Genomic DNA, 115,343 nt, shown 5'->3' on the forward strand with positions numbered 1-115,343 from the left:
CACCGATATCCTCTAATAATTGCAGAGCCATATCCGCCTCATGCGCTTCGACAATAACTGCCATGCCGATGCCCATATTAAAGACTCCGTACATATCTTCTTCTTTTAAGTTTGCCTGTTTTTGCAAGTAATCAAAAATGGCAGGCTTTTGCCAAGATCCTTGCTGAATCTTTATGCCAAGATGTTCCGGTAAAGCGCGTGGGAGATTTTCATAGAAACCACCACCTGTTACATGACTGATTCCTTTTATCGTAAGGTCTAATTTAAGTTGCTGAATCGCTTTTGTATAAATTCGCGTTGGTTCTAATAATGACTCCCCTAATGTTCTTGATAGCTCAGGAATTTGGTCATGATAGCTTAAGCCTTTGTCTTCGATAATTTTTCGAACAAGTGAAAAACCGTTAGAATGAACGCCTGATGATGCAAGTCCGATCACTTTATCACCAGCTTCAATCTTTTCACCTGTGATAATTTGTTTTTTGTCAGCCATACCAACTACAAATCCAGCAAGATCATATTCATCATCATCGTACATACCTGGCATTTCCGCCGTTTCCCCACCAATAAGTGCTGCATTACTTTGGACACAACCATCTGTGATGCCTTTTACGATCTGCTCGATTTTTTCCGGTTGGTTTTTGCCACACGCAATATAATCTAAGAAAAAGATTGGATCGGCACCTTGAGCAACAATATCATTAACACACATTGCTACTAAATCAATCCCGACTGTATCATGTTTGTCCATGGTAAAGGCGAGCTTCAACTTTGTCCCGACACCATCTGTTCCAGAAACAAGCACTGGTTCTTCGTATGAGAATTTACTTAAGTCAAAAAGGCCAGCGAATGCACCCACACCACCGATTACTTCTGGGCGATTTGTTTTGGCGATATGTTTTTTCATTAAATCGACTGCCTGATAGCCTGCATTTACATCGACACCGGCATTTTTATAAATATCACTCATTGTATGAACTCCTTTTGTGACACTCTCGAATTTATCAGTTTCCATAGTATTTATCAGTCACTTCCGAGCGTTTAATCTTTATAAGCAGGGATTACTGTATCTGGATAAATTTCTGTCGGATAGTTGCCGGTAAAGCATGCCTGACACACACCATACTTTTGACGATCACGATCCTCTACAATGGAAGTTTCCAATCCTTCTGTTGACAAAAAGGATAAGGTGTCTGCACCAGTAATTTTGCGCATATCTTCAATCGAATTATTAGCCGCAATTAACTCACCTTTCGTAGATGTGTCGATTCCGTAATAACACGGGTTCTGAATCGGCGGAGAAGCGATACGTACATGGACTTCCGTAGCGCCTGCTTCTTTCAATAAACGAACGATACGACGGCTTGTTGTTCCACGAACGATCGAGTCATCAACCATGACAACACGCTTCCCGTCTACAATCCCGCGAACCGCTGACAGTTTCATCTTCACCCCTTGCTCACGTAATTCCTGGGATGGTTGGATAAAAGTACGGCCGACATAACGGTTTTTAATTAAACCGAGCTCATACGGAATGCCTGTTTCTTCTGAAAATCCTATCGCAGCGGATATACTCGAATCCGGTACACCTGTGACCACATCCGCTTCAACTGGTGCTTCGACTGCTAATTGTTTCCCCATCGTTTTACGGCTTGCATGGACATTTTTTTCATTTAAATCACTGTCCGGGCGAGAAAAATAGACGTATTCCATTGAGCAAAGTGTACGTTCCATTGGAGAAGTGAATTGTTTTGTTCTGAGTCCGTCCTCATCAATCACGATTAATTCACCAGGTCTTACTTCACGTTCATAGGTTGCACCGATTAAATCAAAAGCACACGTTTCTGATGCAACAACATAAGCATCACCTAAACGACCAATCGATAGCGGACGTAAACCGCGTGGATCCAATCCGATAAACAGTTGATCCTCTGTTAAAAGTGAGAAAGCATAGGCACCCTTAATCATACCTAATGCAGAAGAAATCGCCTCTTCCATCGGTACATTACCACTACGTTTTACTAGGTGAGCGATAACCTCTGTATCAGAAGTGGTCTGCATAATACTTCCTTGTGCTTCCAGTTGACTCTTCAAGGCATGAGCATTGACCAAATTTCCGTTATGCGCCAATGCTAGACTAGTCGTTTGAGAACGAAAAACGAGTGGCTGTACATTTTCATAGCCACCACCACCTTGTGTGGCATAGCGAACATGCCCAATTGCCGCATGTCCTTTCAGGCGGGAAACTTCACCTTCTGAAAAAACATCATTGATTAAGCCGACACCCTTATGAACATTTAATTTATCTCCGTCTGTTGTGACAATACCAGCACCTTCTTGCCCACGATGTTGGAGAGCATGGAGCCCGTAATACGTCATTTCGGCTGCTTTTTCATGTCCCCAGATCGCGAATACACCACATTCTTCATTTAGTCCTTTGATTTCAGCAAGCACGGGATAGCTCCTTTCCACAGTTGTTGTAATGATGTTACGTTTTCTGTGATTGCATCTGTTTCTCCGCTTCGAACCACTAGATTATTTGTATTTGTTACCGTTCCTAATAACGTTACGTTCTCCACTTTTGCTTCGAATGCTTCACGATCTTTCTCTGGAATAGATACGAGAAAACGTGATTGTGTTTCACTAAACAATACTGTTGTTAGATCTCCTTCAACCTGGATATCTGCACCAAAACCTTTCCCATTAAAAAGACTTTCCGCCAATGCAATACCGAGTCCACCTTCTGCAATGTCATGAGCAGATGAAATAAGACCTGTACGGATTGCATCTAATAATTGTTCCTGGCGTTTTACTTCCGTATCTAAATCTATTGCCGGAGCTTTACCGAAGTATTTACCTTCTAAAAGGTTTTGCAGCTCACTTCCTCCGAACTCTGCTTCTGTCTCACCAATTACGTAAATCAAGTCACCTTCATGTTGGAAGTGAGAGGCTGTAATATGATCAAGTGATTCATGTAATCCAACCATACCAACAACAGGTGTTGGGAAGATTGCCTGACCGTTTGATTCGTTATAAAGCGAAACATTACCGCTGATAACCGGTGTGTTCAGCTTTAAACTGGCGGCACTCATACCGTCTACGCTTTTTTCCATTTGCCAGAAGTTTTCTGGTTTGTCCGGGTTACCGAAGTTTAAACCGTCCGTAAGTGCAAGTGGTTTCGCACCAGAGGCAACGATATTGCGTGCTGCTTCTGCTACCGCAATTTTACCGCCTGCTTCCGGGTCTAAATGGATATAACGAGAATTACAGTCCGTTGTCATTGCAATGGCTTTGTTAAATCCGCGAACACGTACAACTGCTGCATCCGAACCTGGTGATAAGACGGTATTCGCCTGTACCATCGAGTCATATTGATCATAGACATATTCTTTGCTTGCGATCGTTGGCTGTTGTAATAATTGCTTCAATACATCTGCATGGTCAGGTAGTTCCGGTTGGTATGCAGGCATTGCTTGGTATTCTTGATAAAAGCTTGGAACTTTCGATTCCTTATAGAAAATCGGCGCATCTTCCGCTAAGTTATCGACTGGAATATCAGCAACAACTTCCTCTTTATGCAACAAGCGGAACATTTTATCTTCCGTAACTTGACCTACTGCTACTGCTTCCAGGCCATATTTCTTAAAAATGTCGACGATTTCCTGTTCCTCACCTTTTTTCACACATAGCAGCATACGTTCTTGTGATTCTGACAACATCATTTCGTACGCCGTCATGTTCTCTTCACGTTGTGGGATCAGGTCTAAGTTCATTTCCATCCCCATACCCGCTTTACTCGCCATCTCACTAGCAGATGAGGTAAGACCTGCTGCACCCATATCTTGAATCCCAACTAAGGCATCCGAATGAATTACTTCCAAACATGCTTCAATTAATAGCTTCTCCATAAAAGGGTCACCGACTTGTACGTTGGAACGCTTGCTTTCTGAGTCTTCAGATAAATCTTCAGAAGCGAATGTAGCACCATGGATTCCGTCACGGCCTGTTTTTGAACCAACATACATTATCGTGTTTCCAAGTCCAGCAGCGATCCCTTTTTGAATATCTTTCGTATCGATTAAGCCGACAGACATTGCGTTAACGAGTGGATTGCCTTCATAGCAATCATCAAATTGTACTTCGCCTCCGACAGTTGGTACTCCAACACAGTTACCGTAGCCAGCGATTCCGTGAACCACTTCATCAAAAAGATATTTGACCCGACCAGTGTTAAGATTACCGAAACGTAACGAGTTCAATGATGCGATTGGACGAGCCCCCATCGAGAAAACGTCACGGATAATACCACCAACTCCTGTTGCTGCCCCTTGGTATGGCTCAACCGCTGAAGGGTGGTTATGACTTTCGACTTTAAATACGACACCTTGGCCATCACCGATATCAACAACGCCAGCACCTTCACCAGGACCTTGCACAACTTGTGGTCCTTCAGTCGGAAATTTCTTTAATAATGGTTTAGACGTTTTATAACTGCAGTGTTCCGACCACATTACTGAAAAAATGCCGATTTCGGTAAAATTCGGGCGACGACCCATAATGTTTTTAATCATGTCATACTCTTTATCTGTTAAGCCCATTTCCTGATAGACTTTATCTTGTTCTACCAATTCAGGAGTAATCTCAGGCGCCTGCAACATAACGTTCCCTCCAGTTTTCTAGCATTGATTGGAATAATTTTAATCCGTCATCACTATTTAAAATGGCTTCAACCGCACGTTCCGGGTGTGGCATCATTCCTAGTACGTTTCCTTGTTCATTGATGATTCCGGCAACATCACTAACCGAACCATTCGGATTATTTTGGTACGTAAAGACGATTTGATTGTTTTCTTTTAATGTAGCAAGTGTCTCATCATCACAATAATAGTTTCCATCATGATGGGCGATCGGAATCGATATTACTTCGCCTTTTTCATATTTCGATGTAAAAAGGGTGTCATTGTTTACCACGTTTAAGCTTTCAAAATGACACATGAATTTCAGATTCTTATTTCGTAGCATAGCACCTGGCAATAGACCAGATTCTAATAATATTTGAAATCCGTTACAGACACCTAGAATGGGAACCCCTTTGTCTGCTTGTTCTCGTAACTGCACGACGATTTCCGATGTAGAAGCAATCGCGCCGGAACGAAGATAATCACCATAAGAGAATCCACCTGGTAGTAAAATCGCATCATAGCCTTCCAAGTTTGCTTCCTGATACCAAAGCATATCTGCTTCTTCGCCCAGTGCATCCTTTGCTGCATAGTACATATCGCGGTCACAGTTGGATCCAGGGAAGACAATCACAGCAAATTTCACTGGGCAACCCCCTCTTCTACTGTATACGAATAATTTTCGATAACTGGATTTGCGAGTAGTTTGTTACACATATCTTCAATTTCTGATTCGATATTCGCATCATCATGAACCGTTAACTCTAGATACTTGCCAACACGAACCTCTTTGACATTGTCATAACCTAGAGTATTTAATGATCCTTGCACTGCTTTCCCCTGTGGGTCTAATACGCCCTCTTTTAATGTAATGTGTACTTTTACTAGTTTCATTGTTTTGCCTCCAGTCTCGATAAAATATGGTCATATACAGTAACTAAGTCACCTAAGTCTTCTCTAAATACGTCTTTGTCCATTTTCTCTCCTGTTGCAATATCCCAAAGTCTGCAAGTGTCAGGACTCACTTCATCTGATAACACAATCTCGCCACTAGCATTGCGACCGAATTCCAATTTAAAATCGACAAGCTGCAAATTAATTTCTTTGAAGAAAGCTTGCAATTGTTCATTTACTTGAAGTGCCATTTTTTTAATTTTTGTCAGATCTGTTTCGGTTGCATCCGTTAATAATAACGCATGGTCGTCATTGATTAATGGATCACCAAGCTCATCCTTTTTATAAAAAAGTTCCACTAGCGGCGGATCGAAAATCGTTTTCTCTTCAATTCCTGTACGACGGACGATGCTTCCTGCCGCGACATTGCGAATAACAACCTCAAGCGGAATAATCGTTGTTTTCTCAACTAATTGCTCCGTTTCATTTAAAGCTTCTTTAAAATGACTGTTAATCCCCTGTTGATGGAGATATTCGAATACTTTAGCAGAAATTAAGTTGTTATAGCGTCCTTTCCCCTGAAATTCCGCTTTTTTTTCGCCGTTAAAGGCTGTTGCATCATTTTTGTAAGAAAGGACTAATAAATTCGAATTATCCGCTACCGTAAATACTTGCTTTGCTTTTCCTTCATATAACAGCTTGTCTTTCATTGGATTCCTCTCCTTATGCCAGGCCTATTTTTTTGAAAATCTGATCCACATTTTTTAAATGATACGTATAGTCAAAGCAATCGTCTAATTGCTCTTTTGATAAAGTATTGGTGATACGCTCTTCTTGTTCGATCAATTGGCGGAATGATGTTGCTGTCTCCCATGCTTTCATCGCATTTGGCTGTACCATATCATATGCTTCCTCACGACTCATACCTTGATCTATAAGGGAAAGCAATACACGTTGTGAGAAAATAACACCATACGTGCGATCGATGTTCCGTTTCATATTTTCCGGAAATACTGTTAAGTTTTTCACGATATTGCCAAATCGATTCAACATATAATTCAGGGCAATTGTTGCATCCGGTAAAATAACACGCTCTGCTGAAGAGTGGGAAATATCACGTTCATGCCATAAGGACACATTTTCATAAGAAGTCATCATATAACCACGGATGACACGTGCCATTCCTGTCATATTCTCAGAACCAATTGGGTTACGTTTATGTGGCATTGCTGAAGAACCTTTTTGACCTTTCGCAAAAAATTCTTCCACTTCTCTTGTTTCTGTTTTTTGCAAGCCACGGATTTCGGTTGCGAATTTTTCGATCGAGCTTGCGACTAATGCCAGTGCAGACATATATTGAGCATGACGGTCACGCTGTAATGTTTGGGTCGATACCGGTGCCGGTTGCAATCCTAGTTGTTCACAAACATATTTTTCAACAAACGGATCGATATTAGCATAGGTACCAACTGCACCTGATAATTTCCCTGTTTCAATTACTTTTGCTGCAGCATCAAAACGTTCGAGGTTTCGTTTCATTTCTTCATACCATAATGCCAATTTCAGTCCGAAAGTCGTCGGCTCCGCATGAACACCATGTGTACGCCCCATCATAACGGTATTTTTATGCTCGATTGCTTTTTCTTTTAAAATCTCAATAAAGTTCACAATATCACGACGGATAATTTGATTCGCTTGTTTTATCGTATATGAAAGTGCCGTATCTACAACATCTGTTGAAGTAAGGCCGTAGTGTACCCACTTTTTCTCATCACCTAATGTTTCGGAAACAGCACGGGTGAATGCAACCACATCATGGCGAGTCTCTTGCTCGATTTCAAAAATACGTTCGATATTAAAAGATGCATTTTCTCTAATTTTTTTGACATCTTCTTTTGGAATGATTCCTAATTCACTCCATGCTTCACATGCTAAAATTTCAACCTCAAGCCATGCGTTAAAGCGATTCTCATCTGTCCAGATATTTCCCATTTCTTCTCTTGTATAACGTTCGATCATAAATGTTTCCTCCTAGTTTTCGATTATCTTTTTTTCCACTAGTTCATTATATATGATTAAAGGATTGTCCCCAATAAATGTTACATGTCCCATTTTACGCAATGGCTTGTTTTCTGCTTTTCCGTACATATGAATGTGTGCATTAGGGTTATCATCTAATTGACTGAAAAAAGGATCTACGTCTTTTCCAAGTAAATTAACCATCACCGCTCCACCATGAGAATCGATAGAGATCAATGGCAATCCACAAATAGCCCGAATATGCTGTTCAAATTGCGATACATCACATGCTTCAATTGTAAAGTGTCCAGAGTTATGCGGCCTTGGTGCCAGTTCATTAATTAAAATATCTTCGCCACTTACAAACATTTCGATTGCGAATGTTCCAACAACACCAATTGTTTCTGCAATTGCTTTTGCCGCCTGACGAGCTTTATCTGCTATTTGTTCGGAAACCCGTGCTGGTGCAATCGTCGCGTGTAAAATATGATCACGGTGAATGTTTTCTGCTACAGGGAAATAAGTGATATCTCCTGTTTGTGTTCTCGTAAAAACAATCGAGATTTCTTTATCAAAAGGTACCCATTTTTCTATAATTAAACGATCTGCTTGCTCAAGCATCTCCACTGCGGTTTCGATATCCGCTTCACTTGAGAGCTTTGCTTGCCCTTTGCCATCATAACCGCCGCGACATGTTTTAGCGACTGAAGGATAACCGATTTTTTCAACTGCCGCCTGTAATTCTGCAGTAGTTGTGACAATTGCAAAGTCTGCGACTGGCTGTTTACTGTCGATCATTGCTTTTTTCTCTAGTTCACGGTCTTGCGTAACTTTCAGTGAGTTGGCACCTTGCGGAAGAATGTCTGATTCTTCGAGAATTTGTGCTGCTGTTAAATCAACGTTTTCAAATTCGTATGTCACCACATCACTTTTCTCCGCTAACTGTTTAACTGCTGTTAAATCATCATATGCAGCGACGATTTGTTCATCTGCTACTTGTGCTGTCGGACAGTCTGGGGTTGGATCGAGTACCACGACACGATATCCCATATGTTTGGCTACCGTAGTCATCATTCGCCCTAGCTGTCCACCACCAATAATCCCGATAGTAGAGCCGAATAATAGTTTATTGGTCTGCAAGATTGTCCCTCATTTCTGCTACTTTTTCTTTTAGTTGGTTTTGATGGTTGGCTAATCGTGCTGCTGTTTCTTGATCACTTGTGCCAATGATTTGTGCTGCGAGAATACCTGCATTTTTGGCCCCTGCTTTGCCAATTGCGACGGTTGCAACTGGTACACCACCGGGCATTTGTACGATGGAATAGAGTGAATCTACACCGCTGAGTGTGCTTGTTTTAACAGGCACGCCGATGACAGGCAACGTAGTTTTCGCTGCGACCATGCCTGGTAGGTGGGCTGCGCCGCCTGCTCCTGCGATGATAACTTTCAGACCTCTTTCTCTTGCAGTTTCGGCATATTTAAACATGTCTTCCGGAGTTCTGTGTGCGGAGATGATTTCTTTTTCATAACTGATTCCGAGTTCTTCCAACGCTTCACACGTATGCTCCATCGTTTTCCAATCGGATATACTTCCCATGATAACACCAACCTGTGCCATACAATCCCCACTTCCCTCTATATAATATCTGCTCGAATCACATAATTAATATAAACTACGAAGTAATTTTTCATTGAATTAGCTTTCGATCGTCCTTCCAAAGATAAGTGGTAGGAAATCGCTTTGGCAGAATACTTCGCTTTCCGTGGGCACGGCTTCAGCTAACTTGGTAAAGTAAGTCACTTTACCAAGTGGATCTTCAGCCCGTGCTGTTCCCACAGGAGTCTGCGTATTCTGCCTACGCTAGTTCTAATGTTTTGATTGTTGAAAGAAGATGACCATTGGAAATATAATGAATGAATTTCTTCTCATCTGATCAAAAAACTACACTAAGCTGCGGAAAAAATGCGAGACTCCTGTGGGAAAGGAACAGTCTGAAGACCCCACAGGAAGCGGTTTTGGCTTCCGAGGAGGCTGAAGCGTTCCCCACGGAAAGCGAGTGTTTTTTCCGCAGCGACGAGTTAGCCGTCACCTCCAGAAGAACGGAAAAACATCTCATCCAAAATGAATTTTCATTACTTCGCAGTTTGTATCTACTATAGGTGTTCAAGGTATAATTAATAATAATAATAAGATATAAAAAAACCTACCCACTTCTCTATCAGGAGAGAAGATGAATAGGTGTGATTTCCATAACTATCCTGATGATTTTCGGATAAAATCATCGGTCATCTTCCCTCATAGTCCATCATTTACGGCGATGGGTAGAAACTTTTGAGCCATATTCTCAAACTATATGAGGCAATTATTGTGTTAGATTTTTTTACTACACTGTTATGATAACAAGCGCACTCGAATCCTGTCAATAAAAATCGAACAATAAAATAATAGTTTATATCATCGTTCGGTTTTTGGTTAATTAGGAAGCGATATTAAACATAAAAAGGAGAGCCCGCTGACCTATTTGGTCCTGCAAGCTCTCATTTTTATATCGTCCACTCATCATTCACCAACGCAACTAGTTTCCATTCACCTTGTGCGTTTGGTTCAAAAACCACATACAAGCTGCTCCAATCAAGCTCTTCTTGTCCTTCTTTATAAAATTCTACAGAATGAAATTTCTGAAAGAATTCTTTAATATTATTAATCATGTTTCCTCGGCTATCGGTTTTATCAAATGTTACCTCATCTGGGTTCAGAAAGTCAGCCTGATAGACGTATTCTTCATGGTATTCGACTGGAGTTAATTCAATTGGGAATCCACTCCCATCCTCCATTCCCCAGACATACTCTTCCGTGTCTTGTTTGAATGCCGCTACTTTACTTGGCTCAAATACAAGATCATTCTCGTTCACATTGACATATGGGGAATACAAGAGCCCTTTCTCCTCATGCACATAAGTTGCAAGTTCCTCAAAATTTTGGTCTTCTAATACTTCGAGGATTTGGTTTGCCTGCTCCTTTAATTTCGTTTCAACATCCTTTTCCTCTTCGCCTTTCTTATTAAAAAACACTGGAATACTCTCTTGCTTGTGATGCTCACTCAACGGTCTCATTTCAGCTGCACTTGCCCTTTCTGGATTTGAGGCAGCAGGATTTAAAATACCAGTGTAGCTTAAAGCCATTAATGGTACTAAAAGAACAACACTAACTATCCCCCACTTAAAACGATTCATAATCATCCTCCTTTTAATAATAGAATGCCTTCAAAATTATTATTTACAAGAGGATGATTATTATCATAAGTAAATTCCAAAAAATACAGAGTCAGCTAAGAGTCTGTTAATGTTCGTGTTTTACTAATTTTGTATCGAATACTATTTTTCTGTCTTTAGGAACTGGTTGCCCATTTTCTTCAGTGAAAATGGGTTCCTCTACACGCCTCGTTGGCTGATAACCTTCCTGTTTTATCCTTGCTAAACAATCATCAATCGTTTCGTTCTTCGTCACTTCGAACTTCTTCTTGGTTGGCTTCTTGCTGCTGTTGCTCTTCTGCTTTTTTGACACTTTTACGAATCCTCCCTCTCCTTACTTGTTTCACCCAGAACCCACCATGGATCTGTTTCGGTTCGTAGGCAATAATAAAAGCCTTTGGATCAATGGATTTAATCGTTTCGTATAAATGCAGCTCATATTTTCTTGGTGATAGAATCTGTATCGATAACCGATCACCCTCCATACCGTAAGCGTACCAACTTGTCACTCCATAACCTTCATCTCTTAATTGTTTTGTAAATGAAATATCCGGATCCGAAGAAATCACATTGACTGTGATATATCCTAGCGCTAATTTTTCTTCTATTTTAGAACCGATGACTACACCAAGTCCATAACCTAAACCATAAGCCACCAAGTTTTGAATTTCTTCTAAATTATCTAATACGATGCCAAGACCTACTATATAGATAACTACTTCAAATATACCGATGATTCCAGCGATATATCGTCTACCTTTTAATGTAAGAATTACTCTTATTGTAGATAAAGATACATAGACGATATTGATAACCATAATAATAACAATCATAATAAACGCATTTTCAAGCATTTTAAAACACCTCCGCTTATGCACAACCATTTGTATGTGTCATATCTTATATTATTGCGAAACCATTTTACCACAGCAAAAAGAGAAAAGGGAGAGATAGTTTTGGATCCATTTCAACATATGCATGAATGGAAAAATAACTTAGACCAATTTTTCGGTGGCGACTTTTGGGACGACTTTGAACATATTGTAAAACCGCCCATTCCAGCCGTTAATATATACGAATTGGACAATGAAATCATCGTTTATGTTAATTTGCCCGGAATTAAAGATCGTAAACAAGTGAAGGTATTTATTCATGATACTGTACTGGAATTAAAGGGTAATCTTTTCCCTGTAAAGCAATCAGGAAAAATGATCAAACAAGAGATTTTACAAGGAGAATTCTCTAGACAAATTGACTTACCTTTTCCAGTGAGGGAGGATCGTATTACAGCAACATTAAAACAAGGATTGATGACCATTCAACTTCATCGTCTAGTGGATGCTAAGAAGAAGAAGCATTCAATAGACATTGAGGAATTTGAAGATTAAACAATAAAAGAATAGTGGAAAACATTAGCTCACCAAATAAAGAATATAATTATTACACTTATTATATAACACATAGTCTGGCAGTATGAACTATTTAGATAAATTCCACGTTGTCCCTAAACAATATCTCTTCGATTAGTTCTATAAATAAAGTGACAAGCTATTGCTACTCCCACAACAACAAGAATTATAGAGATAGGTGGTCTCGATCCATAGATCTCCACATTGTTTGGAGCATATATCGGTAAATAAACAATAAACGCTAATACAGCTGCTGCTACCATTGTAGCTATTACAGACTTACGTATCATGCCAAAGAATAAAGGAATGAAACCGATGATCGCCGTCACAATTGCTTGGATGAAGACCTCCAAGAACAACCTTAACGATAAAAACGACGTAATCTGCTCTGTAATAACGACAGAATACAAATTTGCCATATAAATTAAACTAAAGGAAACTAAGGTCGTAGCTAGGAAGAAAAAGGTTGTCAGAATTCCAACTAGAAACATTTTTGATAAGAGTAACTTCCAACGTGGAATGGGATATAGAAAAAGAACCGATATCGTTTTGCTCTTGTATTCATTGATAATAAGATTCACCAGAAAAATAGCTGCTGCAATCGTAGTCGAAATTCTTACAATCGTTAGGATAAATTGATAGACAAAGTGATAATCTGGATAACTCGGATAAAATACTTGTATATCGGCAGGATTAATCTCCTGTACTATTAGCCAAACCATGGAGGCGATGGCAATATTAATTATCACAAATCCGATCAGGTAAGACTTCCAGTGAAGCTTCGTTATATCCATCTTAAGTAATTGAATCATATGTCATCTACCCCTTATATGATTGTAAAATATAGTCTTCTAATGTATCTTGAGTTTGTTTAATTTCGTGTATCGCTATATCATGAGTAACTAGCATCTTCACAATTTGGTGTATTGGGATAGTTGATGTATCAATCCGGATAGAGGAGTCGCTAATCACTCGATAATCTGACAGTTGAAGTTCGTTCTCCAATAAATGAGCCACTTGACTGCAAGAATCTATTTTCAATTCCGTATACCTAGAAAGATTTTCTTTGATATTATGCACCGATACTTCCTCGATCAACTTGCCATCGTTAAGTACACCGATCGTATCGGCTAACTGTTCTAATTCTTCCATATGGTGACTCGAAATGATGACCGTCATATCATATTGTTGATTGAGCTTCTGGATGGTTTGGCGTAGAGTTTTTATTCCAACCGGATCCATACCGTTGGAAGGTTCATCGAGAATTAGCAATTTAGGCTTTAAGGCTATCGCTCTAATCAAACCTAACCTTTGCTTTACTCCAGCTGAATATGTACGAACTGGTTTTTGGACTTGATCTTGTATACCAACTCGATCGATGGTTTCCGTGATAAGTTGTTGATCATAAAAACCCATGTAATCAAAATGCATCTGCAGATTCTCAAGTCCCGTTCGGTTCTCATAAAAAATGGGGTCTCCAATCATGCTACCAATTTGTTGTAAATATAAATAGGAGTTGTTCGTAATCCGTTCACCGAATATTTCTATTTCTCCTTGGCTAGGTTTCCATAAACCAGTGAGTAATTGAAATAGCGATGTCTTGCCTGCCCCATTCGGACCTACTAGACCATAAATTTCTCCCTGGCTCACGTGCATATTAACTTCTGAAATAATCGTTTGCTTATGCATCTGCTTACTGAGGTTTTTCGTCTTAACTATATAAGTCATACCACCACCTCCTTAACTACTTTGGCATCGCTGTAACTTCACTGTGATACTTGTCTTGACAAAGGGAGTACTGGTTATCTCAATGTCTCCATGCATCTTTTCGACTAGCTGCTTGGTAATAGCCAGACCTAAGCCCGAACCTTGATTATGCTTGCCTTCCATCTTATCCTTTGTATACAGCCGTTCAAATACAAGCTCTTTATATGGTTCACTGATTCCCTTACCGCGATCCCATATTTCGATATAAACAAATTGTTCATCCGCTCGAAGCTTCGTACCGATTACTTTTCCTTCGTCACCGTAACGAATCGCATTGGATAATAAATTTTGTAAGACTCGATCGAGGGCTTCTTTATTAGCTAAAGCATAGACAGGTCGATCTAGTAATTGGAGATCCATGTTCAACCCTTTTGCTTCGACTTGTTGATAGAAGCTTAGAACGTTCTCCTTACACAATGCCGACAGGTCTAATTGTACAAGAGCAATATCTACATCATCTGACTCTAAACGCACTAATTCAAAAAAACGATTGATGCGTTGTACAATTTCTTGCGCTTTATTATGAATAAGTGACAGATACCTTGTTTTTTCTTTAAAATCCATAGCAGGATCTTGTAAAAGGGTTTCTGTTAGTCCAAGAACAACAGTAAGTGGTGTCCGCAGATCATGTGAAATGTTGGTTATCATCTTCTTCATTGCCAGCTCTTTCTGTGAAAAGGTTATGGAGGATTCCTGTTTCATCTGGAGCAGACGATTGATTTCAACCAACAGTATTTTCAATGCCGGCTCATTTGTAGAATAATATAAAACATGAGATGATGGTTGATTCACCAAATCAGCCAACTGGCCTGCAATATGACGTAAGTCTCGCGCATGACGTATACGGGAATAGATGATATACGTTAACAACAAACAGATGACAACAATCAGTACACTATTTGCCATCCTGATCTCCCCACTTATAACCGATACCCCAAATTGTTTTCACATATAGAGGAGACGAGGGATTATCTTCTATCTTCTCTCTTAGTCTGCTTATATGTACATTAATAATATTCGCATCTTCATAGTAATCTTCTTTCCAGACACGCCTATAGATCTCTTCTTTGGTAAAAATCTTATTACGTTGTCCTATCAATAACTGCAAGATCTGGAACTCTTTTAATGTTAGTTGAATCGATTGATTGTTTTTCTTCACAGAATACGTAGCGGGTAAAATCTCCAGCCCATCCACTTTTGTCACTTGATCGTTTTGCTCTATTTGATAGCCAGCTCGGCGCAAAAGTGCTTTTACCCTTGCCAATAGTTCAGTCATAGAGAATGGCTTGGATAGATAATCATCTGCACCAAAGCCAAGTCCCAATGCCTTATCTAAATCAGATCCCTTCGCTGAAAGTATTATAATGGGAACCAAACTGTGCATTCTTATTGTTTTCAAACATTCTATTCCATCCTTTTTCGGAAGCATCAAGTCCAGTATTAGTAAGTCAAAAGATTCTTGCTGAACGGTTTCAATAGCTTTCTCACCATCATATGCACAGACGATGGTATACCCTTCCTTACGTAAAAAGTTATCAACCATTTCACTAATATTTACATCATCTTCAATAAGCAATATGCGTTGTGACACGCTGGCATCACATCCTTATCCATTGTATATGGATTCATTATATCATCTTATTGTAGTTGCTTATTAAGAAAACGAAGGGAAGCCTCATTAATCAGCTCATGAACCGCTTTCGGATCCCCTTTTGGCGCTAGAAGTAGTGGTGCATAAAGCGGAAGATCAGAGAAGCTAATGTGTGACGTATGCTCAAATACCACGGATTCAGCACCAGCTGCTAGTAAAAGCTCCCTACGCTTTTCTATTTCTTCCCTGTTGGTTCGGTGCCATTCTTTCGTATGTCCTGATTGTTCCATAACTTCCTCTTCACTATATTCATCGAGGGTTTGATAGAATGATTCTGAATCAAGCGATGAGTCTGCAGCCATAAGCATAAGTGGTTTGTCTAGCTTGACTGGGAAATCATCCAATCCAAAAATTCCGCCATCCATATTAATAGCTGCTTTCACTCGATCATCATGCAATAACATATAGACAGCAGTAGATCCACCATAAGAATGACCTACCACCCCAATTCGATCCAAGTCCATCGCATTATTAAAACGTTCACTTTGGTTTAATAACTCAAGTTGATCAAGCACAAATTTACTATTAGATGCCCATCGATCCATATGCGTATCCAATTCAGAAGCTCCAGCACCAGCTAAATTCAGGTATTGGTTCTCAACGATTTCCCCGTCTGGAAAAACAGACGCCGCCGCATAATTAGGTTGATCAATCGCAATGACAATGTAACCATGACTCGCTAACTCTTCTACTTGAAATGTATTCTGATTCCGTATTCCGCCCAATCCGTGAGAGAATAACAATACTGGATAAGATGTCTGTGTAGTGGAAATATCAGCGTCCAAGTAAGCATGAGTTCGAATTTCACCTAAATGACGTAATGCAAAATCTGGAAAACCTACCATTGTGGATAGGCTAGCGGTTACTTCTGGGACATCTAGAATATATGCTGCCCTTTGTTGATTATTTTTTGGTTCTGCTGGATACCAAGTTTGAACCATCAACTCGTTATCCCCTTCTTGTAAGTGCAAAACACCGGTCCCCACCTCTTCGTTTCCTGTTGGTTCAGCAAAAGTAAACGCAGGTAGCAAGGATGGAAGCATAAATGATATCACACTATACAACAGGACTAGCCCTACGGATAGAAACTGTTTCCACCTTTTTGACTTACGAGTTGCCTTTCTATTCTGATAAATCATATACAAAAGGGTTAACACAGGCAGACAGTAAGTCGGAATCATCTGCCACCTTGCGCCCAGTATCACGTGAATAACGGTAATTATGGAAATGATACAAAAGAGCCCTATCTTCTTTTTGGTTATAGATCTAGTTACTAACACCCACAATAGCATGCCTACATTCAAAACCAACACGACGATTTCTAAACTATTCATTTCAAGCTCATCCTCTCGATCTTTTATAAAGACAGTTTAGCAAGGAGAACTTTCTAGTTTATTTCGTAAATCTTACATATTTCTTAAGAAATTTTTATAAAAATGCAGCGAAAAAGTGGCTGTTTTGTGGACGATTAGCACAGTGATAAAGGAAACGAAACAAATAAATGTTACTTTCACCCAATGGTGTAAAGGTGACTAAGCCTCGTCAGCAATCCTAGTCCACCTTAAATCTCCGATATTTGGATGACAAAAACAGGAGAAACATCTGCGGTGTCTCTCCTGCTTCTTTTTCATTTTATTCAATTGATACCCAGGATTTGTTTTCTGATGATTTCTCTATTGCTTCTAGAATAATTTGGTTCTTGACTCCGTCGTCAAAGTTCGGTGCTGGTTGGTAATCCTCGGCAATACCTCGGAAAAATTCATCGATTAAATGAATAAACGTATGCTCATACCCGATAATATGACCCGGTGGCCAGTATGCCCCTGCATATGGGTGGACTGCCTCTGTGCAATTGATAAGCCTGAAACCTTGAGTTCCTTCTTCATCATCCGCAAAGTAGACTTCTAAATTGTTCATGTTTTCCATATCCCAACGGATGGAGCCTTTTTCGCCGTTAATTTCAAATTTATTTTTATTGCGGTTTCCTCCAGCAAAACGAGTTGCCTCAAACGTACCTAATGCACCATTTTCAAAACGGGCAATAAAGAGAGCAGCATCATCCACTGTTACTTCACCCATTTCATTCGCATCCCCTTTGGCATTCAAGCCGCCAGTCATTTCTCCAACCGGACGTTGTTTAATAAATGTTTCCATCGTGCCGGTTACTTCCGCAAATTCACCTATTAAAAAGCGAGCAAGATCAATGCTGTGAGCACCAATATCCCCTAAAGCACCAGAGCCGGATACTTCTTTTTTTAGTCGCCATACTAGCGGAAAATTTGGATCCATAATAAAATCTTGTAAATAATTGGCACGATAATGATAGACACGTCCAATTTTGTTATCTTCAATTAATTTTTTCGCATATTGAACAGCTGGTACAAAGCGATAATTATGGCAAATCATATGTTTCACGCCATTTTCTTCAACCGCCTGAAGCATTTCTTTTGCTTCCTCTACTGTTAATGCCAATGGTTTTTCTGTAATAATATGTTTTCCAGCTTTTGCTGCAGCAATCGCAATTTCGGCATGGGTATGGTTAGGAGTTACAATGTCGATTACATCTATATCGTCTCTTTCTATGACCTTTTTCCAATCCGTTTCATAGCTTTTCCAGCCCATTTTCTCTTGAGCTTCTTTTACCGCTTCTTCATTTCGACCGGCAATCACCGTTAATTCCGGTTTAAGTGGATTTTCAAAATAAAATGACAGGTCACGATAGGCATGGCTATGCGCTTTTCCCATAAATTGATAACCAATCATTCCAATTCTTACTTTTTGGTTTACGCCCACCACATTTCACCAACCTTTTCTTTTATTAAAGCATTTTTCAGTAGCGCAACTGCTTTCTGGAAACCTTCCTCTACAGACATTAAACTGTCTTCATGTTCAATACTTATTGCCCCTTGATAACCGATCAACTGCAGGGCACTGATGATTCTTTTCCATTCTTCTTCACCATGGCCATAGCCTACCGTACGGAAAATCCAAGATCGGTGTAACTCATCACTATATGGTTTCGTGTCCAAAACACCATTCGCTGCCGTATTTTGTGGATCAATCGCTGTATCTTTAGCATGGAAATGGAACATTGCATCATGCTCACCAAGCTCTTTTATGCTTACAACAGGATCCATTTGCTGCCAGTATAAATGACTAGGATCAAAATTGACACCGATATTTTTGCCACATGCTTCCCGTAATTTCAAAGCAGTTTCATTATTAAATACGACAAAGCCTGGATGTGGTTCGATTGCGATGCGGACATTATGTTCTGCAACAAAATCGTTTTGCTCTTTCCAGTATGGAATGACTTTTTCTTGCCATTGCCATTCTAAGACTTCTGGATGATCGTCCGGCCAGGCAGCAGTCACCCAAACTGGATTTCGGGAATACTCTGACTCTCCTGGACAACCGGAGAACGTAACAACTGTATCAACACCGATTTTTTCCGCTAATAACACTGTGTCTTCAAACTGCTTATGATGCTGATTAGAAATATTCTTATTTGGATGTAATGGATTTCCATGGCAGCTAAGCGCACTAATTTCGATGTTTCTTTCGGTAAAAGCTTGTTGAAAGGCCTGTAATTTGGCTTCATCCGCTAAAAGCTCCTCGGGGTTACAGTGCGTATTTCCCGGATAACCTCCTGCACCAATTTCGACAGTTTCTAACCCAGCATCCTTCACCTGATCAAGCGCTTCTTCTAATGACTTATCTCCAAATAAAACAGCAAATACACCTAACTTCATTCCATTCACCTCATTAAAATTATTTTTAAATCGGACAAAAGCTCTTTCTTACGCCATTCTAGTTCACAAAAATACTTTTATCGGGATTCGATCAGTTAAAAGACTCCAATTCTCACTTTACTTGTACGTCCTTCTCTTTTGGTTGAAAAAATGCTTCATCAATGCCTATTGGTAATGGTTCGGGCTGCTGGCAGCTGCTTGCTAACACATAATGTTTACTGTCTCGTGATGCTTCATGGACCCCGTGCATAATATCGAGTACATGGAAGGCCAGCTCTCCGTCTGTTCTTGCTACTCGTTTATTCTCAATAGCATCAATCATTTCAGCGAGGCCTAAGCCACGGCTATTGTCACTAAAACCATGTGTCAGAGGTATTTCCGACCATTCTTTGTGCTCTTTTCTCCTGACATAGACAGGGCCACCGAATGTATTCGGGTCTGGAACAGAAATAGTTCCCTCTGTTCCATAAATTTCGATTTTGGGTAATTGATGGTGCCATGTATCAAAGCTGGTAATAATAGAAGCAACTGCACCAGATTCAAAATCGAGTACACCGTTAATTTGCGTCGGAACTTCTACTTGAATTTTTTTACCGTAATTCGGTTCACTTGTGATCGTTCTCTCCTTATACGTCATTTGAGCTGACCCGGTAATGCGAGATACCGGTCCCATCAAATTAACAAGTGCCGTTAAATAGTATGGCCCCATATCAAACATTGGACCTCCACCTTCTTGATAATAAAAAGTAGCATCAGGATGCCAGCTTTCATGGCCCGGATTCATCATAAATGCCGTAGCGGAGACTGGTTTTCCAATCCAGCCGTCATCGATCAATTTACGTGAGGTTTGGATACCAGCACCTAAAAAAGTATCTGGTGCATTCCCAATATATAACCCTTTTTCTTTTGCTACTTCCAGCATCCGTTTGCCGTCTTCACGACTGACTGCTAATGGCTTTTCACCATAAACATGCTTGCCATTCTCTAAAGCATGAGTTGCGATTTCCGCATGAACAGCTGGAATCGTCAAATTAATTACTAGCTCGATTTCCGGGTCAGCTAACAACTCTTCTGTTGTGTATGCTTTAGGAACACTGAATTCCTGTGCACGCTCTTCTGCCCGTTCCCTAACGATATCTGCTACTGCTGCGATCTCATAATTGCCAAGCCGTGCTGCGTTTTGTAAATAAATACGACTGATATTGCCACAACCTATAATTCCAACTTTCACGTTAATTTCCCCCTTTATCGACTTGCCCAGGTCATTCCTTTTCTCATTAATTTCATCACTTGCGGTATCCGGACAATTTCTGCTACATGTCCTAAACCGCAATAATACACCTTTCCTTTTCCCCATTTTTTCGTCCAGACAACTGGCATATCCACTTCCCCATTTGTCTGATATGGTCCCTCTGCTACTGGAAAACGTGTTGTCACATGAACGTTTACAGCTGGATCAACATGCATATAATACTGTTCAGATGCTACCGTAAAATCCTCCATACCCTCTGTTAACGGGTGATCCGGATCTAAAATATGTACATTATAGGAAACACCATCATTACCTGGATGTGATACCCATTGGCCGCCGACCATAAATTGATAATCAACCTCCCAACGGAAAGAGTCCCCCATACCACCATGTAAACCAGCTAACCCAGTGCCTTGTGCCACTGCGTCTAATAGTGGCTGTAGCTGTTCTTTTTCAATCGTTCCTTGTGTCCAGTTTGGAATAATCAAATCATATTGTGTTAGATCATCTTCTTGTAATGTCGTTAACGTATCGGTTATTTTAACGTCGAATCCTTCTTCTCCAAGAATTTCTCCTAAAATGTCTGCTACTTCTTCTGGCTCATGTCCTTGCCAACCACCTTGAAAAATGAGTGCTTTCTTCACGACTATCCCTCCATTATTGATTGTTATCTATTATTTGATATTGAAAATAATCGAAATCAGCATATTTATGCTGACCGCTTAAATCCTGTGCTGCCATGCCAACGAAGGTTCCAGTAAATCGAATATATTCAGCGTCATCATCCGAAAGATGCCTTATATCTATGTGTTCGCCGATTGTCTGCCATTTCCCTTCTTCTATTGCGTAAAAAAATTGTAAAAGGTGACGATTAATCACAGCTTTTAAGTATATTTCAACATTTCCCGGTAATGCCACGTCTTGTTGCAGCAATTCATCATATTTACCGTATTTGGTTTCGATAATACCTAAACATCTACCATGTTCCTCGTGGTCAGTCACACGTAAATAGACATGATCATTAGTATCATAGAAAAGCATTAAGCCCGCCATTTGTTGAAAGTGCTCCGGATTGAAATCTATTTTTGTCTCGACTTCCACATCGAAATGTTCCAGTCTTCTCATCAACATACTTTGTCGATGGAACGAACTTATTGATTCTTCTCCGTATAAACGCAAATAACCAGGTCTATCATTTAAAGAAAACCAATCCCCATCGAAGGTTCGTCTGAGTGCATTCCAATATTTTAATAGATTCGTTTGATTAAAATCATCATAGTTTGGCAGTTTTTCAGGCTTAAATTCCGGTAGATCTGGGGCTTCAACTGTCATACTTGGACTTGGTCCATCTACTACTCTGATCCAATTATCCTCTGTCCAATAGCATTTCTGAATAGCCGTTTCTCTCCCCAAAATACATTTGTCATCGATAACAGGACGACCACACAAATGGGCGATATACCATTCACCGTTTTGCGTTTCTACCAAACAACCATGCCCCGCTTTTTGCAACTGATCTTCTTTCGATTGATCAGAAGTAAGAATCGGATTAGTAGGATCAACTTCATACGGACCATCAATCGATTTCGATCGTGCTACCGATGCTGCATGTGTATACCATGTCCCACCTTCAGCAGTTAATAAATAATAGTAGCCGTTTCGTTTATATAAATGTGGCGCCTCGGTTAATCCTAGTGCTGTTCCTTTAAAGATATTCTTTATTGGACCAACTAATTTTTGTTCAGCAGGCGAATATTCCTGTAAGGCAGTACCTGCGAAAGAATTGGTTCCTTTACGATGATCCCAAATCATATTGACGAGCCATTTCTTGCCATCCTCATCATGAAACAAGGAAGGATCAAAACCACTACTGTTGAGATAAACAGGCTCTGACCATGGACCGTCCACATTTTCAGCTGTCACTAAATAATTATGGGTATCTTTAAATGCACCCTGCCTACTTTTTACATCAGTATAGATCAGATAAAAAACACCATCAGAATAGGATAAGCATGGTGCCCAAACCCCTCCTGAATTAACATTACCTATCATATTTAATTGGGAAGATCTCGTTAACGGATAGCCTGTCAGCTCCCAATTCACAAGATCTTTAGAATGACAGATTTGTACACCGGGAAACCACTCAAATGTGGAAACCGCAATATAATAATCCTCTCCCACTCGTACAATTGACGGATCAGGATGATAGCCGGGTAATACCGGATTTGTTATCGTTTTCATTTTTCAACCTCCTTAACCTTTCACAGAACCTGCTGCAAGTCCTGTTACTATTTTCTCCTGTGCTATAAAGTATACCAATAAAAGGGGTAGACTTCCAAGTGTAAGGGCTGCCATAATCCCAGGAATATTAACCGAAAATTCACCATAAAATTCTCTCAAACCAATTGGGAGAGTTGCATTTTGACTAGAATTCGTTAATACTAATGCAAAAATAAATTCATTCCAAATATGAATAAAATTATATATAGCAACTGTGGCCACAGCTGGTGTCAGTAAAGGAAAAATGATGTTCCAAAACAATCTTAAATGACTACACCCATCTATTTTAGCTGATTCTTCCAATTCCTTTGGTATATCTCGCATAAACTGCGTGAATATGACAACAGATATCGGCAGTGCGAATGCGATATAAGGACCGATCAGACCAATTAGAGAATCATACAATCCCATTTTGTTTGTTAAGATAAAAATCGGAACAAGTGTCGTATGAATTGGTATCATCATCCCGACCATAAACAAGATAAAAATGGGCCTATTCAAACGGAATTTTAACCTTGCTAATGGATAACTAGCCATCGCAGAAATAATAATAACAATGACTACCGAGACAACCGCTACAATTAAACTGTTCACAAAATACCCAAAAAACTCAAGTTCTACTAAAAGCAAGTAGTTGTCCAACGAAAAACTTTCCGGAATAGACCACGGTGAGGTCATGAACTCCATTTGACCTTTAAATGATGTTAGAAGCATGATCACAAAAGGAAGACCCATAACAATCAAAATGATGATCGCTAATAGATATAACGGCATACTTTTTATCATTCTTATCATTATTCATTCCCCCTTCTTGATCTGTCACCTAATAAAATGAAGACCGTTACAATTAAAGCAATGATAAACATGGAGAAAGAAATACTGCTGCCATAGCCCATATTAAAATTCGTAAACGTTTGTTTATACATATAGGTAGCCATTAATTCAGTTGAGTTGTTTGGTCCACCGCCAGTCATGACATAAATTAGATCAAAGTATTTTAATGACCCAATTACAGATAAAATCGCGGAGGTAATAATAATAGGCATTAATAATGGTAATGTAATGCTTTTAAATCTTTGCCATCCGCTGGCTCCATCAATATCAGCCGCTTCATATAATTCTTCTGGTATACCAACAATGGTTGCTCTGAAAAGGATCATATAAAACGGTGCAAACTGCCAACAAACGGTTGCGATAACTGCCCAAATTGCCGTACTTTCTTTACCAATCCATGCAGTTTGCAAGGATTCTAAGCCAATTGCTCCCAATACAGCATTTAATAGACCGTAATTACCTTCATAAATGAAGATAAAGAGAATACCGATGGCTACTGTTGACATCAAGAACGGCATAAAATAAACGGATCTAAATAACCGCATCCCCTTAATTGGGCTGAAAAGTAATAACGCCATAATTAAACCAATTGGCAACTGAGTAAATAGTGATGCAATAACTAGCAGAAAGTTGTTTTGAATAGAAGTCCAAAACACACCATCCTGAAATAAACGGACATAATTTTCTAAACCTAAGAAAACCATATTAGCATCGATACCAGTCCAGTCAAACATACTGTAATAGAACGTCATAAAAATCGAATAAATGACATATACACCATAAATAATAAAAGCCGGTGCAATAAACCCAATGATTGCCCAGGTATCTTTATTTTTCTTCTTTTTACGAACACCACTACGAACTGTATCTAAACTTACTTCTTGTGACCTATTCATACCAATCACCACCTGGTTGATAATTAGAGAACTACATCAAACATCCTCCTTAATGTAGCTCTCAAAAGATTATTCTTCTATTACTTCTTGAGCTGATGCTTCTACTTCAGCCATCGCTTCTTCCGGGGTCGTCGACAATCCAAATAAAGCTTGGGTTGTATCTAAGTGTACCTGTGCTAATTCTGGCGGCAATGTTTGGTCATAGTAGGTTTGCATTGCTTCCGAGCTTTCTAATAATTCACTCATCTCTTGAATATAGGAATCCTCATATTCTACGCCATTCACAGCTGAGATAGAGCCAGCATTATTAGACATTTCCGTTGCAGTTTCCAGACTGGCTAGTTCATTCACTAACTCAGCGGCTATTTCCGGGTGTTCTGATTGCTGAGCAACAGAAAATACTGGAGATACACCACCAACTACATGGTTTTTCGCACCTTCTCCCCCCTCAACGGATGGGAATAAGAAGAAACCTAATTTTTCTTCAAACTCAGGCATCTCATCACGTACGTTGTTTACTAACCATCCACCCATTGTCATCATTGCAGCACTTTCTGTATAAAGCATTTGACGAGATTGACCAGTATCATAGTTCATCCCATTGACACCTTCAGGAAATGCACCCATGTCTACTAATTCCTGAATTTTACTGCCTGCTTCAACATAAGCTTCGTCATCAAACGTACGTCCTGAACGCTCAAATGCTTCATTAAATAACTCTGGCCCACCAATTCGCTCCGCTAAATACATTAAATAGAAAGAGCCTGTCCATTTTGTTTGGTTTGCCAGTGCAAATGGAGTTACATCGTTATCCGTCAATGTTTGGACAATATCTAATAAATCTTGATAGGTTTCCGGTTCTTCTAAGCCGTATTCTTCAAACATGTCTTTGTTATAGAAAACCGGTACTACGTCCATACTTACTGGCGCACCATAAATTTGGTCATCAAAAGTAGATACGGATAGTGCAGCTTCGTTGTAAATACTTGCATCAACAGAGTCAGTAATATCCACTACTTGATCAGAATCTACGAATTGCTTCAACCAACCGCCACCCCAAGAATGGAATATATCTGGCGGGTTACCTCCACCCATGGCAACACTTAATTGAGATTTATACGGATCATTTTCTTGTTGTGAAACTTCAACCGTTACATTTGGATTATTTTCTTCAAAGCGTTGCACTGCTGTTTCAATAGCTTCTTCAGACGGACCTGTTTCAATATGCCACAAGGTTAATGTAGCCTCTTCACTTTCCGCTTCCATTTCATTATCTTCACTACCTTCTTCCGTTTCTGTGGCTGTATCTTCTGTGGAATTATCAGGTGTATCCTCCGTATCAGCTGAATCAGATGGGCCACAAGCAGCGAAAATCAAAAGAATTGCTGCTAACATCATCCAAAGTAATTTTTTGTTGAACATAAATACAACTCCTTTTCAGGTTTTGTCAACGCTTACATTTAGCTATTGAAAATACTTCGTACTCCCTCCTTTAGATCCTGTTTTTTTATCATACTAAGTTTATTCATAGAATAAATTAGTTATCCGTTAAATATAATTATATAAAACAATGTTTATCATTATAAAACTATCAATAATTTATTGTTATTATATCTAGCGAATAATAGATTGTCAACAGTAAGATGTAAGCGTTTTATACTTAATTAGTTCTATAATATAAAACTTATTTTTATATTATTGACACTATTACTCATACCTTCTATACTTATACCATTAAGATGTAAACGTTTTTAAAGGAGAGGTGTTCTTTATGGTTAAAATGGATCATTTGATGCAACATCCCGAAGATATTTTTGATATTAAAACCGTTGCAAGGGGACCGATCGGCAAATTACCCTTAACTGACAATATGCTTAAAAAATCTCCAAGTGGAAATTTATTTGGACTGTCACAAAATGTCGGAATGGGTTGGAATCCAAATATGTTAGATGGAAAACAAGTATTATTGTTAAGTACGCAAGGTGGTTTAAAGGATGAGGATGGTAACCCGTTGGCATTAGGTTACCACACAGGGCATTGGGAAGTAGACATTTTGATGAAAGAAGCAGCTAATGAAGTCAGTCAACATGCAGGTATACCTTTTGCTGCATATGTCAGCGATCCTTGTGACGGAAGATCTCAAGGGACAACTGGAATGTTCGATTCCTTTCCCTTTCGCAACGATGCCGCTATGGTATATCGTCGCTTGATACGTTCATTACCAACTCGAGATGCTGTACTCGGTATAGGTACTTGTGATAAAGGATTACCAGCCATGACTATCGCCTTAGCATCAATGCATGATTTACCTACTGTTGTTATACCAGGAGGGGTAACATTACCACCGCTATACGGAGAAGATGCAGGGAAAGTACAAACTATCGGCGCAAGATATTCAAATGATGAATTATCATTAGAAGAAGCTGCAGAATTAGGATGTATGGCATGTGCCACTCCTGGTGGTGGATGTCAATTCCTCGGTACAGCAGCTACAGCACAAGTGGTTGCCGAAGCGTTAGGTATGACCGTGCCTCATGCTGCACTAGCTCCATCCGGACAAAAAGTATGGAAAGAAATGGCCCGACAATCCTCAAGAGCAATTATTGCGATGGAAGAAGAGGCACTTACCACAAAAGATATCGTGACAGATGATGCGATTCATAATGCAATGGTAGTACATGCTGCATTCGGTGGATCTACCAATCTATTATTACACATACCCGCTATTGCGCATGCAGCAAAATGCAAGATTCCTTCCATTGAAGATTGGCATAGAGTCAATAAAGAGACACCACGTCTTGTAAGTGTATTACCAAATGGGCCAATTCCACACCCAACCATCCGTGCCTTTCTGGCAGGTGGAGTTCCTGAAGTAATGTTACACCTTCGTGATTTAGGTTTATTACGAGAGCACGTAATGACCGTTACTGGTCACACGCTTAAAGAAAACTTGGATTGGTGGGCGCAATCAGAACGTCGTCAAAAAATGAAACAAAAATTAATAGAAGCTGATCAAATCGAGGCTGACGAAGTGATAATGTCAAAAGAAAAGGCGAAGGAACGTGGATTAACCTCTACCGTTACATTTCCTTCCGGTAATATTGCACCAGAAGGAGCAGTTATTAAATCTACATCTATTGATCCATCTAGATTAGACGAGAATCTAGTTTATTACCACAAAAGTGAGGCTAAAATTTTCACCAAAGAGGCAAGCGCCATTGAAGCAATCAAAACGAAGCAAATAAAAAAAGGTGATATTATGATTCTTACTGGCTGCGGACCTTTAGGTACAGGAATGGAAGAAACATACCAAGTTACCTCTGCCTTAAAGCACTTATCTTATGGTAAATATGTCACCTTAATTACCGACGCTCGTTTTTCAGGCGTATCTACAGGTGCATGTATTGGTCATGTCGGGCCAGAAGGTTTAGCGGACGGACCCATCGGTAAATTACAAGATGGAGATCTCATAGAAGTTAGAATCGATGCTAAACATCTAGAAGGTTCGATTAACTTTGTAGGTCAGCCCGAACAAGAGGTTTCTCCTGAAGAAGGTGCTCATGTTCTTGCATCAAGAGAAGTTAATACTGCTATTAAACCGTCTGAGCATTTACCTGATGATACACGTCTTTGGGCTGCTTTACAAAAGGTAAGTGGTGGTACTTGGAAAGGTAGTGTATATGATGTCGATCGGATTATTGAAGTGTTGGAAGCCGGGGAGAATGTGCTGAAGCAAAGTAAAGCGACTCATCCTATGTAATAGGACCAAACGCTCTTTTCATGTCACATATTCTGGTAGCGAATTGATATGACATAATAAACTAGTAGAAACCCGTTTCATTTATATAATGAACGGGTTTCTATCTTTTCTGGACGATTTAAAATGAACTCTTATTTGTTACCCTTTCAAAAAAACTGTCTTCATCGTAGTAAAAAATTCTTTCGCTGCCTGTCCCTGCTCTCTTGAATAGGAACTTGATGCTTTCATACCACCGAATGGTGCTTGCAATTCAACACCTGCTGTTTCTGAATTGATACGAACCAAGCCTGCTTCAATATCATCGATAAAGGAAAGGATATGATCAATATTTTTGGAGAAGATCGAAGCACTCAGTCCGAAATCAACATCATTTGCTAATTCGATCGCTTCTTCTACAGTATCTACCTTCATTAAAGCCAATACCGGTCCAAAAATTTCTTCCTGTGCAATGGTCATATCGGTTGTTACATCATCAAAAATTGTTGGTTCGATATAGTAACCATCTTTTAGTTTTCCATCAGTTAACTGATTACCACCTAATACCAACGTTGCCCCTTCTTCTTTCCCCTTGGCAATATAATGTTTGACTGTATTAAATTGTCCTTCACTTGCACAAGGCCCCATCCACGTGGAAGCATCCATACCATCGCCTACTGTAATTTCTTTGGCTTTTTCGATTAATCGTTCTTTGAATTGGTCATAGATGCTCGATTGTACAATGACACGACTGCTGCACGTACATTTTTGTCCGGTGGATTTCAAACCACCACTTAAGGTTGCATCAACTGCTGCTTCGATATCTGCATCTTCAGTTATGATGATCGGGTTCTTCCCACCCATTTCTAATTGATATTTACCGCCACGTGCTGCAACAATTTTTCCTATGTTTTTCCCTACATTGTTAGAACCGGTAAAAGTTACGGCACTGACATCGGTATGCTCAGCCAAGCCTTGGCCGATAACAGAACCGCTTCCTGATACAAAATTAACAACACCAGCTGGAAAACCTGCCTTTTCAAAGCATTCGATTACCTTTGCTGCGGTCACTACTCCTTCCGTTGCTGGCTTTAATACAACCGTATTACCGTAAATTAGAGCAGGTGCCATTTTCCAAATCGGAATCGCTACTGGAAAATTCCACGGTGTAATAACTCCGACAACTCCGATTGGTACTCGTTTGCTAAACATCAGTGCACTGGCATCTGTTGATGGTATCACATCACCATCAGATCGCATCCCTTCACCTGCATAATATTTAAGAATTTGAATACCACGAGTGGTTTCCCCTTTTGCTTCGGGCAGGGATTTCCCCATTTCCTTCGTCATTGTCTTTGCAATATCATCCAAGTTTTCTTCTAACATAGCTGCCGCTTGATACAGATAATTGCCTCTTTCTGCTCCAGCTAATTTTCGCCAGGCTTTTTGTGCATTCTTAGCATGTGCTACTGCCTCATCTAAATCCCCTCTTGCCGACTTTTGCACACTGCCTACTACTTCATTTTTCTTCGCTGGATTGTAGCTTTCCAATACTTCACCTGATGCAGATGCTTTCCATTCTCCGCCAATATAATTTAAAAATGCATTTTCACTCATTTACTACTCTCCTTTGTTAAAATATTGCTGGCTAATTTAACTGAGTTTCTTAATACGCCAATCGATTCAATTTCTATTTCGATAACATCTCCCTCCTGTAAAGTGAAGCTATCATCTGGAATGATACATGTTCCTGTAAGTAAGGTTGTTCCATCTAAAATATCATTATCTTTAATTAAATAGGAAACTAATTCGTTATAAGACCTTTTCAACATAGACGTATTCGCGCTTCCTTTTGACACTATTTCGCCATCACGCTGTATACGACATTCAATTTCTAGTTTATAAGGGTCATCGATTGTATCCGCTAACAAAATAGCTGGGCCAATTGAACAAGAATGCTTCCACATTTTTGCCTGTGGTAAATAAAGCGGATTTTCCCCCTCAATATCACGACTACTCATATCATTTCCTATTGTATAGCCTAAAATTTCACCATCTGCTTTCACAACTAATGCTAATTCTGGTTCAGGTATTTGCCAATTGGAATCTGTTCTAATTCCAACAGGCACATCAGGACCTATTAATCTTCTAGCAGTAGATTTCATGAAAATTTCAGGCCTCTCTGCATCGTACACTTTATCATAAAAAGAATTAGTTTGGACGTTAGCTTCTCTATTTCTTGCTTCTTTACTTTTTGAGTACGTTACTCCTGCTGCCCATACTTCATCTGACACAACAGGTACTAACAGCTCTAATTCTGATAATTCCTGTGGGATCGGTTGTTTATTCTTTATTTCCGCTTCGATTATTTGACTACAACTCTTGTTGTCTTTGTCCGCTTTACTTATTAAATCTTGAAAAGAATCTACAGTTAATTCAAAGATATTATCATCATTAGTAACTACAGCTAACTGTTCCACGTTCATTTTTTTCTTAAATCTAATTATCCTCATTTTTTCCTCCTCCTATCATGTAAATAAAAGGTACGCATCCTTCCCTCCTTTTGTTTTATATTATAAAACTTAGTTCTTTAATATAGTTAATAAAAAATTTATCTTTTTACAGATAAATTTTTTTATTACCTAATGCTTTAGAAATTTCTAAACAGGTTTGTTTCAGCGTACTTACAATTTCTTGTTCTAATTCTGATGTAACGGTTTGTTTTGTAGTAGAAATACTAATAGCCGCAACTACTTGATTTGTATGATCAAATATTGGCACCGCAATACAGTAAATACCAGGTTCATTTTCTTCATTATCAATAGAATAACCTTGCACTCTGACTTTCGCTAATTCATCTATATATACTTGTTTGTCTGTCATAGTGTTGGCCGTTTGTGTAAAAAACTCATAACCTTGTAACAGTTCTTCTATTTCTTCTCGTTGTCTAAATGCTATTAGTGACTTGCCAACAGCACTGCTATGAATAGGAACTCTTTTTCCTATTCGGGAATAAACGATAGCCGACGCGCCCTCGACTTTATCAATATAGACGCCATACAGACCTTCTAGTATAACTAAATGGGTGGTTTGCCCAGTTATGACAGAAAGATCAATCAAATATTTTCGGGCAATCTCTCTTATGTCCATACTATTTAGCAAATATTGGCCTCGTTCCAGCAGTTTTAAGCCTAAACTATATTTGCCACTGTCCGTATCCTGTTTAATATAATTGTGTTCTTTTAATGTTTTAAGCAATGAGTGAGTTGTACTTTTGTTTAAATCTAGTTTTCTGCTGATTTCCGTGATTTTCATTTCACTGTATTGTTCATTAAATAAATCAAGGATTTTTAATGCTCTATCGACTGACTGGATGATCGGCATAGTTATGTAACCTCTTTCATTCGTTTACTTTGCTAAGATTATATCATATTAGTTTTATATAATCAAAACTATTTTAAAATAGTTGAACTTATTAGGATCAAAGAGTAACAATCTTGTGCTAAATTTAAGCTTATACTAGTTTCTAACCTTTTCCCCGTTTGGGTGAACATGCCCCTAAAACCCACACTTATAAGAAGCAAAGAGGCATATAGATTGAGATGAGGAAAAATCCCACGGAAGCCGCGCTTCATTATTACAAAACTATTTTGCCTAAATTGAAGCTTATCTACTATATATGTCCATATCATTTCTAACCATACGCATACAATACTAAGACTACAGGAATGAGGAAGAAAAAGTTTATATCCCGTTCATTTCTAAAGACAGTCTATTTTAAGATCTTCTTTATTATATAGAGAGGTAGGTTATATATACAAATACAACTACGAAAAACATTCCTGTAACGTAGTAAAATGTGAGGAAAATTTTCGATTATTTTCATTTTTAATAACAGCTATTGCCACAGTCTTTTTCTTCCTTCAAATTCAAGCGAGAGGGTGAGTAATGCTCATTTGGAAAGTACTCACTCATTCTGCCTGTATTGTTTCCTACCTCTATACAAGTTAAAGCTTACTCATCACTTGAATCAATTGGATTTCCATGTTTGTCCGATAAAAAGCATGTAACATTTTTTGGTTTTTTTCTGATTTAATTTCTGCACAAATCAGATAATGAACAACTATATTTAGTGTTCCTTCACAAATAATTCCATCTAAACAATCATTAACGCATAAAACAGAAAGTCTCTCCAAGTCTCCGACTGTTCCACTAAAGGTATTACCTTGTGATAACCGCGATATTTCTTCATCATTGGCTAATATAACCCAATCACAAGAACATGTCCCTTCGTGTTCAATAGAAAATGTGGCTGCACTTATTTTATCTCCAACTGCTTGCCAAATAGTAGTTGGGGTATCACTCTGACAATTGACATTAAAGTTAATACAGATACAGTCCTCCAATTGCTTGACATTACTTCCTAATGGAATTAATTTGCATTTCCTTATCTCTTCATCTATAGTAATCCAATCATAAACAATTGGTACTTTCATACAATGTTCGGACATTTGGATACGCTCCCTATCAACTAAGTTTATTAATAGTATATGAATGTCTATCATAGCCTGTGTAGGGAGTCTATCATGGCTTGCGTTAAAATAGATAACTATCATAAGGTATGGCGAGGCGAAATGAAGGAAATATCAAGGTGCTAGCTTATTATTATTCGACTAGCATACACTTATCATGATGATAATAGCGGAAAAATGGTAGGAATACTAGGTTTCGTGTCAATTACCCTTGTTCACCTGACTCATTTCAGCATTTTAAAAAGGCTTTGGCGTATAACCAAAGCCTTTCGATATTTTAGTTTAAGAATGCTAGGTACAGGATGAAGATGACAAATAGGAACCACATGACTGGGTTAATTTCTTTTGCTTTACCTTTAGCAACCATTGTAATTGGGTAGAAGATAAAGCCTACTGCGATACCTGTTGCAATACTATATGTCATTGGCATGGTAACAACAGTTAAGAATGCTGGTACTGCGATATCGAATTCATCCCATGGAATGTCTTTCAGGGATGATGCCATTAAAACACCCACGATAATTAAAGCTGGTGCCGTCACCGATGAAGTAACTACTCCTAATAATGGTGAAAAGAATAATGCTAAGATAAACAATATAGCAGTTACTACTGATGCGAAACCAGAACGTCCACCCGCACCAACACCTGTTGCTGATTCTACATAAGAAGTTGTTGTTGATGTACCTAGTGTAGCACCTACTACAGTAGCAGCCGAATCTGACATTAAAGCTTTGCCTGCTCTTGGCAATTTATTATCCTTTAATATACCAGCTTTTGAAGCAACTGCAACTAATGTACCTGCCGTATCAAAAAAGTCTACGAATAAGAATGTTAAAATTACCACTAACATTTCTAAGGTAAATACTTCACCTAAGTGAGCAAATGCTGCACCAAATGTCGGAGCCATACTTGGAACTGGCGCAACAATTCCATCAGGAGTTGGCACTTGGCTAAAGATCATCCCTACAATTGCCGTAATAATCATTCCATAAAACACGCCACCTTTTAATCCTATGGTAAGTAAAATTACTGTCACGATAATACCAAAAACAGCTAATAATGTCGGACCTGCTGTAAGGTCACCTAATGCAACGATTGTTGATGGATCAGCAACAATAATATTTGATTTCTGAAAGCCAATAAATGCAATAAACAAACCAATACCGGCTCCTACAGCCATTTTTAAAACAGGAGGAATGGCATTAATTACTTTCTCCCGAAGGCCTGTTAGCGTCAAAATAATAAAGATAATACCTGATACAAAGACACCGGCTAATGCTGTTTCCCACGGGATTCCATGATCTAAAACAACTGTATAGGTAAAAAATGCGTTTAACCCCATTCCTGGAGCAAGTGCAATGGGATATTTTGCAAAGATCCCCATAACCAACGTACCAACCGCTGCTGCTAGAGCTGTGGCAACAAATACAGCATCTTTATCCATACCTGTTCCTTCAGTAGCTAACATGTCAGGATTAACAAATAAAATATAGGCCATAGCTAAGAAGGTTGTAAAACCTGCTACTGTTTCTGTTCGATAATTTGTTCCCAATTGATCAAATTCAAAATACTTTCTCACTTTACCTTTCCCCCTTTTTTATTCATCGACCGAAACAAAAGAAAGAACACTCTTAACAATTCAAGAGTGTTCTTTACAATTCGGTGTAGTCTTAATGAGAAATAAATCTTATATCCTACATCCTCCTCGTAGTCAGAGCGATTTACGGTGCTCTGGTAGAAACTCTTGGGCCTTATTCCCAATATTATACGACGAATGATTATGATTTTATTAAGTTCCATTCATACCTTACTATATTACTAGGCTACTTTCATTTAGTCAAGACTAAATCCGAATGTTCGCATAACTTTATATAGTATTGTTCGCTTTTAATCCCTCATAAAGTAAGACTTCCAACAGTTGGGGTTTTAAGGACAATTAGCACCATGATAAAGAGTTAACGCTTGTGAAGTAAGTACAATTTTGGAGTACAGATATTTTATAAAACATTATTTAACAACAGAACGAGTATCAAACATCCGATCAATTAGTTCAAGCAATTGTGGAATATATCCATTTCTATAATTTTGAGCGATACAAACAAAGATTAAACGACCTCAGTCCTGTGGAATACAGAACTAAGGCCGCATAAATCCTTGTATCTTTAGTCTTTAAAGTTCTACTACTTCTACCAACATCAAACAGTATAGTCCTCTACAATAGGCAACAACATCACCATTTCATCTGCTAATTCGTAAATAGATAGTTTTCTTCTCAATCTTGAATTAGAAAAAAGTATGTTGTTGCTTTGATCATTCAACTACGTGCTCTTTTTAAATTAATGCTCCATCATCTCATGGGCAATATCATGGCCGCTCATTTCTGATGGGTAGTAGGTTGGCCAGTTAGTGACTTCATCCAGTAAAGTCTCCCGATCATCTCCCCAATACAAGTGATAATGACCGGCTTCAGTCGGATAGATACTATGATCACTAAATTGTATATACTGAGGAAGCCATTCAGCTTCTTCTGCTAGCTGAAATATGTATCTAACTCCTCTATTTCCCGCATCATACGTTAAAATTTCATAACCATCATAGGTATACTCTCCAGACTTTTCTTCACCATTCTTAAAGAAAGTTACTGTATTTCCTTCGATCAAGATACGGTCAACTTCTGTTTTATACCCCACCTCATAATATTCCTTATATTCTTCTGCTGTTTTATCTCCATTATGTTCTGCTTTATGGGCAAAAACCTCATCAAGCGTACCATCTTGAAGCAGTGGGTAAACAGATTGCCAGTCCCCTTCCCAATCAGAAAGTGAGCGATCCTTCACTTCGTTATCTTCGAAATATCCTTCATAAATTTTCACTGTTTTTTCGTCATGAGCATGGCTATGATCATGATTGTGTTCGTGTTCACTCTCTGACGTCTCAGTGGAGTCATCTGAAACTGCTGGAGGTTCAGATAAAGCTTTTGTTAAAACCTCTAAATTGGACTGCATGAGTGTTAAATAATCCTCATCGTTCTCTATATCTTCTTCCGTTAAAACAGATAAATTGTGAATGCGCAAAGTCTCCGCATCAATTTCTTTCCTAACAACATCTGCCACTTTAGGGGTTACATTCTGCTCAAAAAACACATATTTTAACCCATGTTTTTCTGCAATTTCTATGATATTTTGTAACTCTTTTTGTGAAGGTTCATTTGTTGGGCTTAAACCAGAAATAGGAATTTGCTCAATGCCATAGGACTGCTCCCAATACCCGTAAGCAGCATGAGATACAATAATCTCATTTCCTGGTAAACTCTCAAGTTGCTCATGAAACTCTTTGTCTAAATTTTCAAGGTTTCCTTTAAGCTCTTCAAAGTTCTTATTAAATGCCTCTTCTGAATCAGGCTGAAGTACTACAAGGGTATCCTTAATATTCTCAGCTAACCGAATAGAGCGAATTGGATCCAACCAAACGTGTGGATCTTTGTCTCCGTGATGATGTCCAGCATGCTCGTCTTCTTGATTGTCTTCTTCTCCCTCATGATCATGCTTGTGAATGTCCTCTTCTCCTTCGTGATCATGATCGTGACTTTCCTCTTCTCCATGGCTATGGTCGTGAACGTGCTCTATAAAATCAATTCCTGTTGAAGCTTCTACTATTTTCACATCTTCGGATTGGATAGAATCTGAGATTTGTTTAGCATAAGGTTCTAAACCTGCTCCGTTATAAACGAAAGCGTCCGCTTCAGCAATTTTCACTATTTCTTCTGATGTTGGTTCATAGTTATGAGGATTTGAACCAGGTGGTAAGATTGACTCAACGGAAGCTTTATCTCCAGCAATCTGTTCAGCAAAATACTTAAGAGGATAAACAGTAGTATATAATGTCAGATCTTCATTTGATTTCTGGAGATTGTCACTTGCTTCACCGCTTTTTCTACCTCCATCCTCATTACACGCAGCAATTACAAAAATTAGTGTGAACAAAATTAAAATTCCTATTATTTTTTTAAACATCTTTTCTCCTCCTTTAATTCAACAAAAGATCATATCGTAATGATTACGATTTATACTTTAAAGATAGATAACCGTTATCTAAAAAAGAACTTGTCTCCAGACGGTATGGCCCTAATATTTGAATTATAGGACACGCCATTTGAAGTTTCTAATTTACATCCGTTTACAAGGGTGTTTTTAATTTGCGAGATGATACCCTTTTGTTTTGCATTTGATTTGTTTGTTCGAAATCATCATGCTCTTCTCTTTGTCCAAAAAAATTGTATACTTACCTTTTTAAGTGCTGTAGTCAAAATAAGAATAAGAATTGCTATCATCACAATGGTTCCACCAGGGGGGACACCTAGGTGATAAGCCGAAACTAAACCGACAATAACAGAAATTTCACCAAATAATACCGACAAAACAATGGTTTGCTTAAAACTCTTAGTTATCCTTAATGCTGAAGCTACGGGTAATGTCATTAAGGCTGAAACAAGTAGAATTCCCACTACTTGCATAGAGGAAGCTATAACTAATGCTACCATTAAAATAAATAGAAGATGAATCCATTTTCCTTTAACACCTGAAACTGTGGCATGTTCTTCATCAAACGACAAAACAAATAATTCTTTGTAAAATAAGAATACGATGATGATTACAATACAAGTGATAAATAGTACTGTCCACATGTTTGAACGACTCACTGCTGCTACACTTCCAAACAGATAGCTAAATAGATCTGTGTTGAAGCCATCTGCTAGAGAAATTAAAAGCACTCCTAATCCTATACCTCCAGACAAGATAATAGGAATAGCTAACTCTTCATAATTTTTATACAATTTTCGTATCCATTCAATTAAAACTGCCCCTAAAACTGAAAATGCCATCCCCAAGAATACAGGATTCAAATCGTTTATTCCGGATACTTTCTTTTCTAGTAATAGACTGGCTGCAATTCCCGTTAATGTAATATGAGAAAGGGCATCAGCAATTAAGGAGAGTCTACGAACAACAATAAAAACACCCAGTAACGGTGCAACCAAACCAATTAATATTCCTGTCATTGCTGCATTTTGCAAGAAATCATATCTAAAAAAGGCTTCGAACATCAGGATGTCACCTCCACATAGTTATTACGGATTAATTGCTGATCCATGTGTTCATACGATGGCTTCAAATCCTGTTCATTGTATTGATTGTATTCATCGGAAGTTCCATGAAAACTTATAGTCTTATTCATGCAAGCTATGTGAGTCGCATGCTTCGTAATAGTATCTATATCGTGTGTGATCATAAGAAGAGTGATGCCAGTTTTTTTATTCAATCTGCCCAGTAAATCGTAAAAATCAGTGACATGCTTCGCGTCAATTCCCACTGTAGGCTCATCAAGAATTAATAGTGATGGGGCACTAATCAGAGCTCGGGCAATAAATACTCTTTGCAATTGGCCACCTGACAGTTCTCCTATACTAGATCTCGCAAATTCCTCCATTTCTACGACCTTTAACGCCTCCAAAGCTTTTTGCGTATGCTCACGTTTTAGAAAACGAAACATACCTAACCTAGAAACAAGCCCAGATTTCACTACTTCCAAAACACTCGCTGGAAAGCCCGCGTTGAAACTGTTGGATTTTTGTGAAATATATCCAATTTCCTGCCAATTATTGAATCGTTTAATTAATTCATTAAATACTTGAATACTTCCAACGGTAGGCTTAATGAGTCCAAGGATCAATTTAACCAAAGTAGATTTTCCAGAACCATTAGGTCCAATCAATGCAACGAATTGTCCCTTGTCTAATGAAAAATTCACATGCTCAACTGCCCACTCTTTTTCATACTTAAAAGAAACGTTTTTTACTTCTACAATTTTGCAATCACTCATTCTATCTCCTCCCCAGTAGTAATGATTACTAAAAGCCTATCGGTTCATTGAACTGTACTTTGTTTTAAATCTCACTATCGGTAAATGCCGGCAATGGATCATGAAGTTTACTCCAATCCTGTTTCATCTCTTCATCTGTTAGCAAGCTTTGATCCAATCCCTTGATGATCTCTTCCTCATCCATATCGATGCCGATAAACACCAACTCTGTCAAACGATCTCCATATTCGTCGTCCCAACGCCTGGCTAACTCTGGTTCTTTGCTCAAGACTTCCACTCTTTCCTGTTCAGGATAATTAGCGATCCACTCTCCTACACCTTGGATAGCAAGAGATGTTCCTGCCTGTGATAATAAACCAGACACCTCATTTCTTGAAGCTAACCAAAAGAACCCTTTGGCTCGAACAATACCTGCCGGCCAATTTTCTAACCATTTCATCCACCGTTCAGGATGGAACGGCCTCTTCCTTCGATAAACAAAGGAGTAAATACCGTATTCCTCACTTTCAGGAACGTGTTCCTCATTTAATTCTTTGATCCATCCTGCTCCCTGACTTACTTTTTCAAATTTAAATAATCCCGTATTCAATACAGAGTCCAGCGGAACCCTGCCATAAGTAGTATCGATAATATGAGTTTCAGGGTTTAATTGCTTCAGAACTGCTGTTAATGCTTCTTTATCGATGTTTTTTACTAAATCCACTTTATTTAAAAGGAGAACGTTTGCGAATTCAATTTGATCAATTAAAAGGTCAATTACTTCTCTAGCATCTTCCTCGTCTGCCCCTTGACTACGATCGAGTAAGCTTTCTCCTGATCCATAATCCTCCCAAAAACAACTTGCATCTACTACTGTCACCATGGTATCCAATCGACAATACTGATCAAGGTTGATTCCAAGCTCTTTGTCTTCATAAGTGAAGCTTTGAGCAACAGGGATTGGCTCTGATATCCCAGTCGATTCAATCACAATATAATCGATATCCAGCTTGGAAAGCTCCGCTACCTCTTTTATTAAATCCTCCCTTAAAGTACAGCAAATACAGCCGTTCTGTAGTTCGACCAGCTTTTCTTCAGTACGGCTGAACCCGCCTTGTTTCACCATATCAGCATCTATGTTGACTTCACTCATATCATTCACGATCACGGCTATTTTAAGATCCTCTCTATTGTGTAACAAATGATTTAATAATGTGGTTTTTCCTGACCCCAAATAACCACTTAGTACGGTAACTGGTATTTTATTTTTCAATTTTTTCCCTCCTAAGCGTTTTGCGCAATACGTTCAGCTACTTTTCTTGCCCCTGCTATATTTCTAGATACAGGGCCGATTTCCAGTTCAGCAAGAGTACCAGCAACAAATAGTCCTCGTGTCCATTCTAATGAAGGTTGAACTATTGGGAAACCGCAAGGTGAACAGGGGAGATCCAATTGTTCAATCACAGGTTGCAACCACTTTTCGCCTGGTATGTTTGTCTCTGTCCCCGTAGCAAGTAGCAAAGAATGAGCTGAAATGATCTTACCATTCGTTAATAAGAGTTCCACAGAATTATCTCTACTTTGAGCATCCTCAATTTCACCTGTATAGAAGTTCAGCCTGCCCGCGTTCTCTTGTCGTTTTAATTTCAGATAAAGTTCTCTTGTTAAAGAACCCCGGTGTCTTGCTTGTCGGATAAGTCTTCGCCGTTTCTCATAGCAATCGACTTGATGAAAATTTCTAAGATATTTTGGACCTAACCAGCCAGGATCACTATCAAAGTCATGAATCCGAAAAGGATGGCGTTTCACCAACGTAACTGAGTGAATAGTTGAAAGAGTATAAGAAAGGTGCGCTGCTGTCATACCCCCGCCTAAGATGACAACATCTCCCTCATCAGGAAGAGATGCCTCTATATCAAACACATGACTTATAGACCCCTTACTGCATTTAAAGACCCAGTCCGGGTAATGTGGTTTTTGGTTCATGCCCATAGCAAGAACAACTCGTTCTCCTTGAATCACTTGATTATTGGATAGTGTTACTTTCCACTCCCCTCCAGAACAGGAAAGTCCCTCCACTGTTCCTTGTTTCCAACATTCTTGCACGCCTACCTCGTCCATTTTGTCCAAGCTGTGCTGATTAAACATATCCAAACGTGGCCTCGCATATCTCCCTTTGAATGGTTGAGCATAGTCGTTTGATCGTGCGTATTTCTTTAAGCTGAATGGATCTATAGCTATATGATGGACCGATGGAGATCTTAAATAAGACATGCCGATTTTTTTCGTCAATGTTCGCCATATCTGCATTGGCTCTGGATAGGAATCAATAATCAAAAGATCAGCTTTGTTGACTTTTTCTAGTAGCAGGCGAGTGGCCACACAGCACCCCTGAACCCCTCCACCTATAATGATCCACTTATACATATAAACACACTGCCCTTTCTTTTTTATCAGCTTGATTTTTTCACACTAGGGATTTACCTTTTAGCGTATATTTCTAAAAGCAATCCGAGACAGGTTGATTTTCACCTATATCCCCGAGACCTGCCTGTAAAACATGATGATGAAAAATCACTGAATGGATAACTCATTTCGCCTCTAGCTCTTTTCGTAGTTCGGCATCTTGTTATACTAATTAATTTAAGTTCAGAAAATGATTACTCTTCCTCCTCTTTGTCTTGATCCATATACACCCGACTAGGTGTAGCACCCTCTTGAAATAAATACTTTCCACTATAACCTTCGGTAGCTTGATCAATTTGTGCTATAACCAATTGACACACTCGCATACCGACTTTTAATTGCACAGGAACACGATTTGCATTAAATAACTCTAAAGTGATCTGGCCGGAGAAGCCCGGATCGATCCATCCAGCATTTTGAATAAACACACCAAGCCTTCCGATAGAACTTCTCCCTTCAACAAAGGCCGTTAAATTGTCAGGTAAACGAATTTGCTCAAATGTTGTTCCTAACATAAAAGTTTTAGGCGGAATCGTGATAACTTCTCCCTCCATTACTTGCATTTCATGATAATTTGCCGGCTTGTTGACTGATAATAAAGTGGTAGACATGTCATCTACTACTAAGAAATGCTTTCCTAAACATAGATCAATGGACGCTGGTTGTATGCTAAAATCCTTATAAGGAGTAATAGAAATTCGTTCATCATATATGAATTGTTTAATCGTTTGTCCTGATAAAATCACCTGTTCTCACTCCTGATTATGAAATTCGCCAATTGAATGGATTTCTGAATTGTGACCAGTCTTCCTCCATCTCTGACTCCGTTAATAGACAACGATCTAGCTCACTAGTTATCTCCTCAACCTCCAAGTCCATCCCGATGAAAACAAGCTTTGTATGGCGATCTCCATATTCAGGATCCCATAAATCTTTGACTTCAGGATTATTCTTTAAAATTTCCTTTTGCTGTTCTATTGGTAATGAATCGACCCAATAGGCTAATGGTTCAACAGCTACTGATGGACCAGCTTGCGATAACAATAAAGCCATATCATAATGAGTCGCACACCACATCACACCTTTTAACCGAACAATTTCTTTCGGTAGATCTTGATACCAGCTCATTAATCGTTCCGTGTGAAAAGGCAGTCTTGATGTATAGATGAACGAACTAATTCCGTACTCCTCTGTTTCCGGGGTATGATTTTCTACTCCAGCATTGAGTTCCTTCAACCAACCTGCTGATTCACTAGCTTTCTCAAAGTCAAATAAACGAGTATTTACTATTTCTTTTGGATCTACCTTACAATGTTGGGTTCGGATAATTTTCGCTTCAGGCTGTAACTTACGTATGACTTTCTCTAACTTCTGAAAATCTTCCTCTTTCACTAAATCTGTTTTATTCAAAATAAGAACATTACAGAATTCAATTTGGTCAAGTAATAAATCGGCAATATTGCGCGTATCTTCTTCACCCACTGCTTGTTGCCTTTCCAGTAAGCTGTCTCCTGAACCGAAGTCATGCCAAAAGCGATTAGCATCGACAACTGTAACCATCGTATCCAAGCTGCAATATTTCGTTAGATCAATTCCCATCTCTTCATCAATGTAAGAGAAGGTTTGTGCAACTGGGACAGGCTCACTTATTCCGGATGACTCAATCAAAATATAATCAACATCACCTTTTTTCACGAGACTTTCCACTTCCACCAATAAATCCTCTCGTAATGTACAGCAAATACAGCCATTAGACATTTCCACTAATTTTTCTTCGGTACGGGAAAAACTGCCTTGTGATTGAACTAGCTCACTATCAATATTTACTTCACTCATGTCATTGACAATCACTGCCACCTTCAGGCCTTCTCGATTATGTAAGACATGATTCAATAACGAAGTTTTTCCAGCACCTAAATATCCACTTAGTACAGTTACAGGGATTTTTTTCATTTATTACTCCTCCTTTTTGTAACAGTGCTAATCGTCCGTAAAACCCCACTGGGGGAAGTCTCACTTTATGATAAAAAATATAGTCCTGCAGCAAGGAAAGCTGCACTAACAACACTTGTCAGCATTTGCTTTAATCCAATTGATAAAGCGTTCTTCCAACTTAGTTCTCTGCCGATAGTAAATAACGTAACAAGGCAAGCTGATAGTGTTGATGCTAAGTAAACAAGAATAAATATTTGACTGATTGACATATCCATTAACAAACTGCCCTGCCCCTCATTTAAGACAAGTAATCCATCCTTTCTAATAAAGGAAAAGATCAATCCAGGTGCTGCATCTGTTGGTAATGAAAATAGATATAATAACGGCATTGCAAGCCAACTCAAAATGGATAATCCCCCTACTGTTTCTAGTACAGATGCAATCAAACAAATCAACAAGAAAATCGGCATAGCTTGAAGTAAAAATTGTTTAATCACGCCAGAAACCTTCCACCAAAATGAACTCCAATTGATTCCTTGTAAATAAGGTAAGGGGGCAATTCTAGTTAGCTCATTAGTGGTGTTTCTGTTCCAAATCCTTGTATGAATAGCTCCGACTACAAATAGTAAAAACAAATACGGAATAAATAGAAAAGGAACATGAGCTGCATTGAAAATAGATAAAGTTGCTCCAATTTGATAACTGCAGGCTGAACCAAAAGCAAGCATGGAAACACAAGATACTCGGGTGCAGCTGCTACAGCTTCTGCTTTGCATGACTGCGACAACATTACAACCAAAACCAGTGATAACAGGAAGCAAGTCTCTCCCTGTTAATCCGATTTTACGAAGCCATGGATCTAACGCATTTGTTAAGTGTTCTTGTATACCTATCTCTTCTGTAATAGTTGTAGTTATGCTGATCATTAAAACAACAGGAAAAGCCCATAGAAATGAATACCAACCTAAAGTGATGACTCCATAATCACCTATCAATACATTCGCTAAAAAAGCTGGTATCTGCTCCAACCATACAATTATCGGCGTAAGCAAATATTGCTCTGTAATCGGTTCGAACCAACTGACAAATAAGTAGGCTGCAAATACTGGCAAGGCAAACATAGCCATGATAATAAGACAAACTAATATTGGACCTACTACCCTCAAACGGAACATCGGAATTAGTTTATTAACAGGAATAGGTGTTGAAGGCAGAAAGCTAACAATACTTGTAGTAACAGCCCAAATCCTGGCTTGCTCGATACATGTGATTACTTTTTCTTGTTCTTCCTGATCCATCTTTCTGGCATTAATCCAGACAACTGGTACTTGTAATAGCTCTTGTACTCTTTTTTGTTCAGCATTAGAAGGCTGGTATTTATCCTGGTGAGTTGCAACAATAGCTACTTGTTTACCTTTCAAATTCAATTCTTTCTGCAGCTGGGTTAACTCCTCTTTCAGTTCCGTTGCCTTCACAACTAATAGTAGGGTTTGTTCCCCCTCTAAACGATCTAAAGTAAGTTGAGTACTTTTACTGTCCATATCGAATTGAAGTCCTGGCAAGTCTGTTAATCGTATATTATTGTTTAATTTACAGGTTGCAGTTAAGGCAGCTATTGTTGTCCCTTTTACACTGCTTGTCAACGCTCGCTTTTCGCCAGTCAAATGGCGGAACAAACCTGATTTCCCAACAGATTCACAACCTACTAGCACCACATCTATTGGATGGGCAAGGGCAGATTGCACGCTTTCTAGCATTGACACCTCTCCCCACACATCGAAAGATCATCAAGATAGAAGTTCTCACGTTTGTACTCTTCTAATATGGATAAATCTAAGCCTAACTCTTGACCAATCGTTTCTGCTATGACAGAAAAGCGCTGGCGGAATTTGTAAATATAACAAAAAATATGGTCATCGTGGCGAAGTTCCGGTCCAGCTAAAAATAAACCAGGAGTCGTTATAGCTTCATCTTTTTCATTGACAAGAACTTCGTCATGCTTACCACGTGTCACTAGATTTTCTATCGTCGTTGTGCTACCTGAGAAACCACTAGCTAATATTGGTCTCTCCATTGTAAAATAAACTTTTCCACTACTCGTATAGACGTCATACCCTGAGGGTACTGCTTCCATTCGTGTCACTGCTGTATTGCCTACACTCATTAATAAGTCGGAATCAAGCAAGTGACGAATACGACCATATGTATAGGTTGACAGGGCAATACTTGGATCACTATTGTCTAGCTCCCACGTATTCGTTTTAGCTATTACAGTCGTTTTTTTACCTAAACGTCCTAAATGAAATGCGGCATCCATACCACTTTCATAACCTCCGATGATAATAAAGTCATCACCTTCTAGCTCTCGCCAAGATGGAATCAAGCTATTGTGCACGCCAAGCTCTGCACCTGGGAAGGGCTTTAAATCGGGATATTGGTATTGCCCTGCTGCCCAGATAACATAGCGACTTCGATATGTCCCTTGGGTAGTATCTATCAAAAAAATACCATCTTTTTTATGGATTTGATCTACTTGTACTCCTTTTTCAATAGGAAGCGTAAAATGATCTGCCACTATATCTAGATAATCTGCATATGCTTCACCAGTAGGATGTTCCATATCTAACGTATAAGCTGGCGAAGATTTCGGTACAATGGCATTTAAATCTGTCTGTCCAAACCCCTGCGCTGGAAACGAGGGTGTTATAAATCTCATTTCCTTAGGCCAACGCAGAAAAGATGCTCCTACTTCTTCTTTTTCTAATACCAAATAGGAAGTACAATTCATTTGTTGTAATAAAGCGGCGACACCAATTCCCGAAGGTCCTGCTCCTACAACAATGACATCATATACTTTACTCATCATTACCACCTCTTAAATCATAATCATTACGATTTACATCGCAAAAAAATTAAGCAAGACAATATTGGAAACCTCTCTCTAATTCCTGATAGTCGAGATTCTTCCCAATAAATACTATCTCACTTTGCCGCTTTTCATTATTCGCCCATTTAAAACCTTCAGTACCTGCAAATAACATATGTACACCTTGAAAAACAACTCTTTTATTAAGGTGTTTTATATAGAGCACTCCTTTATAACGATATAATTGTTCTCCTTTAAACTGGACTAAATAGGAGAACCATTTATTTACTTTTTCTAAATCAAGCGGACGATCGTCTCGAAAAACAAAAGATGTGACTTGATCATTATGATGATGGTGATGTGTTTCCACTAATAGATTTGGATCTATTTTTAATATATTACCTAATTCAAAGGATTTTTTCCCTATTAAATCTTGGCTATCTATATCTGCATATGTAGTGTAAATCCGTTTTGCATGTGGATTCATGTTAATCAATTGTTGTGCCAGCTCGTTTTTTTCATCTTCCGTAATCAAATCCATTTTATTTAATAGCAGAACATCAGCAAAAGCGATTTGTTGCCCAGGTTCTTCTTCTTTTAAATGTTGCCAGATATGCTTGGCATCGACCATCGTAATCACACTATCCATTTCGAATGATTTTGCTGTTTGTTCATCCATTAAAAAAGTTTGAATAACTGGGGCTGGATTAGCCATACCTGTTGTCTCAATGACAATACGATCTATTTTTTCTTCCTGTTCGATCAAATTACTTAAGATGTTAATTAAATCACCTCGTACATTACAACAAATACAACCACTGTTTATTTCAATGATTTCTTCCTTTGTTGATACCACCAAATGACTATCAATAGATGTGTCACCAAATTCATTGATGATGACAGCAACTTTTTGTTCAGGTATGTCCTTTAATAAGTTATTAAGCAATGTTGTTTTACCTGCACCCAAAAATCCAGTTAAAATGGTTACCGGTATGGTGTGTTCTTTTGACAACAGGCTTTCCCTCCTCTTGCTATGTACAACTAAATTTTTAGTCAAAGAATAGGACAGGAACAACACTTCAAGATGCCCCTGTTACTTATTTTAATTCTTCAAACTTGATAAACTCTTACCAACTAGATTTCTTCACGCCAGGTATTTGTCCTTTATGAGCATAGTCTCTAAAGGCAATACGGGACATATTGAATTTCCGCATGTAGCCACGCGGTCTTCCTGTAAGCTCGCAACGGTTTTTTAAGCGAGTTGGTGAAGAGTCCCGTGGCAATTTACGAAGCGCTTCATAATCACCTTTTGCTTTTAACTCTTTTCTTAATGCTGCATATTGTTCAACCATTTTCTGGCGTTTTTTCTCTTTTGCAATTTTAGACTTTTTAGCCATTTGATCTTACTCCCTTCGATCATTAGAATTTACCTCTATATTCAAATAACTTTTAAATCGTAATGATTACGTATTACATATCATTATAGGATACTATTACTGAAATGTAAATAGTAATGATTACGATTTATTGCTTGGTTGGTATTACATCATCTAAAGCTTTCTCGGGGATAAAAAAATGGTTTTGCAAGAATGACCTTTTTCCAACTACACTCTGCATCCATCACAATAGCCATAAACCTCAAATTTATGATGTGTAATAGTAAAACCTTCAGGAGTATTAGATATAACATCCATTGGGCACATATTTATATTTTTCGTTGCACCACAATCAGCACAAATGATATAGTGATGATGCTCATCTGAATTTTTAAAGCGATAATGTTTATTTCCTTTTAATTCTGTTGATTCTATAATATTAAGTTCTTCAAATAATTTTATATTACGGTAGATCGTATCTACACTTAAATAGGGATAATCCTTAACGATTAATTTTAAAATGTCTTTGGCAGATAAATATCGGTTTTCTTCAACGAATATTTCCAACATTCTTTCTCTTCTCCTTGTTAATTTATACCTTTCCTTCTTCAAAATATTTAATACATCAGAAATATTCATTAAAAATCTCCTCTCTACTCTTCTCAGAAACCTTTACATCTCAACACATTCCGCAAATTGAATGTGTCAACGGTCATATGATATACAGATTCCTTTATCTGTTTGAGGAATGGTTAGATCACAGTATCTATTAATTAGGAAAGTTGGAATACCTGCACATTCCAAATCATCCGGTTCAAATCCAAAAACACCATAGGTTACAAGCAAATCAGCTTCTGTACCAATAATCAGCTCATGAGACATATCTGTTGTAGCACTTTAATCATTCTGAAGAACAATTGGAATCCATTCCCATCTGCCACTTTCTTCCCTTACATACCCTAGTCCTGGAAAAGGATAGTGGCAAGCAAATACTAGAGCTTTTCTATCCACTGTATCTTGTAAGAACTTTCTTCGGGTTTCTAACCCTTGTCGAGGTGAAACCTCCGCACGAATATGAGAAGGAAGATATTGCAAAGTTCTCGGGTCATTTAATATATCGGAAGCCACCAATAAAGATGTTCCTTCCGAATGGATATAAAGACACAGATGTCCGACTGTATGTCCTGGAGCATGAATGAGATAAATACCTGGAAAAATTTCCACATCTGATGTAATCAAAGTTATTCGATCTTCTACATCCTTTAGTTTCCGACATTCATTGGACTGTGGATGATTTTCCCAGAAATCCCATTCTTCTTTTCGCATGATATATTCTGCATTAGGAAAAACTGGTTTTCCATTATTAGAAAGTCCTCCAATATGATCCATATGTGCATGTGTTATAATGATTGTATCAATATCTTCTGGATAAATTCCTTGTGTTTTTATATGATTAAGCAATTGACCAGCTGTTGATAGGGTTTTTCCAAATCCAACATCTACTAATATCTGCTTATCTCCTGTATCAATATGTAAAAAATTTAATGGTGCATCAAAGTTGGGTGGAATGTCTTGAATAATGTCCTCTGGTGTGTTAGCAAAAAAGAATTCCTTTGAAACTGGAAAAGCACCATCCGATATGGACATCAATTTTAGTGTTCCTAGTTGAAACGTATATAGTTTAGACATTAGTAACTCCTCCTTACTAATCTTATAAGTATTATTGAGTAAACTAGAAAAAAGTGTACTCTTTTGTATCTTTCAATATTTTATCTAAAGCTTGCCATGTCATTAATGCACAATTATGTCTTGCTTTTAACCGGTGGACCCCTTGCAATGATAGACTATCCCCTAAGTCAACCTTATCTGGTTCTTCACCATGGCGGATTAAATCTTCAAATCCTTGTCTTAGAGAAGCAACTTCTATTAATGGTTTATTTTTGATCAATTCTGTCATCATAGATGCAGAAGCCATACTAATACTACAACCTTCACCAAGGAAGGTCGCTTTTCTTACTCGATCATCTTCCAGATCTAAAAATAAAGTCATAACATCGCCGCAAGTCGGGTTTTTATAGTGAACCTTTAAAATATTTTCTCCTTCTATTTCTTCAAAATTTCGCTTATATTTATAATGATCCATAATCACTTTTCGGTATAAGTCATCAAGCATTATGAACTCTTCCCCCTTCGTTGTGAGTGATCTTCAATCAACTTTCTTTATCCTAAGTATTTGATAATTGTTTCTTTTCAAATGAATACTTACCTCTTTTCAATTTCAATTACTTTGATACTCTAAATACTCTTTCTTTGTCTTTAGAAATACCTGAATTAATACTTAACATACCTTGAAGCATTGGTCCCGAAAGAGTGGCTACTTTCTATGTATAATCCTCATCGACAAGAAGTGATTAATAAGACAAGTTGCTTCCATATTACTCAAATCCCATGTCGCCATTATAAAAACCCCCAAACATTATAATTAATTTCATATTGTTATAGACCCAACAGATTTATGGAATATGTGCTCTGCTTACAAACTTACTAATCCTCCTATTACCTTTAGCTCTTTTCTCATGCCAACACATTGTACATGTATTTTCTTCTCTTTTGAGAATTTAAAGTTTTTAGCCATTCAAAACTTACCCCTTACTATTATCAGCTATCCAAAGAAATCTTTATTTCAAATCGTAATCTTTTCGATTTAAGTAATATTATAAACCATTAAAGCTAAAAAATAAATAGTAATGATTACGATTTATGTATTGTATAATACTATAAATTTGTTCGCGCGTTGACCATTTTTGTAAAGGATGGGACAGGAGTAGTCGATTTACGACAAAACACGACCATCATAATTGATGGTCGTGTTTTTATTCCTTGAAAAAGTATTATTCTTCCTTGGATAAAGGCATATATCTAAGAAGAACAACCAGATATCCAGAGAAGGGCGGTAATCGAATTCGTTTTTTGAATGTTCGATTTCCCAAAATATTATCTATGTTGTCCCACCAGTAAAAAGGGAGTGCTTTTACACAATTTCTCTTTTTTAGAGCACATTTTTCACTGATTTTAGAGTATTCTCTCTTTCGATTGTCACTGGTGGCTTATGTCGCTACAGATCCTATCTCATACAGAATGTGTATAAGCATAGATTGCTTTATTTCTTAATAACATATTATTCTCATTCAGCATACCTATTGGTAGTATTTTTTGAGGACACAACTAAGTTTTGTTATTACTCCCACTCAATTGTCGCTGGTGGCTTACTAGTTACGTCATAAAGTACTCGGTTGACATAATCTACTTCATTCACAAATCGTGTAGATATTTTCTCCAAAACATCCCATGGGATTCGTGCCCAGTCGGATGTCATACCATCAATTGAGGTTACGGCACGGATACCAATCGCGTAATCATACGTACGCGCGTCACCCATAACACCAACACTGCGGATGTCCGGTAATACCGTGAAGTACTGCCAGATATCACGATCTAATCCAGCTTTTTTAATTTCCTCACGTAAGATCGCATCTGATTCACGAACAATCTCTACTTTTTCTGGAGTGATTTCACCAAGTACACGGATACCAAGGCCAGGGCCTGGGAATGGTTGACGCCAAACAATATCATCCGGCACTCCAAGTTCTGTACCTAAGGCACGTACTTCATCTTTAAACAATGTATTTAATGGTTCAATCAATTGAAATTCCATATCTTCTGGTAATCCGCCAACATTGTGGTGAGATTTAATCGTTTGTGCTGTTTCTGTACCACTTTCCACAATGTCAGTATAAAGCGTTCCTTGTGCTAAGAAATCCATTTTTTCTAGTTTTCCAGCTTCATCATCAAATACATAAATAAATTCATTTCCGATGATTTTACGCTTCTGTTCTGGATCGGATATACCTTTTAGCTTGGACAAGAATCGTTCCTGCGCATCTACTCTAATAATATTCATTTTAAACTGATCACGGAAAGCCTTCATTACGGTATCTCCTTCATTTTTCCGTAATAGTCCATGATCAACAAAAATACAAGTCAACTGATCACCAATTGCTTTATGAATAAGTGCAGCAACTACAGAAGAATCAACACCACCACTTAGTGCACATAGGACATTGCTGTTACCGACTTGCTCTCTAATCTTATCTACTTCCATATCAATGAAGTTTGCCATTGTCCAATCGCCTGTACAATCACATGCTTGGAAGACGAAAGATTTTAATACGTCAATTCCATACTCTGTATTACGTACTTCAGGGTGGAATTGCACACCATATAGATGCTTGTCTTTATTACTCATTGCAGCAACTGGTGTAGATGTGCTTGTTGCTTCTATATCAAAATCTTTTGGTGCTTCGATAATTTTATCGCTATGGCTCATCCACACTACTTGTTCTTCCGGTGTTCCTTCAAATAATAATGCTCCTTCTTTTACATGGATGTCTGCTTTTCCATATTCACGCTGGTTGGCACGTTCCACCACACCACCGAAATGATGGGTCATTAACTGCATACCATAACAAATACCTAAAATCGGAATGCCCAAATCAAAAATTCGCTCATCGCAACGGAAACTATTTTCACCGTATACGCTGTGTGGACCACCAGATAATATAATTCCTTTTGGATTCATTTCTTTTATTTCATCGATTGTTAAGCGATGAGAATGAAGTTCACTATATACTCCGAATTCACGGATGCGACGCGTAATCAATTGATTATATTGACTACCAAAATCTAACACTAAAATCATTTCATTGTTTACTTCCAAGTTGTCCACTCCTTCAGTTTAATTCCATTCTATATAATAAAAGTGACGATATCATCACAAAGATGGTAACTCTTTTCAAACATATCCTGTCTTCACACTAAATCCCGCTTTGTTAAAATAAAAATCTGCCTTTCTTATAAGAAACAGAAAGGCAGAAATCTTGACAAGACCCCCGCCTTCATAGTCCGAACATTCATGGTGTTCAAGTAGAAACGTTTGAGCCTTATTCTCAAACATATATGAAGGTGATGTGATGATGCAAGGAAGACTGCATCAATTACTTTGAGTACCATTACAAAACTATTCAAATACTCGTTTTAATTTTTATCTATTCTATCAATCGATACAATACTGGTCAAGCAAATATTTGATCAATCATTCGTTGAAATAAGCTTTGTAATCGCTTGTTATCCTTTAATGATGACGTTTGGTTACGATACAAGTATTCTTCATATGCTAGCGTAATATCATACATTTCTGAAGTGCCTAATCGTTGATCAACTTCTATTGCATACCGTCGTAATGTTTGTCCTTTACTTCGATGTACCCCTCTTTTTTCTAGGATTTCCAGTAAATAGACATAAGCTACTTCTATTTCTAATTTCTCTATTAATCGATGCCATTTCTTCAGCATATACCAATCTCTTAGCTCATAGCGTTTAAGGTAAATGATAATTGCCAGAATCACAAAGATAAGAGTCAGAGCCCCTATCCAGTAATATATTCCACCATTTCCTCCATTTTCATTATTTGCACCGCCAACTGCACTGTCATCTTCTGCTGGATTGAGCGCTTCACTTTCCTGCTCTTCTTCGCTTAATTCTTCTCCACTTTCTTCTTCCGTTTCCTCATCATCTATCATATAATCTTCGGTGTTAATATCACTGCTGGTTTCTTGATAAAAATCAGTTGGGTTGGTAAATCCACTCGTTGGTTCAAAAGGTACCCAGCCACTTTCAGGAAAATACACCTCTACCCATGAATGTGCGTTATTATTCGTCACTTCATACAAGGAGTAATCGTCTGGAAGAGAAGGCTGATCTACGGCTTCCGTACCACCAGTGAACCCTTTCACCCACCGTGCCGGGATATCTAAGGAGCGAAGCATGACTACCATAGAGGTAGAAAAATTATCACAATAACCGATTCTTGTCTCGAATAGAAATTGATCAACGTAATCTTCGCCTTCTTCCGGTACAGATACATCTTCAATTTGATACACATATCCATTCGCAGAGAAAAAGCCTTCTATCGCCTGCGCTTTATCGTATCTATTGTCTTCGCCCGTGGTTACTTCTGTTGCTAGTTCCTGAACACGATCAGGTAAACTATCCGGTAATTGTAAATACTGTTCTTTAATCTCTACAGGATCATCTTCTGAATTGCTCCTCAATTCATTAATTGAAAAGGAAGGAGCTTCATAATCAATGGAATAAGACAGATTTTGAATCTGTTCTGCTGATTCTGATTCGATCAAACCATAAGTACTATCCGTAAAAAACGGATCCTGTTCAGATGACATGATATGATGAATGCCATAAGGATACACTATCTTTGATAACTGATTTTGAGTCACCGGTCGTACTGTGGCACTGTATGAAGTTGTTTCTATTTGTTGACGCAGAAATGTACTCCATTCTATGTCCCCATTGTTTGATTCTTGGAAGTCTAGCTCTGTTGAACGCTCCCACCCTTTGCCGGTATACAAATCTTTTGATTCAATCCGCCAATAAATATCATCATGGGCAATGGCCTCAAACACCGGAGAATCATCCTGCACAAAAGATCCTCCTAATTGTGAATCGTCTTCGCCATAGCCAACTTTTTGCACCGGACCATTGCTAAAACCAACATGTCCCGCTGTACTTTGAATAAAAGGAACGGGATCAGGCCATTGTGGGTTTAACTTTGGTGAATAGATCCCTAGTACGGTGGCGAACAGTACAATAACAATAATCGGTGTCATCCAACTCCATACGTGTTTCTTATGATTATCTCTTTCCACATTGTCCATCAGCTTTACATATCTACTGAGCCCAAGTACCAAGAAAGATACAACAAACGTTCTGACCATTGCTAATTGCGCATCGTATATCGTATACGTATCTAAAACTGTTAAATAAATGAACGTTAATACAACAAACAGAAAAAATTTGTTAGCTATCATAAACCAATAATGTAATAAATAGCTCATCAGCCATAACAATAACAAGAATAACATGCTTCTGGCAAAAGCAGTCATTAATCCCCAATCGTTCTCCAACACCGCTTCAAGATTAAATCTCAGCTCCAAAGTCAAGGTCTGTATCCATTCAGGGGATAATAAGGTAGCATTGATAAATAAATAATCAAGTATAAATAACAGTGAGAAAAACTTGACCACGAACTTCGCCCATAAGTTCCTCGTAAAAAAAGAAGTGACAAAACAAATGGCAGTGTAAATGACAAATAAATAGACATTACCTGTATCCGTGATTTCTTCCAGCGGACGTAACCATTCCCAGAACAACATAAAACCTGCTAATAATAGAATAAAAGAAGATACAGATTCTAAAGATATACTTTTTTTCATTGGGATGCCTGCACCTCCCATTGCTCTTGCATTAATTGCTTTTCTGTTACTGTTTGCACACTAATATTTTTCAAACGAAGTGACCGGATATATTGCTCTTTTTTGACATCCAGTTGCTTTTCCGGGATAACATAGCAAACTACTATTGTATAATCTTGTTTTTTCCAATTGGATAGTCTCTCTACTACTAACTCATCTAAGTGATGAATAACAAACAAAATGACACTCCCTCTTGATAGCTCCTTCATTGGTACTGCCATTCGTTCTGCTAATGATACTTGTTCTTGTTTTACGGTTGATAGGTAGTTTTGTACTGCTGGAAATTGGAACTGTAATTGCTGATTAGAGAAAAATCTCTCTGATTTTCCAAATGTATAAAAAGAGGTGCTTTGATCTTTCTTACGAAGTGATTGCAAAACAGATGCTGTCCATTCCACAACAGCTTCGAAAACTAATGGTTGAGGTTGTTGTAATCCACCCACATCTAAAATGACGACAATTTTGGAGTCCTTTTCCTGTTCAAACTCTTTTGTCATCACTGTATTTTTTCGCGCGGTTGTTTTCCAATCAATCCATGAAAAACGATCCCCAGGAATATATTCACGAACACCTGATACAACATTTGTCAGTTTTTCATCATGGACATGAGAGGAAGTAGAACCTTCTTCTAAACTCATAGATTGCTGCTTCCACTTCAATTCTTGGATGGCAGGGTAAACAAAAAAATCTTTTGCAACATAAAAGCGGTGCTTACAATCAACAAAACCGAATGGATCACCTATTCTTAGATGGATATTGGACAAGTGATGTTTTCCTCTTGGTAAATGTTCTATTCGGTAATGAATAGTGAAATCTTTCTGAAAACCTGGATATATTACTTTTTTTACATGACGTTTTCTATTATACGATTGCTGATCGGAAAGGTACTGATATTTTTTCTTTCCAATATCTTCATACTGAAGTGTTTCTGGAAATTCTTCTTCCAAAACTAAAAAGAAAATGGGAAAACGTAATTTCCGTTTAATCGTAATGGCTACCTCTATATTTCTACCCGTTTTCAAATACCGGTCCGACAGCTTTCTATCTATCTTCCAATTACTAATTGGATAGAATGGGATGAACAGCATATAGAGAATAATCGGCAACATACTATAAAATAAAAACCAGCTGACAAAACCACCTTGAAACATCGCAAATACAAATAGTATCCCTAGTAAAAGAAGTAGTTGTAGTTCTTTTACAATTTTTCGAATCATAGATTTCATCCATGCAATTCCTTTCGCACAGGTACATCGATTTCTTCTAATATTTGTGTAATAAGAGAAGATTGGGTAACACCTTCATACCTTGCTTCCGGACGTAATATTACCCGGTGTGATAAGACATAAGGTGCTAAATAAACGATGTCATCTGGAATCACATAATCACGTTTTTCAATATAGGCATATGCTTTAGCTGCTTTCATTAATGCGATCGAACCACGTGGACTTACCCCTAGTTGAACATAAGGGCTTTTTCTCGTTTGTGATACCAGTTGAACAATATAACGCTTTACTGTGTCATCCACATAGAGACTTTCTACTTCTTTTTGCATCTTCAGTAATTGTTCTTTATTTATAACTGCTTCTATCTCATCAATTGGATGTTCACGATCTGTTCGATTTAACATTTCTAATTCATCCACTTCATTTGGATATCCCATGCTTAATTTCATAAGAAAGCGGTCAAGTTGTGCTTCCGGTAATGGATATGTTCCTTCATAGTCCACAGGGTTTTGGGTCGCCATCACAAAGAAAGGATTGTGTAGTGATTTCGTTATACCATCAACTGTTACGTTCATTTCTTCCATTGCTTCCAGTAAAGCGGACTGTGTTTTGGGTGAGGTTCTATTAATTTCATCGGCTAATACAATATCACCAAAAATAGGACCACTTCGGAATTCAAACACCATTTCTTTTGGATTATATATTGAAACACCTGTTACATCCGAAGGTAATAAATCAGGTGTGAACTGAATCCGTTTAAAATCACAATTTAATGATTTTGAAAGTGCACGTACCATCATGGTTTTACCTACACCGGGTACGTCTTCCAGTAATACATGCCCGTCAGCTAACAAAGCTACGAGACTAAGTGTTACTTCATGTTTCTTTCCTATCATGACTTTTTCAATGTTCTCTAGGATTTGCGCAACTTTATTTCCATAATCCATTTTTCCGCCTCCATTCTGCTCACTACATAACCGAAACTATTTCTACCTATAACTATACTATACTTAAGCCCCCTTTTCCTACTGATTAATCTAGGCGAATGAAGAAAATCTTGGATTTTTCCAGTGTAGGTAGGATTGTAGTTTTGATTTCGAATGAAGTACAAACTGCGCAACAGTGAAAATTCTGTTTAGTGTGGCTTTCTACCATTCTGATTATAGTTGAGTGCTTGGAAACGCTCTGGCAGAATACTGCGCTTTCCATGGGTACGGCCTTAGCCTCTTCAGACAACAAAAAGCGTTTTCTTACGGGGTCTTCGGCTCGCGCTGTTCCCATAGGAGTCTCCGTATTCTGCCATCACTCATTTTAGTTTACTGATTATTGATAATATACAATTCACGGAACTTTTAATTTTGGGTTTCCTGCTTTTTAACAAAACACTATTTTAAGCTGCGGAAAAATGCGACACTCCTGTGGGAACTCACGCGATCAAGATTCACAGATTTTCTTTACCAAGTTATTCTATATTTTTATTCCAAAAAAATAACCCCAGACTAATGGCCTTGGGGCTATCCGATAATAACTCGTTCAGTTGGGTAGTGGAAACGGTCTTTTGTTTCATCACCACGTATGATAAACAGGAACGTAAAGACACCGATACGACCGATGAACATGAGACACATGATTAAACATTTACCAAAAGTCGATAAATCCGGAGTAATTCCCATTGATAAACCGGTAGTACCAAATGCAGAGGTTACTTCAAAAATAATCTCCATCAGACTAAAAGGTTCTGTCATATTTAAAACAATAATAGAAGCTCCACAAAGCATTAACGCAGTGGTGATGACAATAAAGGATCGTAAAGTATCTTCTTGGTGAATCTCACGTCCGAACACTTTCACACTCGAATTCCCTTTTGCATAATTCCAAATCGTCAAGAGCATGATGGCAAAAGTCGTTGTACGAATCCCGCCACCAACACTACTTGGAGAAGCACCAATAAACATTAATGCACTGATTAAGAATAGCGTAGCCACCGAAAACTCGGAAACATCCATTGTTGCCAAACCACCACTTCTACTGGTAACCGACTGAAATAAACTATAGAAGAAAGTTTCATGCCATGTTTTACCCGCAAAAAAGGCGTTTCTTTCCAGCAAGAAGATCAACAATGCCCCAATTACAACCAACCAAAAGAAGGTTACCGTCGTGATTTTGGTAAACAAAGAAAATTTATGCCGGTCATTAATAACCTGGGTTCTTCCTTTTAGAACTTCCTTTACTTCTACTAATACCGGAAAACCAATTGCTCCTAATACAATCAAAATGATATTAATAAATTGAACAAAATAGTCATCAGCAAACGGGATCAAAGAAGCACCAGTAATATCCAGACCACCATTGGTAGTCGCACTGACAGCTCCAAATAAGCCGTTTAAGGCAGCCTCCCCGAAAGTATCAAAATAATTGAGAAAATGTATGGATAAAATGGCGGCGCCTACTAACTCAATCAGTAAGATTAGTTTAAAGATAGCAAGCATTAATTTAACAAGACCTGATAATGTTTTACTGTTTTGTTCGACCATAATCATTTTCCGACTGCGAATACCAATCTTTTTACCAAGCACCACCCAGATAAAGGTTCCCATTGCCATAATCCCTATACCACCAAGGTGGAGAATAACCGCAATCGCTATCTGACCTGCGGGGTTAAACACATCTGGGATGGTAATAACCGTTAACCCTGTCACGCTTATCGAGGTAACCGCAGTGAACATAGCGTCAATAAACGATAACTCAACCCCTGGTTTATGAAAAATTGGCAAACTAACAATAATAGTCCCAATAATTACTGCTAATAAATAATAGATAACGATATGATGAATGGCTGTCCATTGTTTCGTCCAATATTTCATTTTATACATGCTAATCATCTCATTGACCCCTTAGTGTGACTCAAACTAGAGGATAGTTTATCATAGATTTATCCAATTATCATCTTTTCTTTTGGATAATGATAGCGATCATGGACATCATCTCCACGAATTAAGAATAGAAAGGAGAAAATTCCAATTCGCCCGATAAACATCATCAAAATGATCACTATTTTTCCAATTGCCGATAAATCAGGTGTTATCCCCAGCGACAGCCCTGTCGTACCAAAAGCTGAAAACACTTCAAAAACAATTGCCATATTCGATAAAGGTTCTAACCAAATCAAAAATACAATAGCACTGCCACATAACATGATAGCTGTAATTGCAACGATAAATGACCTTGTGACATCATCTGGATCAACCTCACGTTTAAACACTTTTATCGTATTATGACCTTTTGCATAATGAAAAATTGCCAGCATCATAATGGCAAACGTTGTGGTACGAATCCCTCCACCAACACTACTAGGTGATGCCCCAATAAACATTAGTGCGCACAATAGTAATAAGGTAGGAGTCGTAAATTCTGCAACATCCATTGTTGCCAAACCACCATTTCGTGTTGTTACAGACTGAAAGAGACTGTAAAATAACGACTCATGCCAGGACTTATCCTGTAAGAAATGATTATGTTCAAATAAAAAGATGCCTAATGCTCCGATTACAATTAATATAAAAAACGTAACCGTTGTAACTTTAGCAAATAACGAGAATTGATATTTCCACTTTAAATCGCGGTATCTGCCCCAAAGCAGTTCCTGTACTTCTAATAATACCGGAAAACCAATCGCTCCTAGAACTAAAAGAAGGATATTAATAAACTGGACAAAATAGTCATGTGCAAAAGGCTCCAGAGATGTACCTGTAATATCAAAACCTGCATTCGTTGTTGCACTAACTGCTGCGAAAACCCCTTGTACTATCGATTCCTGCCATGAATCAAAGTACTTCAAATAATAAATAGATAGAACGATAGCACCAACTAATTCGATAGCAAGAACCGTTCTTAAAATTTTCAGCATTAATTGGACTAATCCAGCTAACGTGTTGCGATTTTGATCAATTTGAATCAATCGCCTTGTCCGTATCCCGATCTTTTTACCAAGCAAGATATAAACAAATGTTCCCAGCGTCATAATTCCTATACCACCAAATTGCAACACAAACGCTAATGCGAAATAACCAAAAGTATTAAACGTATCCGCTGTAGAGACAACGGTCAACCCTGTTACACTAATGGCACTAACTGCTGTAAAAATACTATCTAGCCATGATACCTCGACACCTTCACGGTAGAAGAACGGGATACTCAATAATAATGTAGATAATAATGCGGCCGAACAATAAAATAATACAATCAGATGAATACCAGATAAATTACTTAATTTATGGTAGAAAACACTTAACTTTTTACGCACAGTAGTCACTTCTTTCTATTTTCTAGTGCTTCAACTGACATTATAGCAAAAACTAGAAATTGTATCCTAATTAATTTTAAAATTACTAACATGTCGTTTCATTTATACCGATTCCTTTACTAATATTGCCTTAAGTTTGTGTTTATCCTATTTTCATTTTAAAATAATTTTGATAGCTACAATGTTATTTGTTACATAGAAAAGGAGAAATCGAATGAATGCATTAAGACAATTTGTTATGGATAAACGATTCAATTGGTTTATTACAGGTTTAATTATATTTAATGCGATATTAATTGGCCTTGAAACTTTCCCCAATATATATGAAGACTATCATCATTACTTTGTAGTGATTGATATTATTATTCTCATCATTTTTGCATTAGAGGTTATTTTGAAAATAATGGTATTGAGAAAAAGTTTTTTCTCTAATCCTTGGAATATTTTTGACTTAGTTATTGTCCTTGGAAGCGTGATTTTATACAGTACCCCTTTTGTTAGTGTGTTACGTATCTTCCGTGTTTTAAGAGTCTTCCGTACGATTACCGTTATTCCGACATTAAGACGAATTGTTGCGGCATTATTTATGGCTGTTCCTACCATAAGCAGTGTGTTATTAATTATGCTGATCATATTCTATGTATATGCCATTCTGGGAACATCTTTTTATGGTGATATTGCGCCCGAATATTTCGGTGATATCTTTTTAAGCTTTGTTACATTGTTCCAGATCTTCACTTTGGAATCTTGGGCTAGTGGAATCTTTCGCCCGATTTTTGCAGAGGAACCATGGTCATGGCTGTACTTCCTATCGTTTATTGTGATCGCTACGTTTATCATGATTAATTTAATCGTGGGGGAAATCGTCAATAATGCACAAAAAATTACCGACGATATTGAAGAAGACACCGATGAAATCAAAGAAGATACAAATGAAATAAAAGAGTTAAGAAAAGAAATCCGGGAAATCAAAGAAATGTTGCAAGATAAATAATTACTAGAAAATCTCAGGATCGCCCGCTTAAAACAAGAGCGACTGGACCGAAGCAACTGAGATAAATGATCACGGTGAACTTGCGAACCAATGATGACTTTCACCCAAGGGCATAAGGGCGACTAGGCCTCTGGTTTCACCAGTCAGCAAGTCGCCTAGCTTTTGGAGCTAGACATCTCCGTCTACTCCCTCTCCTTTAATAATAAAGAAATTGGGATTTTTTCGTTCAGCCTGTAGTTTCCTATGCCATGGTGTTTATGGACTAGCAATCACACAGACAACAAAAACATCGCCATATAATTCTACCCTTGCTTATCTGTGAGCTCTCCTTGTATACTGCCAACATACGAACGAGTATCTAAATCCAGTTCGTCTTCGATCATTAAATCTCCACTCATCACTTGATCTAACCATTTCTTGTGTTTTCTCATTCTCAATTCAACGGATTTGATTTTTGTGACAAATCTCCACTCAATACGATTAGATTTGTCTGTTATATCAATTTTTGTGACAAATCTTTAGCCTTGCTCATGAGATTTGTCAGTTATATCTGTTTTTGTGACAAATCTTTAGCCTTGCTCACTAGATTTGTCAGTTATATCAATTTTAAACACATATTCCCTCATTCTTAATAGATTTATTGTTATCTGGGTAGCGATCGAGGCGATCAAACCCGATATATACAAGGTCAGATAATCAACAAATCTTTTATCTGGTTACTTAGATTTGTTGTTTATCCGTTATCTGAATTATCTTTTCCACTAAAAAACATCACCACAATTGTTACTTTCACTTAATTTCCCAATCTATTGCTTGCTGACCGTTTTGTTCGAGAATTTGATTGGTTTCGGAAAATGGTTTGCTGCCGAAGAATCCTTTATATGCTGATAATGGACTGGGATGGGGAGATTTGAGCACATAATGTTTGGATAAATCAATCAATGCTTGTTTTTTCTGTGCTGCTGCTCCCCAGAGAATATATACGACAGGTGTTTCTTTTTGATTCAACGTCGTAATCACTTGATCAGTAAATTGCTCCCATCCCATACCACGATGAGAATGCGCTTGCCCCTGTCTAACCGTCAATACATTGTTAAGCAATAACACTCCTTGTTCTGCCCATTGCACAAGGTAACCGTGATCAGGAATCGGACAACCAATATCTGCATGTAATTCCTTATATATATTTTTTAATGAAGGTGGAATAACAACCTCCGGCTTAACCGAAAAACTTAAACCATGTGCCTGATTCGGACCATGATAAGGATCCTGGCCAAGAATCACCACTTTCACTTGATGAAAAGGTGTGTAGTGTAACGCATTATAAATATCGTACATAGTAGGATATATCGTGTAGTTCTGATACTCGGTTTTCAGAAATTCACGCAATTGTAAATAATAATCCTGTTGGAATTCTGTTTCTAATTTCTCTGCCCAATCATTTTTTAATATATTTGTAGTCATCACAATCAACCTTTTTCAAAAAATTGTTCTACTTGTTCTCTAGTAGGCATTCCACCCTGTGCACCTATCTTACCGACGGATAACGCTGCCGCTGCGTTCGCAAAAGTAACTGCTTCCGTTACGGATTGTCCTTCTGCTAATGCCACTGCCAATGCTCCATTAAATGTATCGCCTGCACCTGTTGTATCCACAACATCTACAGCGTAACCACCTACTTCTTGCTCTTTACCAGCTTCGATAAGCGATACGCCTTGCTTGCCTTTGGTCGTAATTAATTTCTCATTTCGCTGTTTAGTAAATAGTTGTTGCCGCTCAGTTTCATTCGGTGTAATGTATGTAGCTTTTTCCCATATCGTCTTATCCAATTCCATAGCTGGTGCAGGATTAACGATAACGGGAATTTCATGTTTATGACATAATTCGATACTGTATTCAATTGTTTCTTTCGGAATTTCAAATTGAAGTAAGACATAATCACTCTCAAGAATGGCAGCTTTCGTCTGTTCTATATAATCTGTTGTCACATTACCATTAGCGCCGGCGATAATAATGATTCGATTATCTTGTTCCGATAAAATAATATTGGCCAAACCGGATGGTGTGTTAGGTACACGATCTATATTATCTACTTGAATGGTTTCCTTACGTAGGTGATCCATTAATACATCACCAAATTGATCGTCACCGACGCGACCAACCATCGTCACTTCTGCTCCAAGTCGAGCTGCCGCTACTGCCTGGTTCGCACCTTTTCCACCAGGAACCGTTTGAAAATTCATTCCTCTCACTGTTTCCCCTTGGACAGGTACAACATCTGTTTCCGTGACTAAGTCCATATTAATACTGCCAATCACCGTTATTTTTGGTTGATGCATTCCTTTGTCCTCCTCTTTAGTCAGAGTAAGATTCCATCGCTTTTTTGAATAATCTCCAAAATTTCCCCTGATCAAGTCCTGTAGCAAAATAAGTATTCGGTTCTCTACCAGTTACACCTAATCGGTCGACAGCCGTCATCCCATATGTGTGCTCTCCTTTGGTCTCAATTGCAACATGAACGTGTTCAAATTCAAAAATGGTTGGATCAAGGAGATGCGCGACCGTACAAGCATCATGAATCGGACCACCTGGAAAGTCAAAATGGTCTTTATACGCTTGCATAAAAAAGACTAATAACTCTGCCACAAACTCACTAACAGGATTGTTGATTTCTCTTAAATGTCCTACTGTTTCCTTTGTAGCTAATACCTGATGTGTCACGTCCAGGCCAAACATCCGAATCAGAATACCACTCTCAAAAACGACTTTCGCCGCTTCTGCATCAACATAAATATTAAATTCTGCTGCCGGTGTCCAATTACCAAAGGTACCGCCACCCATTAAGACAATTTCGTTTATATTTTTCTTAATAGAAGGATCTTTTACTAAAGCCATCGCAATATTAGTTAATGGGCCTGTAGGAACTAGTGTAATCGGCTCTGCTGAATTATGTAATTGTTCAATGATAAAATCAATCGCATGCTGGCTTGTCGCTGCTTTTTTTGGAGTCAATGGCAGATTTGGTCCGTCTAAACCTGTTTCTCCATGAATTTCTTCTGCTATTTCCGATTTTTTCACCATCGGTCTTGTTGCTCCTTGCGCTACCGGGACATCATCTAGACCGATAATATCACAAATCTTCAATGCATTTAAGGTATTCTTTTCTACTTCTACATTTCCCGAGACAGTTGTAATACCGACAATATCTAACGGACTAATCTTAGATGCTGCCAGTATAATGGCAATCGCATCATCATGCCCCGGATCACAATCCAGAATTACTTTCATTTACATCACTCCTTCTTCTATATTATACAAAAAAACTGCGAAGCATCTACTCCACAGTTTAACTTCCGTTTATCCCGGGTATGAATTATACAAATGATTGTTTTTCTATTTCCATCCAGCCGTCTGCCCATTCTTGGATGCTTTCTAATACTGGTTTTAGAGCCATCCCTTTTTCTGTCAGGTCATATTCAATTCTGACCGGTGTTTCATCATAGACATGGCGTTTAACGATACCTTGTTTTTCCAAATCCTTTAACCTTTCTGATAAAACACGTCCACTAATACCGATTGTTGCTTCAATGGTAGAAAAACGCTGTGCACCTTCTAATAATTGAAAAATGATCAACCCAGTCCAGCGTTTATTTATTATATTTAATGCCGATTCAAACTTCGGACAAATCGTTTGGTCTGCCATAGTTCTCACCTCTTTATATATAGTATAGCAAATTTTTTTACAGAAATAAAATAATTAAATTACTTGACGTAACCAATTAATGTTTGTATACTTAGTTACATAAAGTAAGTTAATTTTATTAGGGAGGAATTTTAAAAATGGCTAAAGTAACTTTAGACAAAGTACACAGTGCATTAAACTTTGAAGTAAAACATATGATGGTTTCTAAAGCAAAAGGGGAATTCCAAAATTTTGATATTGATTTCAATGGTGACTTTGACAATATTGAAAATGCTAGTGTAAAAGTAACGATTGATGTAGCATCTATCGAAACGAATAATGATGACCGTAATGGACACTTGAAATCAGAGGATTTCTTCAATGTTGAAGAATATCCAAACATTACGTTTGTAAGTAAAAAAATCACAAAAGTAAGTGATTCTGAATTTAAATTAACCGGTGATGTAACGATCAAAGGTGTAACAAATGAAGAAACATTTACAGTAGAATACAATGGAAAAGCAAAAGACCCTATGCAAGGCAATACAATTGCTGGTGCGGACATAACAGGCAAATTAAACCGTGAAGATTATGCTTTAACTTGGAATGCTCCACTTGAAACTGGTGGCGTATTAATCGGTAAAGAAGTTAAATTCACTGGTGGATTAGAATTTGTTGTAGAAGAATAAAATCATTTCAAAAAAACCAACGTGTCTTTACACGTTGGTTTTTTAACTTTTTCCAGGCTTGTTAGCTAATAATGCTGCAATTACCCCTACAAAAGGAAATACTAGAGAGATTAGTAATACAGGTGTATAACTATGGAAAATATCATATCCTACACCAAATGGTAATGGGCCAAATGCGGAGGCAGCAACCATCACTGTTGCTCCAACTCCATTAATGCTTCCGATATGTTTCCTACCAAAATAATCTGGCCAAATCACATTTGTTGCAATTCGCCCAAATCCATTCGCAATCCCCCAAAGGATTCCGATTGTAATTGCGATAAAAGTATTAGCTAAAAGGATTAATAACACTAGGATAATGAGCTCTAGGATAAAAATAATGACAAATAAATAATTGGTTTTTATTTTTTCGGTAATAAAACCAGATACTAGCGACATAGGTATACCAACCACCGCCATTAAACTCAATACAGTCGCAGCAATTTCTGATCGTAATTCATGAAAGGTGAAAATTGAAATAATATGAAAGGTAACCCCAGTATTAACAAGAGCTGGAATGCCAATACAAATGAGGATCATCCAAAATGCCCGTGTTTTATTTGCTTCCCTTAGCTTCCAATTAATTTCCGATACTGGTTTTTGGTTAACTGTACTATTATTATCTTTTTTCTTTTCAAAACCATCTGGGACAAGACCAACATCTTCTGGACGATTCCTAACACCGAATAAAGCCATTGGAACAAACACTATCAGGAGGATGATTCCCCAGAAACGCCACGCAAATTGCCAATCCCAAGTCTGGATTAACCATGTGTTCATAATAGGAAAAAGCATTGCACTGGCAAAACTGCCAAGTGAAACTAAACTAACTGCTCGCCCTCTTTTTTCAATAAACCATTGAGCAACAAGTGTGTTTGGAATTAATGTCATACTTCCTTGCCCTAGAAGCCTAATCAAGAAAAAACCGATTACAAACATCCACATCGTTGAAACAACACTATTAAAAAAACAGGCTAAACTAAACAGTAAACCTACAGTTACCATCATTGTACGCTGACCGAAACGATCGATAAACCTTCCGACAATCATCATCACGAATCCTGCAATTAAAGTCGCAACCGAATATAATCCGGATACTTCTGAACGAGACCAGCCGAATGCATCAATATACTCGTCGACAAAAATGGAATTTGAATACGTCTGACCAGGACCGGAAAAAAAGACACCGAAAGCAGCAATTACAACGATTACCCAGCCATAATAAAATTTTTCAAAAATTTGTTTTGTCATGTTGCATCACCTATGCCATTATATCTAAAATTGAAAGCATTTACACTGTATTTCTCTCAATCAATGTAACGGAAAGTTTTTCATGAGGTTCGTTTACTATTCCTAACACATGCAAGAATAATCTTTCTCCCATTGTCACGATTGGGATTTCAAATGTGGTGATGCCCATCATTTTCGTCATCGGTTGATTATCAAAGCCAACCAGCGCAATATCACCTGGTATATCAATATTGGCATTTTGACAAGCAGTAAAAATGCCGGCAGCCACCACGTCACTGGTCACTAGTAATGCATCTGGTTTATGTGTTGATTGTGTGATTTGATCGATAATTTTTTGTCCATCTTCGAAATAGTAATTTTCCGTAAAAACGAATTCATGTTGTGGATGCTGCTTGAGGAAGTCTTGATAAGCTCGATGTCGAAAATAACTATTGGAACCTGATTCACGGCCTATACAATAACCTAATTGCCGATATCCCTTTTGGTAAAGATAGGTTAAAGCATCGGTAAAACTTTGATAATGGTCGACATATACAGATTCTACCTGTTGATTAGCCTCTGCATTTTCACAAACGACGATGGTTCCGTATGATTGGTATGGCTCAATCTCTGTTAAGTCCATGATATGTGAACATATAATAAGACCGTCTATTTGTTTATGTTTTAGCATATCTAACGCTTCTTGTTCGCGAGATTTTTCATAATTGGTTTGTATTAAAACAAAATGGTAGTGATTTTCGACCGCTTGCTTTGCTATTCCTTCGATCAGTAATCCGAAAAAAGGATGTTTTGCAAAAGGAACCACCACACCAATTAAATGTGCTCTTCCCTGACTCAGACTTACTGCCGTACGATTAACCTGATAATCTACTTCTTCCATCACTTGTAATACGGCTTTTCTTTTTTTCTCGCTTACGTAAGGGTGTTCGTTAATCACCCGGGATACAGTCGTTACGGATACCCCGGCCATTTTTGCAATATCACGAATGTTTGCCATATATCTCACCTTTTTTCAAAAAAACTTGGTTTATCGTTAAGTACTGGCGAAAGCCTTCATTTTACTTATACTTTGTAGATTCAAAATTTTCACTACATCGAATTACTACCCTGCTAAAATTTTATATGCTAACGCACAAAAAAGTTCTTGATCTGAAACGCGTTCCATCATCTAAGCTACTGAGTAAGGAGGTTTAGATGATGGATATTTTATTTGGTATGTTTGTCTGGTTGTTCATGTGCAGTAGTATTCTTATTTTAGCATCATTAGCAAGTCGGTTAGAAGGAGAACAGGAAAAGTATAAATCAGAAGGGTATATTGGCTATATTGAAGAAGTCTATAGCCGTAATGTGCTGGATCAAAGGAAATGAAGGAGCGCTTAATAGGAAGCGCTCCTTTCTTTAATATGCTTCAACATTGCTACAATTAGAAAACTTACAATAACCAATAGCAACCAGGAGCTGATTTTCCCTAGATGTACAATTTGCCATGAAGCAGTCTGTCCAGGATATTGCCACGCACCAAAAAAGGTAGCAATGTTCTCCGCAATCCAGATAAAAAAGCCGATTAATACAAACGAAAGTACAAGTGGCATCTTATATGTACGATGATTCACACGGTAATAAACAATCGTTTGTAAGAATAATAGAATCGTAGCAACCTTTAATACCCAACGAAAATCATAGATATAGTGATGAGTGAAAAAGTTAAAATAGATGGCTGCACTCAAGATAGCAACAGTCCATGTCGGGGGCCATTTTTCCAGTGTAACATCAAGTCGACGCCAAGCCTGACATAAATAACTTGCAACACTGGCATACATAAAACCGCTATACAACGGCACTCCAAATATTTTGGAAATTGCATCTCCCGGATAGCTCCATGAACCCATATGTACTTTATAGATTTCAAGCGCAAGACCGATCAGGTGAAAAACACAGATTACTTTCAATTCATCCCATGTTTCCCGTTTGGTGACGAGCATGAGTACTTGTGTAATAAGACATATGATCAGGATGAAATCATAGCGGTGAATAAAAGAGACATCGATTATTTGTGTTATCGCTAATGTAGAAAATATCACAACGGCAAAAATACACGATTTTGCCTGCTCGATACCAAACGTCCATAACTGTCGCATATTAAATCTCCAATACGTAACTAATAATTTCTTTTATATTTCCATCTTTATGCTTATTCAACTTATAAATATCACAGAAACTGTAGTGGCGCTGTTCACCACTTTTATCTGTAGAATGAATAATGCCATTAACCACGCCTTCTTTTCCATGCGTAATCAAATGCTCGATTTCTAGTTCAAATTGATTACCATTTTCCATTCCTTGGAGTGCCTGTTCTAAGTTTTCAATCCCTTTTATCGTGTCGTTGCCTACCATACGCCACACTATATCATCTGTTACACTTTCCAGTATTTTTTCACTATCACCTTTTACCATGGCTTCGTTAAATTCACGAAAAAGCTGTTGATTTTTTGTTTCCATTCTTATACACTCCTTTTTGAAAATTAGTATACCATAATCTATTGTGGCTCACTTAATATTTACCTTCAGTCTATAAGCCTATGTAACTAGTGTTATCTTGTTTGAGATGAAGACTTTTAAGAAATCTAATTATTTCCATATCCCAAAAATCCCATGTATGACCATAACCTTCTGCTAGATGATAGCTATAGTCATAGGTATTATCTAGTCCAGTAAAAAAATCACGTATTATTTCATTTAAGTCTAACCACGGATCTAAGCTGCCACATGCATGATAGATTTCAGGTAAAACTTGACCGGTGTTAATAGCTTGAGTAGCTAAATATTTGAGGTCATGATCTGTATTTTTGATGTCACCATCTCCAAATACTTCGATCCGTCCTTTGGCTTTCTTTGATCCATCATTGACAAAAGGTACATCTGCCTTATCTCCAGCCGAAAAGGCACCAATAGCAGCATAAAGATCCGGTCTTGCTAAACCTAGTCTTAAGCAGCCATATCCCCCGTTAGAAAAGCCTGATATGTAATGATCTCCTCGTTTTGAAGAAAGGATAGGAAATAGTTGGCGGACAATAGATGGTAACTCATCTGTCATATAAGTAAAAAAATTCTCTCCATGCTCCATGTCTGTAAAGCAAGAGTTGAGGACTCCAGGAATAATTACCGCTATGCCATATTCAATCGCATAACGTTCTATATTACTCATACGTAGCCATGCAGATTCATCACCTGAACCACCGTGAAGTAGCCATAAAACCTTCATCTTTTTATTACCCATATATGGCTGCTTTTCTTGTGGCAGAATCACATTTACGGTCATATCCATAGCTAAGACTTCAGAATATATGTGCGTTTCGATTAAAGCCATTATTTAGTCCTCCTTAGAGAAATGTCAGGATTCTTTTGAGATAACCACCTAATAAACTGTTCCAAAGCGTAATCCGTGTATTCCCACCCATCATTTCGTGTTTGAATTTTTTCAAACATTTGTGATACTCCAAGACTAGTCAAGTGTTGGGCGAAGGATTCATTTTCTCCTAAAAAGACATCTTCTAAATGACAGGATAAGTAAAATGATGCATAGGAGGATGGATCAGTTAATGCTGTGGCTGCATAAAGATCATGCCTACTCCCATTCAACTCGTCCAACGGTCCAAAAATGTCTACCGCATTTCCGACCTCCACTCGATCAGCGATACCAGCTATATCTATGGGACTTGAAAATGAACCTACTTTGCTGAAAATATGTGATGTGAATAGGCCCGCTTTAAGTGCACCATAACCTCCTATACCACTTCCTGCAATATATCGATCTTCCTTTGCTTGAGATAATGGAAACATTCTTTCACAAATAGCAGGTAGCTCCTCCTTTATAAAGGTGAAATATGACTTACCATAAAACTTATTTGCATAGTAACTTCGATGTCCAGCTGGCATAACGACTGCAAGTGAAAATTCTTCCGCGTACCTTTCTACATTTGTTTTCCGCAACCATGAAGTATGACCTTCTCCCATATCATGTAAAAGATAAAGTGTTGAGTATCTCCTAGGATCGCCGCCTGATGATTGTGGTAATAAAACTTCCATTTGAACGGGCATACCAAGTATTTCAGAATGATGATGTACATGGAGCCAAGCCAAATAGATCACTCCTCCTTAGACAAAGTTTTTTTTGGAGACTTTAAATATCTATTATAGTGTAACAATAAATTTGAACTATGTAGTTAGAGAAGTACGTTATCATTCATACTACATTTCCCATCGCTTCTGCTACAAATTCTCTTCCATTACCCATAAGCCATGGACAATAAAAAAACCGCTTGGATGATAATATCTCAAGCGATTTTTTACATATATATGATTTACTGAAACTCTCTCTTTATCGTTTTCTTCCATTCTTTCTGAAAAATTTCTTCTCCATTTTCAAATGCTATTAAACGATTAAAAAGATAGAAATTCTCTTCATCACTAGTCATCTTACTAAATGTGTCTAATTTTGTTTGCCAGTCATCACGGCCCACAACTAACTCCCATTCACAAGTTATCTTTGCGGATAATGGATCGTTTTCTTTAATCGAGAATGTGTTATTATTAATACTTCCATGTTCCACACCATTTGTAAGCAGCTTACGTTCTCCCTCATCAGAGAAGTCTTCCAGCTTCCAAATTCCATTGATCAAATCATGTCTCACTTCACGTGTACGTTTTTCTTTACGAAGTACCTCTTTCTCGATCACTTGTGCTGTCTCTGGTACCTGGAAGTGTGAACCTACCTCTTTATCTTCTGGTTGAATTGTACGAACAGGCAATGCAAGATACGTATTCTCATTCTGATAGACAGTTAGATTCACCGGTTTTGGTGAAGGCCATGCTTGTGGCCAATACGTTGGCGATAACACTAACTCCACCGAATGTCCGGCAGGAATCTGCTGACCTAATACATTGAGATCAACACTTACTTGATATTTTTTACCGGGTTCTAAGCTCTGAGGATGTTCTTGTGAGTCAAGATGATTAAGGTTTAACATCCCCCACGTAATCATCGTCGATTCACCAGTCGGTGCTTTATCATTTACTTTCGCAACAATAAAAGCATTTTCCTGATCAACAGAAAATTCTGCATGAAATACCGGTTTACCTAACAAGTCAATCGTGTCCTCTAATGGATCAGATGTAAAGACAACCGCTTTGCCGTTCTCCAAACGTTGATCTGCCGGTAAATCACCAGGCTGACCAAACGGACAGAAGACACCGTTATAAAATCCATGTTCCTGTACACTTGGAATTACCACTTGATCTGCTTCATTAACAGGATTAGTTGTGATGGTTTTTCCCTTCATCCACCACTTTGCCATTTGCACATTATCAGAAGGCCACTTATTATCGCCTACCCATTTTCCAGGACGTTTTTCATAAGTTACTTGTGGTAGCTCACTGTCCTGTATCCATGAAATCAATTTTGGTTCTTCCATCATACCTGTGTCCATTCCTTTTAGCCAATGATCCCACCAGCGTAAACATTCCTGTAAGAACCCGATATTCGGCTCTGGGGTTGCTACTTCCGGATATTCATGCGCCCACGGTCCGACTAATCCTTTACTTTCATTCGGTAAATGCTCTAACAAACGGAATACAGCATTTGTATAGCCATCTTGCCAGCCACTTACAGCAAAAACAGGAATATCAACTTTTGAAAAGTCCTCACATACTGAACCATGTTTCCAATAGTCATCACGGCGCTGATGGCTTAACCATTCTTCTACAAAAGGAGGTGTGTTTTCTAAGCGATCAAGCCAGTTTTCTTTCCAACTCTCCCCTACTACGGCGGGGTCTTGTGGTCTAGCATTATAAGCAAACATAGTAGATGCCCACCATAGCATATCTGAAGCCAGGACGTTGCCACCTTTATAATGGACATCATCTGCATACCTATCATCAGTGGAACATAAGGTAATGATTGTTTTTAATGCCGGATGCTGACGAGCAGCAACTTGCAAACCGTTAAATCCTCCCCAAGACTTTCCAATCATCCCTACTGCACCTGTTGACCAATCTTGGTCACCGATCCAATCCAGTATTTCTAATGCATCGTCATGTTCTTGTTTTAAATATTCATCCATTAAAACCCCATCAGAATTGCCTGACCCACGGATATCAACACGAATACTTGCATAACCATGCCCTGCAAAATACGGATGTCTTACAGAGTCACGGATTGCTGTGAAGTCATTTTGGCGGTAAGGAATATATTCTAAAATGGCTGGAACCGGATTTTCCACCGCATCCTCTGGTAGCCAAATCGTTGCCGCAAGCTTTGCACCATCAGACATTGGGATCCAAATGTTTTCCATCTTTTTAACTTGGCGTGGGAAATCCTGTCTGACTCGGCGTTCTTCTGAATCCTTTATGTTAAAAACCAATGTTGTCCACCTTTCCTTTTTTATGTCTATTATACTAATGCCATTCTTTTCTTAGCTTTCTTTTCTAATAGTCCTAGTGCTAAATCTGCAATAATAGCCAATAGTGTTGCCGGAATAGCTCCTGCATAAATTTTCACTTCTGATTGCAAGCTGATTCCAGAAATGATTTCTTTCCCTAAACCTTCTGCTCCAATATAAGGTCCGATACACGCAACAGCTATCGCAATAACGGATGCTACACGTAAACCTGCTAGAAGGAATGGAATCGATAATGGTAATTGAACTTTGGCAAGTAATTGTAAAGGTGTCATACCAGAACCTTTACCTGCTTCCATAATACTGTCATCTACTTCTCTAATTCCGACATACGTATTTCGTACTATCGGCATTAAAGAATAAAGGAAAAGCCCAACTACCATCGTTTGAAATCCTAATCCAAAGTAAAGCATTAGAATTGCTAACATCGCTAAACTCGGAATCAATTGCAAAATATTTGTTAACGAAATAATAAATGGTGCCAGTCGTTCAAATCGTGCCGCGATAATCCCTAAAGGCATCCCTATGGCTAGCGCTAACGCTATACCATATACCACCATCAAAATATGCTCTATCGTTAAGTCAAAAAGCAAACTGCTATTTTCAACCATATACTGACTTAAATCTTGGAGAAAGCTCATTTTATCACCTTTTCCTATTCAAGCATTCCTTTTTCTTGTAAAAAATCTCGTGCTACATCTTCTGTGCTTTGCTCTTCCATATCAACCAGACGAATTAATTCTGTCATTTCTTCTGTACTAATAGTTCCAACGATAGAATCTAAAATTTCTGCTACTCCCGGGTATTCATCTAGTACTGCATTACGCGCTACTAATGATCCATCATATGGCGGGAAGAAGTTTTGATCATCTTCTAAAATCGTTAGGTTATATTCAATAATTTGCGGATCTACTGTGTAAGCAGTAACTGCCTCCACATCACCACTTTCGATTGCCGCATACATTAACGCTACATCCATTCCTCTTGCATCAGCAAATTCATAGCCATAAGCTTCTTTATACCCTTCATATCCATCATTTTCTCGTTCAATCCAGGAGTTATCTGTACCAATTGTTACTTGATCTGCAATCTGACCTAAATCAGACATTGTTTCAATCCCATGCTCATCTGCCAAAGATTGTTTAATCGCAATGCTATATTGGTTGCTAAATCCAATCGAGTCATACCATTTCATATCATATTTTTCACCGAACAATTTCTGTGCTTGCTCTAATGTTTTTTGTGGATCTGTTGAATATTCCACCTGATCTTCATCAAAGTGATTGTTGTAGACTTCGCCTGAATATAATGTAGCAAAATCAAAATCTTCTTGATCAATTGCACTCATCACTTGTGGACTTGCTGGGATATCTTCCGTAATGTTTACTTCATGATCTGTTTGGTCTTCAATTAAAAGTTTTACAATTTGACCCATGATTTTAGGATCTGTATTTTTTTGTGCACCGTATTCAAACACTTCTCCACCATCTGCAGAAGTGCCGCCTCCACATGCTGTTATAAACATTAATAATACCGCTAACATACTTGCTACCATTACTTTTCTCATGTTGTTACTCTCCTTTAGGCTTTTGTATAATTTTTTTCAAATTTATTAAATAGTAAATCCAGTAAAAGTGCGATGACTATTGCTAGAATAGTACCAGTGAAAATCATTTGTTTGTCATTATAGCCGATACCAGCTAGGATTAAGTCACCAAGGCCACCTGCTCCGATTAAGGCAGCGAGTGTTGTCCAGCTAATAATATATACAGTAGTCACTCGGATACCTGACATGACATATGGCATTGCTGCTGGTAATTCTACTTTAAATAAGCGGCCAAAGGTGCTAAAACCCATTCCTTTTGCTGCTTCCGTTATGCTTGGATCAATCGATTGAATCCCGGTATACGTATTTCTTAGTAACGGTAATAATGCATATAAAAATAATGCCGCTACAGCTGGTTTAAAACCAATACCAAGCAGTGGGATCATTATCGCTAATAACGCTACGGTCGGAATGGTTTGGAACACATTAGCAATATTGAAAATAAAACCTTTTACTTTTTCATTTTTCATTTTTGTCATATAAATAGCTAACGGAATAGTGACAATGATCGACAGTACCATTACAACAAAAGAAATCATCAAATGCTCCATCGTGTACGTTAAAATCGAATCATATTTGTCCTGCCAAAATTCCAAATAATCTGTAAGTAATTCCACTATTGCCCACCACGCTTCAGTTCATAGAAGTGTTGTAATGTATGAAGCAGTTGTTCTCTTTTAATAACACCAACCAATGTATTATCTTCTGATACAACGCCTAATGTGTCGTATGTTTCGAAGAGGTTATCTGCTATCAACTGCTCACTGCCAGCATTTAGTGCCACTGTTTTGCGATTATGATCTAGCAGGGCATGAATGGATTTATCCGATTGATTCATCGCTGTAAATAAATCTAGCATTCCCATATATTTCCCATCATGGTCCGTAACTGGTATTTCTTTCATCTGATACATCACCATATGTTCGATCGCTTTCTCTACTGAATCTGATTGATAGACTGTAAACAACTGTTTCGTCATAAGCTTTTCAACAGATGGCAAGGCACTTCCCAGTCGTTCTTCTCCTATAAATTCTTTCACAAAATCATTAGCTGGATTTGCTAGAATTTCTTGCGGTGATCCTTTTTGTACGACTTGTCCACTTTTCATAATAATGATTTGGTCAGCAATTTTGATTGCTTCATCCATGTCATGTGTAACAAATACAATCGTTTTATTAATTTCTTTCTGAAGTCGGACTAATTCATCTTGTAATTGTTCACGACTAATCGGATCCAAAGCACTAAAAGGTTCATCCATTAAAATGGTGGACGGTTCTGCTGCTAATGCACGAATAACTCCAATGCGCTGTTGCTGACCACCACTTAACTCTGCAGGATAACGATTACGATATACTTCTGGATCCAAGTTAACCATACGTAATAAATCGTCTACTTTTTGCTTAATTTTCTGTTTATCCCATTTTAATAGTTTAGGGACAGTTGCTACATTGTCATAGATCGTCATATGTGGAAACAAACCAATATTTTGGATGACATAACCCATCTGGCGGCGCAATTCAATCGGATTAACTTGTTTAATATCCTTATCATCTATTAAAATTTGTCCTTCTGTATAATTCGTCAGACGGTTTAGTAATTTCATTGTCGTTGTTTTTCCACAACCACTTGGACCGATTAGAACATTGATTTTCCCTTCTTCAAAGGTTAAAGTAATGTCTTTTAAAGCTTGAAATCCGTCATCATACACTTTATGAATTCCATTAAGTTGTATCACATAAGCTCTCCTTTCAACACCATTGTGATCATTTTCATAAAATGAACATGTTCATTTTATGAGCAAAAAAAATAATCATGTATCTATTTTCGTATAAGACACCTTGATTTCATCGCGTTTTTCTGGTTTGATCACTTTCATAACACTCTCATACACGTAATATAAAGTCATTTGCATTGCTTCTTCTTGTGTATAATTTCGGCGTTTATTAATGATGGTATTCATCATACCTTTCCATATTAACAATGTCATATCCGAAATCATTTCAATGTCGTCTTCTTCCATGAACTTCTCTTCTACTGCTGGTTCAATAAAAAGGGCACTGCGTTTTGCAAAATTATGCTCCATGATGATATCTTTCACTTCATCCGGTAAACCGATCAAATCATTTTGATAGATTTGATAGTAATGTTCCAATAATTCTTCCGGAATAGAGCCTAAATTGTCCATAAATATTACAGAGTAAATTTTCGGCTGGGCAAAAGAATGTTTACAAAAGCATTCCCAACTATACAGCCATTTTTCTACTGTATTATTCCCTTTTTCTAAATAAGCCGGAAGTTCTTCTAAATAATCCGACATAAATCGCATAGCAGCAAAAAATTTCAGATGTGATAAATCTTTAAAATAATTGTACGCTGTCGAACTAGTAAAACCTGCTTTATCTGCAATTTTTCGAATGGTAAAATGATCGATGCCTTCTTCTTCAATTACCTCTGTTGCAGCATCCAAGAAATAGCGCCACATCCGTGTACGTTGAATTTCTTTCCTACTTTCGCCCATCGCTTCACTTCCTCCACATAACTAATTAATATTTTTCTTTTATGAACAAGTTCTTTTGATGAACATGTTCATACTATCATAACGATGTACAAATGTAAAACCCCGCTAACCTTTTAATCAGCAGGGTTTTGTTCTGAAAGTGGTAATATAACTCGAAATGTCGTTCCATCATTATTGTCATCTTCTATGTCAATCGATTGATTATCGAACGTTAAGTTTATCGCATTCTGTTCATCCCAATCGATATCCATATCCTCAAATGAGCCAGTTTTTTTCGTAACACTTGATATGCTGCAAGTGAGAGGTCAAGTAATTTTTTTATTAAAAATTTTTCAAAAAGCATATGTAGTCATTCACACGAAATTTGTGTAAAATGTAAATAAGTGGAGGTGTTGTTGATGGCAATTCATACTACGTTGCCTGAATGTAAGCTGACCCATGCAAAGCCTGGCAATTAAGGCGATACTTTGTATGGGTGATGGGAATATCGCCTTTCTTGCGCATGCTTTGCCCTTATAGAAAGCATAAAATAAGGAGCTGGCTACAAATGAAAGAAACAAAGGCGCAAGCGTTGTTACCGGAAGAATTAATACATGCTCTACAAGAGTATATAGAAGGCGAAACGATTTATATCCCTAAACGAGAAGAACGAAGAAGATGGGGAGTCCAGACAGGGAATCGTGAATATTATCATAGAAGAAATTGTCAGATCAGACACGCCTTCAAGAACGGGACAACGATTCATCAACTAGCAACAGACTATTGTTTATCAATGGAAACAATCAAAAAGATAGTATATAAACGTGCTTAACAGAAAGATATGGTAAGAATGATTACAAACTATTCTTGCCATATTTTTTTATGGAATATTTGATACACTAAAAAAGAAAGGAGTAGTTATATATGGATAACTTTATCTATCCTCATCAATTTCATTTTATTAAACTGCAAACAAAAACGATGGTAAGTGCCCGCTCCAATTCGACGGATGCAGATGTGATCCATGCTGTAAAAGAAATGGCTATTGAACGAATAAATCATCTATTACCAAACTTAACAACAGAACAAGAAGACATCTTAATGGGAATTGATCAAGTAAAAGACAAAGAAAACATGGAACAGTATCTGCAACAAATAAAACAACATGTGATCCCTTTTCCAACTATTAATGATAAACAAGTACAAAAAACATTTCCAAAAGTAAAGAAACTGCAAACACCTGACCTTGAGCAGATGGACAGAAAAGAAACTGTTTATTTAAGGTGGTATGATAAAGGCTCGGCAAAAACATATATGCTGATACTAAAAGACGCCAAACTCATCGGAATTCAAGGTTATTTAGAAAGTTCACTGCATAAAGGAATATGCACCATTTGCAATGAACTGGGAGAAGTAGCATTATTTACGTCAGAGAAAAAAGGACAAATGCGCGGCATGTATACGAAGAAAGGGAACTATATATGCAAAGATCCTGTTATTTGCAATCAAAACATAACAGATGTTCAACCGCTCCATTCTTTTGTGGAACACCTTAAAGCATGAATCTGAAGGCAGATTCATGCTTTTTATAATTGCTGAACTTTCTTCTAAAACTACTATTTTCATTACTCTCCTTTACATTAAACAAATTTCACTATCAACCTTACAAAAATGTAAGACAAATGAAAGAAAGATCGATAGCTAGTTTTCATGCTTCGTTTTACACTATACTTAGCAAAACAATAATGGAGGTATGAAACATGACTAAACCTGTCGTGAACGTTACAAACGCACAAAAAGTATTTGGTAAAAAATCGGAGAATCAATTTAAAGCGCTCGATAATGTTTCCTTTGCCATCGAGGAAGGTGAATTTGTAGGTATTATGGGGCCATCAGGTGCAGGTAAGACAACATTGCTAAATGTAGTCTCCACTTTAGATAAAGCAACATCCGGGAAAATAGAAATTGCCGGTCAAGATATTACTGATATGAAACAAAACGAATTAGCTGATTTTCGTTCCGAGCAATTAGGATTTATCTTTCAAGATTTTAATCTGTTGGAAAACTTAACTGTTTATGAAAATATCGCTCTGCCCCTTTCTTTACAAGGATTCAGTTCCAGAAAAATTAAACCGCTCGTCATACAAGTAGCAGAAAAACTGGGAATTAAATCAGTTCTTCAAAAATATCCGGTCACCATTTCCGGTGGTCAAAAGCAACGCGCTGCAGCGGCTAGAGCCTTAGTCCATGAACCAGCAATCATCCTGGCAGATGAGCCAACTGGTGCACTCGATTCAAAAAATGCACACAGTTTGATGAAAACAATGGAACATTTAAATCAATTTCATGATGTGTCGATTATGCTCGTAACACACGATCCATTAAGTGCCAGTTATTGTGAACGAATTTTATTTATACAGGACGGCAACCTTTACAAGGAAATCAAAAAAACTGGTGATCAACAACACTTCCACCAACAAATTCTCAACGTGCTTGCCGAATTGACAAGCATTCAATCGTTATAAAGAAAGGAGTGAAAGAGCATGTTAGTGAAATTACTATCTGGTAGTATGAAAAAAATGTGGAAGGATTATCTTGTATTATTATTTGGTTTAACGATATCAATTGCGATTTTCTATATGTTTGAAACACTGGCTCAGAATCAAGCCTTTCTGGAAGCCAATGCTCTAATAGCTTCCATTGTTTTCGTTTTTCATGTTGGGACCTTTATTTTAGCGCTTGTCACCATCTTTTATATTTTCTATGCAACATCCTTTATTTTGTCCCTCCGTCAAAAGGAACTCGGTATGTATATGACCTTAGGAGCAAAAAAAGGTAAAGTTACCCAAATGATGTTTCTGGAAACATTGGTAATCGGTATTGTCTCTTTAATTATTGGTCTCGTATTTGGAGTAGGTCTCTCAGAAGGAATTGGACGACTGTTAATGGCGAGACTGGATTTCTCAGGTGAAGGATTCCACTCTCTTTATCCGTCTTCACTTGTAACAACAGTCCTTTTCTATTTCGTTCTATTTCTTTTAACAGCTATTGTCAATGCAATCAGAGTATCACGTAAATCGGTACTGGAACTATTACATGCCGATCAAAAAACAGATACGAAAACAATCAAAGGCTGGAAAACCTTTTTAGGAACATTATTCGCTATCGTCTTAATCACTGTCGGATACGTAGCAATGATCAATATGGGTAATCTCGCGCAACTTGGTGTTATAATTGCTGCAGCAACCGTCACACCAGGAACATACTTTTTCTTTATGGCGATGTTACCTTTTCTCATTAAAAGAATCAAAGCAATTCGGTCAATAAATGAGAAAGGACTTAACTCCTTTACCTATGCACAGCTTGATTTCCGTGTCAGTCAATTAACTAAAGTACTCGGGACAGTTGCGATGTTAATTGCATTAGGGTTAGGAGCGATGACAGCAGGTTTGTCCTTTTATCATAATACAGAAATTCAATCCTCAATGATGCACGGTTACGATATTAAAGTACACCAGCCAACAGAGGATGAATTAGCCGAAATGGAGAATTGGAAATTTGAGGAACGCAATCTATATTCCTATCGAGTTACAGAAGATAGCGTTTATTTTTCCAAACATGATTTACAAGCGAATCCACCCGTTATCAAAGAGCTTGGCGGCAATCTGGAGGAGTTGTCTAAAGAAGTACGTTTAACAGACGATTTAACAGCTCCTGTTTACACCGATGAGGAAACGGATAATGCCGAAAGTATACCTGAACAATGGCAAACAGCATTACGAACCGAATTAATGGCAAATTTCTACCTATTTGGTGATCGCACATTATATATACTGGATCAGGAAAAATTTGAAGAAATCAATGCATCAACGCAAACTGTTTTAATTGGAAAAGTTGACAATTTTGCAGATTACACAGATACATTGGCAAAAATAGATGAACGACATCACCAATTAGCGATTGATTATACGGGTGAAGATCCCACAACGATTGGCAGTAAATACGAAAATTATACCACAATAAAAAGTTTGGCGAATGGTACAATTTTCATGGGATTGTTTCTCGGTGTTGCTTTCTTAATGATGATGGCAAGTGTACTCATGTTCAAACTACTATCCAGTGCGACAGCAGATATTGAACGCTATCAGATGCTTAGAAAAATAGGCGTACGTCAAGCAAAACTGAAAAAATCGATTTACAAAGAATTATTTCTTGTTTTCCTTTTTCCAGGTTTAATCGGACTTGTCCACGTACTTATCGGGATGGAAATGTTCTCCTTTATCTTGATTGAACCATATACAAAAATATGGATTCCGATTAGCCTATTTCTCGTTATTTATGGACTATATTATTGGTTAACCGTCAAAATGTATCAACGGATTGTATTACCAAAAGATTAAATTAAAGTCAGGACTGTTTGTATAGCTTCTTATATTCATGTAACATGATAACCATAATCTTCTTGTTTGGAGAGGTGGTTATCATGTTTTTTTCCTATTTAAGCATTGGAATCTACTTTTTTATCATTATTTTAATTTTACTTGTTGCTTTTAAAGTATTGATTAGAAAAGAACGTCCAAGCAATTATTACACCCCATTTGACAATATTACTGGACAAGAACATAAAGCATTTCATGAGGAAAAACAAGAACAAGTACAACAGGAAGAAGAAAGTGATGATATACGAGATTAGTTTCCTGAAGACACTGTAATTATAATTGTAACTACAAATACAACCACAAACACAGAAATAATCCCGTAAAACCCCTTCTTCGTCAGTTCATTCCTATCATTACGACCTTTTTTTGATATAGCATATGTGACACCAACACCAAACAAAACTAAAATGATCCAATACCAACTATTCATCTCCCTCTCCTCCTTACTAATATCTTTTAGATAACACAACCATTGTAATGAAGACTGTCATAATGGTTAAAGCTGCTAAAATAGCTACTGCTTGATAAGCTGTTATAGCTAGGAAATGAAACTGTAAAAAGGTAAGCATAATAATCATGTAGCCGAGGATAATAAAGTAACTATAAAACATACTACGTTCTTTTATTCTTTTGGTACGTTCATCATTTTGTATAAATTGTGGTGCTAAGTAGGCATTACAAAAACACATGACTGCCATAGCAATCAGCATAATATCATGACCTGCCGGAAATACACCTGTACTTATAGTTGCCGCACTAATTAGACCACTCATTAATAGAAACATGATTCCAAAAATAACAAATAACTTTCGATCATATTGTTTTTTCAAACTGATCACCCTTTCTATTCCATATCGTCCTCGTCTAGTATGAATACTTCCTCTACGGTACGGTTAAATAATCGTGCAATTTGCATAGCCAGTGGAAGTGAAGGGTTATATTTCCCTTTTTCAATTGAAATAATGGTCTGACGAGAAACATTCAATTTTATTGCCATTTTTTCTTGTGAGATGCTTTGATCTTTTCTCAATTCTTTGATTCGATTTTCCACACAAAAGTCACCCTTCCATATGGATAGTTTAATGTAAAGTTTCCTTTACCGTCAAGTTACCTTTACATATTAATTCTAAGAAAAACCTGGAAAGCCCACCCAGTCCTTTCGTTTATAAACCAGGATAATGTACTCTAACCAAGTTAGAAATGATGAAATGTTTTCATCTGCTATGGCAGCCGCTTCGGCATGCTCGTCAGCTCTACATTTGCTGTGAATAGTGATAGAATAACTATGCATTCCTTGCTTTAAAAACTCGATATGTTCCGTGTCTCAAACGTTGTAGCATCACTTTTTAGCGATGGCCGGCTGCTTCCACTCCTGTGGCAATTGTTTTACCTGAAGATCCACTTTTTAAAGCGATTTTTGCTTAAAAAAGTTAGCTGAAGGTAATACGCCACGGAAAGGGAAGTAGCCAGCCGTAGCGATTCAAGAGCAAGCTGTGCTTTTCAAAATAAGCCATTTATTATTGCCAGAAATCCTTTGATCCCGCACATTATATACTCTTGCTTATAAGAAAAACCGAATGCTGATTAGACATCCGGTGGTTTAAAACTTATGAGAACCAGCCTTTTATTGCTTCGATCATCTTTTGGAAAAAGTTACGTTCCTGTTCCTCTTGAGCTGATTTGTCAGTCGTTTCCATACTATCATTCATTTCAGCATCCATTGCTGTCGTTTCTAATGTTGTTGCCTTCTGTCCTTCCACTACATCCACTAATTCATCCCCATATTTATCGTGCAGAAACTGAACGTTTTTCTCATTCAATGGATCAATGCCAACTACTACCTTACCGGTAATGATGTCTACCCCTGTATGGTAAATGGTGAAATCATCGTATTCAAAACCATCCTCGTCAATCTTTGTTTGCTTCTCTATTAATTGATCTTCAGTATAATCCACTTCTCTTATCTCAATCTCTTTCGGTTGTTCTGCGAATGCTTTCAGTGCTTGACGATGCTCTTCTGCAACAGACTCGGTAAACATCAAAATGACGACACCTGTCTGTTTCTCTTCACGGTCAATATACAGGCCCGAAAAACTGTCACTCAAATGCTCCTCGATATATTGCTGGGCATTTTCAATGGTTTCGGTATGATTCCTACCTTCTTCCAATTCAATCATCGTTCCCTCTAATTCTTCTGCATTTGCTTCAGCAAAAATAGTTGTCGGTAAAACAAAAGCACTGCCTGCTAAGACTCCACATAATAGTAATTTTTTCAGACAACTCTTCATGGTCATCCCTCCAAATGCTAGCTTTAATCTATTAGTCGTCCCTGATTATCATTGGTTACACTTTTTTCAATTGAAGTTGGCTATTTATTTCAACATTTTCCAATGCCTTGGCAGCTAACTGATGTGCTTCCCGATTATCTTTCCTTGGGATATCCTGATATAACGGATCGATTCCCATTGTTTCAAGTTTCTCTTCTATCCGATCTGCCCAATGATTTAACGTTTCCTCCATACAAGGCCATTCTCCCAATAGTTGATTGATCACCACTTTAGAATCTCCTTTGAATTCCACTGGCTGATGGTGAACATGTAAATCTTCTAATATCTTGATACCTTCTACTAATGCGACATATTCTGCTTCATTATTGGAGGTCATTTTATTCACTAATAAATTTTTTCTTATGCGATAGGGTTTATTGTTTTGTGTGTAATATATTGCACAGCCTAACCCCGCTCTGTTTGTTGCCAAGTCAAACCCTGCGTCAAAAAATACCGTTATATGATTTGGTTCCGTCACCATTTCTTCGGTGTATGCGACCAGTTCCTTTTTATCCCATCGATTACCCTGAAAGTCCACAAAGACAATAGAATCCGTGCGATTCCATTTCTCAAAGTCAGTAGCTATTTCCAGTGCCATTTCAGCATCGATTTCATCCGAAAAAAAAGTTGATCGAATGCCTTTTGGTGATAGATAAGCTATTTCCATTGTTACATACATGAATTACATCTCCTTTTGCTCATATCTCTATTTTCTATAAATAGAATAGTAAAGGTACAAGCTTGTTATTTAGTTAAGGGAGTGAAGCAGTTGACAATTTTTCTTAGTTATATGTTTCTCGGCTTATCTTTAGCCGCCCCACTTGGCCCGATTAATGCGGCCCAAATTAACCAAGGGATTAAAAATGGATTCCTGCATTCATGGATGGTTGGCTTAGGTTCCATTATAGCAGAATTATTTTTTATTCTTGCTGTCTACTTTGGGGTTGTCCATTTTTTAGAAACTTCTTTTATGAAGACCTTTTTGTGGTCATTTGGTGCATTTGTTCTCTTGTATACAGGTATCGAAAGTATGGTTTCAAAGCAATCTGTTCAATTAAGGGAGGAACGTGATTCGTTACGCAAAACCTTTACTTCCGGTTTTTTAATTTCCATTAGCAATCCGCTCTCGATTTTGTTTTGGTTAGGAATTTATGGATCCGTACTAGCTAACACGATTGATAAATATGATACGCTTCACTTGATTTGGTACAGTACAGCAATCCTTTTCGGTGTAATGATCTGGGATATCTCCATGGCTCTTGTCTCCAGTGGTTCGCGTCACTTACTTTCAGATAAAACATTGAAAATGATCTCAGTCATTACAGGACTTTCCTTAATTGGTTTTGCTATTTATTTTGGTTATCGTGCTATCACACTTATATTTTAGATCACCTTATCCCATACTAAACATGTTTCAGTTCAAAAAGGATAAGGAGAATGTCGTGTGAGTGAATCATCATCTGCATCTGAAAAGAAAATCGCCTGGTGGCAATTAGCTCTGACAGGGGTCGGATGTACAATTGGGACAGGCTATTTCCTCGGTTCGAGTATTGGAATCCAACTTACCGGTCCTTCGATTGTATTTTCTTTTTTGATTGCGGCTATCGGCACCTATATCGTATTTAATTTATTAGCTAAAATGTCTGCAGCCGATCCTCAGGAAGGTTCTTTTTGCTATTATGCTGAAAAGGCATTTGGCAAGTGGGCAGGCTTTAGCTGTGGTTGGAATTATTGGTGCTCGAGCATTTTAATCATGGGTAGTCAGTTAATCGCCTTAGCCATTTTAACAAAAGTATGGTTTCCAAACATTCCACTTTGGGTGTTTGCAGCCATTTATTCCGTACTTTCTATTATGGTCATATTACTAGGAACAAGAGGATTTGACCGTATTGAGGATTTTTTAGCAGTTATCAAAACCGCCGCCATTTTTATGTTTATTATTATTGCAGCGATTGCATTAGCAGGTGGGATATCAGGTGGATCAGACTCTGAACCTGGCATTCCAACTAATTTGGGGGATACTTTTAGTGGCGGATACAAAGGATTTTGGGCATCATTAATATATGCTTTCTATGCTTTTGGCGGTATTGAAGTCATCGGGTTAATGGCAATCCGCTTGAAGAAAAAAGAAGATGCTCCAAAAACCGGAAAAGTGATGTTAGGCTTACTCGCTATTATTTATATTATCTCCCTTTGTTTAGCAGTGATTATGGCACCAATTAATAAGTTTGACCCAAATGAAAGCCCATTTGTAACAGCTTTATCTGATTATTCGCTAGGATTTTTTCCACATGTCTTTAATGCAGCAATCATCGTTGCGGGATTTTCCACGATGACCGCCGCATTATTTGGGGTCGTCACTTTATTAGTAACACTGGCAAAAGACGGGGATGCACCTAAGCTTTTTTCGAAAAAACTCAAAAAATTTAAAGAATTACCCTTTCCTTCTTTATTACTTGCGACGATTGGATTAGCTGTTTCGGTAATTACTGCCTTATTATTACCGGAAAAGATATACGAATATATTACAACGGCTGCAGGGATATTATTGCTTTTCAATTGGGCATTTATCATCCTGTCGTCGTGGAGAGTATTAGAAGGGATAAAATTGATAAACAAAGTGATCGCATCTGTCGGATTACTGTTTATAGTAGCAGCTGTATCCGGGACATTAATGGATAAAAGTATTCGTCCGGGACTTTGGATTAGTTTGTTTTTTCTATTGCTCATTGGTGCCGTAACGCTGATCATGCAAAGACATTGGAACAATCAGTGATTGTTCCAATGTCCTTCTGCATGATGGCTATTCTATTTTAACTATTACACCATTTCGCAATAAAGATAAGTAATGTCTTCGTAATTCTCCCCATCTGTTTTTCATTTACTGCGTATGCCTCTTCTGGATTATAGAATAGCGCTAAAATACTCTCCTAACATATTTCATCTATAATCCATTGAATTTTTTCCTTATCAAAGCTACTAACACCAATAACGCTGGCAAAAACAACCCAATCGTAAAATCATAGAACGGCCAAATGGAACTCATTTCGTTTATGTAAGTGATATTCGGTGAGATAGTAAGAGACAGAACAAACATAATTATTCCAAGAGGATAAACAGTTGATCTATAATCCTTAAGATTAAGTGCTTGTGCTAAACCATGACAAGTAAAATAAAGATAAATAGTAATTCTAAAGAAAATAGTAATAAACCATATTCCTGCAATTACTATTTCCACCCTTGTAATGAATTCTCCGATATTAATCTTTTGAGCTAATAGATAACCCGGATACATATACCTTGATGTCTGTTCATACCCAAGAACTAAAATTGTTAAGGTTGTAAAAACAACTAGCAAAATTCCACCAACCAAAACGCCTTGAAATAAATTCTTTTTTATTTTGGCTTTTTCATTAACATAAGGAAAAAACATCATAAACAAGACAAGTTCGACAAAGGGGTATGTAATAAATGTTAACGAAGCACGAGCAATTGGTTGTACCCCTCCTTCCATAGCTGGCTGAATATTATCCAAATTAATTTCAGGAATTAAAGGAATAATAATTATTATTAGCAACAAAAAGATATAAGGATAAAAAATTTCTACACAGCGTGCAATAGTTTCAAGACCAAGTCGAGTCGCCATAAGGACGATTATTAGGAATAATATGTGAATAGCTTCAATAGGAGTATCAGGAAGTACTTCTGTTGTTACAAAATCACCGACTTCCCTTAAGGCCACGGTTGCATATAAAAAAGAATAGAATAAATATAAGAAGGAAATACATGTGCCAATAAATTTCCCCATAACCTTTTTATTTAATTCGATAATAGTTAAATTAGGAGAAATTTTACTAATACCATAATACACCATAACTATTATCACACCAATAACCAAACTAAAAACGGCTGCAATCCAAGCATCCTTCTCTGCTTCGAGGGCAATGATAGATGGCATTATTAAGATAGCATCTCCAATGACATAAATAATGACCAGTATAGTAAATTGATGAATACTAATTCTATGGTTGTTATAATGCATTGCTTTCTCCTTTACTGTATATTTTAAAAATTGTTTATCCTCTCTTAAGTAATGCCTACATATATGTATCATTAACATGAAACGCTTTTTTAATCATTTATTCAGGTGTACTACATCTAGTTTATTTTTGTTCTTGATTCGTTGTAAGCTTTACAATTGTAATATTATGTTATTTTTTCTAGTATTGTTTGATTATTATTGTTCAATAGCTATCAGAATTCAATAAGAAGGAATAAACTTCATTATTAGAGGTATAATAATTTTTGCTAATAGAAAATATTCGGTCTATTAGAAGGATAAAGAAAGGTGAAATCATGCGACGACGTATCCAAAAACTAACCAAAAAGAAAACGAAAGATTTAAATTCTAAAGCTTTGGATCAAAAGCAAAAGAAGTCAATCATTTCATCCTTAGAAGAAAGTATCAAGTATATCAATGAAACACTAGGTAATAGTGATGATTTCATCGTAAGAAAAATTAGAATAGGGAAAGAAGAACAAATTAATATAGGTATTTTTTATATAGATGGTCTTGTCGATACACAAAAAATAAACGATTTTGTTATCGAACCACTAATGTTTGATTTCCAAGATAAAAATATTCATTCTAAGCATGATTTGTTGACTGTAATAAAAGATTCCACCATTTCTGTTGGTGATATTGAAGATGTAACTGATTATGGATCTCTTTTATCATCACTTGCTTCTGGACAAATTATTATTCTTGTCGATGGATTTACGAAGGGATTTACTATTGGGCTAACTAATGAGAATTATAGAGGTGTGACAGAACCTTCTCAAGAAACCGTAGTTAGAGGGCCAAAGGAAGGCTTTACTGAAACGTTACGCACAAATACGGCATTGATTCGCCGTAAAATAAATAGTCCGAATCTCAGGGTCGAGACGAGAAAAATTGGGGAAGTTACCCAAACGCAAGTTTCTATTATGTACATCAGAGGTATTGTCAATGAAAAAGTGTTAGAGGAAGTGAGAACACGTCTTAGCAAAATAAATATTGACGGATTATTGGAAAGTAATTATATTGAGGAATTAATTCAAGACAAGACATTTTCTCCATTCCCTACTATGTACAATACGGAACGACCTGATGTTGTTTCTGCCTGTCTTCTAGAAGGACGGGTAGCGATTTTAGTAAATGGTACTCCCTTTGTTCTGTTGGTTCCTTCGTTATTTATCCAGTTCTTTCAAGCTGCAGAAGATCACTACCAACGCTGGGATTTTAGTACGTTCATTCGCTTTCTTCGTATAGCCTGCTTTTTTATCACTTTATTAGCTCCATCTTTATTTATTGCAATTACTACTTATCATCAGGAAATGATTCCGACACAACTTCTTATTAGTTTAGCGGCTCAACGAGAAGGTGTTCCTTTTCCTGCTTTTATTGAAGCGTTATTGATGGAAATAACATTTGAAATATTGCGAGAAGGTGGCATAAGAATGCCTAAGGCAGTTGGACAAGCCATATCCATCGTTGGAACGTTAGTAATTGGAACAGCAGCAGTAGAAGCAGGATTTATATCAGCTGCAATGGTAATAATTGTAGCAATAACTGCGATTGCTAGTTTTGTAATACCTGCACACAATATGAGTATCTCCATACGATTGATACGTTTCTTATTTATGGGGTTAGCAGCATCTTTTGGATTGTTTGGGATAACCGCAGCATTTATTGGGCTAATACTTCATTTATGTAGTATTCGTTCATTCGGCATACCTTATATGAGTCCCTTTGGTCCATACAATGTTCAAGATCAAAAAGATTCTCTTTTCAGGCTCCCTCTTTGGAGATTGTCTACGCGACCTCGGTTGATTAATCAACAAAATATCAACCGTGAGCAAAGTCCTTCTCCAAAACCACCATCCAAAAAATAAATGGGGGTTGTTAGATGACAAAGAAAACAATTATATTCATGATTATAAGTATCCTTTTTCTATTTATCACTGGTTGCTGGAATCGACGTGAATTGAATGAACTTGCAATAAGTGTAGCCGAGGGGATTGACAAAGAAGATGAAAATTACAAAATATCGTCCCAAATCGTTATACCAGGTCAAATTGAATCAAAAACAGCTGGTCCTACTTCTAGTGCGCCTGTAGAACTATATACTGCAATAGAAGATACGGTTTTTGAAGGCATGCGTGAAATAACAACGAAAAGCCCTAGGAAATTATATCATTCTCATCTTCGTGTCCTTGTAATTGGAGAAGCCTTAGCCAGAGAAGGAATAAGTGACGTGTTAGATTTTGTTTCGCGGGATCATGAATTCCGAACTGATTTTTATATTGTCATTGCGAAGGATACAAGTGCCGAAAACATTCTCTCCATATTAACATCCATTGAGAAGATACCAGCAAATAATATGATCTCCTCTCTTGAAACTTCTGAGGAAACATGGGCACCAACAATGGCAGTTACGTTAGATGAGTTAATTAAGATGTTGGTAACAGAAGGAAAAAATCCTGTGCTAGCCGGAATTACGATACACGGGGATCCATCTATAGGTGGAACTACGCAAAATCTTGAAAAAACAGCCTCTTCAACATATTTGAAATATTCTGACATGGCTGTATTTAAGAAAGATAAATTAGTAGGATGGTTAAACCGAGACCAAAGCAAGGGCTATAACTTTATTATGGATAACATAAATAATACGATAACAGATGTTAGTTGTCCTAATGAAGGGAAATTTAATTTTGAGATCATACACTCTAAAACAAAAGTGGAAGCGAAGGTGGAAAAAAATACACCTAAAGTAGATATTATTATTCAGTCTGAAGGCAATGTTGGAGAAGTAAAATGCAACATTGATTTATCAAAACAAAAAACAATAGAAGAATTAGAAAAACGAATAGAAGAAAACATTACTAATACTATTAGAGAGACGATAAAGGCTGTACAGGAAGATTTTGGTGTAGATATTTTCGGGTTTGGCGATGCAATACATCGTTCTGACACAAAATCTTGGAACAAACTAAAAGAGGACTGGAATGATACACATTTCACCGACCTTGATATGCAAGTACAAGCTGATATAAAAATTCGTCGATTAGGTAAAATCGGAAATTCTATCTTACCAGAGATTAAGGAGTGATCTTTTTGTGGGTAATGATAGTGAGCTTTGTGGCAGGACTTATATTGATTATAGTGGAAGTACCTTCCATTTTGCGAAGGAAGGAAAGAAATGAACTGTGGGTATTTTCCACCCTACTTGTAATTGGTATAGGCTTGAGCATCGCTAAAGGATTAAATTGGAGTACCTTAAACCCTCTTGATGTACTGAATTTCATATATAAACCTATAAGTGATTTTATCATATCACTTTTAGAATAATTGGATACTAAAATGGATATGCTTTGATTCACTAATTTAGTATTGCTATTTTTTCAGGAAGAGAATAATAACAAGAAAATTGTGTAAGGAGTTTATATTATAATAAGATTGATTTTTAAGACAATACTTATTCTTGAATCAATCATCACTTTTTCAACGTGCTTCTATTCGGATAACTCTCAAAAGCGTAACGATATGTCCTATTTATACATTTATTAGCATGAATAAGATTTTTTATTTTTATTGTTAATGGATGTTAAGGGGTGATAGCTTATTAAAACGTATAAAATAAATGCAAATCAATTGTTTGTGTTGATTTTCCTCTTTGAAGCTGGTAGTTCAATTGTCATTGGTGTAGGTTTTGATGCAAAACAAGATGCTTGGTTGGCGATTTTATTAGCTTTGCTTGGAGGAATCATTCTTTTTACCGTATACAGATTTCTATTCCAACAATATCCTAATCACCTATTCACCGAATATTTAGAAGAAATATTAGGTAAAACCGTTGGGAAAGTTGTAGCTATCGTCTATATTCTGTATTTTTTTTATATTGCGGGTAGAGTATTACGTGATTTTGGAGATTTGCTCATCACAACAGCACTTGATCAAACACCATTAATTGTCGTGAATTTAATTATTGTATTGTTAGTATTGTACAGTTACTATTTAGGAATAGAAGTAATTGCAAGGGCTGGTAATATATTTTTTATCATATTAATTATATTAGCATTTTTATTTTTTTTATTAGTATTTATAGATCAATTACCGAAAGCTGAGAATCTCCAACCTGTTCTTGAAAAAGGATGGGGACCTGTTTTTAAAACAGCATTTCCATTAACCCTCACATTTCCATTTGGAGAAATTATAGTATTCACCATGATTTTTCCATTCTTAAATCGAAAGGAGAAACTATTCAAAATAGGAGTTGCTGCTCTAACATTCAGTGGTATCTTGCTAATGTTAACGGTGACATTGATTCTAAGTGTACTAGGGCCGACATTAAGTAGTGAATCAACATTCCCTCTTTTGGATACAATTGCAAAAGTAAACATAGCCGACATTATACAGCGTTTAGACCCAATTGCTCTTACCATACTAATAATTGGCATTTATTTCAAAATAACCATTTTTTATTTTGGCGGTATGTATGGCTTGGAGAAATTATTTCAAATAAAGAAAAATAAACGAAAATATTATTTGTTGATTACAGGAGGAGCCCTTCTTGCAGTGTCTATTATTATGGCTGAGGGGCTAACTCAGCACTTGCAAATTGGTCTGAAAATTGTCCCATCTTATGTACACCTACCTCTTCAAGTATATATTCCATTAATACTTATAGTTATAAATGCAGTAAAAAACAAATTGAACAAACATAAAAGTAGTCTTCAGCAATAAATATTTTCTTTTTTTAAAACTGAAGAAGTTAATACGAAAGATTCTTTTTGAGAATTGGAAATAATCTTGAAAGAGGGTTAAAAAGCCCCCCATATAGAATCATTAGCCAAACACTTGCCCACCATTCACATGAAGTGTTTGTCCTGTAACAAACCGAGAATCGTCAGAGGCAAGATAGACAAACGTTGGTGCAATTTCAAATGGCTGGCCTTGGCGATCCATTGGGTTACCTGCAAGTGCAACTTCATCGGCAGAAAAACTAGAAGGTATTAATGGTGTCCAAAATCTCCCTGGAGCAATTGCATTTACTCTAATCCCTTTTTTGACTAAGTTTCTAGCAAGTGCACGTGTGAACCCGATATTTGCCCCTTTTGTCGCTGTATAATCGATTAATTGATCGTATCCGTAAAAAGTAACAACTGAAGAAGTGTTAATAATGGAACTTCCTGCTTTTAAGTATTTTAGTGCAGTTCTAGTTGTATAAAAGTGGGAGTAAATATTTACTTTAAATGTATCATCAAACTGTTCATCTGTAATATCCTCTAAACTTAACTGCTGGAATTGAATCCCGACATGGTTGCATAAAACATCTAACTGATCAAATGTTTCAACTGTCTTTTCTACAATATTGATACATTGTTGCTTTTCTCTTAAATTTCCTGGTAATAACAAACAGTCTTTACCTATTTCCTCAATCCTATTTTTGGTTCGGGCTGCATCATCATGTTCATCTAAATAAGCAATGGCTACGTTCGCCCCTTCCTTCGCAAAAGCAATAGCAGCTGCTGCCCCCATTCCACTATCTCCTCCTGTAATAAGGGCTACCTTATTTTGTAATTTACCACTCCCCTTATAGTTAGGATTTTCAATAATCGGTTTTGGTACCATTAAATCTTCTACTCCAGGTTGGCGATATTGACGTTGTTCAGGTACCGTCAAGGCGACCTCTTCACAGCGTGTTACCTTACCATAATTAGGATACATCGGATAATCTTGCTTGCCTGGCTCTTTGTCAGACATTTTAAAGCCTCCTCATAAAAGTTCTGTATGGACTACTCTATGTCTTTTAGGCGATTGTCGTGTTTGTCTTACTAGAAAAATGAATTGGATCACTGAAAGAAAGAGGAACATAATCTAATATCAGGAGGTGAAAAAATGCGATATTATTATAATCCAGAAGTAAAGTACTTATTGATGTATGAATCTCTTAAAAAGGCAAATCTTATATACGATAATAATCCTTCATCATGGAAGCTCCCGACAATTGGATTAAGACCACCTTATTACGCTAATCCTCAATATACCCCCTATTATCCAACTATATAACTGATAGCTAAAGCCATTCCTTCAAATTACAAGAATGGCTTTTTAAAATACAAGGTGCTAACTGAAGAATAGAATCATTGAAAGTGCTAAATATAAGTAAAACTAGTTCCCCTTAAGACTTAGTGAGAAGCCGAATTGTTCTATAAGAAATTTTGCAAACCAGTTATTTCATGAGGGGCATTTGTCCTCCACTGAGGGTTAGTCCCATAATAAAAATGCAAACAATCCCTAATGAGATTATATACTATTTAATGCAATGGAGGTACAGAGAAAATGACCGATGAAACTTATGTAAATAGAAACAAAAAAGATCAGCAATTGGATCAGTTTCGAGTCGATGATAATGGAAAAAAGCTAACAACAAACCAAGTACTCAACGTGACTGAAGATGAATTTTCGCTCAAAGCGGGAGAAAGTGGACCTACCTTAATGGAGGATTTTCATTTCCGTGAAAAAATGACACATTTTGATCATGAGCGAATTCCTGAACGAGTTGTACATGCACGTGGATTTGCTGCTCATGGTGAGTTCCAACTAACTATGAACATTTAAAGATTTTAATTGTTTCAAGTGAAGTTGCAAGTGAACCAGATTTATTTTCTTGTGTAGTGGACGGTTTCATTCGTGATCATGAAATGCGTAGAGGAATAAAGGTGATGATATCACAAGGAGACGCAAAAGATGTACTTGGAATCCAAACAGAAACAGAGCAACTTCCTTCTTCATTCATCGACAAAACCATGGACAACAATGTGAAATCATTAGAAATAATCGAACCAGTTCGGATAGGTATGCTACATCGATATTTGTTGAATAAAGACAGTTATGCTCTTCCACTTTTAACAATATCAGAGGATAATGTTACTTATAAAGATGTAGCCGTATTTGACGGAAAATCAGATCATCAAGTTGGAACACTTACTGGTGATGACATAAAAGGATTAAGACTAATTAAAGGGAATATTACAAATGGGGAGTTACTTTTTTATATAGATGGTCAACTTATGATATATGATATATATACTGCAAGGAGTTCCATAAAGATAAATGCTAAAAATCAGGATAATATAAAAATATCGATATCGATTGATACCGAAGGATCTATAGCTGAAATGTTTGGAAGTAGGTCGCTTTTAGATCAAGCATTTATAAATAAAATTGAAAAGCAAATAAAGGATAATATGGATAAAATTGTTACCGATACAGTGGAGAAAGCACAGCAGGAATTAGAAGTTGACTTTTTCGGTTTCAGTACCATTTTAAGACAAAAACACTATAATGACTGGAAGGAGATTGAGAACGATTGGGATCATGGGGATAAATTATTTTCACAAAGTACAGTAGATGTATCAGCTAACGCCATAGTAAGAACTATTGGAGCTTCAGGTAAGGCAAAAGACAAAGGAATGGAGTGATAAAGATGTGGGAAAATATATTAGGTAGATTGCCTGATAAATTAATTTTAGTATGCACGGTATTAAGTTTTTTAGTGCCTTAAGTTATTTATAAAACAAATCAAAAACTACACCAAAATGGAGATCCTCCTTGGAAGAAAAAGGATTAGGGTTAATTAAAGATTTTCTTCTGGACTGCACCCTATCATAGCATAGTTTTTGCTTGATAACTTTTGAACTAGAGCTAAGTATTTTCTATATAATCCCATAAAAAAACTATATTTTGGTTATATTACCTACCATTATTTGGAATACTAATCTTAACGATCAATTTAAGAAGGTGTAAAAATGAACCGTAATACTGCTGTAATATCTCTAAATAAAAGATACTCCTCAATTTTTTCAATTATTCAACATCCTTTTCTTTCCATAATAATAACTTTGCTCACCAAAAGAAAGGTGCTAGAAATGTGAAGACATTAGAGGCTATATTATGGAGTATCGCATTACCTGGATTTGCTCAAGTGCTCAACAGAAAAATAGTTAAGGGGATTATCTTAATTGGATTAGAGTTTTTAATTAATGTACAGTCAAATTTAAATGAAGTAATTATTTTTAGTTTTTATGGCCAAATTGAAAAGGCTATTGCAAACGCAAACTTTCAATGGCTCATGTTTTATCCATGTTTATATTTTTTTGCTATGTGGGATGCTTATCGTGATGCAGGTGGGAATGAGAAGCCCTATGCTTTCTTACCATTTGTTTTTTCCGCCTATTTCGTAACTGTGGGAACGATCTATTCCTCAACTTTCAGTTTGTTTGAGGTACTGTTAGGGCCACTCTGGCTACCGATGTTAAGTGTGTTACCAGGGATGCTTGTAGGATTTCTATTGCAAATGCTTCTGAGAAAGCGAAGCTCCATAAAATATCAGTAAAGAGAAGCGTTGGAGATCAATAGTTTTGTATATAATTCATAACGAAAAAAGTAGTTCATTTTGAAATACATTCTGGTACTTCAAAACGGAACTACTTTCTGAGATCATTCTTCTTTATTTCTAGCTAACTTCTCGCGATCTTTCGTTCCTGGAGGTTGTTCAAACCAATTATTTTTGATCATAATATCTGCACCGCTCTTAGCTAACCGAGATACTTCCAAAGACAGACGCTCATAATCAACCATCAAATCACTTCGTTGACTAGCAGCTGCAGCAGTAGCATAATTGCCTACTCCAGCTGATACAATGAGTGACATATGAAACATCATTAACTTGTCTGAAAACGTTTGAGTAGTCGAGTCACTCACACCAAAATCGGGCACAATGGTCTTTTTTAATTCAGCGGATTTAAACCACTCATATATTTTTTACTTTGGACATAATTCGTTTCTTTTGGCACTTCGATATATGGATGCCTTACATTTACTCCTTTGGATAGAGCAATTTCGCTTGATTGATTAAAAAGCTTCGTCGACTCATTAAGAGCTTGTGTAAAGTAATATCGTATATCCTCCCTATCACTCATAGAGATAAATCCACTATAGATTAACATCCCTACTTTTGCCATTTGGTTTACATAGCTTAAGCAAAATATATCCGTGTAAAGCCATTGAGCATTCATGTTAACATCTCGTTCAGTAAACCCATTAGGTTTCACATAATTATCTTGTCCGAAAATAGTAAGTAATTGTTCAAGATGGCTTGAAGAAAGGTCATAAGCAAACTGTACAACTGGTTTTATATCTGGGTCTTCAATATGTTTCAGCATAAAGCTTACACGCACTTCGCCATACTGTCATTCATATATCCCGTCCATAGTGAAGCAATTTCACCTGATGTTAGATGTATCATTTTGTCACTCATATGTAATATAATCATATACTTATTATGCGCAAAATCATGGATAATATGATATATCTATTGGTAGAAGTGGTTAATTTTACGGTGAAGATTTTCGAAACGATAAAAAAATTAATGCTGTAAAAATGAGCAACAAACCTAATACTATTTGTACAGTTATCGCTTCCTTTATCACGACAATTCCGAGAACTGACGCAGTAAGTGGCTCTGCAAGCGAAAGCGTCACAGCTGTTGCTGCAGAAGTACCTAACAAACCACGAGCAAAGAATAAGTAAGCAATTGCTGTTGCTAAAATCCCTAGATGTAATGCTATGATGCTGCCATTCGGTTGCAGTAACCAAGAAAAATCATATAAGAATAAAATGGGTGATAATAGAATCGCAGCAAACGTGAACACCACTGCAACAACCGTTTCTGAGCGATGTTGTTCCAATAACTTTTTACTAAACAAGGTATATGCTGCAAAGGATAAACCTGCTCCAACAGCCATCAGAATCCCGAATGGTGATATCGTAACTGTCGCCTTATTAGCAGCTAGTAATGTACAACCTGCTACCGCTAAAATAGTAGCCAACCACCATCTTCGGTCTGGGATATTTCGATAGAATAACCATTCTAGTAATCCTGCTAATATTGGTGCACTCCCAATTGCTACCACTGTACCAACTGCTACACCTGTCCAAGATACCGCAGAGAAAAAAAGCGGTTGATAAGCTGCCATCGATAATGCTGCTAAAAATGTTGTCAACTTGGGCCACCTTTTGATATAAAACTTTCCTTGTATAACTACAAATACTAATAAAGCTACTCCACCGATAGCCAAACGAATGGCTCCAATAGCAACAGGATGTGCGGATGATGGTGCAAAGCTTTGTGCTGTCCCTGTTGTTCCCCAAAGTATAGCTGCAATCAATATAAACAAAATAGCATTTCGGTGACTCATCTAAACTCTCTCCTCATCCATTTATCTCATAACTTATTATATCAACAAATACTTTCCTACTGTAAATGTGTTACTATTTTCTATTATATATCATGGTTCAAATATGTTTTGACACTATGGAAACAGCCTCTATTTTTTTTAAAAAAACAAGATAAAAACAGCACCACTCAAAAAGTGGTACTGTTTCAGTTAAGCTGTTCCTTCTAATCTTTTCTTATGAGCTAAATCTGCTTTTGTTTCACGTACAAACCTACCAGATCCAAGCCATGCAGCTAATGCAAAGATTAAATAAATTGCCTGTGTTGCATGTGCACCCTGGAGAATGACTTGCAATCCCATACCGAAACCTAATGAAGGGATTGCGATCAGGAATGTCCGGAAAATCCGTTCAAAACCCTTCTCAAGTGGCAGTGGCCAAAACCTGGAGAAAAATACTCCTAAAGCAACTCCCATTCCTGATACAACAAACAGTTGCACAAGAACAATTGGCGTAGGAAATGGCCATTCCATCAGATAGTAACCAGTTAAATAAAAGATTTCAAGAAACAGGGTAATCCCTATCACCTTTTGAAAAGTTTTCATATTCATCCATGGATGGAAAAGATATAAGATGACTACTAAACCTGCTAAAACTATTGTCCAATTCATCTTTTTCCTCCTTTCTGCCAGTTGATCCTCATACTCCTTAGCCTTTTACTCATCTATTTCTGGCGCACGTACATTTTCAATTAATTCCTGAATATCTTTAGGCGGTTCTGGAGTCATCCTAGAAACAATAAAGCTGACGACAAAGTTTAGCACCATGCCTACTACTCCGACACCTTGAGCATTAATACCAAAGAAGCTATCTAAAATTGGTTCATCCGTTCCCAAAATAGACTGAGAGAGCATGGCACCAATCATGATTAGCGTGAAACCTAAACCAGTAACGATTCCAGCAATCGCACCTTCTTTATTCATCCGCTTGTCAAAGATACCTAACAGAATAACCGGAAACAGACTTGCTGCACCTAGACCAAAGGCAAGTGCGACAACTTCTCCGGCAAAGCCTGGGGGATTAATACCGACATATGCTGCGATAGCCAATGCTATCAGTAATGTAATCCGGCCAACGCGCAGTCTTTGTGATTCTGAGGCTTCTTTATTAAAAATCCGATAATAGATATCATGTGATACGGCACTTGTCATCGTAATTAATAACCCTGATGCAGTAGACAATGCCGCTGCTAGTCCTCCGGCTGCAACCAACGCAATAATAAAAGGTGCAAGGTTTGCTACTTCCGGAGTGGATAACACGATAATATCTCCGTCAATAAAGACTTCATTGTCTTCACCACCAGTAAAATTCACCACTCCATCACCATTTACATCATCTAATTGTAAGAGACCTGTTGTTTCCCATTTACTTACCCATTCAATATTCTGAACTTCTTCCAATGGCTGATCTGCTATCGTGTCGATTAAATTGTATTTAGCAAATGCACCAACAGCAGGTGCTGTTAAATAAAGAAGTCCTATAAATATAATCGCCCAAACCGCTGACCAACGTGCAGCACGGACACTTTTAACAGTATAGAAACGGACGATAACATGTGGAAGCCCAGCAGTACCCGCCATTAAAGCTAAAGTAACCATAAAGACATTAATCATGGATAAATCGGTAAATGGCACCATGTATTCCGTCATACCGAGATCTACTTGAATCTGTCCGAGACGATCGATAATATCACTACTTGTTAAGGCTAGCTGTGGAATTGGATTGCCAGTTAACTGAAAAGAAATGGCAAACGCAGGAATTAAAAAAGCGATAATAATAACAAAATATTGAATGGCCTGTGTCCAGGTTACACCTTTCATTCCACCTAGTAATGCAAAAAATCCAACAATGGCCATTCCAATTAGAACCCCTATAACAATATCTACCTGCAAGTAACGACTAAAAACTATTCCTACCCCGCGCATTTGTCCGGAAATATACGTAAGTGAGATAAAAATCGTCGCAACTGCTGCTACTGCGCGGGCACTACTTGAATAAAAACGGTCACCAATAAAGTCTGGAACGGTAAACTTTCCAAATTTACGTAAATAGGGAGCGAGCAATAATGCTAAAAGCACATAACCCCCGGTCCATCCCATTAAGTAAATTGTTCCGTCGTACCCTAAAAATGCTACAAGTCCTGCCATTGAAATAAAGGATGCGGCAGACATCCAGTCCGCAGCAATAGCAGCGCCGTTTGCTAAAGTTGGAACACCCTGTCCAGCTACATAAAAATTGGAAGTATCACGAACCCTTGACCACCAACCAATTCCTGTGTAAGTAGCGAACGTAATAAGAACTAGAATAATCGTAATGACTTCAACACTCATGGAAATCCCCTCCTTAATAACTACTTAACTGTTTCTAATTCCCATCCTTTAACATTTCTTTATATTGTTTGTCGAGTTTATCCATACGAACTGCATACGTCAGTATTAAAAGGATAAATACCAGTATGGAACCCTGATGCGCAAACCAGAACGCCAAAGATACATTGAAAAATTGAATATTGGAGAGAGGTTCAGCAAACAGTACTCCCGCACCAAGCCCAACCAAAAACCAAATAACAAGTAGACTTATGATCAATTTGATGTTTTTCTTCCAATACCATTTCTGTTTTTCATTGAGTGTTTGATTCATTGACTCTTCCCATCCTTTCTCGCTTTTATTAATGTTAGAGTATAAGTTCATAGAAAACGCTTACAAATACAACCACAAAAGCACTATGCTAAGGATATCAAGCGAATTTATTCTTTTGTTTCAAAGCCCATCCTCTTTGAAAACATAAAAAAATACTAAATACGCTAACATTTGTATTTAGTATATTAAATATAATTGATTCAATTTCGAGATTTTCTTCAAATGCAGATTTATCTGTTTAAAATGTTGCATTCATTGTCTGAATGGTCAATTTAATCCTTGTAACATATCAAAAAATTCTTTTGATACCGTTCTGCTCATCGGAACTTGCGATTTATTTTTGTCATTAATGACAATATTATAGGCTCCATTAAACCACGGGGCAATCTCCTCGATTGCATCCAGATTTACCAGATAACTTCGATGTGGTCGATAAAAAGGATATGCGAATAACTTTTCTTCTAGTTCTTTTAAATTCATTTTTGTCTCAATTACTTCATTCGTTAACGTGTGTAAGAGTAGCTGTCTTCCTTCACGCACTGCATATCCAATCTGCAACGGGTCGATAACAACCATTTTTTTATCAGTAGAAATAATCAGCTTCTCAATTTTCGGCTTTTTATTTTGCTTTTTCTTAAGTTCTCCTCGCACTCGTTCCATCGCTGTATCAAAACGTGCTTTGTCAAAAGGCTTCAATAAGTAATCTGTGGCTTGGAGATCAAATGCCTGAACAGCATACGTGTCATAGGCAGTAGTAAATACAATCACCGGCTCGTTCCCATCTTCTTGACGCAATGCTTCCGCTGCTTCCAAGCCGGTGAGACCAGGCATATGTATATCCAGAAATAACACATCCGGTTTATAGTCATGATATAACTGTAGCAATTGTTCCCCATTTTCTGCACTTGGACATACTATCACATCGTCTTCCTGCTCAAGTAGATATGTCAGTTCTTCACGTCCCAGACGCTCATCCTCTGCAATCATTACTTGAATCTTCATTATACGCCACTCCTTGCATTGACTAGTATTTTAAAAGAAACAGAACTTCCTTTTTCCGGTATATTTCGGAAGTGCAGTCGACTTCCTTCTCCCATAATTCCTTTTAATCGTTCATTAATATTATATAAGGCCGTTCCATTACCATTCTTTTGATCAATCGGCTCTATTCCAAGTAATGCCTGAATATCATCCGAAAAACCTTTACCATTGTCCCGAACTTCGATATATATCCACTCTTCTTTCCTTGTAATAATTAAATCGATTCTTCCTTTCATCTGTTTATCCTTTAACCCATGCTGAATACAATTTTCAATGAGAGGCTGTAATGTTGCTGGCGGTATCAACACATCCTCGAGATCTTGATCAATTAATTTGTTAATGATTAACTGATCCATGAAGCGTGCAGTAACAATTTCCACATAGGCATTGACGTGTTCAAGCTCATTTTTCAAGGGAATCAGTTTTTTGCTGGCAATGGTCAGATTCGCCCGCATATAGTGACTCAGCTGTATTAGTATATGACGTGCCTTTTCCTGATTGACCCGCATTAGGGAATGTAGCAGATTAAAAGTATTGAATAAAAAATGTGGATTAATCTGTGCTTGAAGATTTCGTATTTCCGCTTCCTTCAATAGTTTTTTCATTCTTTCCGCCTCAAACCCACTGATTTGATTGGAAATAATCGTTCCAAGACCTTTGGCAAGTTCAATTTCAACGGCCCGAATCTGTTGAGAATGTCGAAAATATAAGTTAATCAGACCGATGATCTCACCGGAACGGTAAATCGGTACCATGATCGCCGTTTTCAATGGACAAGCATCAAAGCGGCACTGGATACCTTCTCTATCGTAGGCAACTTGGATATCCCCTGTATCAAGCGCTTTATGCGAAAGTCTCATTTTGAGGGGCTCCCCTAATCGATGATGGTCATCACCAAGACCTACATGGCTAAGTACCTTCTGTTTATCCGTAATGGCAATCGCAGCAACATCGAGTTCACCAAACAGAAGCCTTGCCATTTTGTCTGCATTAGAAATTAACGAAGCATCCTGAAGAATTGGTAGTGCTTTTTCCGCAATCGATAAAGCTCGGTTTGTTTCAATCGCTGCTTCTCTTTCCGTTTCATTAAGCGCAGCACGGATAACCATTGTGAAAATGGCGAGGGCAACGGCATTGGTAATCACAAGCGGGATACCAATTGTATTTACTAGCTCCACACCTTTTTCTTGATCAGATATAAAAATCAGTAGCAAACCCATATGTAAAACCGGTGGGAACATACCAATAAATAATGCCTTCCCCGGTGCGATGACCCGTTCATCCGAGAAAAACTGACCTGTCCACCCTGTAATTAAGCCTGCAAGAGGGTTAATCAAACTGTTGGCAACCCAAGCCTCTCCACCCATAAATCCAAGGTAGATACCCGTAATAACTCCTGCTCCAAGTCCGACATATGGTCCACCAAGTAGCCCGGCAATCATGACCACTACTGTACTGAAACCGATCAGCACCTCACTAGATGTCACATCAGTAATTCTCGATTCAAGCACTAACGTGTCCATTCGAATTAACACACCGGTATGCGTCCCTAGTATCCCAATAAAACCGAAGACGAGCGCAAGATAAATCACTGTATCGATTGCTATATCCCGGTCTAGTAATGATCGGAAACCTGGTATTTGTGTTAACATGAAGGCAGCTAACAGAAGCAAGCCGATCCGTTCAAACAAAACAATGGTGAGGTCAATCATGCGAAACAGCCTCCTGTTTATCGCCGTAAAGTTTTAAGAACAGCTCTTCATAGCTTTTGTCGTCCCTCTTCCCTGCGAACGAACCAATCACACCACCGGCAAAACCGGCTGGAATTGATAGAATACCAGGATTAGAAAGTGGAAGAAAACCGATTCCCTCCGGACCTGAGACAACTAGTAGGATAGATATTAGAAAGCCACTTAATAGTGTTGTGTAGGCACCAACTCTGTTAAATCTCTTCCAGTAAAAAGTAAGAATAAGCAAAGGAAACAGGGTGGATGCAGCAATCGCAAATGTAATCGATACAAGAAAGGCTACATTACTTTCTTCCATTTCTATCGATAAAAGGATCGACAATATACCGATCGCGACAGCTACGATTCTAGCTACCTGCAGCTGCTTTTTCTCTTCGACCTTTTTTTTCTTCCAAAGGTGGTAGTAGATATCGTGCGCAAATGAGGAAGTTGCGGCAAAAATCAGGCCAGTCACAACGGCAATGATAGTTGCGAAGGCTACTGCCATCACAAAAGCAATCAGAAAATCACCGCCAACAGTCTCTGCCAGCAATAATGCCGCCAAATTACCACTTGCATCCGCCTGTATCAATGTTTCACTTCCAACAAGCGCAATGGTTCCCACTCCCAAAATAAGAGTCATTATATAAAACAAGCCGATAATCCATGAGGCAGACATGGCGGAAACCCAAGCCTCTTTCGCATTTTTTACCGTTAAAAATCGGATTAGTATATGTGGAAGACCGGAAGTTCCTAAAATTAAGGTTAAAGTAAGCGAAACTTTCTCCACTGGGTGGGTGAACAGATTTCCGGGATGAAAATATAATTCTTCATGTGGACTCTGCTTTACCGCTTCATTTATTAGTCCAAATACATCCCAATTCACCCACGACAGCAGAATAAACACAACCAGTAGTGTGCCAGCCATCAGCAGTACAGTTTTTATAATCTGTACCCAAGATGTTGCCAGCATTCCACCAAAAGCTACATACACCGTCATTAAAACACCGATAATGCACACGGCTACACGGAAATCTACGCCAAGTAAAAGACGGATCAATAACCCAGAAGCAACGAGCTGCGGGATCATATACAAAACGGAAATACAGATACCACTGATAGCTACAGCAGCTCGCATCCTGTTTCCCGGAAAGCGGGCAGTGATCACATCTGCTACCGAGTAAGTGCCCAACCGGTGAACTGGTTCGACTATTAGTAGTAATAATATGACATAGGAAATGAGAAAACCTGTCGCATACAAGAATCCATCATAGCCATAGAGCGCAATTAATCCGGTGATACCCAAAAAAGAAGCAGCGCTGATAAAATCACCGGCAATCGCCATACCATTTTGCATGCCGGAAAGACTTCCTGACGCCACATAAAATTGATGGGCTGTTCTGCTCCGCTCTGCTGCCCAATGGGTAATGACCAACGTACCAATTACAATAACTACGAAAAAAATAAAATAGGTGAAATTCATTGGCCACCTCCTTCATTCGTCTGTTTTACCCTTTCTTCTATACTCCGGTTAAATCGTTTCATGAAAAAGTAGTGCCAGATCCCTATTCCCCATGTCAGGAGAAATAAAATAAGGATATACCCCCATGCTAAGGGGAGGAAATATTTATTTTGTTCTGAAATAAAATTGGTTAACATGATGGGAAACAATATATAAAAGAGAACAATGATTGCAACAGTAGAGATGAGAATACGGTGTTTTTTCTTTATGTAATCACACGTTTCGTAAGCGTTTTCATTTATGTGGCTATTTTTCACGCTAATCCTCCTCTTTGAAGGAATTAATTAAATTGCCTTTATCATATGCAATTATATCGGAGCATGTATAATTAAGTCAATTTTGTGAACGAGAATGCAAAAGTATATGATCATATATGAAAAATAATTACCTATAACACCATTATTATTGTCAACCATATTTTAATAGGGTTGACAATAATATCTTTTTCATTTAATCTATTTTTGGGAAAGGAGAGAAATAATGCACAATAATAAGCGTTTCACAGCAATAGATATTACCATCGGCAGTATATTTATTGCCTTAATGACAGTAGGAGCAAACATTACATCGATTGCACCTTTCATGGTGATAGGAGGTGTGCCAATCACCTTACAAACTTTTTTTGCGATACTAGCGGGACTTATTTTAGGTAGTCGACTGGGTGCCATCTCGATGTTGGTATACATGTTGCTAGGATTAGCTGGTGCACCAATTTTCGCCCAGTTCAAAGGTGGTATATCGACACTTGTATCTCCAACTTTTGGTTTCATTGTTTCTTTTATCTTAATCGCATATGTTACAGGTAAACTGATAGAGAAGAAACGTAGCTTCCCTGTCTATATCACTGCTGCATTAATTGCGATGATAATCAATTATCTTTTTGGAGCTAATTGGATGTATGCTGCCTATCTTCTGTGGTTTGATGCTCCTGAAGGGTTCTCCTATAAACTAGTTTGGTATTGGTTGGCAGTTCCTTTACCTAAGGATATCGTGCTATCGATTGGGGCAGGAATGTTTGCTCATCGACTTGAAAAAAGTATCCTGTCCAAAAGTATGTTTCGAAACCAACAGAATATTGCGTAATAAGGAGGCATTATATGAGTGTTTGGCAACCATTAGCAAGAAAAGTCCTAGAGGCAGAAGAAATAACGGATCAGGAGGCACTTGCCGTTTTAGAATGTCCAAACGATGCATTATTAGATCTGTTAGATAGTGCCTACCAAGTTCGTAAACGGTACTATGGAAACAAAGTGAAACTCAACATGATTATCAACACGAAATCTGGTCTATGTCCAGAGAATTGTGGGTATTGTGCACAATCAAGAGATTCCACCGCCCCCATTGAAAAATATCGGATGATGGAGAAAGAGGCGATTGTTCAAGGGGCTAAACGCGCACATGAACAGAAATCGGGTACATATTGTATTGTAGCTAGTGGTCGAGGACCGTCCAAACGGGAGCTTGCTACGGTAACTTCAGCTGTTGAGGAGATCAAACAACATTACGACATCAAAATTTGTGCTTGCTTAGGACTATTAGAACCAGAGCAAGCCAATCAGTTAAAAGAAGCAGGTGTAGATCGCTACAACCACAATATTAATACCTCAGAAAATCATCATGATCATATAACGACAAGTCATAGTTACTATGATCGTGTAGCAACAGTGAATGCAGCAAAAGCATCTGGTATCTCACCATGTTCTGGCGTAATTGTCGGTATGAAGGAGAAAAAAGAAGATGTTATTGAAATGGCGCGAGCATTAAAGGCACTGAATGCCGATTCAATCCCAGTTAATTTCTTGCATGCGATGGATGGGACATTACTAGAAGGGACAAACGAATTAACCCCGACGTATTGTTTAAAAGTTCTTTGTTTATTTCGTTTCATCAATCCTACAAAAGAAATACGTATATCCGGCGGAAGAGAAGTTAACTTGAGAAGCCTTCAACCTTTTGGACTTTATCCTGCTAATTCCATTTTTATAGGTGATTACTTAACAACAGAAGGACAAACTGGCCTAAAAGATCATAAAATGATAGAAGATCTCGGCTTTGAAATCGATTATGTTACGACGGAAGAAATAGTATAAAGTTAAAGCTAAAAACAACTTATACAGAGAACCCTCTATCTATCAGTGAAAACATTTCTTACGGACTTTTTACCTATTATAAAAAACTTCGTCCGTAAGATTAGTTCTTTAGAACTCCCCTAAAATCCAGACTCCATCACCTTCCATACACAACTACAGGCTTATAAAATGATTCTTTTTTACTAAAAATATAAAAACATTTAACATTATCTTAATATAAGTTTGTTACAATTTGTCGATGTAAGGATAATTACCTAGGAACTGGAGGATATCAAATTGAAGTTTAATTTCGGCAGGTTAGGTAAAAAACGAAAAAAGATACAAAAGAAAACATATAAACAAGAACTTTTAGAAAAGGTTCATTTACGAACTAGATTACTATTTTTATTTGTTGCCCTATTAATCATTTCCATTACTGCTGTAGGACTAAGTTCTTACTTAAAAGCAAAAGATACAACCATGGAAACCATCGAAAACCGGTTAACACGTGAAGGTGAACTGATGGCATACATAGCTGAAAATCTGAAATTCTTATATGTTAGTGACGATGATTACTTTATGCAACAATTAGAAGTGAATATCCGCTCGCAAAAAGATAAGCTAGAAGAAGAAGGTATTGTCGCTGACATGTACTATATCATTGATGAGGATGTAACACCATCTCAAGTTAGTAATGAAAGTAGCATCACTTTTTCTGATTCTTTAATTGATAGAATGCTTGACCGAAACAAAGGCATCATTCACGAAGAGATTGATGGCATCGATTATACGATGGTTGTCGAAGATCTCAATTCACAAATTGGTGGATTATACATTCTAGCTGTACCCAACCAATCTTATATGGGGCCAGTTAATGACATGGCTCAAACTATTATTATCGTAATGATCATTAGTTTAATCTTCTCTGTTTTAATCATCATATTATTCGTTAGAAGTATAACAAAACCATTAACGAAATTACAGAATACGATGAAAGAAGCCCGGGAAGGAAACTTAAGTGATACGAGCGAAATTAATACAACCATACCGGAAGTTATATCATTACATAAGAGTTATGACGCTATGATAAATCAAATGCGTCTAATGTTGAGTGAACTCAACGATACTACTTCCGAATTAGAAACGACTGGGGTGCAATTAAAAGATTCTTCGGGCAATACCTTATCATCCAGTCACCAATTGATTGAAGCTATTAATGTTGTGAAAAGAGGGGCGGAACAAACCGCTAATAGCTCAGAAAATAGTTCCAATAGCTTCCATGAGATGAAAGAAAAGATCTTTTCTATACTAGAGAATATGAATATGGTCTATAACAGTTCAGAGGATATGAATAATTCTGCAGCATCTGGCGAGAAAAATATGATAAAGCTCATTAAAATGATTACTTCCTTTGAACAAGACTTTAAACATATGAACGAAACCATTCAAGAAGTAAATGCTCATTCATCCTCCATTACCAGTTTAGTAGACTTAATTAAAGGGATAGCAGAACAAACAAAGCTTCTAGCATTGAATGCCGCCATTGAAGCAGCTAGAGCAGGTGAATCTGGCAAAGGCTTTGCTGTTGTAGCTAATGAAGTCAGGAAGCTAGCAGAGCAGGCTTCCAATGCAACAAAGGAAATTACATACTCTATCTCAGAAATGGATAGTGTAACGACACAAGCATCACACGAATTTGATCAAATGCATGCAAAAGTTACGTCTAACTTAACAATAGCAAACGAATCGAAATTTTCAATGGATGAATTAATGAAAGAAATAGATACCGTTAGTAACAGCATCCAAAGTATGGAAGGTGAACTGCAAAACCTGCATAAGGTTTTACCTGAACTTGAACAAGCAACCGTTAGCTTTTCATCTGTCTCTCAAGAAACATTAGCAAGTGCTGAAGAAATGTATAGTACAAGTGATGAACAGGTCCATCAAATGGAAAGAACACACGAAATCGGCTTAAAACTGACCGATTTATCTCAATCACTTTCTAAGCTCACCAAGCGATTTCATGTTAATTAATTCAAAAACACCTAGAGATAACCACTCTAGGTGTTTTATTCTACTATATCCTTTTCACCATGATGGCTTCGCGCATTTTATTTAGCGCTTCTTGCCCCTCTTCGCCCCTATTCATCAATACATTCACATATAATAAATCAATTAATGTCAACTGGGCAATCCGAGAAGAAAATGCTTCCGTTTTGAAATCGGTTTCCCCTGAGCTTGTATAAAGCGGGATATGTACAGCAGCACTTAACGTCGATTTCGCAAAGTTCGTAATCGCAATCGTTTTTACTTCATTCTTTTTCAATACATTTAAAATATGTAAGATATCCTTAGATGATCCTGAGTGAGAAATAAGCATTGCGCAATCCTTCTCATTCAGTTGTGAAGCTGCCATCAACTGTAAATGAGTATCTACTGTAGCTTGAACCGGAAGTCCAGTGCGAATAAACTTATGATAAGCGTCTAAAGCTACCGTATTGGAACCCCCACTACCAAAAAAGTGAATTTGGCGCGCTGACAATAATATATTTACAGCCTTTTGTAATTGTTCTTCATCTATAATCTGTAATGTTTCTTCCAAGGATTGAATATTGGTACGAAAAACCTTTGCGGCCACCGTATCAATCGCGTCACCGCTATCCACATCTTCATGAATATCTTGCATAGAGGACACTACTTCAGAAGCTAACGCAATCTTCATTGCTTGGTAACCTTTATAACCTATCCGCTTACAAAATCTAAAAACGGTTGAATCCGCAACATCCAAATCCTCCGCAAGCTGATTAATGGAAGAATGAATAATTTGATTAGGATTTTTTAGAATGTAGTCAGCAATCTTTCTTTCAGTGACACTAAACTTCGGATAATCTCTTCGTACTTTATCTAAGCACGTTTGCTCTCTTTTTCTCATTAGCATTCTCCTGAAACAACGTTTAGTTTTCATTATACAAGATTAGTGTACGAAAAAAATATTTTTTTGTAAACGGTTGAAAAAAGAATTTTTTTTCGTATAATGTATGAAGAACGAAATTTTTTTCGATAGAGGATTGGTGATAATGCAAATAGGCAGGATAGGTTTAAGAAAAATGGGATACCAGTTATCGTTAAATCTAATTAAGAAACGGTAACCATAGACTAAGAGTGTAGGAAATACAAATATCCTCTGATCTTTTAATAAAGTTTTTGCTCATGATACAACGGAAAAGGCATTACTACACATTGCTTCAAATAATGGTGAAACCGCTATTTTGATATTCTTAAAAAGTACTTTTTCTTATGATTATGAAAAGGTTACCAAAGTGTGGAACAACGGCTCTTTCATTCATGGTTAATGGAGTTAACGGAAAATACTTTTGGAAGCGATCCAAAATGAAAGGCTTTATGCGCTCATTATGAAAAGTGGAAAGTAGAGACAGCACTCCACAATGAATTCGGTGGGCATGCTGTAACCAAATGATAAAGTGAGACTTATCAAAATAAAAATTAATCAACAAAGGATGGAAACAACATGTCAGATCAAATGTTAATACTTATTGCTTTAGCAGGAATTTTTCTATTATTATTTCTAGTTATACGAACGAAATTACACGCATTCGTTGCCTTATTGGTAGTCAGCTTAATTGTTGGTATATTGGCAGGAATGCCTCTTAGTGATGTAATCGAAACGATGGAACAAGGAATGGGAGGAACATTAGGCTTTGTCGCTGTTGTTGTTGGTCTAGGTGCAATGTTTGGTCAAATGCTTGAAGTATCCGGTGGTGCCGATCGTTTAGCACGTACTATGATCAACAAGCTTGGTGAAGATAAAGCGCAATGGTCATTAGGTATTACAGGCTTTCTTGTAGCGATTCCGGTCTTTTTTGATGTTGGTTTTATCATTCTTGTGCCAATTGTATACGGTTTAGCAAAGAAAACCGGTAAATCATTATTGTATTATGGTATTCCTTTACTAGCTGGTTTAGCTGTTACACACAGTTTTATTCCCCCGACTCCCGGACCGATTGCGGTTGCTGATTTAGTCGGAGCAGACTTAGGATGGGTTATTTTGTTCGGTGCACTTGCCGGTATACCTTCGATGATTATTGCTGGTCCTCTATTTGCACGTTATATTTCCAAACGGCTACATGTTGTCGTACCAGAATACATGAATATGGAAGAAGTAGAATATGATGATCAAGAATTGCCTAGCTTTTCTTTAATTGCTTCCATTATTTTAACACCTTTAGTATTAATTTTATGTAATACATTTTCGGACTTCTTTTTAGAGGAAGGAAATATGGCTCGTGAAATATTCACTTTCTTAGGACACCCATTTGTTGCTTTAACGATTGCAACGATCTTAACCTTTGTCTTCTTAGGAACAAAACGCGGTCTTACCCGTCAGGAAGTACAAGATATTGCGACTAAAGGATTGGAACCTGCAGGGATTATTATATTAGTAACTGGTGCAGGTGGTGTATTTAAGGAAGTCTTAATTCAATCTGGTGTAGGTGATGTGATTGGTAACATGATGGCTGGCTCAAACCTACCACCTATTTTACTTGCATTTTTGATTGCGGCTGCCGTACGTGTTGCTCAAGGATCTGCAACTGTGTCCATGGTAACTGCAGCAGGACTCGTCGCTCCTTTAATTGACATCTTAAGTCTTGAAGGACCTGTTTTAGGGCTAATCGTTATCGCAGTTGCATCAGGTGCGACAGTACTATCACATGTCAATGATTCTGGTTTCTGGCTTGTCGGTCGATACTTTGGCTTAGATGTAAAAGATACATTGAAGTCATGGACGATTATGGAAACATTAATAGGTCTTGTCGGTTTATCCGTCGCACTTATTCTAGGAATCTTCATCTCATAAAATTTTAAATGGGCACTGTCATTAGAAGACAGTGCCCATTTTACTACAGAAAAACTTTAGTCTTTTATCTTCACTTTACCATGTACAACCAATCTCCCTTTCCCCGGATCAGATAATTAATGTTCCTGTACCTTCTTTTATTAATTGACCAGATCCAACTATGTCATTTTTCCATTCATCAGCTTCATAAAATCCTCCAAGAAAGGCATCCATTGTTACAGTAATGTCTGTTTCAAATGCTTCATACCCCACTGCCGCTGCCAACGACGGTGTGTATCATCTAAACACGGTAAATATGCCTCTTTCCCTTCCTCACCTATACGATTATTCGTTATAGCAATCACCGTTCATTTAGCACAGTACCGTTATCCCATGACGTTCCAGGTGTCCAAAGATCTAAAAAACAGGGAATATAACTGATAACAGGATTAGATTCTGGTGTAATGTCTGCTTCATACATGAAATTGAGCCTTATCTCATATTGCTGAAGATATTCGAAAGTTTTATAATGTAAAAGAAAGATAGCAATCGATTGAAATTTAGTGTCTGATGTGGGATCGATACCATATAAATTAGATTCTATTTTGTCAGGTATTTTCACGATTAGAAGGGAGAAGTGTAAGATGAAAAGCATCCAAAGCCGTTTATTATATATGTTAATTATATTCATACTTCTTCCGTACTTTTTGTCGGTATTGCTTATTTATGGTTATACGAAAAACAATGTTGAAAAGCATGAACTTGCCAATAATGAGGAACAGTTAAATGAAAGTTCCAAACAATTGCAGCAATATTTTCATGAACTCATTCATCTCCCTTATAAACTTTATCGTGATGCTGATCTATTTCGTATTTTTAAAAAGGAAGTGGAAGATTCCAGTTATCTAGAAAAAAGCATTCAAAATTTTTATCTAGTGCGTGAGGAAATAAGACAAGTTCGCTTCTATATGGATAAAGGAGAAGAATCTGTTACAGTTTATAATGCTATAGTCAGTTCTCGTAAATCTAAACCGGACCTTTTGCAGGAACCCTATATAAAAAAACTATATCAGTCAGATGTAAAACAAATTATTGAACCTCCACATCCATTAGAAAATTATAATAATGTAGCGATTGTGCCACAAACAGATCATACACAAGTAATAACCATTCATCATAAGATACAGGATATCTTTACTGGAGAGTTTCTTGGTGTGATTTCAATGGATGAAGAATTGAATGAATTGAGTCAGATTGCAGCTGATTTAATAAAGAATAAGCACGAATCAATGTATCTGATTAATAAAAATAACCAAATAGTATTCAGTAATAATACGAAACAAATCAGCAATCCTGTATCTGACAGCTTAAAAACAACCATACAAGGTGAAAAGGGAAGTGACGACATTATCCTTTCCAAGACATTAACTTCCCCTCTACATGACTGGGAATTAGTAAAGATTACACCAAGCGAAGTTTTGTTTCACGATGTACGTAAAACTACTTTCACAAGTATTATAGTTGGTATTATAGTAGGTATTTTTGGGTTAGTGATGGTCGGAATTATTACGTATAAAATCACTACTCCTATTAAACGATTGACGAATAAAGTAAGTACGATTGACGGCAGTTATGTAGAAGTACCTTTTAATGATCAACGACATGATGAAATTGGATATTTAGAAAAGCATATGAAAGATATGATGAAGCGAATTAACCATCATATTGAACGTGAATATAAGCTAGAACTTGAAAACAAGGAAATACAATTCCAAGCTTTGAAGTCACAAGTGAATCCCCACTTCTTGTTTAATGCTCTCCAATCTATTGGCACTGTAGCTTTGAGATCTGATGCCCCTAATGTGTATCATCTCATAACCTCTTTATCCAACATGATGAGATATTCTATGCAAGCTAATAAGTGGGTGAAAGTCAAAGAAGAAATGCGTTACATTGAAAGCTATCTGTCCTTACAAATGGAGAGATTTCACGATCAGATTCATTACAACTTGCAAATAAATCAAAACATATTAGAAATACAGATTCCCAGTATGATCCTGCAACCGTTAGTAGAGAATTTTTTCAAACACTGTTTTGAGGAAGGACATACAAATGCTAGATTAAATGTATTTGGTGAAAGAAGAAAATCCTACCTTTATTTTAAGGTAGAAAATGATGAAGCAAGCGTAAGTGATGAGAAATTAGAGGAACTAAGAGAAACTATTTATCCCCCTTCTCCAACTGAAAATCATGAAAAAGAACATATAGGATTAAAGAACATTCAAGACAGATTGGTACTGATTTATGGTGATAAAGCAGGAATTAATATAGAGAATAATAAAGGACAAGCATTTATTGTAGAAATATTTATTCCACTAAACGAAATATCTTTTACGGAAGGGAGAATAAAACGTGAAAGTATTGATCGTAGATGATGAGAAAAATGTACTTGATGTAATCAAAATTTTAGGTAAATGGGAAGCTCAAGGTATAACAAAAATACTGGAAGCAAGTCGTGGAGAAGAAGCAAAAATTTTAATAGAGAAGGAAAGCCCTGAAATTATTTTTACGGATATTAAAATGCCTGGAATGAATGGTCTAGAACTGATGAAATGGCTAGATTCCAACTCTTATCAGGGAAAAGTAATTTTTATAACAGGATACAATGATTATTCTTACATGCGTCAGGCTATCAAACATAATAGTTTTGACTATTTAATGAAGCCAATCGAAGCGGACGTTTTCAATGAGATCTTAAAAGAAGCAGTTATAGCATGGCAGAGAGATTTTGTGGAAA

At 37.5% G+C, this 115,343-nt stretch carries 110 protein-coding genes, 4 pseudogenes and 3 riboswitches (2 of these 117 cut by a window edge); of the genes and pseudogenes, 27 read left to right on the forward strand and 87 right to left on the reverse strand.

All coding sequences use genetic code 11. From position 1 onward, the window contains the following. The 12 genes from purM to BM121_RS14635 all read right to left on the reverse strand — a co-directional run. Positions 1-967 carry the 5' portion of a phosphoribosylformylglycinamidine cyclo-ligase gene (purM, locus tag BM121_RS14580; protein WP_091484389.1) on the reverse strand. 62 nt of this gene lie to the left of the window's left edge, so 967 of the gene's 1,029 nt are visible here — the first part of the coding sequence; its start codon is at positions 965-967; its stop codon lies off the left edge, out of view. A 71-nt stretch (positions 968-1,038) separates the two neighbouring features. After that, complete coding sequence (gene purF / locus BM121_RS14585) at positions 1,039-2,451, reverse strand: amidophosphoribosyltransferase (RefSeq protein WP_091484390.1); 1,413 nt, start codon at positions 2,449-2,451, stop codon at positions 1,039-1,041. Next, entirely contained in the window at positions 2,427-4,655 is a 2,229-nt protein-coding gene (gene purL / locus BM121_RS14590; RefSeq protein WP_091484391.1) for a phosphoribosylformylglycinamidine synthase subunit PurL, read from the reverse strand. Before purL ends, purF begins: the two co-directional genes overlap by 25 nt. After that, the gene (gene purQ, locus BM121_RS14595; protein WP_091484392.1) at positions 4,639-5,322 is read right to left on the reverse strand and encodes a phosphoribosylformylglycinamidine synthase subunit PurQ; all 684 of its coding nucleotides are present in this window, start codon (positions 5,320-5,322) and stop codon (positions 4,639-4,641) included. The genes purL and purQ overlap by 17 nt, the downstream gene beginning before the upstream one ends. Then, entirely contained in the window at positions 5,319-5,570 is a 252-nt protein-coding gene (gene purS, locus BM121_RS14600) for a phosphoribosylformylglycinamidine synthase subunit PurS (RefSeq protein WP_091484393.1), read from the reverse strand. The genes purQ and purS overlap by 4 nt, the downstream gene beginning before the upstream one ends. Next, entirely contained in the window at positions 5,567-6,280 is a 714-nt protein-coding gene (gene purC, locus BM121_RS14605) for a phosphoribosylaminoimidazolesuccinocarboxamide synthase (RefSeq protein ID WP_091484394.1), read from the reverse strand. The genes purS and purC overlap by 4 nt, the downstream gene beginning before the upstream one ends. 13 nt (positions 6,281-6,293) lie before the next feature. After that, complete coding sequence (purB, locus tag BM121_RS14610) at positions 6,294-7,589, reverse strand: adenylosuccinate lyase (protein ID WP_091484395.1); 1,296 nt, start codon at positions 7,587-7,589, stop codon at positions 6,294-6,296. A gap of 12 nt (positions 7,590-7,601) precedes the next feature. Continuing rightward, the gene (purK, locus tag BM121_RS14615; protein ID WP_091484396.1) at positions 7,602-8,729 is read right to left on the reverse strand and encodes a 5-(carboxyamino)imidazole ribonucleotide synthase; all 1,128 of its coding nucleotides are present in this window, start codon (positions 8,727-8,729) and stop codon (positions 7,602-7,604) included. Continuing rightward, positions 8,716-9,207 (reverse strand): 5-(carboxyamino)imidazole ribonucleotide mutase, encoded by a 492-nt coding sequence (gene purE, locus BM121_RS14620; RefSeq protein WP_091484397.1) that lies wholly within the window; start codon positions 9,205-9,207, stop codon positions 8,716-8,718. The genes purK and purE overlap by 14 nt, the downstream gene beginning before the upstream one ends. A 661-nt stretch (positions 9,208-9,868) precedes the next feature. Next, positions 9,869-9,967, reverse strand: a riboswitch (purine riboswitch). Positions 9,968-10,133: 166 nt separating this feature from the next. Then, positions 10,134-10,823, reverse strand: a complete 690-nt coding sequence (locus tag BM121_RS14625) for a hypothetical protein (protein ID WP_091484398.1) — start codon at positions 10,821-10,823, stop codon at positions 10,134-10,136. A 106-nt stretch (positions 10,824-10,929) separates the two neighbouring features. Then, on the reverse strand, positions 10,930-11,154 hold the full coding sequence (locus BM121_RS14630) for an NETI motif-containing protein (protein ID WP_245780813.1): 225 nt from the start codon (positions 11,152-11,154) through the stop codon (positions 10,930-10,932). Continuing rightward, positions 11,075-11,695 carry a DUF2179 domain-containing protein gene (locus tag BM121_RS14635; protein ID WP_091484400.1) on the reverse strand — a complete coding sequence of 207 codons (621 nt, stop codon included), beginning with the start codon at positions 11,693-11,695 and terminating at the stop codon, positions 11,075-11,077. Before BM121_RS14635 ends, BM121_RS14630 begins: the two co-directional genes overlap by 80 nt. Before the next feature lie 102 nt (positions 11,696-11,797). Here BM121_RS14635 and BM121_RS14640 point away from each other — a divergent pair, with 102 nt between their 5' ends. Then, positions 11,798-12,229, forward strand: coding sequence for an Hsp20/alpha crystallin family protein (locus BM121_RS14640; protein WP_091484401.1), 432 nt, complete (start codon positions 11,798-11,800; stop codon positions 12,227-12,229). A 116-nt stretch (positions 12,230-12,345) separates the two neighbouring features. On the opposite strand, the gene BM121_RS14645 is transcribed toward BM121_RS14640, so the two are convergent. From BM121_RS14645 to BM121_RS14705, 13 genes are all read right to left on the reverse strand, one after another. Continuing rightward, positions 12,346-13,062, reverse strand: a complete 717-nt coding sequence (locus BM121_RS14645) for an ABC transporter permease (protein WP_091484402.1) — start codon at positions 13,060-13,062, stop codon at positions 12,346-12,348. Between the two features lie 7 nt (positions 13,063-13,069). After that, complete coding sequence (locus BM121_RS14650) at positions 13,070-13,978, reverse strand: ABC transporter ATP-binding protein (protein ID WP_091484403.1); 909 nt, start codon at positions 13,976-13,978, stop codon at positions 13,070-13,072. Between the two features lie 12 nt (positions 13,979-13,990). Then, positions 13,991-14,923 (reverse strand): sensor histidine kinase, encoded by a 933-nt coding sequence (locus tag BM121_RS14655; protein ID WP_091484404.1) that lies wholly within the window; start codon positions 14,921-14,923, stop codon positions 13,991-13,993. Beyond that, positions 14,913-15,560 (reverse strand): response regulator transcription factor, encoded by a 648-nt coding sequence (locus BM121_RS14660; RefSeq protein WP_425432244.1) that lies wholly within the window; start codon positions 15,558-15,560, stop codon positions 14,913-14,915. Before BM121_RS14660 ends, BM121_RS14655 begins: the two co-directional genes overlap by 11 nt. Positions 15,561-15,655: 95 nt before the next feature. Further along, the gene (locus BM121_RS14665) at positions 15,656-17,002 is read right to left on the reverse strand and encodes an alpha/beta hydrolase family protein (protein ID WP_091484406.1); all 1,347 of its coding nucleotides are present in this window, start codon (positions 17,000-17,002) and stop codon (positions 15,656-15,658) included. Between the two features lie 298 nt (positions 17,003-17,300). Continuing rightward, the gene (locus BM121_RS14670; protein WP_245780814.1) at positions 17,301-18,461 is read right to left on the reverse strand and encodes a Gfo/Idh/MocA family protein; all 1,161 of its coding nucleotides are present in this window, start codon (positions 18,459-18,461) and stop codon (positions 17,301-17,303) included. Then, the gene (locus BM121_RS14675) at positions 18,452-19,420 is read right to left on the reverse strand and encodes a sugar phosphate isomerase/epimerase family protein (RefSeq protein ID WP_091484407.1); all 969 of its coding nucleotides are present in this window, start codon (positions 19,418-19,420) and stop codon (positions 18,452-18,454) included. The genes BM121_RS14670 and BM121_RS14675 overlap by 10 nt, the downstream gene beginning before the upstream one ends. Before the next feature lie 112 nt (positions 19,421-19,532). Beyond that, on the reverse strand, positions 19,533-20,651 hold the full coding sequence (locus BM121_RS14680; RefSeq protein WP_091484408.1) for a Gfo/Idh/MocA family protein: 1,119 nt from the start codon (positions 20,649-20,651) through the stop codon (positions 19,533-19,535). A gap of 14 nt (positions 20,652-20,665) precedes the next feature. Continuing rightward, positions 20,666-21,316 (reverse strand): ThuA domain-containing protein, encoded by a 651-nt coding sequence (locus tag BM121_RS14685; protein WP_091484409.1) that lies wholly within the window; start codon positions 21,314-21,316, stop codon positions 20,666-20,668. A 13-nt stretch (positions 21,317-21,329) separates the two neighbouring features. Then, the gene (locus tag BM121_RS14690) at positions 21,330-22,913 is read right to left on the reverse strand and encodes a glycoside hydrolase family 43 protein (protein ID WP_091484410.1); all 1,584 of its coding nucleotides are present in this window, start codon (positions 22,911-22,913) and stop codon (positions 21,330-21,332) included. A 12-nt stretch (positions 22,914-22,925) separates the two neighbouring features. Next, entirely contained in the window at positions 22,926-23,747 is an 822-nt protein-coding gene (locus tag BM121_RS14695; RefSeq protein ID WP_091484411.1) for a carbohydrate ABC transporter permease, read from the reverse strand. Continuing rightward, positions 23,747-24,682, reverse strand: coding sequence for a carbohydrate ABC transporter permease (locus tag BM121_RS14700; RefSeq protein WP_091484412.1), 936 nt, complete (start codon positions 24,680-24,682; stop codon positions 23,747-23,749). The genes BM121_RS14695 and BM121_RS14700 overlap by 1 nt, the downstream gene beginning before the upstream one ends. A gap of 69 nt (positions 24,683-24,751) precedes the next feature. Then, positions 24,752-26,104: an ABC transporter substrate-binding protein gene (locus BM121_RS14705; RefSeq protein WP_091484413.1), complete on the reverse strand. Its 1,353-nt coding sequence runs from the start codon at positions 26,102-26,104 to the stop codon at positions 24,752-24,754. 349 nt (positions 26,105-26,453) lie between these two features. On the opposite strand from BM121_RS14705, the gene BM121_RS14710 reads away from it, so the two are divergent. Next, positions 26,454-28,442 carry a YjhG/YagF family D-xylonate dehydratase gene (locus BM121_RS14710; RefSeq protein WP_091484414.1) on the forward strand — a complete coding sequence of 663 codons (1,989 nt, stop codon included), beginning with the start codon at positions 26,454-26,456 and terminating at the stop codon, positions 28,440-28,442. Between the two features lie 138 nt (positions 28,443-28,580). On the opposite strand, the gene gucD is transcribed toward BM121_RS14710, so the two are convergent. The 5 genes from gucD to BM121_RS14735 form a co-directional block, all read right to left on the reverse strand. After that, entirely contained in the window at positions 28,581-30,035 is a 1,455-nt protein-coding gene (gucD, locus tag BM121_RS14715) for an alpha-ketoglutaric semialdehyde dehydrogenase GucD (protein WP_091484415.1), read from the reverse strand. Next, entirely contained in the window at positions 30,032-30,931 is a 900-nt protein-coding gene (locus BM121_RS14720; RefSeq protein ID WP_091484416.1) for a fumarylacetoacetate hydrolase family protein, read from the reverse strand. The genes gucD and BM121_RS14720 overlap by 4 nt, the downstream gene beginning before the upstream one ends. A 106-nt stretch (positions 30,932-31,037) precedes the next feature. After that, the gene (locus tag BM121_RS14725; RefSeq protein ID WP_091484417.1) at positions 31,038-31,802 is read right to left on the reverse strand and encodes an IclR family transcriptional regulator; all 765 of its coding nucleotides are present in this window, start codon (positions 31,800-31,802) and stop codon (positions 31,038-31,040) included. Between the two features lie 623 nt (positions 31,803-32,425). Further along, positions 32,426-32,929: an S-Ena type endospore appendage gene (locus BM121_RS14730; protein ID WP_091484418.1), complete on the reverse strand. Its 504-nt coding sequence runs from the start codon at positions 32,927-32,929 to the stop codon at positions 32,426-32,428. A gap of 298 nt (positions 32,930-33,227) precedes the next feature. After that, complete coding sequence (locus BM121_RS14735) at positions 33,228-34,529, reverse strand: NCS2 family permease (protein WP_091484419.1); 1,302 nt, start codon at positions 34,527-34,529, stop codon at positions 33,228-33,230. A 109-nt stretch (positions 34,530-34,638) separates the two neighbouring features. Then, a riboswitch (purine riboswitch) is annotated at positions 34,639-34,741 on the reverse strand. Positions 34,742-34,980: 239 nt separating this feature from the next. On the opposite strand from BM121_RS14735, the pseudogene BM121_RS14740 reads away from it, so the two are divergent. After that, a pseudogene (locus BM121_RS14740) lies at positions 34,981-35,100 on the forward strand (IS3 family transposase); the annotation flags it as partial. A 186-nt stretch (positions 35,101-35,286) separates the two neighbouring features. Here BM121_RS14740 and BM121_RS14745 read toward each other — a convergent pair. The 21 genes from BM121_RS14745 to BM121_RS14840 form a co-directional block, all read right to left on the reverse strand. Continuing rightward, positions 35,287-36,963: a metal ABC transporter solute-binding protein, Zn/Mn family gene (locus BM121_RS14745; RefSeq protein WP_091484421.1), complete on the reverse strand. Its 1,677-nt coding sequence runs from the start codon at positions 36,961-36,963 to the stop codon at positions 35,287-35,289. Between the two features lie 233 nt (positions 36,964-37,196). Continuing rightward, a complete protein-coding gene (locus BM121_RS14750; protein ID WP_091484422.1) occupies positions 37,197-38,054 on the reverse strand; it encodes a metal ABC transporter permease in 858 nt (285 codons plus the stop codon). Continuing rightward, positions 38,054-38,830: a metal ABC transporter ATP-binding protein gene (locus BM121_RS14755; protein WP_091484423.1), complete on the reverse strand. Its 777-nt coding sequence runs from the start codon at positions 38,828-38,830 to the stop codon at positions 38,054-38,056. Before BM121_RS14755 ends, BM121_RS14750 begins: the two co-directional genes overlap by 1 nt. A gap of 64 nt (positions 38,831-38,894) precedes the next feature. Further along, on the reverse strand, positions 38,895-40,082 hold the full coding sequence (locus BM121_RS14760; RefSeq protein ID WP_091484424.1) for a GTP-binding protein: 1,188 nt from the start codon (positions 40,080-40,082) through the stop codon (positions 38,895-38,897). Positions 40,083-40,093: 11 nt separating this feature from the next. Next, entirely contained in the window at positions 40,094-41,236 is a 1,143-nt protein-coding gene (locus tag BM121_RS14765; protein WP_091484425.1) for an FAD/NAD(P)-binding protein, read from the reverse strand. 233 nt (positions 41,237-41,469) lie between these two features. Further along, complete coding sequence (gene dcd / locus BM121_RS14770) at positions 41,470-42,021, reverse strand: dCTP deaminase (RefSeq protein ID WP_091484426.1); 552 nt, start codon at positions 42,019-42,021, stop codon at positions 41,470-41,472. Between the two features lie 16 nt (positions 42,022-42,037). After that, positions 42,038-43,228 carry a GTP-binding protein gene (locus BM121_RS14775; RefSeq protein WP_091484427.1) on the reverse strand — a complete coding sequence of 397 codons (1,191 nt, stop codon included), beginning with the start codon at positions 43,226-43,228 and terminating at the stop codon, positions 42,038-42,040. Positions 43,229-43,293: 65 nt separating this feature from the next. Then, positions 43,294-44,967 (reverse strand): GTPase, encoded by a 1,674-nt coding sequence (locus BM121_RS14780; protein ID WP_091484428.1) that lies wholly within the window; start codon positions 44,965-44,967, stop codon positions 43,294-43,296. Then, positions 44,961-46,073: an NAD(P)/FAD-dependent oxidoreductase gene (locus BM121_RS14785; RefSeq protein WP_217649324.1), complete on the reverse strand. Its 1,113-nt coding sequence runs from the start codon at positions 46,071-46,073 to the stop codon at positions 44,961-44,963. Before BM121_RS14785 ends, BM121_RS14780 begins: the two co-directional genes overlap by 7 nt. A gap of 49 nt (positions 46,074-46,122) precedes the next feature. After that, on the reverse strand, positions 46,123-47,088 hold the full coding sequence (locus BM121_RS14790; protein ID WP_091484430.1) for a CobW family GTP-binding protein: 966 nt from the start codon (positions 47,086-47,088) through the stop codon (positions 46,123-46,125). A gap of 115 nt (positions 47,089-47,203) precedes the next feature. Then, complete coding sequence (gene rpsN / locus BM121_RS14795; protein ID WP_091484431.1) at positions 47,204-47,473, reverse strand: 30S ribosomal protein S14; 270 nt, start codon at positions 47,471-47,473, stop codon at positions 47,204-47,206. Positions 47,474-47,680: 207 nt separating this feature from the next. Continuing rightward, complete coding sequence (locus BM121_RS14800; protein ID WP_091484432.1) at positions 47,681-48,091, reverse strand: Fur family transcriptional regulator; 411 nt, start codon at positions 48,089-48,091, stop codon at positions 47,681-47,683. Between the two features lie 66 nt (positions 48,092-48,157). Beyond that, positions 48,158-48,334, reverse strand: coding sequence for a hypothetical protein (locus BM121_RS22130; RefSeq protein WP_175495443.1), 177 nt, complete (start codon positions 48,332-48,334; stop codon positions 48,158-48,160). A 15-nt stretch (positions 48,335-48,349) separates the two neighbouring features. After that, on the reverse strand, positions 48,350-49,141 hold the full coding sequence (locus tag BM121_RS14805) for an MBL fold metallo-hydrolase (protein ID WP_091484433.1): 792 nt from the start codon (positions 49,139-49,141) through the stop codon (positions 48,350-48,352). A gap of 43 nt (positions 49,142-49,184) precedes the next feature. Beyond that, a complete protein-coding gene (sufU, locus tag BM121_RS14810; RefSeq protein ID WP_091484434.1) occupies positions 49,185-49,625 on the reverse strand; it encodes a Fe-S cluster assembly sulfur transfer protein SufU in 441 nt (146 codons plus the stop codon). A gap of 1,065 nt (positions 49,626-50,690) precedes the next feature. Further along, the gene (gene guaA, locus BM121_RS14815) at positions 50,691-52,211 is read right to left on the reverse strand and encodes a glutamine-hydrolyzing GMP synthase (RefSeq protein ID WP_091484532.1); all 1,521 of its coding nucleotides are present in this window, start codon (positions 52,209-52,211) and stop codon (positions 50,691-50,693) included. Positions 52,212-52,390: 179 nt separating this feature from the next. Then, positions 52,391-52,492, reverse strand: a riboswitch (purine riboswitch). 92 nt (positions 52,493-52,584) lie between these two features. Continuing rightward, positions 52,585-54,801 carry a DUF4129 domain-containing transglutaminase family protein gene (locus BM121_RS14820; protein WP_091484435.1) on the reverse strand — a complete coding sequence of 739 codons (2,217 nt, stop codon included), beginning with the start codon at positions 54,799-54,801 and terminating at the stop codon, positions 52,585-52,587. Next, positions 54,798-56,057 (reverse strand): DUF58 domain-containing protein, encoded by a 1,260-nt coding sequence (locus BM121_RS14825; protein ID WP_175495445.1) that lies wholly within the window; start codon positions 56,055-56,057, stop codon positions 54,798-54,800. The genes BM121_RS14820 and BM121_RS14825 overlap by 4 nt, the downstream gene beginning before the upstream one ends. 5 nt (positions 56,058-56,062) lie before the next feature. Then, positions 56,063-57,013, reverse strand: a complete 951-nt coding sequence (locus tag BM121_RS14830; protein ID WP_091484437.1) for an AAA family ATPase — start codon at positions 57,011-57,013, stop codon at positions 56,063-56,065. A 567-nt stretch (positions 57,014-57,580) separates the two neighbouring features. Continuing rightward, positions 57,581-58,948, reverse strand: coding sequence for a TrkH family potassium uptake protein (locus BM121_RS14835; protein WP_091484438.1), 1,368 nt, complete (start codon positions 58,946-58,948; stop codon positions 57,581-57,583). A 50-nt stretch (positions 58,949-58,998) separates the two neighbouring features. Next, positions 58,999-60,369 carry a TrkH family potassium uptake protein gene (locus BM121_RS14840; RefSeq protein ID WP_091484439.1) on the reverse strand — a complete coding sequence of 457 codons (1,371 nt, stop codon included), beginning with the start codon at positions 60,367-60,369 and terminating at the stop codon, positions 58,999-59,001. 214 nt (positions 60,370-60,583) lie between these two features. Here BM121_RS14840 and BM121_RS14845 point away from each other — a divergent pair, with 214 nt between their 5' ends. Next, the gene (locus BM121_RS14845; protein WP_091484440.1) at positions 60,584-61,363 is read left to right on the forward strand and encodes an ion transporter; all 780 of its coding nucleotides are present in this window, start codon (positions 60,584-60,586) and stop codon (positions 61,361-61,363) included. Between the two features lie 302 nt (positions 61,364-61,665). Here the strand turns inward: BM121_RS14845 and BM121_RS22555 are convergent, their stop codons facing one another. From BM121_RS22555 to BM121_RS14865, 5 genes are all read right to left on the reverse strand, one after another. Beyond that, entirely contained in the window at positions 61,666-61,794 is a 129-nt protein-coding gene (locus tag BM121_RS22555; RefSeq protein WP_281244825.1) for a hypothetical protein, read from the reverse strand. Positions 61,795-62,152: 358 nt separating this feature from the next. Then, positions 62,153-62,827: a uracil-DNA glycosylase gene (locus BM121_RS14850; protein WP_091484441.1), complete on the reverse strand. Its 675-nt coding sequence runs from the start codon at positions 62,825-62,827 to the stop codon at positions 62,153-62,155. Positions 62,828-62,832: 5 nt separating this feature from the next. After that, a complete protein-coding gene (rbsK, locus tag BM121_RS14855; protein WP_091484442.1) occupies positions 62,833-63,702 on the reverse strand; it encodes a ribokinase in 870 nt (289 codons plus the stop codon). A gap of 16 nt (positions 63,703-63,718) precedes the next feature. Beyond that, entirely contained in the window at positions 63,719-64,651 is a 933-nt protein-coding gene (locus tag BM121_RS14860) for a nucleoside hydrolase (RefSeq protein ID WP_091484443.1), read from the reverse strand. An 85-nt stretch (positions 64,652-64,736) separates the two neighbouring features. Next, positions 64,737-65,066 (reverse strand): winged helix-turn-helix transcriptional regulator, encoded by a 330-nt coding sequence (locus tag BM121_RS14865; RefSeq protein WP_091484444.1) that lies wholly within the window; start codon positions 65,064-65,066, stop codon positions 64,737-64,739. Positions 65,067-65,203: 137 nt separating this feature from the next. Here BM121_RS14865 and BM121_RS14870 point away from each other — a divergent pair, with 137 nt between their 5' ends. After that, positions 65,204-65,734: a YceI family protein gene (locus BM121_RS14870; protein WP_091484445.1), complete on the forward strand. Its 531-nt coding sequence runs from the start codon at positions 65,204-65,206 to the stop codon at positions 65,732-65,734. A gap of 42 nt (positions 65,735-65,776) precedes the next feature. Here BM121_RS14870 and BM121_RS14875 read toward each other — a convergent pair whose 3' ends face one another. Next, complete coding sequence (locus BM121_RS14875) at positions 65,777-67,024, reverse strand: MFS transporter (protein WP_091484446.1); 1,248 nt, start codon at positions 67,022-67,024, stop codon at positions 65,777-65,779. 40 nt (positions 67,025-67,064) lie between these two features. After that, positions 67,065-68,021: a LacI family DNA-binding transcriptional regulator gene (locus tag BM121_RS14880; protein ID WP_091484447.1), complete on the reverse strand. Its 957-nt coding sequence runs from the start codon at positions 68,019-68,021 to the stop codon at positions 67,065-67,067. A gap of 200 nt (positions 68,022-68,221) precedes the next feature. On the opposite strand from BM121_RS14880, the gene BM121_RS22135 reads away from it, so the two are divergent. Next, positions 68,222-68,392 carry a hypothetical protein gene (locus tag BM121_RS22135; protein WP_175495446.1) on the forward strand — a complete coding sequence of 57 codons (171 nt, stop codon included), beginning with the start codon at positions 68,222-68,224 and terminating at the stop codon, positions 68,390-68,392. 8 nt (positions 68,393-68,400) lie between these two features. Here the strand turns inward: BM121_RS22135 and BM121_RS14885 are convergent, their stop codons facing one another. The 11 genes from BM121_RS14885 to BM121_RS22140 form a co-directional block, all read right to left on the reverse strand. Next, a complete protein-coding gene (locus BM121_RS14885) occupies positions 68,401-69,162 on the reverse strand; it encodes a DUF817 domain-containing protein (protein ID WP_091484448.1) in 762 nt (253 codons plus the stop codon). A gap of 1 nt (position 69,163) precedes the next feature. Continuing rightward, the gene (locus BM121_RS14890) at positions 69,164-69,523 is read right to left on the reverse strand and encodes a nuclear transport factor 2 family protein (RefSeq protein WP_091484449.1); all 360 of its coding nucleotides are present in this window, start codon (positions 69,521-69,523) and stop codon (positions 69,164-69,166) included. A gap of 70 nt (positions 69,524-69,593) precedes the next feature. Continuing rightward, positions 69,594-70,391, reverse strand: a complete 798-nt coding sequence (locus BM121_RS14895; RefSeq protein WP_091484450.1) for an alpha/beta hydrolase — start codon at positions 70,389-70,391, stop codon at positions 69,594-69,596. Then, the gene (locus tag BM121_RS14900; RefSeq protein ID WP_091484451.1) at positions 70,391-71,164 is read right to left on the reverse strand and encodes an alpha/beta hydrolase; all 774 of its coding nucleotides are present in this window, start codon (positions 71,162-71,164) and stop codon (positions 70,391-70,393) included. The genes BM121_RS14895 and BM121_RS14900 overlap by 1 nt, the downstream gene beginning before the upstream one ends. 221 nt (positions 71,165-71,385) lie before the next feature. Next, entirely contained in the window at positions 71,386-73,443 is a 2,058-nt protein-coding gene (locus BM121_RS14905; RefSeq protein ID WP_091484452.1) for a CocE/NonD family hydrolase, read from the reverse strand. A gap of 29 nt (positions 73,444-73,472) precedes the next feature. After that, a complete protein-coding gene (locus BM121_RS14910; RefSeq protein WP_091484453.1) occupies positions 73,473-74,120 on the reverse strand; it encodes an ABC transporter permease in 648 nt (215 codons plus the stop codon). A 14-nt stretch (positions 74,121-74,134) separates the two neighbouring features. Next, positions 74,135-75,046, reverse strand: a complete 912-nt coding sequence (locus BM121_RS14915; RefSeq protein WP_091484454.1) for an ABC transporter substrate-binding protein — start codon at positions 75,044-75,046, stop codon at positions 74,135-74,137. Positions 75,047-75,060: 14 nt separating this feature from the next. Beyond that, positions 75,061-75,702: an ABC transporter permease gene (locus BM121_RS14920; RefSeq protein ID WP_091484455.1), complete on the reverse strand. Its 642-nt coding sequence runs from the start codon at positions 75,700-75,702 to the stop codon at positions 75,061-75,063. Further along, on the reverse strand, positions 75,702-76,820 hold the full coding sequence (locus BM121_RS14925; protein WP_091484456.1) for an ABC transporter ATP-binding protein: 1,119 nt from the start codon (positions 76,818-76,820) through the stop codon (positions 75,702-75,704). The genes BM121_RS14920 and BM121_RS14925 overlap by 1 nt, the downstream gene beginning before the upstream one ends. Positions 76,821-76,895: 75 nt before the next feature. Then, complete coding sequence (locus tag BM121_RS14930; RefSeq protein ID WP_091484457.1) at positions 76,896-77,603, reverse strand: TetR/AcrR family transcriptional regulator; 708 nt, start codon at positions 77,601-77,603, stop codon at positions 76,896-76,898. A 113-nt stretch (positions 77,604-77,716) separates the two neighbouring features. Then, a complete protein-coding gene (locus BM121_RS22140; RefSeq protein ID WP_175495447.1) occupies positions 77,717-77,854 on the reverse strand; it encodes a hypothetical protein in 138 nt (45 codons plus the stop codon). 296 nt (positions 77,855-78,150) lie between these two features. Between BM121_RS22140 and BM121_RS14935 the strand changes: the two genes are divergently transcribed. The 5 genes from BM121_RS14935 to BM121_RS14955 all read left to right on the forward strand — a co-directional run bounded on the left by BM121_RS14935 (position 78,151) and on the right by BM121_RS14955 (position 82,275). Beyond that, entirely contained in the window at positions 78,151-78,414 is a 264-nt protein-coding gene (locus BM121_RS14935; protein WP_091484458.1) for a CD3324 family protein, read from the forward strand. 92 nt (positions 78,415-78,506) lie between these two features. Then, positions 78,507-79,145, forward strand: a complete 639-nt coding sequence (locus BM121_RS14940) for a FusB/FusC family EF-G-binding protein (RefSeq protein WP_091484459.1) — start codon at positions 78,507-78,509, stop codon at positions 79,143-79,145. A gap of 197 nt (positions 79,146-79,342) precedes the next feature. Beyond that, positions 79,343-80,107 (forward strand): ABC transporter ATP-binding protein, encoded by a 765-nt coding sequence (locus BM121_RS14945; protein ID WP_091484460.1) that lies wholly within the window; start codon positions 79,343-79,345, stop codon positions 80,105-80,107. An 18-nt stretch (positions 80,108-80,125) separates the two neighbouring features. After that, positions 80,126-81,982, forward strand: a complete 1,857-nt coding sequence (locus BM121_RS14950; RefSeq protein ID WP_091484461.1) for an ABC transporter permease — start codon at positions 80,126-80,128, stop codon at positions 81,980-81,982. Positions 81,983-82,065: 83 nt separating this feature from the next. Beyond that, on the forward strand, positions 82,066-82,275 hold the full coding sequence (locus BM121_RS14955) for a DUF3951 domain-containing protein (RefSeq protein ID WP_175495448.1): 210 nt from the start codon (positions 82,066-82,068) through the stop codon (positions 82,273-82,275). On the opposite strand, the gene BM121_RS14960 is transcribed toward BM121_RS14955, so the two are convergent. From BM121_RS14960 to BM121_RS14980, 5 genes are all read right to left on the reverse strand, one after another. After that, a complete protein-coding gene (locus BM121_RS14960) occupies positions 82,272-82,451 on the reverse strand; it encodes a hypothetical protein (RefSeq protein WP_091484463.1) in 180 nt (59 codons plus the stop codon). The two genes, BM121_RS14955 and BM121_RS14960, sit on opposite strands and share 4 nt — an antisense overlap. Before the next feature lie 16 nt (positions 82,452-82,467). Next, positions 82,468-82,851, reverse strand: coding sequence for a hypothetical protein (locus BM121_RS14965; RefSeq protein ID WP_091484464.1), 384 nt, complete (start codon positions 82,849-82,851; stop codon positions 82,468-82,470). A 14-nt stretch (positions 82,852-82,865) separates the two neighbouring features. Next, on the reverse strand, positions 82,866-83,072 hold the full coding sequence (locus tag BM121_RS14970; RefSeq protein WP_091484465.1) for a helix-turn-helix transcriptional regulator: 207 nt from the start codon (positions 83,070-83,072) through the stop codon (positions 82,866-82,868). Between the two features lie 556 nt (positions 83,073-83,628). Next, positions 83,629-84,309, reverse strand: coding sequence for a hypothetical protein (locus BM121_RS14975; RefSeq protein WP_091484466.1), 681 nt, complete (start codon positions 84,307-84,309; stop codon positions 83,629-83,631). A gap of 55 nt (positions 84,310-84,364) precedes the next feature. Beyond that, a complete protein-coding gene (locus BM121_RS14980) occupies positions 84,365-85,027 on the reverse strand; it encodes a reverse transcriptase-like protein (RefSeq protein ID WP_091484467.1) in 663 nt (220 codons plus the stop codon). Positions 85,028-85,117: 90 nt separating this feature from the next. Between BM121_RS14980 and BM121_RS14985 the strand changes: the two genes are divergently transcribed. Next, positions 85,118-85,735 (forward strand): LysE family transporter, encoded by a 618-nt coding sequence (locus BM121_RS14985; protein WP_091484468.1) that lies wholly within the window; start codon positions 85,118-85,120, stop codon positions 85,733-85,735. A gap of 57 nt (positions 85,736-85,792) precedes the next feature. Then, the gene (locus BM121_RS14990) at positions 85,793-87,124 is read left to right on the forward strand and encodes an amino acid permease (RefSeq protein ID WP_091484469.1); all 1,332 of its coding nucleotides are present in this window, start codon (positions 85,793-85,795) and stop codon (positions 87,122-87,124) included. 168 nt (positions 87,125-87,292) lie between these two features. Here BM121_RS14990 and BM121_RS14995 read toward each other — a convergent pair whose 3' ends face one another. Next, positions 87,293-88,390 (reverse strand): GerAB/ArcD/ProY family transporter, encoded by a 1,098-nt coding sequence (locus BM121_RS14995; RefSeq protein WP_091484470.1) that lies wholly within the window; start codon positions 88,388-88,390, stop codon positions 87,293-87,295. A 314-nt stretch (positions 88,391-88,704) separates the two neighbouring features. Between BM121_RS14995 and BM121_RS15000 the strand changes: the two genes are divergently transcribed. The 3 genes from BM121_RS15000 (at position 88,705) to BM121_RS15015 (ending at position 93,136) form a co-directional block, all read left to right on the forward strand. Beyond that, a complete protein-coding gene (locus tag BM121_RS15000) occupies positions 88,705-90,282 on the forward strand; it encodes a spore germination protein (protein ID WP_091484471.1) in 1,578 nt (525 codons plus the stop codon). 14 nt (positions 90,283-90,296) lie between these two features. Continuing rightward, a complete protein-coding gene (locus BM121_RS15005; RefSeq protein ID WP_091484472.1) occupies positions 90,297-91,502 on the forward strand; it encodes a Ger(x)C family spore germination protein in 1,206 nt (401 codons plus the stop codon). A 527-nt stretch (positions 91,503-92,029) separates the two neighbouring features. After that, positions 92,030-93,136, forward strand: a complete 1,107-nt coding sequence (locus tag BM121_RS15015; protein WP_281244826.1) for a GerAB/ArcD/ProY family transporter — start codon at positions 92,030-92,032, stop codon at positions 93,134-93,136. Between the two features lie 102 nt (positions 93,137-93,238). On the opposite strand, the gene BM121_RS15020 is transcribed toward BM121_RS15015, so the two are convergent. Then, positions 93,239-94,156: an SDR family oxidoreductase gene (locus tag BM121_RS15020; RefSeq protein ID WP_091484474.1), complete on the reverse strand. Its 918-nt coding sequence runs from the start codon at positions 94,154-94,156 to the stop codon at positions 93,239-93,241. A 135-nt stretch (positions 94,157-94,291) separates the two neighbouring features. Between BM121_RS15020 and BM121_RS22145 the strand changes: the two genes are divergently transcribed. The 4 genes and pseudogenes from BM121_RS22145 (at position 94,292) to BM121_RS15035 (ending at position 96,791) form a co-directional block, all read left to right on the forward strand. After that, a complete protein-coding gene (locus tag BM121_RS22145) occupies positions 94,292-94,462 on the forward strand; it encodes a hypothetical protein (RefSeq protein WP_175495450.1) in 171 nt (56 codons plus the stop codon). 273 nt (positions 94,463-94,735) lie between these two features. Next, positions 94,736-94,999: pseudogene (locus tag BM121_RS15025) on the forward strand (catalase); the annotation flags it as partial. A 23-nt stretch (positions 95,000-95,022) separates the two neighbouring features. Then, positions 95,023-95,877, forward strand: a complete 855-nt coding sequence (locus BM121_RS15030; protein WP_245780820.1) for a Ger(x)C family spore germination protein — start codon at positions 95,023-95,025, stop codon at positions 95,875-95,877. A gap of 449 nt (positions 95,878-96,326) precedes the next feature. Further along, positions 96,327-96,791 (forward strand): hypothetical protein, encoded by a 465-nt coding sequence (locus BM121_RS15035; protein WP_091484476.1) that lies wholly within the window; start codon positions 96,327-96,329, stop codon positions 96,789-96,791. A 104-nt stretch (positions 96,792-96,895) separates the two neighbouring features. On the opposite strand, the pseudogene BM121_RS15040 reads toward BM121_RS15035, so the two are convergent. From BM121_RS15040 to BM121_RS15080, 9 genes and pseudogenes are all read right to left on the reverse strand, one after another. Then, positions 96,896-97,715 (reverse strand): annotated as a pseudogene (locus BM121_RS15040) (DUF3231 family protein). A 76-nt stretch (positions 97,716-97,791) separates the two neighbouring features. Continuing rightward, positions 97,792-98,655 (reverse strand): DMT family transporter, encoded by an 864-nt coding sequence (locus tag BM121_RS15045; RefSeq protein WP_091484477.1) that lies wholly within the window; start codon positions 98,653-98,655, stop codon positions 97,792-97,794. Between the two features lie 189 nt (positions 98,656-98,844). Next, complete coding sequence (locus BM121_RS15050) at positions 98,845-99,303, reverse strand: hypothetical protein (protein WP_091484478.1); 459 nt, start codon at positions 99,301-99,303, stop codon at positions 98,845-98,847. Positions 99,304-99,348: 45 nt separating this feature from the next. Then, positions 99,349-101,022 carry a sodium:solute symporter family protein gene (locus BM121_RS15055; RefSeq protein WP_091484479.1) on the reverse strand — a complete coding sequence of 558 codons (1,674 nt, stop codon included), beginning with the start codon at positions 101,020-101,022 and terminating at the stop codon, positions 99,349-99,351. 34 nt (positions 101,023-101,056) lie between these two features. Continuing rightward, a complete protein-coding gene (locus BM121_RS15060) occupies positions 101,057-101,332 on the reverse strand; it encodes a DUF4212 domain-containing protein (RefSeq protein ID WP_091484480.1) in 276 nt (91 codons plus the stop codon). A gap of 267 nt (positions 101,333-101,599) precedes the next feature. After that, positions 101,600-102,334 (reverse strand): LytR/AlgR family response regulator transcription factor, encoded by a 735-nt coding sequence (locus tag BM121_RS15065; protein ID WP_091484481.1) that lies wholly within the window; start codon positions 102,332-102,334, stop codon positions 101,600-101,602. Next, positions 102,334-104,085: a LytS/YhcK type 5TM receptor domain-containing protein gene (locus tag BM121_RS15070; protein WP_091484482.1), complete on the reverse strand. Its 1,752-nt coding sequence runs from the start codon at positions 104,083-104,085 to the stop codon at positions 102,334-102,336. The genes BM121_RS15065 and BM121_RS15070 overlap by 1 nt, the downstream gene beginning before the upstream one ends. Next, the gene (locus tag BM121_RS15075) at positions 104,078-105,583 is read right to left on the reverse strand and encodes a solute symporter family protein (protein ID WP_091484483.1); all 1,506 of its coding nucleotides are present in this window, start codon (positions 105,581-105,583) and stop codon (positions 104,078-104,080) included. The genes BM121_RS15070 and BM121_RS15075 overlap by 8 nt, the downstream gene beginning before the upstream one ends. Continuing rightward, positions 105,580-105,879 (reverse strand): hypothetical protein, encoded by a 300-nt coding sequence (locus tag BM121_RS15080; protein ID WP_091484484.1) that lies wholly within the window; start codon positions 105,877-105,879, stop codon positions 105,580-105,582. Before BM121_RS15080 ends, BM121_RS15075 begins: the two co-directional genes overlap by 4 nt. Before the next feature lie 223 nt (positions 105,880-106,102). On the opposite strand from BM121_RS15080, the gene BM121_RS15085 reads away from it, so the two are divergent. The 3 genes from BM121_RS15085 (at position 106,103) to BM121_RS15095 (ending at position 109,725) form a co-directional block, all read left to right on the forward strand. Then, on the forward strand, positions 106,103-106,705 hold the full coding sequence (locus BM121_RS15085) for a biotin transporter BioY (RefSeq protein ID WP_091484485.1): 603 nt from the start codon (positions 106,103-106,105) through the stop codon (positions 106,703-106,705). 14 nt (positions 106,706-106,719) lie between these two features. Further along, on the forward strand, positions 106,720-107,712 hold the full coding sequence (bioB, locus tag BM121_RS15090) for a biotin synthase BioB (RefSeq protein ID WP_091484486.1): 993 nt from the start codon (positions 106,720-106,722) through the stop codon (positions 107,710-107,712). Positions 107,713-107,988: 276 nt separating this feature from the next. Further along, a complete protein-coding gene (locus BM121_RS15095) occupies positions 107,989-109,725 on the forward strand; it encodes a methyl-accepting chemotaxis protein (RefSeq protein WP_091484487.1) in 1,737 nt (578 codons plus the stop codon). Between the two features lie 43 nt (positions 109,726-109,768). On the opposite strand, the gene BM121_RS15100 is transcribed toward BM121_RS15095, so the two are convergent. Then, on the reverse strand, positions 109,769-110,623 hold the full coding sequence (locus tag BM121_RS15100; RefSeq protein WP_091484488.1) for a MurR/RpiR family transcriptional regulator: 855 nt from the start codon (positions 110,621-110,623) through the stop codon (positions 109,769-109,771). 340 nt (positions 110,624-110,963) lie between these two features. Between BM121_RS15100 and BM121_RS21840 the strand changes: the two are divergent. Together BM121_RS21840 and BM121_RS15105 are read left to right on the forward strand one after the other, a co-directional pair. Beyond that, a pseudogene (locus tag BM121_RS21840) lies at positions 110,964-111,082 on the forward strand (phosphogluconate dehydrogenase (NAD(+)-dependent, decarboxylating)); the annotation flags it as partial. Between the two features lie 138 nt (positions 111,083-111,220). Beyond that, positions 111,221-112,567 (forward strand): GntP family permease, encoded by a 1,347-nt coding sequence (locus BM121_RS15105; protein WP_091484489.1) that lies wholly within the window; start codon positions 111,221-111,223, stop codon positions 112,565-112,567. Between the two features lie 108 nt (positions 112,568-112,675). On the opposite strand, the gene BM121_RS22150 is transcribed toward BM121_RS15105, so the two are convergent. Beyond that, positions 112,676-112,831 (reverse strand): hypothetical protein, encoded by a 156-nt coding sequence (locus tag BM121_RS22150; RefSeq protein WP_175495451.1) that lies wholly within the window; start codon positions 112,829-112,831, stop codon positions 112,676-112,678. Positions 112,832-113,190: 359 nt separating this feature from the next. Between BM121_RS22150 and BM121_RS15110 the strand changes: the two genes are divergently transcribed. Together BM121_RS15110 and BM121_RS15115 are read left to right on the forward strand one after the other, a co-directional pair. Further along, a complete protein-coding gene (locus BM121_RS15110) occupies positions 113,191-114,981 on the forward strand; it encodes a cache domain-containing sensor histidine kinase (protein WP_091484490.1) in 1,791 nt (596 codons plus the stop codon). Beyond that, a protein-coding gene (locus BM121_RS15115) for a response regulator transcription factor (RefSeq protein WP_091484491.1) crosses the window boundary here: on the forward strand, positions 114,959-115,343 show its 5' end (the start). Its footprint extends 764 nt past the window's final position; only the first 385 of its 1,149 coding nucleotides appear in the window; its start codon is at positions 114,959-114,961; its stop codon lies beyond the right edge, outside the window. The genes BM121_RS15110 and BM121_RS15115 overlap by 23 nt, the downstream gene beginning before the upstream one ends.

Origin of the sequence: Gracilibacillus orientalis, from assembly GCF_900114645.1 — a bacterium.
GTDB lineage: Bacteria > Bacillota > Bacilli > Bacillales > Amphibacillaceae > Gracilibacillus > Gracilibacillus orientalis.

Coding starts and splice junctions, on each gene's coding strand:
- purL (WP_091484391.1), bottom strand. CDS start 4,655: ATGTTGCAGGCGCCTGAGATTACTCCTGAATTGGTAGAACAAGATAAA.
- purS (WP_091484393.1), bottom strand. CDS start 5,570: ATGAAACTAGTAAAAGTACACATTACATTAAAAGAGGGCGTATTAGAC.
- purC (WP_091484394.1), bottom strand. CDS start 6,280: ATGAAAGACAAGCTGTTATATGAAGGAAAAGCAAAGCAAGTATTTACG.
- purB (WP_091484395.1), bottom strand. CDS start 7,589: ATGATCGAACGTTATACAAGAGAAGAAATGGGAAATATCTGGACAGAT.
- purE (WP_091484397.1), bottom strand. CDS start 9,207: ATGGCACAGGTTGGTGTTATCATGGGAAGTATATCCGATTGGAAAACG.
- BM121_RS14625 (WP_091484398.1), bottom strand. CDS start 10,823: ATGAATCGTTTTAAGTGGGGGATAGTTAGTGTTGTTCTTTTAGTACCA.
- BM121_RS14635 (WP_091484400.1), bottom strand. CDS start 11,695: ATGCTTGAAAATGCGTTTATTATGATTGTTATTATTATGGTTATCAAT.
- BM121_RS14645 (WP_091484402.1), bottom strand. CDS start 13,062: ATGATTCAATTACTTAAGATGGATATAACGAAGCTTCACTGGAAGTCT.
- BM121_RS14650 (WP_091484403.1), bottom strand. CDS start 13,978: ATGACTTATATAGTTAAGACGAAAAACCTCAGTAAGCAGATGCATAAG.
- BM121_RS14655 (WP_091484404.1), bottom strand. CDS start 14,923: ATGGCAAATAGTGTACTGATTGTTGTCATCTGTTTGTTGTTAACGTAT.
- BM121_RS14660 (WP_425432244.1), bottom strand. CDS start 15,560: ATGGTTGATAACTTTTTACGTAAGGAAGGGTATACCATCGTCTGTGCA.
- BM121_RS14665 (WP_091484406.1), bottom strand. CDS start 17,002: ATGAATAGTTTAGAAATCGTCGTGTTGGTTTTGAATGTAGGCATGCTA.
- BM121_RS14675 (WP_091484407.1), bottom strand. CDS start 19,420: ATGAAGTTAGGTGTATTTGCTGTTTTATTTGGAGATAAGTCATTAGAA.
- BM121_RS14690 (WP_091484410.1), bottom strand. CDS start 22,913: ATGAAAACGATAACAAATCCGGTATTACCCGGCTATCATCCTGATCCG.
- BM121_RS14695 (WP_091484411.1), bottom strand. CDS start 23,747: ATGATAAGAATGATAAAAAGTATGCCGTTATATCTATTAGCGATCATC.
- BM121_RS14700 (WP_091484412.1), bottom strand. CDS start 24,682: ATGAATAGGTCACAAGAAGTAAGTTTAGATACAGTTCGTAGTGGTGTT.
- BM121_RS14705 (WP_091484413.1), bottom strand. CDS start 26,104: ATGTTCAACAAAAAATTACTTTGGATGATGTTAGCAGCAATTCTTTTG.
- BM121_RS14710 (WP_091484414.1), top strand. CDS start 26,454: ATGGTTAAAATGGATCATTTGATGCAACATCCCGAAGATATTTTTGAT.
- gucD (WP_091484415.1), bottom strand. CDS start 30,035: ATGAGTGAAAATGCATTTTTAAATTATATTGGCGGAGAATGGAAAGCA.
- BM121_RS14720 (WP_091484416.1), bottom strand. CDS start 30,931: ATGAGGATAATTAGATTTAAGAAAAAAATGAACGTGGAACAGTTAGCT.
- BM121_RS14725 (WP_091484417.1), bottom strand. CDS start 31,802: ATGCCGATCATCCAGTCAGTCGATAGAGCATTAAAAATCCTTGATTTA.
- BM121_RS14730 (WP_091484418.1), bottom strand. CDS start 32,929: ATGTCCGAACATTGTATGAAAGTACCAATTGTTTATGATTGGATTACT.
- BM121_RS14745 (WP_091484421.1), bottom strand. CDS start 36,963: ATGTTTAAAAAAATAATAGGAATTTTAATTTTGTTCACACTAATTTTT.
- BM121_RS14750 (WP_091484422.1), bottom strand. CDS start 38,054: ATGTTCGAAGCCTTTTTTAGATATGATTTCTTGCAAAATGCAGCAATG.
- BM121_RS14755 (WP_091484423.1), bottom strand. CDS start 38,830: ATGAGTGATTGCAAAATTGTAGAAGTAAAAAACGTTTCTTTTAAGTAT.
- BM121_RS14765 (WP_091484425.1), bottom strand. CDS start 41,236: ATGTATAAGTGGATCATTATAGGTGGAGGGGTTCAGGGGTGCTGTGTG.
- BM121_RS14775 (WP_091484427.1), bottom strand. CDS start 43,228: ATGAAAAAAATCCCTGTAACTGTACTAAGTGGATATTTAGGTGCTGGA.
- BM121_RS14780 (WP_091484428.1), bottom strand. CDS start 44,967: ATGCTAGAAAGCGTGCAATCTGCCCTTGCCCATCCAATAGATGTGGTG.
- BM121_RS14785 (WP_217649324.1), bottom strand. CDS start 46,073: ATGAGTAAAGTATATGATGTCATTGTTGTAGGAGCAGGACCTTCGGGA.
- rpsN (WP_091484431.1), bottom strand. CDS start 47,473: ATGGCTAAAAAGTCTAAAATTGCAAAAGAGAAAAAACGCCAGAAAATG.
- BM121_RS14800 (WP_091484432.1), bottom strand. CDS start 48,091: ATGAATATTTCTGATGTATTAAATATTTTGAAGAAGGAAAGGTATAAA.
- BM121_RS22130 (WP_175495443.1), bottom strand. CDS start 48,334: ATGTCTCATGAGCTGATTATTGGTACAGAAGCTGATTTGCTTGTAACC.
- BM121_RS14805 (WP_091484433.1), bottom strand. CDS start 49,141: ATGTCTAAACTATATACGTTTCAACTAGGAACACTAAAATTGATGTCC.
- sufU (WP_091484434.1), bottom strand. CDS start 49,625: ATGCTTGATGACTTATACCGAAAAGTGATTATGGATCATTATAAATAT.
- guaA (WP_091484532.1), bottom strand. CDS start 52,211: ATGATTTTAGTGTTAGATTTTGGTAGTCAATATAATCAATTGATTACG.
- BM121_RS14820 (WP_091484435.1), bottom strand. CDS start 54,801: ATGAAAAAAAGTATATCTTTAGAATCTGTATCTTCTTTTATTCTATTA.
- BM121_RS14825 (WP_175495445.1), bottom strand. CDS start 56,057: ATGATTCGAAAAATTGTAAAAGAACTACAACTACTTCTTTTACTAGGG.
- BM121_RS14830 (WP_091484437.1), bottom strand. CDS start 57,013: ATGGATTATGGAAATAAAGTTGCGCAAATCCTAGAGAACATTGAAAAA.
- BM121_RS14835 (WP_091484438.1), bottom strand. CDS start 58,948: ATGATTAGCATGTATAAAATGAAATATTGGACGAAACAATGGACAGCC.
- BM121_RS14845 (WP_091484440.1), top strand. CDS start 60,584: ATGAATGCATTAAGACAATTTGTTATGGATAAACGATTCAATTGGTTT.
- BM121_RS22555 (WP_281244825.1), bottom strand. CDS start 61,794: ATGAGAAAACACAAGAAATGGTTAGATCAAGTGATGAGTGGAGATTTA.
- BM121_RS14850 (WP_091484441.1), bottom strand. CDS start 62,827: ATGACTACAAATATATTAAAAAATGATTGGGCAGAGAAATTAGAAACA.
- rbsK (WP_091484442.1), bottom strand. CDS start 63,702: ATGCATCAACCAAAAATAACGGTGATTGGCAGTATTAATATGGACTTA.
- BM121_RS14860 (WP_091484443.1), bottom strand. CDS start 64,651: ATGAAAGTAATTCTGGATTGTGATCCGGGGCATGATGATGCGATTGCC.
- BM121_RS14865 (WP_091484444.1), bottom strand. CDS start 65,066: ATGGCAGACCAAACGATTTGTCCGAAGTTTGAATCGGCATTAAATATA.
- BM121_RS14870 (WP_091484445.1), top strand. CDS start 65,204: ATGGCTAAAGTAACTTTAGACAAAGTACACAGTGCATTAAACTTTGAA.
- BM121_RS14875 (WP_091484446.1), bottom strand. CDS start 67,024: ATGACAAAACAAATTTTTGAAAAATTTTATTATGGCTGGGTAATCGTT.
- BM121_RS14880 (WP_091484447.1), bottom strand. CDS start 68,021: ATGGCAAACATTCGTGATATTGCAAAAATGGCCGGGGTATCCGTAACG.
- BM121_RS22135 (WP_175495446.1), top strand. CDS start 68,222: ATGGATATTTTATTTGGTATGTTTGTCTGGTTGTTCATGTGCAGTAGT.
- BM121_RS14885 (WP_091484448.1), bottom strand. CDS start 69,162: ATGCGACAGTTATGGACGTTTGGTATCGAGCAGGCAAAATCGTGTATT.
- BM121_RS14890 (WP_091484449.1), bottom strand. CDS start 69,523: ATGGAAACAAAAAATCAACAGCTTTTTCGTGAATTTAACGAAGCCATG.
- BM121_RS14895 (WP_091484450.1), bottom strand. CDS start 70,391: ATGGCTTTAATCGAAACGCACATATATTCTGAAGTCTTAGCTATGGAT.
- BM121_RS14910 (WP_091484453.1), bottom strand. CDS start 74,120: ATGAGCTTTCTCCAAGATTTAAGTCAGTATATGGTTGAAAATAGCAGT.
- BM121_RS14915 (WP_091484454.1), bottom strand. CDS start 75,046: ATGAGAAAAGTAATGGTAGCAAGTATGTTAGCGGTATTATTAATGTTT.
- BM121_RS14930 (WP_091484457.1), bottom strand. CDS start 77,603: ATGGGCGAAAGTAGGAAAGAAATTCAACGTACACGGATGTGGCGCTAT.
- BM121_RS22140 (WP_175495447.1), bottom strand. CDS start 77,854: ATGGATATCGATTGGGATGAACAGAATGCGATAAACTTAACGTTCGAT.
- BM121_RS14935 (WP_091484458.1), top strand. CDS start 78,151: ATGAAAGAAACAAAGGCGCAAGCGTTGTTACCGGAAGAATTAATACAT.
- BM121_RS14940 (WP_091484459.1), top strand. CDS start 78,507: ATGGATAACTTTATCTATCCTCATCAATTTCATTTTATTAAACTGCAA.
- BM121_RS14945 (WP_091484460.1), top strand. CDS start 79,343: ATGACTAAACCTGTCGTGAACGTTACAAACGCACAAAAAGTATTTGGT.
- BM121_RS14950 (WP_091484461.1), top strand. CDS start 80,126: ATGTTAGTGAAATTACTATCTGGTAGTATGAAAAAAATGTGGAAGGAT.
- BM121_RS14955 (WP_175495448.1), top strand. CDS start 82,066: ATGTTTTTTTCCTATTTAAGCATTGGAATCTACTTTTTTATCATTATT.
- BM121_RS14960 (WP_091484463.1), bottom strand. CDS start 82,451: ATGAATAGTTGGTATTGGATCATTTTAGTTTTGTTTGGTGTTGGTGTC.
- BM121_RS14975 (WP_091484466.1), bottom strand. CDS start 84,309: ATGAAGAGTTGTCTGAAAAAATTACTATTATGTGGAGTCTTAGCAGGC.
- BM121_RS14980 (WP_091484467.1), bottom strand. CDS start 85,027: ATGTATGTAACAATGGAAATAGCTTATCTATCACCAAAAGGCATTCGA.
- BM121_RS14995 (WP_091484470.1), bottom strand. CDS start 88,390: ATGCATTATAACAACCATAGAATTAGTATTCATCAATTTACTATACTG.
- BM121_RS15000 (WP_091484471.1), top strand. CDS start 88,705: ATGCGACGACGTATCCAAAAACTAACCAAAAAGAAAACGAAAGATTTA.
- BM121_RS15005 (WP_091484472.1), top strand. CDS start 90,297: ATGACAAAGAAAACAATTATATTCATGATTATAAGTATCCTTTTTCTA.
- BM121_RS15020 (WP_091484474.1), bottom strand. CDS start 94,156: ATGTCTGACAAAGAGCCAGGCAAGCAAGATTATCCGATGTATCCTAAT.
- BM121_RS22145 (WP_175495450.1), top strand. CDS start 94,292: ATGCGATATTATTATAATCCAGAAGTAAAGTACTTATTGATGTATGAA.
- BM121_RS15045 (WP_091484477.1), bottom strand. CDS start 98,655: ATGAGTCACCGAAATGCTATTTTGTTTATATTGATTGCAGCTATACTT.
- BM121_RS15050 (WP_091484478.1), bottom strand. CDS start 99,303: ATGAATTGGACAATAGTTTTAGCAGGTTTAGTAGTCATCTTATATCTT.
- BM121_RS15055 (WP_091484479.1), bottom strand. CDS start 101,022: ATGAGTGTTGAAGTCATTACGATTATTCTAGTTCTTATTACGTTCGCT.
- BM121_RS15060 (WP_091484480.1), bottom strand. CDS start 101,332: ATGAATCAAACACTCAATGAAAAACAGAAATGGTATTGGAAGAAAAAC.
- BM121_RS15065 (WP_091484481.1), bottom strand. CDS start 102,334: ATGAAGATTCAAGTAATGATTGCAGAGGATGAGCGTCTGGGACGTGAA.
- BM121_RS15070 (WP_091484482.1), bottom strand. CDS start 104,085: ATGATTGACCTCACCATTGTTTTGTTTGAACGGATCGGCTTGCTTCTG.
- BM121_RS15075 (WP_091484483.1), bottom strand. CDS start 105,583: ATGAATTTCACCTATTTTATTTTTTTCGTAGTTATTGTAATTGGTACG.
- BM121_RS15085 (WP_091484485.1), top strand. CDS start 106,103: ATGCACAATAATAAGCGTTTCACAGCAATAGATATTACCATCGGCAGT.
- bioB (WP_091484486.1), top strand. CDS start 106,720: ATGAGTGTTTGGCAACCATTAGCAAGAAAAGTCCTAGAGGCAGAAGAA.
- BM121_RS15100 (WP_091484488.1), bottom strand. CDS start 110,623: ATGAGAAAAAGAGAGCAAACGTGCTTAGATAAAGTACGAAGAGATTAT.
- BM121_RS15105 (WP_091484489.1), top strand. CDS start 111,221: ATGTCAGATCAAATGTTAATACTTATTGCTTTAGCAGGAATTTTTCTA.
- BM121_RS15110 (WP_091484490.1), top strand. CDS start 113,191: ATGAAAAGCATCCAAAGCCGTTTATTATATATGTTAATTATATTCATA.